At 46.1% G+C, this 84,157-nt stretch carries 66 protein-coding genes and 2 pseudogenes (1 of these 68 only partly in view); 28 read left to right on the plus strand and 40 right to left on the minus strand.

Features of this window, described 5'->3' with window-relative positions:
- A protein-coding gene (locus H6F98_RS16810; RefSeq protein ID WP_192219843.1) for a hypothetical protein crosses the window boundary here: on the plus strand, positions 1-311 show its 3' portion. It extends 100 nt beyond the left edge of the window; only the last 311 of its 411 coding nucleotides appear in the window; the start codon falls outside the window, past its left edge; the stop codon is at positions 309-311.
- Between the two features lie 140 nt (positions 312-451).
- Here H6F98_RS16810 and H6F98_RS16815 read toward each other — a convergent pair whose 3' ends face one another.
- Complete coding sequence (locus H6F98_RS16815) at positions 452-1,153, minus strand: HAD-IA family hydrolase (RefSeq protein ID WP_313929885.1); 702 nt, start codon at positions 1,151-1,153, stop codon at positions 452-454.
- Positions 1,154-1,177: 24 nt separating this feature from the next.
- Entirely contained in the window at positions 1,178-2,140 is a 963-nt protein-coding gene (queG, locus tag H6F98_RS16820) for a tRNA epoxyqueuosine(34) reductase QueG (RefSeq protein WP_192219844.1), read from the minus strand.
- A gap of 345 nt (positions 2,141-2,485) precedes the next feature.
- Here queG and H6F98_RS16825 point away from each other — a divergent pair, with 345 nt between their 5' ends.
- On the plus strand, positions 2,486-2,920 hold the full coding sequence (locus tag H6F98_RS16825; RefSeq protein ID WP_192219845.1) for a ketosteroid isomerase family protein: 435 nt from the start codon (positions 2,486-2,488) through the stop codon (positions 2,918-2,920).
- A gap of 133 nt (positions 2,921-3,053) precedes the next feature.
- On the opposite strand, the gene H6F98_RS16830 is transcribed toward H6F98_RS16825, so the two are convergent.
- The 3 genes from H6F98_RS16830 to H6F98_RS16840 all read right to left on the minus strand — a co-directional run bounded on the left by H6F98_RS16830 (position 3,054) and on the right by H6F98_RS16840 (position 6,520).
- Positions 3,054-3,485 carry an anti-sigma regulatory factor gene (locus H6F98_RS16830; RefSeq protein WP_192219846.1) on the minus strand — a complete coding sequence of 144 codons (432 nt, stop codon included), beginning with the start codon at positions 3,483-3,485 and terminating at the stop codon, positions 3,054-3,056.
- A 3-nt stretch (positions 3,486-3,488) separates the two neighbouring features.
- The gene (locus H6F98_RS16835; RefSeq protein ID WP_192219847.1) at positions 3,489-5,180 is read right to left on the minus strand and encodes a SpoIIE family protein phosphatase; all 1,692 of its coding nucleotides are present in this window, start codon (positions 5,178-5,180) and stop codon (positions 3,489-3,491) included.
- Between the two features lie 620 nt (positions 5,181-5,800).
- Positions 5,801-6,520, minus strand: a complete 720-nt coding sequence (locus tag H6F98_RS16840; RefSeq protein ID WP_192219848.1) for a response regulator transcription factor — start codon at positions 6,518-6,520, stop codon at positions 5,801-5,803.
- Positions 6,521-6,755: 235 nt separating this feature from the next.
- Between H6F98_RS16840 and H6F98_RS16845 the strand changes: the two genes are divergently transcribed.
- From H6F98_RS16845 to H6F98_RS16860, 4 genes are all read left to right on the plus strand, one after another.
- Positions 6,756-9,266, plus strand: a complete 2,511-nt coding sequence (locus H6F98_RS16845; RefSeq protein ID WP_192219849.1) for a PAS domain-containing protein — start codon at positions 6,756-6,758, stop codon at positions 9,264-9,266.
- Between the two features lie 102 nt (positions 9,267-9,368).
- The gene (locus tag H6F98_RS16850) at positions 9,369-11,924 is read left to right on the plus strand and encodes a PAS domain S-box protein (protein ID WP_192219850.1); all 2,556 of its coding nucleotides are present in this window, start codon (positions 9,369-9,371) and stop codon (positions 11,922-11,924) included.
- Positions 11,925-11,935: 11 nt separating this feature from the next.
- Complete coding sequence (locus H6F98_RS16855) at positions 11,936-12,364, plus strand: response regulator (RefSeq protein ID WP_192219851.1); 429 nt, start codon at positions 11,936-11,938, stop codon at positions 12,362-12,364.
- Positions 12,365-12,648: 284 nt separating this feature from the next.
- A complete protein-coding gene (locus H6F98_RS16860) occupies positions 12,649-15,459 on the plus strand; it encodes an ATP-binding protein (RefSeq protein ID WP_192219852.1) in 2,811 nt (936 codons plus the stop codon).
- Positions 15,460-15,597: 138 nt separating this feature from the next.
- On the opposite strand, the pseudogene H6F98_RS16865 reads toward H6F98_RS16860, so the two are convergent.
- A pseudogene (locus tag H6F98_RS16865) lies at positions 15,598-16,479 on the minus strand (IS982 family transposase).
- A gap of 202 nt (positions 16,480-16,681) precedes the next feature.
- On the opposite strand from H6F98_RS16865, the gene H6F98_RS33560 reads away from it, so the two are divergent.
- Positions 16,682-19,903 (plus strand): PAS domain S-box protein, encoded by a 3,222-nt coding sequence (locus tag H6F98_RS33560; protein WP_242058569.1) that lies wholly within the window; start codon positions 16,682-16,684, stop codon positions 19,901-19,903.
- A gap of 482 nt (positions 19,904-20,385) precedes the next feature.
- Here H6F98_RS33560 and H6F98_RS16875 read toward each other — a convergent pair whose 3' ends face one another.
- A complete protein-coding gene (locus tag H6F98_RS16875; RefSeq protein WP_192219853.1) occupies positions 20,386-21,993 on the minus strand; it encodes a peptide ligase PGM1-related protein in 1,608 nt (535 codons plus the stop codon).
- 164 nt (positions 21,994-22,157) lie between these two features.
- Here H6F98_RS16875 and H6F98_RS16880 point away from each other — a divergent pair, with 164 nt between their 5' ends.
- The gene (locus H6F98_RS16880) at positions 22,158-22,421 is read left to right on the plus strand and encodes a hypothetical protein (protein ID WP_192219854.1); all 264 of its coding nucleotides are present in this window, start codon (positions 22,158-22,160) and stop codon (positions 22,419-22,421) included.
- Positions 22,422-22,809: 388 nt separating this feature from the next.
- On the plus strand, positions 22,810-23,424 hold the full coding sequence (locus tag H6F98_RS16885) for a class I SAM-dependent methyltransferase (protein ID WP_192219855.1): 615 nt from the start codon (positions 22,810-22,812) through the stop codon (positions 23,422-23,424).
- 6 nt (positions 23,425-23,430) lie between these two features.
- Here H6F98_RS16885 and H6F98_RS16890 read toward each other — a convergent pair whose 3' ends face one another.
- A complete protein-coding gene (locus H6F98_RS16890; RefSeq protein ID WP_192219856.1) occupies positions 23,431-24,744 on the minus strand; it encodes an aminopeptidase P N-terminal domain-containing protein in 1,314 nt (437 codons plus the stop codon).
- A gap of 397 nt (positions 24,745-25,141) precedes the next feature.
- Here H6F98_RS16890 and H6F98_RS16895 point away from each other — a divergent pair, with 397 nt between their 5' ends.
- Together H6F98_RS16895 and H6F98_RS16900 are read left to right on the plus strand one after the other, a co-directional pair.
- Positions 25,142-25,684, plus strand: coding sequence for a carboxymuconolactone decarboxylase family protein (locus H6F98_RS16895; protein ID WP_192219857.1), 543 nt, complete (start codon positions 25,142-25,144; stop codon positions 25,682-25,684).
- A complete protein-coding gene (locus H6F98_RS16900; protein ID WP_192219858.1) occupies positions 25,681-27,009 on the plus strand; it encodes an adenylate/guanylate cyclase domain-containing protein in 1,329 nt (442 codons plus the stop codon). Before H6F98_RS16895 ends, H6F98_RS16900 begins: the two co-directional genes overlap by 4 nt.
- A gap of 104 nt (positions 27,010-27,113) precedes the next feature.
- Here H6F98_RS16900 and H6F98_RS16905 read toward each other — a convergent pair whose 3' ends face one another.
- From H6F98_RS16905 to H6F98_RS16935, 7 genes are all read right to left on the minus strand, one after another.
- The gene (locus tag H6F98_RS16905; RefSeq protein WP_192219859.1) at positions 27,114-27,893 is read right to left on the minus strand and encodes an MBL fold metallo-hydrolase; all 780 of its coding nucleotides are present in this window, start codon (positions 27,891-27,893) and stop codon (positions 27,114-27,116) included.
- Between the two features lie 11 nt (positions 27,894-27,904).
- Positions 27,905-28,537, minus strand: a complete 633-nt coding sequence (locus tag H6F98_RS16910; protein WP_192219860.1) for a glutamine amidotransferase-related protein — start codon at positions 28,535-28,537, stop codon at positions 27,905-27,907.
- 76 nt (positions 28,538-28,613) lie between these two features.
- Positions 28,614-29,066 carry a diacylglycerol kinase family protein gene (locus H6F98_RS16915; RefSeq protein WP_192219910.1) on the minus strand — a complete coding sequence of 151 codons (453 nt, stop codon included), beginning with the start codon at positions 29,064-29,066 and terminating at the stop codon, positions 28,614-28,616.
- A 110-nt stretch (positions 29,067-29,176) separates the two neighbouring features.
- A complete protein-coding gene (ybeY, locus tag H6F98_RS16920) occupies positions 29,177-29,704 on the minus strand; it encodes an rRNA maturation RNase YbeY (protein ID WP_192219861.1) in 528 nt (175 codons plus the stop codon).
- Between the two features lie 33 nt (positions 29,705-29,737).
- Positions 29,738-29,947 (minus strand): DUF3285 domain-containing protein, encoded by a 210-nt coding sequence (locus tag H6F98_RS16925; protein WP_192219862.1) that lies wholly within the window; start codon positions 29,945-29,947, stop codon positions 29,738-29,740.
- Between the two features lie 294 nt (positions 29,948-30,241).
- A protein-coding gene (gene prfB / locus H6F98_RS16930) for a peptide chain release factor 2 (protein ID WP_192219863.1) occupies positions 30,242-31,349 on the minus strand; the annotation gives its coding sequence in 2 pieces (ribosomal slippage) (positions 30,242-31,276 and positions 31,278-31,349; 1,107 coding nt in all).
- A 225-nt stretch (positions 31,350-31,574) separates the two neighbouring features.
- Complete coding sequence (locus tag H6F98_RS16935; RefSeq protein ID WP_192219864.1) at positions 31,575-32,303, minus strand: Bax inhibitor-1 family protein; 729 nt, start codon at positions 32,301-32,303, stop codon at positions 31,575-31,577.
- A 315-nt stretch (positions 32,304-32,618) separates the two neighbouring features.
- Between H6F98_RS16935 and H6F98_RS16940 the strand changes: the two genes are divergently transcribed.
- Positions 32,619-33,401 carry an RNA polymerase sigma factor SigF gene (locus tag H6F98_RS16940; RefSeq protein WP_192219865.1) on the plus strand — a complete coding sequence of 261 codons (783 nt, stop codon included), beginning with the start codon at positions 32,619-32,621 and terminating at the stop codon, positions 33,399-33,401.
- A gap of 10 nt (positions 33,402-33,411) precedes the next feature.
- On the opposite strand, the gene H6F98_RS16945 is transcribed toward H6F98_RS16940, so the two are convergent.
- Positions 33,412-34,899, minus strand: a complete 1,488-nt coding sequence (locus H6F98_RS16945; protein WP_192219866.1) for a CIA30 family protein — start codon at positions 34,897-34,899, stop codon at positions 33,412-33,414.
- Between the two features lie 103 nt (positions 34,900-35,002).
- On the opposite strand from H6F98_RS16945, the gene H6F98_RS34110 reads away from it, so the two are divergent.
- Positions 35,003-35,128, plus strand: a complete 126-nt coding sequence (locus H6F98_RS34110) for a hypothetical protein (protein ID WP_277927592.1) — start codon at positions 35,003-35,005, stop codon at positions 35,126-35,128.
- A gap of 108 nt (positions 35,129-35,236) precedes the next feature.
- On the opposite strand, the gene H6F98_RS16950 is transcribed toward H6F98_RS34110, so the two are convergent.
- From H6F98_RS16950 to H6F98_RS16965, 3 genes are all read right to left on the minus strand, one after another.
- Complete coding sequence (locus H6F98_RS16950) at positions 35,237-37,810, minus strand: C1 family peptidase (RefSeq protein WP_192219867.1); 2,574 nt, start codon at positions 37,808-37,810, stop codon at positions 35,237-35,239.
- A 143-nt stretch (positions 37,811-37,953) separates the two neighbouring features.
- Entirely contained in the window at positions 37,954-43,341 is a 5,388-nt protein-coding gene (locus tag H6F98_RS16955; protein ID WP_242058571.1) for a TIR domain-containing protein, read from the minus strand.
- 218 nt (positions 43,342-43,559) lie between these two features.
- Positions 43,560-44,093, minus strand: a complete 534-nt coding sequence (locus tag H6F98_RS16965) for a GAF domain-containing protein (protein WP_192219868.1) — start codon at positions 44,091-44,093, stop codon at positions 43,560-43,562.
- Between the two features lie 214 nt (positions 44,094-44,307).
- Here H6F98_RS16965 and H6F98_RS16970 point away from each other — a divergent pair, with 214 nt between their 5' ends.
- On the plus strand, positions 44,308-45,195 hold the full coding sequence (locus H6F98_RS16970; RefSeq protein ID WP_192219869.1) for an alpha/beta fold hydrolase: 888 nt from the start codon (positions 44,308-44,310) through the stop codon (positions 45,193-45,195).
- 145 nt (positions 45,196-45,340) lie between these two features.
- Here the strand turns inward: H6F98_RS16970 and H6F98_RS16975 are convergent, their stop codons facing one another.
- Complete coding sequence (locus H6F98_RS16975; RefSeq protein ID WP_192219870.1) at positions 45,341-45,811, minus strand: ABA4-like family protein; 471 nt, start codon at positions 45,809-45,811, stop codon at positions 45,341-45,343.
- A 183-nt stretch (positions 45,812-45,994) separates the two neighbouring features.
- Here H6F98_RS16975 and H6F98_RS16980 point away from each other — a divergent pair, with 183 nt between their 5' ends.
- The 3 genes from H6F98_RS16980 to H6F98_RS33115 all read left to right on the plus strand — a co-directional run bounded on the left by H6F98_RS16980 (position 45,995) and on the right by H6F98_RS33115 (position 47,002).
- Positions 45,995-46,351: a hypothetical protein gene (locus tag H6F98_RS16980; protein WP_192219871.1), complete on the plus strand. Its 357-nt coding sequence runs from the start codon at positions 45,995-45,997 to the stop codon at positions 46,349-46,351.
- A gap of 169 nt (positions 46,352-46,520) precedes the next feature.
- Complete coding sequence (locus H6F98_RS16985) at positions 46,521-46,817, plus strand: acylphosphatase (protein ID WP_192219872.1); 297 nt, start codon at positions 46,521-46,523, stop codon at positions 46,815-46,817.
- Between the two features lie 41 nt (positions 46,818-46,858).
- Positions 46,859-47,002, plus strand: coding sequence for a PIN domain-containing protein (locus H6F98_RS33115; protein WP_206759658.1), 144 nt, complete (start codon positions 46,859-46,861; stop codon positions 47,000-47,002).
- A gap of 86 nt (positions 47,003-47,088) precedes the next feature.
- Here the strand turns inward: H6F98_RS33115 and H6F98_RS16990 are convergent, their stop codons facing one another.
- Positions 47,089-48,111 carry a cyanophycinase gene (locus tag H6F98_RS16990; protein WP_199348577.1) on the minus strand — a complete coding sequence of 341 codons (1,023 nt, stop codon included), beginning with the start codon at positions 48,109-48,111 and terminating at the stop codon, positions 47,089-47,091.
- 178 nt (positions 48,112-48,289) lie between these two features.
- Positions 48,290-49,144 (minus strand): fatty acid desaturase, encoded by an 855-nt coding sequence (locus H6F98_RS16995; RefSeq protein WP_192219873.1) that lies wholly within the window; start codon positions 49,142-49,144, stop codon positions 48,290-48,292.
- Between the two features lie 119 nt (positions 49,145-49,263).
- On the opposite strand from H6F98_RS16995, the gene H6F98_RS17000 reads away from it, so the two are divergent.
- Positions 49,264-50,526: a TetR family transcriptional regulator gene (locus H6F98_RS17000; protein ID WP_192219874.1), complete on the plus strand. Its 1,263-nt coding sequence runs from the start codon at positions 49,264-49,266 to the stop codon at positions 50,524-50,526.
- A 238-nt stretch (positions 50,527-50,764) separates the two neighbouring features.
- Entirely contained in the window at positions 50,765-51,238 is a 474-nt protein-coding gene (locus H6F98_RS17005; RefSeq protein WP_192219875.1) for a hypothetical protein, read from the plus strand.
- A gap of 155 nt (positions 51,239-51,393) precedes the next feature.
- On the opposite strand, the gene H6F98_RS17010 is transcribed toward H6F98_RS17005, so the two are convergent.
- From H6F98_RS17010 to H6F98_RS17045, 8 genes are all read right to left on the minus strand, one after another.
- Positions 51,394-52,557 (minus strand): pyridoxal phosphate-dependent aminotransferase, encoded by a 1,164-nt coding sequence (locus H6F98_RS17010; RefSeq protein WP_192219876.1) that lies wholly within the window; start codon positions 52,555-52,557, stop codon positions 51,394-51,396.
- A gap of 310 nt (positions 52,558-52,867) precedes the next feature.
- The gene (locus H6F98_RS17015; protein WP_192219877.1) at positions 52,868-53,365 is read right to left on the minus strand and encodes a pentapeptide repeat-containing protein; all 498 of its coding nucleotides are present in this window, start codon (positions 53,363-53,365) and stop codon (positions 52,868-52,870) included.
- Between the two features lie 127 nt (positions 53,366-53,492).
- On the minus strand, positions 53,493-53,720 hold the full coding sequence (locus H6F98_RS17020) for a hypothetical protein (RefSeq protein ID WP_192219878.1): 228 nt from the start codon (positions 53,718-53,720) through the stop codon (positions 53,493-53,495).
- 139 nt (positions 53,721-53,859) lie between these two features.
- Complete coding sequence (locus tag H6F98_RS17025) at positions 53,860-54,144, minus strand: DUF2470 domain-containing protein (RefSeq protein WP_192219879.1); 285 nt, start codon at positions 54,142-54,144, stop codon at positions 53,860-53,862.
- A 73-nt stretch (positions 54,145-54,217) separates the two neighbouring features.
- Positions 54,218-55,171 (minus strand): alpha/beta fold hydrolase, encoded by a 954-nt coding sequence (locus H6F98_RS17030; protein ID WP_192219880.1) that lies wholly within the window; start codon positions 55,169-55,171, stop codon positions 54,218-54,220.
- A 485-nt stretch (positions 55,172-55,656) separates the two neighbouring features.
- A complete protein-coding gene (locus H6F98_RS17035; RefSeq protein ID WP_242058572.1) occupies positions 55,657-55,890 on the minus strand; it encodes a hypothetical protein in 234 nt (77 codons plus the stop codon).
- 631 nt (positions 55,891-56,521) lie between these two features.
- Positions 56,522-56,755: a hypothetical protein gene (locus tag H6F98_RS17040; protein ID WP_192219882.1), complete on the minus strand. Its 234-nt coding sequence runs from the start codon at positions 56,753-56,755 to the stop codon at positions 56,522-56,524.
- A gap of 325 nt (positions 56,756-57,080) precedes the next feature.
- Positions 57,081-57,842 (minus strand): amino acid ABC transporter ATP-binding protein, encoded by a 762-nt coding sequence (locus H6F98_RS17045; protein ID WP_192219883.1) that lies wholly within the window; start codon positions 57,840-57,842, stop codon positions 57,081-57,083.
- 327 nt (positions 57,843-58,169) lie between these two features.
- On the opposite strand from H6F98_RS17045, the gene H6F98_RS17050 reads away from it, so the two are divergent.
- Both H6F98_RS17050 and H6F98_RS17055 read left to right on the plus strand, forming a co-directional pair.
- Positions 58,170-59,018, plus strand: a complete 849-nt coding sequence (locus H6F98_RS17050; RefSeq protein ID WP_242058573.1) for a basic amino acid ABC transporter substrate-binding protein — start codon at positions 58,170-58,172, stop codon at positions 59,016-59,018.
- 217 nt (positions 59,019-59,235) lie between these two features.
- Positions 59,236-59,946, plus strand: a complete 711-nt coding sequence (locus H6F98_RS17055; protein ID WP_313929886.1) for an amino acid ABC transporter permease — start codon at positions 59,236-59,238, stop codon at positions 59,944-59,946.
- 235 nt (positions 59,947-60,181) lie between these two features.
- On the opposite strand, the gene H6F98_RS17060 is transcribed toward H6F98_RS17055, so the two are convergent.
- The 3 genes from H6F98_RS17060 to H6F98_RS17070 all read right to left on the minus strand — a co-directional run bounded on the left by H6F98_RS17060 (position 60,182) and on the right by H6F98_RS17070 (position 64,598).
- Positions 60,182-60,370 (minus strand): CsbD family protein, encoded by a 189-nt coding sequence (locus tag H6F98_RS17060; RefSeq protein WP_192219884.1) that lies wholly within the window; start codon positions 60,368-60,370, stop codon positions 60,182-60,184.
- Positions 60,371-60,558: 188 nt separating this feature from the next.
- A complete protein-coding gene (locus H6F98_RS17065; protein WP_192219885.1) occupies positions 60,559-61,971 on the minus strand; it encodes a response regulator in 1,413 nt (470 codons plus the stop codon).
- Positions 61,972-62,354: 383 nt separating this feature from the next.
- Positions 62,355-64,598 carry an ATP-binding protein gene (locus H6F98_RS17070; protein ID WP_192219886.1) on the minus strand — a complete coding sequence of 748 codons (2,244 nt, stop codon included), beginning with the start codon at positions 64,596-64,598 and terminating at the stop codon, positions 62,355-62,357.
- A gap of 275 nt (positions 64,599-64,873) precedes the next feature.
- On the opposite strand from H6F98_RS17070, the gene H6F98_RS17075 reads away from it, so the two are divergent.
- Together H6F98_RS17075 and H6F98_RS17080 are read left to right on the plus strand one after the other, a co-directional pair.
- Positions 64,874-66,049 carry a HetZ-related protein 2 gene (locus tag H6F98_RS17075; RefSeq protein WP_192219887.1) on the plus strand — a complete coding sequence of 392 codons (1,176 nt, stop codon included), beginning with the start codon at positions 64,874-64,876 and terminating at the stop codon, positions 66,047-66,049.
- A 181-nt stretch (positions 66,050-66,230) separates the two neighbouring features.
- Positions 66,231-67,472, plus strand: coding sequence for a hypothetical protein (locus H6F98_RS17080; protein WP_242058574.1), 1,242 nt, complete (start codon positions 66,231-66,233; stop codon positions 67,470-67,472).
- Between the two features lie 63 nt (positions 67,473-67,535).
- Here H6F98_RS17080 and H6F98_RS17085 read toward each other — a convergent pair whose 3' ends face one another.
- Positions 67,536-68,480 (minus strand): S1C family serine protease, encoded by a 945-nt coding sequence (locus H6F98_RS17085; protein ID WP_192219888.1) that lies wholly within the window; start codon positions 68,478-68,480, stop codon positions 67,536-67,538.
- 74 nt (positions 68,481-68,554) lie between these two features.
- Between H6F98_RS17085 and H6F98_RS17090 the strand changes: the two genes are divergently transcribed.
- Complete coding sequence (locus tag H6F98_RS17090; RefSeq protein ID WP_192219889.1) at positions 68,555-68,779, plus strand: hypothetical protein; 225 nt, start codon at positions 68,555-68,557, stop codon at positions 68,777-68,779.
- A gap of 56 nt (positions 68,780-68,835) precedes the next feature.
- Here H6F98_RS17090 and ruvC read toward each other — a convergent pair whose 3' ends face one another.
- The gene (gene ruvC, locus H6F98_RS17095; RefSeq protein WP_192219890.1) at positions 68,836-69,387 is read right to left on the minus strand and encodes a crossover junction endodeoxyribonuclease RuvC; all 552 of its coding nucleotides are present in this window, start codon (positions 69,385-69,387) and stop codon (positions 68,836-68,838) included.
- Between the two features lie 302 nt (positions 69,388-69,689).
- Here ruvC and yvcK point away from each other — a divergent pair, with 302 nt between their 5' ends.
- Both yvcK and tsaE read left to right on the plus strand, forming a co-directional pair.
- On the plus strand, positions 69,690-71,057 hold the full coding sequence (yvcK, locus tag H6F98_RS17100) for a gluconeogenesis factor YvcK family protein (RefSeq protein ID WP_192219891.1): 1,368 nt from the start codon (positions 69,690-69,692) through the stop codon (positions 71,055-71,057).
- 63 nt (positions 71,058-71,120) lie between these two features.
- A complete protein-coding gene (gene tsaE / locus H6F98_RS17105) occupies positions 71,121-71,585 on the plus strand; it encodes a tRNA (adenosine(37)-N6)-threonylcarbamoyltransferase complex ATPase subunit type 1 TsaE (protein WP_192219892.1) in 465 nt (154 codons plus the stop codon).
- Between the two features lie 70 nt (positions 71,586-71,655).
- Here tsaE and H6F98_RS17110 read toward each other — a convergent pair whose 3' ends face one another.
- The 5 genes from H6F98_RS17110 to H6F98_RS17130 form a co-directional block, all read right to left on the minus strand.
- Positions 71,656-73,773 (minus strand): response regulator, encoded by a 2,118-nt coding sequence (locus H6F98_RS17110; protein WP_192219893.1) that lies wholly within the window; start codon positions 73,771-73,773, stop codon positions 71,656-71,658.
- 5 nt (positions 73,774-73,778) lie between these two features.
- The gene (locus tag H6F98_RS17115; RefSeq protein WP_242058575.1) at positions 73,779-74,681 is read right to left on the minus strand and encodes a chemotaxis protein CheB; all 903 of its coding nucleotides are present in this window, start codon (positions 74,679-74,681) and stop codon (positions 73,779-73,781) included.
- Between the two features lie 10 nt (positions 74,682-74,691).
- Positions 74,692-75,543 carry a protein-glutamate O-methyltransferase CheR gene (locus H6F98_RS17120; RefSeq protein WP_192219894.1) on the minus strand — a complete coding sequence of 284 codons (852 nt, stop codon included), beginning with the start codon at positions 75,541-75,543 and terminating at the stop codon, positions 74,692-74,694.
- A gap of 280 nt (positions 75,544-75,823) precedes the next feature.
- Positions 75,824-82,540, minus strand: a complete 6,717-nt coding sequence (locus H6F98_RS17125; protein ID WP_192219895.1) for a HAMP domain-containing protein — start codon at positions 82,538-82,540, stop codon at positions 75,824-75,826.
- Positions 82,541-82,888: 348 nt separating this feature from the next.
- Positions 82,889-83,119 (minus strand): helix-turn-helix transcriptional regulator, encoded by a 231-nt coding sequence (locus H6F98_RS17130; protein WP_192219896.1) that lies wholly within the window; start codon positions 83,117-83,119, stop codon positions 82,889-82,891.
- Positions 83,120-83,234: 115 nt separating this feature from the next.
- Here H6F98_RS17130 and H6F98_RS17135 point away from each other — a divergent pair, with 115 nt between their 5' ends.
- Together H6F98_RS17135 and H6F98_RS17140 are read left to right on the plus strand one after the other, a co-directional pair.
- Positions 83,235-83,486, plus strand: a complete 252-nt coding sequence (locus H6F98_RS17135; RefSeq protein WP_192219897.1) for a hypothetical protein — start codon at positions 83,235-83,237, stop codon at positions 83,484-83,486.
- A gap of 213 nt (positions 83,487-83,699) precedes the next feature.
- Positions 83,700-84,157, plus strand: a pseudogene (locus tag H6F98_RS17140) (transposase); the annotation flags it as partial.

Below are 84,157 nucleotides of genomic sequence, written 5' to 3' on the forward strand. Positions count from 1 at the left end.
AAGTGCAGAACGAAACTATTGCACTGATTGAAGCGATAAAAAAACGGGCGCAGTCAGAGGCACAAGGAGCAGGTGAAGTGACCCGTGATGCCTATCTAACCGCTGTCCGACAAATACGGGAAGTGATTGAACAAGATAAGCTTTTTGATAAAGATCAGATTGAATACTCGTTCAAGCTACTCCAGATGGATGCGGAGAAGAACTGGGAATCAATTGTTAAGGAAGTGGCTTCGTTTGGCGATCGCCTTGCTGATGCTGCTAAAGCTGCCTGGGATGCTTTGACTGCTCCTCGTCCTGATTCCAAGCTCTAATCATTTTTCACGAATTACTAATTTTCTTGCTAAAACCCTGGCTCGATAAAATCTGGGACAGGGTTTTTCATCATATTTCATTGTATACAGTGTCACCTTGCGTTTCCTGAGTAGCAACCATGTTACAGCCTCCTCGCCACTCAGCCCTCATCCGCTTTTCTTAGGGCTGTTTCTCCTCCTAAATAGTCGCTGGCATATGCACTATGCAACATTCCTATTACATCAATCAATTCGTTAGGTTGGTGGATTAAAAACTCCGGATTCTGTGCTGCCAAGGCTTCTTTTGAGTTAAAGCCCCAGCTAACAGCGATCGCTTTCATATTAATTTTTTTTGCTGCTTCAATATCTCTAGTTTCATCTCCTACATAGATAACTTCTTCCGGAGTCAAATGGTTCTTTTGTAGGAACTTCCGGAGGACTTTATGCTTACTAAATAACTTGGTTTCTGAAAAAATAAAACTAAACAAGTCTTCCATTTCATGTTTTTTTAGAAAGATTCTGACATTCTCTTCTGAGTTGGAAGTGAGTATCCCAAGCTGATTTCCTTCATAATTTAGTTTGGCTAGAGCTTCTTCTATGCCAAATATGGGATTCAAATATAGAATTTCATTATGTAAATCGGCTTTTAGTCTTTTCAAAAGAAAAGGTATCTTAAAAAGCGAGATTCCTGATTGTTTAATTATTTCTCTAGAACCCAAATTTCTGATTTTAGCGAGGTCATCTGGAACCGCCTGCTTATAGCCGAATTCGCTGGCTAAACGATTACTAATACGAACAACGGCATCAAATGTGTCAGCAAGCGTACCATCGAAATCAAAAATAATTACTTTTACACTCATCATGCAAGCTCGGACTTTTAACAATAATTAGCTTGATGGCTTTGGTGCCTCAAGATTAGCTTGGGCATTCCGCCGCAGCATATCTGGCTTAATTCGCCTTAATGCTGAGGCTGGAAAGCGCCGATTCCACTCATCATCCGAGATGTTTGCTAGTTCGGTGAGTGTGGGAGCGATATTCCAGGGGTAGGGTTGAAATTCTGCTACATCAGTTGTGTGAGCAAAACGTTGGTTCCAGGGGCAGACATCCTGGCAGATGTCACAACCAGCAACCCAGCCTTCTAGACGGGCTGCAATGAACTCTGGCAAGTCCGCAGCCCGATTTTCTATCGTGTGATAAGCAATGCATCGGTTCGCATCAACGACAAACGGTTTAGCGATCGCACCCGTAGGGCAGGCATCGAGGCAACGGGTACAGCTACCGCAGTGTTCTGTGTGGGGCGCATCTGGGGGCAACTCTACGTTAGTTAAGACTTCCCCTAAAAATACCCAACTGCCATACTTACGTGTAATTACATTGCCATTTTTGGCAATCCAACCGATCCCCGCACGCTCTGCCCAAACTTTATCCTGTACTGGCCCTGTATCAGCATAGTAACGCGCCTTAACCCCTTCACCTTGCTTAGACAGCCAGTTAGTAAAAGCCTTTAACTTTTTATGCATTACCTTGTGATAGTCTCGCCCCCAGCCGTAACGGGAGATTTTAGCTAATTCAGGCTCATTGGGACGTTGGTGAGGAGTGTAGTAGTTGAGGGCGACACAAATCACTGACTGTACTTCTGGCATAGCGGCACAGATGTCAAAGCGTTCAGGTTTTTCCATCCACGCCATGTCAGCTTGATACCCCAATGCCAGCCATGCCTTGAGGCGCTGCTGTTTAGCTGAGTCAGTGTCAGCATCCACAGCCGCGATTCCACACAAGTGAAAACCTAGTGAGTAGGCTTCTTGCTTCAACTGATCGATACTGACAGATATTTTCACTGGCAGTGACATTAATCACAAATAATCCAAACCAATCATTTTAATTTTCTTAGCTTGGTATATGTAATTTTTATTTGCAAATCTTAATAAAACGTTGCACTACGCAATCAATGAGGTCAGGCAAGAGAGACACATACCTCTCAAGCCGCTAGATTTCGGTCAATAAATTACTGTTTTACGCAATGCTGTGGTTGACATGGGTGTTGATCCACTTGCTGACTAACGTCAAATAAATCAGCTCTACTCAGGTGTCTAATCGAAGCCCTGGACTATAGAGTTCTCCAAAATCCATCTAAGAGGGCAGGTGTACACCTGCCTTTTTATTTGATACTTGTTTCCAGCTTGAGGAGAATACTAATGAGCATTGCCAAGGACATAAACCCAACTAACGAGTCTGCTGCTACTACCGACTTAGCTATAGAAGGAATTGATGAGCCAGTGGTGCTGCGCTACTTTGAGACGATGAACGCTGGTGAGTATGAAGCAACAGCCGTTTTGTTCGGCGATACAGGTACAATGCAGCCACCCTTCGAGCAACCCATTGAAGGAAAAGAAGCGATCGCAAATTACCTAAAAGCCGAAGCCAAAGGAATGCAGCTATCTCCCAAAGAGGGAATTGCTGAATCACTAGATAATGACCAAACCCAAATTCAAGTCACTGGCAAAGTGCAAACACCTTTGTTTGGTGTCAATGTATCCTGGATATTTCTCCTGAGTGCAGAACGAGAAATTCTCCATACAAGAATCAAGCTACTCGCTTCTCCCCAAGAACTTTTGAGCCTTCGCCGCTAGCCAGTAATAAATTTACGAACAAAGTGTACGGCAGACAAGATGTCTGCCACATCTTGTTACCTCCAATGCGATCGCAAAAGCAAGTTTTTCAGGCTCAAGAAAAAAGTAACAACGCCGACTGAAACCCACATACTTACTGAGATTCTTCAGCTTTCGGCAAACTCGCTTCCATCTTCAGGCAGTTGCGACCATTGACTTGCAAGCGATACTCAACCCGATCCATCAGTCGATTCATAATGAGCCAACCATAGCCACTTTCCTGCTTATCATCTGGATTGGGCGGCAAATACGTTGATAGATCAAACCCTTTGCCATGATCCCAAATCTCTAGTGCAATATCCCGTTCTTTGAGTTCCAAACGAATCAACACCGGCAAATTCGGCTGATCTCGATGAGCGTGACGCACCACATTGGAATACGCTTCCACCAACGCCAGCCGCAAACGATTAGATTGACGTGACCAATCGACAGAGTCGCCTAACTCCGCCTCCAGACTGCCCAGTAGCCAACTTTCGACAATCGTCAAAAACTTCAAGTCACTTGGGATGTGCAGTTCCGTTTTCATAGACTACAGAACCTCCAGAGAGAGTATAGTTTGGTCATCTTCCTGAACATTGTTAGTCCGTTCTCGAATGCGATTTAGTAAATTGGTCAAGTCAAAGGGGTCTGACTCCTGAAGCAGCAGTTGCCAAAGCCCGTCTTGCTTGAGCATTGCACCAGTGTTGGGCTCATAGTTTTGTGGGCGAGGGTTCACGTCTTTTACGGTCGCCTCTGTAATTCCATCACTGATTAACAGAAAGAGGTCACCCGCATTTAAAGTCAGAACCCCTGCATTCGCTTTCCAAGTGGCTAAAATCCCCAAAGGAACGCCACGAACTTTGAGGTAATTTGGTTCCACTGTCACCGAATTTTCAGATACTGCCTGTTGTTGAATGATTAATCTGTGAGACCAGACAATGGGATAGATGTGACCTGCGTTCGCGTAGACCAACTGCCGCGATGCTGGGGTATAGCGAGCTAGCACCATTGTGATGAAACAGTTGGTACTGACAAGATCATCGGACATAATGCTGTTGAGGTTTCGCATGACAACCTCCGGTTCTGGAGATACTTCTTGCGCGAGTTCTCGTCGCAAAATAGAGATGGCACTCGCCATAAATAGAGCCGCAGGGACACCTTTACCAGATACATCTCCAACTGCTAACCATACATCTCCTTGCGGATGAACATAAACTTCAAAAAAATCGCCTCCAACTTCTCGCGCTGGGTAGCAGTGGGCTTGCACTCGCAAACCTTCGACATCCGGCAAGCTTTGGCGTAGTAGGTTGTTTTGAATCTGGCGAGCTACCTCTAGTTCAGCACGCATCTGCTCAGCTTGTAGCTGGGTACGTTGGTAGAGTTTGGCTTGGGAAATCGCTAAAGCAGCTTGCTCAGCAACAGCTTCAATTAACTGAACATCTTGTGATGTCCACAGACGTCCTCTCTCATTTTGATAGAGAGATAGAACTGCCAAGAGTTGTTGCTGACAGATTAACGGGACGAGTAGATGTACGGAAGTATTGCCGGAGGTTTCATCCTGAACAATCTGTGTCTGTCGGTTCTCTAAAGCGTTTAGAACAGTTGAGTCGGCATCGGGAAGGGGGAGTAGTTCTGTGCTATCTTCCTGGTAACAGAAAGACTCTAGTGTTAGCTGATCACTATCTACTGGTCGCAAAATACAACTTGTGGCTTCAAACGTCCGACCAATCGTCGTGACAATCGTTTGTAGCATACTGCGGTAGTCCAGTGACTCTCGAATCGCCGTTGTCACCACATTGAAAAGTTCTTCTCGTCGTAAGGCGCGGCGCAGCTCATTGGTTCTTTGCTTTAGTACCCGGTAGGTGTCGGCAGCTTGTTGAACGACGGCTTTCAGGTTTTCAGGGTTCCAAGGCTTAGTGATGTACTTGAATACCTTGCCAGAGTTAATCGCTTCAACTAGATCTTCAACATCCGTGTAGCCAGTCAAAAGAATGCGAATCGTTTCTGGAAAGCGCTCAACCGTCTTGCTCAAGAATTCAGTTCCGTTCATCAGGGGCATTCGCTGATCAGAAATGATCACCGCCATTTCCCCATGGGTGTCTAGAAGTTCAAGAGCTTTCATTGCTCCGTCTGCTTTGAAGACGCGAAAATCTCGCCGGAAGGTTCTGTACAACAAATCTAGGTTGTCAGGCTCGTCGTCAACCACCATCAGTTTGAGTTTGCTCCGATCTGCCTGACTCATTTGGTCACTCCGGTTCTCTTGTTCGTTAGAGACGACAGCTTGAGGATAATCGGACTGGATGCTGTCGGCGTTCCTGCTTACCAACAACCTGACACAATTCTCAACGTGTGCTTCCTGCTTAAGATATCCCTGATTGTTAACTCAGGGGTGTGTTCCTCATTCACCTAAAATTGTCTCCTTCATGGTCGGATAAGTTAGATACACCATCCATGGCAATTAAGAGCGATCGCACTCTTATGCACTCCCTCAAGCTTGGAAAATCGCACTTTAGGTGAAGTGAAGCCCCAAACAGGAGCAAAATACTCATCTATTCGAGACTATAGTAAATCAGACAACCCATACACAGCTAGAAAAACTGCAAGAGGAGCCAGCAGTATAGACTACCACTGGCTCTTAACGTCTAAAAAAGAATCGTTACTGCCTGTAGACAATGGATTCTGGTGTTCATTCAAGCCAAGCTGGTTGAGAAACACCCCAGTCTTAGATGAGTAAGCGAACTGGGTCATAGTTCTTACCCAAGGGTATTGCTCAATAACACCAAGTTCAAGGATGGGTTTCACGCCCAGACGATTGCTCTAACGGCTTCATGGTAATGTTACCGTCTCGTTGGCAGCGATCGCTTAACCAACTAAGCCAGAGCGAAGCGCACGAACTGCCGCTTGAGTACGGTCATCGGCACACAGCTTATTCAGGATGTTACGGACATGGGTTTTGACAGTTCCCACCGTGATGTAGAGCTTTTCTGCGATCGCGGCATTGCTGCAACCTTCAACAATTAGCTGCAATACTTCCAATTCCCGTTCCGTTAGGGGATAGGCTTCAATCAGTTGGCTATACTCTGGTTCAGCAGCATTGATCGTTACAGTTTTCAAGGCAGCAGCGGCATCAGCACCAACCTCGCTTGACTTGGCTTGTGTTAGCACAATTCTTGCGATCGCAGGGTCAATCCAAGCATTCCCTTCGTAGGTGACTTGTAGCGCCTCTAGCAAATTATCGAAACTGATATTCTTCATGCAGTAAGAGTCCGCTCCAGCAGCAAACGCCGCCATCACAGCTTCCTCGTTATCCTGCAACGTCAAAACCAGAATCTTGGTTTGAGTCTCCTCTTCAGCGCTTCTCGCTTCCTTGAAGCGCCGTGTCAACTCAATGCCATCAATGTCAGGCAAACCAATGTCCACAATTCCGATATCCGGCCTGGACGTTTCCAGTAATTTCAGACCATCGGTGGCATTGGCTGCCTCTCCTACAAATTCAATTTCGCTACGCTGTTGTAGCGCTGTTCTGATCCCGACCCTCGTCAGGTCATGGTCTTCAATGAGAGCAACGCGGATTTTACTCATCGTCAACGTCCAGGGTGTGCAATTTTTTAGCGGTTACAGGAGAAGTTTATAAACTTTGGGTCAAACACCGAGTGATGTCCACCCATCGGTAGGGGTAGGGATTTCTGCACTTCGGATAGATTCTGAATGATACCGTTTCTTTGGCATCTTTCTTTACAGCTAGCTTAATCTAAAGCCTTTTTTCTAGCACCTTTATCTGTTGATGCGGAGCTAAGACTTTTAAAAAGAACTCATAATGGATAAACCCTTTAATCAAAACTTATCTACCTCTGGCGATAACGGTAAAGCTTCACAAGACTTTCATAGTCTTGAGCAACGCTTAGAGCTAAGTGAAGCGAGAAGTCATTGTCTTCTGGCAACCCTTTCTCAGATGGCTTGGTTTGCACAAGTCAACGGTGCAATTACTAATTTTAACCAGCAATGGTATGAGTATACTGGGTTAACCGTAGGAGAGTCACTGGGCTGGAAATTTTTTAAAGCGATACACCCGGAAGATCGCGATTCCTTGAGGGATAGTTATGGGGATTTTCGCCTTAGCTCCGTAGCATCCGCTTCACAAGTGCAAGCTGTAAAAGCACCCAGATCGCTCAACCTTAACCCAGAAAGTAGGGGAAACCGTAAACCCGAAGAGACTGGAGAAGAACAAATTGATGGCTTTTTGGGCGAACCCTTACCAGCTTCCTACTTTAGCAGTGGCTTCACTGCCAAATCGAATGCTACGCCAGATCAGGCGATCGCTTCCTTGGCGTACACCACTGCCAGTAGTAATCTGGAGCCAAAGAAACTACAGAACACCGAAATTGAATGCCGCATTCGTGGCAAAGATGGTGCTTACCGCTGGTTTATTGCACGAAAAATACCAGTGTTTGGAGGAAGTGGTCAGCTTTTGGAATGGATTGGCACCTTCACGCTTAAAAGAGAATTAAAACCCTACACAGTTATCCCTTTACAACAAAGTGCAGAAGCTCATACCCATCAGACACCCTCACAACTTCAGGTTGAACTAACCAGTCAACTGTCACTCGGTAAACGGCAACCTACCAAATTAAGGGTAAGGGAGCAAGCTAAACAGCGCCCAGTCGAGTTAGTACAGCACCACCAGCCGACACTTCCCAGTGAACTGTCTCAGGCAATTATTTGGGAAGCTGAGGCAACAACCGGGCAGTTTACCTTTGTCAGTCAAAGTGCTGAGAGACTTTTGGGCTATCCAGTTGATCAGTGGCTCACTCAACCTGATTTTTGGACTAATCTGGTTCATCCGGAAGATCGGCAATGGACTGTCGCCCTGTACCGCAGACAAATGCTCCAGAGTCAAGACTGTGAGTTGGAGTATCGGTGCATCGCCGCAGATAATCGGGTAGTCTGGCTACGCGATCGCGCTTGTGTGATTCGAGATGAACAGGGTCAAGTTTACAAGCATCGGGGGTTGATGGTTGATATCACCTTTGCCAAGCGGGCAGAAACAGAGCTTCATACTCGTCTGTGTCAGCAATCTGCGATTACTCAACTGACTCAATCAGCCCTTTTAGCAACTGAAGTTTCCGCACTACTCAACGAGAGTGTTGCTTTAGTTTCCCAAGCGCTAGCGGTGGAGTATTGTAACGTTCTGGAATGGCTTCCCAATAACAACAACCTGCGAATGCGTTCCGGAATTGGTTGGTCACCAGGGTTAGTTGGGCAAGCAATAATCGAAGCCAGTCCCAATACTGTAGCGGGTTACACCTTGCACTCTGGTCAAGCGGTGGTTGTAGAAAATCTCCATCGTGAAACCCGTTTTCAAGGTTCGCCCTTACTTCATGAACACGACATTGTTAGTGGCATTAGCGTCATTATCCCAGTGGGGCAAAACCAAGAGAACGACGAGGGTAGATTACCAACTACCCCTAAGGGTTCCTTTGGCGTTTTGGGTGCCTATACAAGTAGACGCCGAGTGTTTAGTCAAGGCGATGTTGAATTTCTCCAAGCTGTTGCTAATGTTTTGGCAAGCTCAATTGAGAGCCAACGAACTCATGAGTCTCTGGACAAGGCAAGAACCCAACTGACTCAGGCAACGGTTGCCTTGGAAAAGCGAACTCAGGAACTTGACCAGTTTGCCTATATAGCCTCTCATGATTTGAAGGCACCGCTACGAGCGATCGCTAATCTATCGGAGTGGATTGAAGAAGATATTTTTGACCAACTCAATGAAGACAACCAATACCAAATGCAATTGTTGCGAGGGCGGGTTCATCGGTTAGAAGCTCTCATTGATGGTATGCGGCAGTATTCTCGTGCGGGACGAATTACAGGTACGCCAGAAAGGGTGGATGTAGAAGCGTTGTTGAAACAAGTGATTGAGACACTAACACCACCGCCTGAATTCATCATTGAAGTTGCGCCAGGAATGCCAACCCTAGTTACAATGCGATCGCTTCTTGAGCAAGTATTTAGCCAACTCATCGACAATGCAATCAAGCATCACCCCAAAGCTGATGGCCAAGTGAAAATCAGTGTTCAGGAGCAGTCAGACACTTATGAATTTGCAGTTACGGATAATGGTGAAGGAATTGCGCCTGAGTTCCATGAGCGAGTATTTGCGATCTTTCAAACGTTGCAAGCGAGAGACGAAGTAGAGAATACAGGTGTTGGTTTAGCGATCGCAAAAAGAATTGTAGAAGGACAAGGCGCTGCGATCCGATTGGAATCTCAAGAAGGTCAAGGGACAACTTTTTACTTCACTTGGCCTAAGCCGTTAAGCGAGTCTTGAAGCCAGATTAACTTCCTACCTCCCAACTTTGTTCGTCGATCTAACAGCGCGTTAATTTAATTGGAGAAGCTTGTTGATCGACTTGTGCAAGGAGTATGAATAATGGGTACCTCCAAAATCTCGCGAACTCAGCGTAGGCTCCAACCTGACCTGTCAGTCCGCTGGCGAGGTGGCTTAATTCTCTCGATTCCCGTTCTATGTTTGTTTGCTACAGTTTTCGTAATTTCCGCGCTGTCTTCTCAAACATCAGCAGCGATAGAGCGAAGGGAACAGAGTCGGCAAACTCTCTTAGATACTCATCGTTTGCTCAGAGATTTACTCAATGCTGAAACCAGTGTTCGAGGTTACGTGATTACCAGGCGTCGGGAATTTCTAGAACCTTATACAGAGGCAAGAAATCTCCTACCTGAGTCACTTAATGCACTTGGTGCTAGAGTGCAAGCCAATCCAGCACAGCGTCAACAGTTTCAAGCAATTCCAACACTAGCGCAGCAACAAATGAGGCTTTTAGAGGAGGTTCTCAAGATCAGTGACCGACAAGGAGCAACAACAGAAGGCTCTCCCCTACTGACTGAGCAGCTACTCAAGAGCAAACTGAACATGGATCACCTGCGGCAGGAAATTACCAAGTTTGCCCAGCAAGAAGAACGTTGGCAAGATACTCGCGCTTCGCAAGTCCTGTGGTGGCGGGAACTAACAAAAACTGTTCAGTGGAGCGCTTTGGCAACTGGGTTACTCGGAGCAGGTGCAGCTTTTTACCTCTTCAATCAGTTAGACCAGGATTTGGCAGAACGCGCAAGCAGCTTGCGAGAAGGGAATATCTATTTACAGAGCGTTTTCGACAATGTTGTCGATGGAATTCTCATCCTGAACGAGCGTGGTTACATTCAGACGGGTAATGCTGCTGCTGTAGAAATCTTTGGTTATGAATCGGATGAAATTGCTGGTAAACACCTACAACGACTGATTGCAGAATCCTTTACAGATGATAGCGGCAAAGTGATGGGTTCTCTGGTAGGGAACAATCAAAACAAACTACGACTTCAGCAGGAGACAGTAGGGCGACACAAAGACGGAAAAACCTTCCCAATGGAATTTGCCTTTAGCGAGATGCAGCTAGAAAATGAGCTTCTGTTCATTGTGATCGTGCGTGACATCACTGAACGCAAGCAGGCTTCTGAAACCCTGCTCAAACAAGCCCAGCTGTTGGATTTGGCAAATGACACGATTATGGTGCGCGACCTCAATGACATGATTACCTATTGGAATCAAGGTGCTCAACGGATGTACGGCTGGACAGCAGCCGAAGCACTGGGGGAATCCGTTCATAGGCTGCTAAAAACAGAGTTTTCTCAACCACTAGAGGAAATAAAAGAGACATTGTTCCAAAACGGGTACTGGCACGGGGAACTAGTAAATTCTCGACGTGATGGCACCTGTCTTACTATTGCCAGTAGCTGGACATTACAGCGCAATGAGAAAGGACAGCCAGTAGCTTGCCTAGAAATCAACCAGGATATTACTGAACGAAAGCTTGCAGAGGCAGCGTTGCAGCGTAGTGAAAAGCTGTATCGCACCTTGGTTGAGAACTTTCCCAATGGCGCTGTATTTTTGTTTGATCAAAATCTGCGATACAACATTGCGGAAGGAACAGGATTATCGACGGTTGCTCTTGATAGTAAGACGCTTACGGGTAAAACAATTTGGGAGACATTGCCACCCCAAACGGCTCAACTACTTGAGCCAATTTATCACGAGGCTCTAAAAGGCAAAGTGACTGTTATGGAAATACCCTTTGCCGATCGCTTTTATTGTGTCCATGTGCTGCCTGTGACTAATGAACAGGGAGAAGTGGTTTCCGGGATGACGATGACTCAAGACATCACGGAGAGTAAGAAAGCAGAAGAGGTTTTGCGATCGCGTGCTGAAGACCTGGCGCGAATGACGTCCGTTTTGGCACAGACAACCACAAGTCTAGAAAAGCGCAACGCCGAACTTGACCAATTTGCCTATATAGTGTCTCACGACCTCAAAGCTCCTTTAAGAGCGATCGCCAATCTCTCCCAGTGGCTTGAAGAAGACTTAGAAGAGCACTTAACCGAAGACACTAGGCACCAAATGAATTTGATGCGATCGCGTGTCCATCGGATGGAAGCCTTAATTAACGGTCTATTACAATATTCCCGTGTCGGACGCCTCCACGCTGAATTAGAACCTGTGGATGTCGAGGCGTTACTCTACGATGTCATCGATTCTTTAGCCCCACCACCGGAATTTACCATTAAGGTGATGCAAGGAATGCCAACACTGATTACCGAACGCTTACCCCTAGAACAGGTGTTTGCCAATTTAATCAGTAATGGGATTAAACACCATCACCGACCCGATGGGCAGATTGTTATTTCTGTCACTGAGCAAGCCGACTTTTACGAGTTTGCTGTTGCTGATAATGGAATTGGAATTGCCCCTGAGTTCCACAAAAAAGTTTTTGTCATGTTTCAAACCCTAGAAGCCCGTGACAAGGTAGAAAATACTGGGGTGGGTTTAGCAATTGTTAAGAAAATTATTGAAGATAAAGGAGGCACCATTTCCCTGGAATCCCAGCTAGGACAGGGAGCAACATTCCGATTTAGCTGGCCGAAGCATTCAATGGGATAAGGGATGAAATCATGGATGACAAACAAACGAGTCTACTCCTTATTGACGATGACGAAGTTGATGTCATGACTGTCAAACGGGCGTTTAAAAAAAACAACATCACTAATCCACTTTATGTAGCAACCAATGGTATCGAGGCGTTAGCGATGCTGCGAGGCAACGAAATGCCAAAACTCCTCCTTGGACAGCGCCGACTCCTTTTGCTTGACCTCAATATGCCAAGAATGGGTGGAATTGAGTTCCTGCGGGAGTTACGGGCTGACCCGGAACTGAGAGCGCTGCCAGTGATTGTCTTGACAACCTCGAATGAGGACAAAGATAAGGTGGAAGCTTACGATCTTAACGTCGCTGGATATATCATCAAGCCTGTAACGTTTACAAAATTTGTGGAAGCAATAGGAACGCTCAACAAGTATTGGGCACTGAGTGAACTACCCTAATTGGCGGTTGCGTAGAAACTAAGGAGCATTTAAGTTGCTTGGTTTAGGTCGTCGTTTCTTTGCCCTTCCCTTGACCATTAATAGTCAACAGTGAACAAAAAGTGACGAGATTGAATTTGAAATTTAAAAGCGCATCAGCTTAGCGACTGAGAATATTGAATCTTCACTCCTACAGCGGAAAATTAACCCATCAATGTGTAGAGGCAGAAGTAGAGGGAGTTTTACACAATACTTATAAGGAGCCAACAGCTAAGAGCGAGACGCTCCCTAGCTAACCGCTAACTATGGAAGAGATTATAAAAATTCTTGTGGTGGAAGATGATGAAGTAGATCGCATGGCAGTCCGTCGAGCGCTCAAGACGGCGGGTATTTCTGTAGAAATGGCAACAGCCATTGATTGTAAACATGCGATCGCCACCCTTAATCAAGAAAATTTTGACTGTGTTTTGCTCGACTATCGCTTGCCTGATGGTGACGGACTTGCTTTAGTTCAAGAAGTCCGGAGTACCGGAAGTAAAGTTCCTTTGGTTGTTTTGACAGGTCAAGGAGACGAGCAAACCGCTGTCGAACTCATGAAAGCGGGAGCATCGGATTATCTTCCCAAAAGTAAACTGTCTCCAGATACACTCTCCCGTAGTGTCCGCAATGCTGTTCGTATCTATCGGGCGGAACGGGAGGCGGCGTTGGCAACACAGCGGTTACGTGAAAGTGAAGAACGCTACCGCTTGGTGCTTGAAGGCTCTAATGATGGAATTTGGGACTGGGATGTCTATACTCACGAAATTTATTGTAACGACCGCCTTTATGAAATTACTGGCTTCTCACCAGGTGAGGTGACAGCCAACTATGACCTCTTTTGTAAGCTGCTGCATCCGGAAGATCGCATGAGAGTTAGCCATGCTGTTGCCGCTCACTTACAAGATGAGGTTGAACTGGAGGTAGAATTTCGCCTCTTGCATACTTCTGGGGAATATCGCTACTGCATCGCTCGCGGTAAAGCTTGGCGGGACGAGCAGGGACGACCTTTTCGGGTATCTGGCATTGTAAGCGACATCACCGATCGCAAGCGAGCAGAAGAGTCTCAACGATTTCTGGCAGAAGCGAGTGCGATGCTCTCAGCGTCCCTCGATTATGAAAAGACTCTAGAAAGCATCGCCCAACTAGCTGTGCCATTCTTAGCTGATCTTTGCCTTGTCGATATTGTAGAGAATGGTGTAGTTCGTCGGATGGGTGTTGCCCATGCTGATCCCACACAAGAATCACAGGTACGACAACTACAGTACCGTTACCCACCGGACATTAATGGACAACATCCAGCAATGAAGGTGTTGCGAACTGGTATCGCTGACCTGAATCCAGAGATTACTGAAGAAGATCTGCTGTCGGCGACCCGCGATGCCGAACACCTGCAAATTGTGCGCGATTTGGGCTTCAAATCCTATATAATCGTGCCGCTTTTGGTGCGAGGGCGGACTTTGGGGGCAATTTCCTTCGTGTCTACCCAAGAGGGACGGCGCTATGGTGTAGCTGACTTGGCCTTGGCGGAGGAACTTGCCCGTCGAGCTGTATTATCAATTGAAAATGGTCAGCTTTATCATACTAGCGAAGCGGCTCGAAGCGCGGCACAGGAGGCAAGTGAGAACCTACGTCAGGCGATTTTGATTCTAGGAGAGCAGCAGCAACAACTACGAATCCTACAGCAGTTAACCAATCTACTTAACCAGCGTCTGACCGACTTACCGGGTTTGTTACGGGAGATGGTGGGAGCGGTAGCGCAAGCAATTCCTGGTGCCCAGTTTTGCTTTATTATGCTCAACAACCCTCAATGCGATCGCTTACTTTTGACGGTAACCGCTGGGGTTGGGACAGAAAAGCTAAAGCTGGAAGACGCCTTCTGTCCTGAAAAGGGATTGCTCTCGCGGGTATTTTCGACAGGTGAATCGCAATTAATTCAAGGGAACCGTTGTAACTCCCAGGATTTAGAGGAGGTTCCGGCAGCCATTTACGCTGTTGCGATCGAGTCTGTGGAATCGGGACGTTTGGGAATATTAGCGGTTGGGAATTGGGAAGATCAGACTGCGTTTGATGAGGAAGATCGGAAACTCTTGTTAGCTGTCGGTGAGCAGGCTGCGATCGCAATTGATAATGCCCGGATGATTAAAGCGTTAGAAGAGCAAGAGGCTCGTTTAGAAGACCAGAATGAGCAACTTGCCGCACAAAATCAGGAATTGGAAAACCAACGAGAGCAGCTTCATTTGCGGAACCTGCAACTATTGGAAGCCGCGCGCTTGAAATCCCAGTTTCTTGCCACGATGTCTCATGAATTGCGGACACCGATGAATGCGGTTATCGGTTTTTCTCAATTGCTATTGCGCCAGCGCCAAAGTCCGCTCACGCCTCAACAGAACGATATGATGGAGCGCATTCTCAACAACGGCAAGCACCTACTAACACTAATTAATGAAATTCTCGACCTCTCCAAAATTGAGACTGGGCGTCTAGAACTGAAACTAGAAGCGTTCAACCTGATAACGTTGGTCAGAGCGATCACTGATGAGCTTCGCTCACTCGCTGACGAGAAGCACTTAGCACTGACCGTTCACGCTGATTTAGAGAACGCCAATGTGATTAATGACAGTGTTCGCTTGCGGCAGATTTTGGTCAACCTCCTCTCCAATGCAATTAAGTTTACCGAAAGCGGCAGTGTTGAAGTGGAAGTGAAGGAAATCTCCCCAGATCAGTTAGCAATCAGTGTCAGAGATACAGGGATTGGGATTGCTCAGGATAACTTGAAAAATATTTTTGAGGAGTTCCGGCAACTCGATCAGACGACGACAAGGAAGTATTCTGGTACAGGTTTGGGGCTAGCCATTACAAAATCATTGGTTCAGCTCATGCAGGGAAGCATCACGGTAGAGAGTAATCTGGGTCAAGGGTCTACGTTTTGCCTCGTCTTCCCTCGACACCTACAACTCACATCTCCAGGCGTGGATGACACCACAGATGCCTCAACCCGCCGAGACACTCGTGTTTTAGATGGCGCTGCCGCTACACCGACACTTCAAGGCTCTCAAATAGTAAGACGGCTATATTAGGGGATTTAGTTGTTGGTTGTTGGTTGTTAGGCGATCGCAAATTGAATTGGCAAGATAAAGTACTTCTAGATCGTCAGTCGATACAGAAATTTCCTAATCGGGGATTGCAAAATCCAGGTAACTTAACCTGAGTTCGGGTTAAGCCGCTTGAGGCAAAGTGAAATCCAGATTGAGTGAAGGCTTCTTGGGCTGATGACAATAAGCAATCAATCCGCAGAGAATATTCACCATAAAGTTGACTGGGCTGCGATGCCTGGAATGTTCAATCTGAGAAATATTCTTGAGTTGGTCAATGATCGTTTCGATAATCGACCGTTTGCGGGAGAGTAACTTGTCGCTTAAGCGCATCAAGCGGTTGCAACATGATTGCGTTTAGGCTTGGCAAAGAACTCAATGCCGTAGGCTTGAAAAAGCGTTTGAGCCAGGGCATGAGAGACATAGCCTCGGTCGGCAAAGACTTTACCAAAGAGGTCTTTAAGCAGCTCCAGCACGGGCTTACGGTCATCAATATTGCCAGGGGTGAGGGTGAAATTGAGCAGTTCTCCAGACTCATTGACCACCAGATGCAGCTTAAAGCCAAAGAACCAATCAACTGAGGTTTTGCCTCTTGCTGCCAGATTAGAAAACACTCTTCGGTCGTGGGATGCGACGATTGTGACAAACTTTGAGGCTAGTAGCATCGATGAAGCTGATGCCAGTACACTGCCCAAAACAGTGCTTGAGGTAAATGCACAACGGCAATAGAGCTGAGGGCATCCATTCCACAAATCGGTTGTAGCTCACCAATGAGGGGAAGGCATCTTTCCAGTACACACTGACGTGCTGGAGGTAGTAAGCCTTGAAGTTGCGGTATTGCTGTTGGTGGAACGCGACTAAGATGGTCATGATTTCACTCAGACTCAAGGCGCGAGAGCGAACTCGTTGCTTAACCCCCTGCCCTAGTAAAGAAGTTTGCCACTGGGGTTCAAAGTGTTGGCAGAAATCATCGATCTTGCAGAAAAGTTCTTCTAGACTATGCATGGGAGAGGCTTGCTGAATTATGGTTTTAACAACTTTCAGCTTACACATCCCCTCCTTTTCTTATCCCGAACTCAGGTTAACTTAGTTACGGTTGACGGCTTACGAGTAGCCGTTCGCGCAAAATTATCCGTATTAGTCCTGTTCTGCTTTACTAAGATTCTTGTCAAGATCGAGTTAGAATAAGCCGTCTTGTGCGCCTACAATGACTACTTCAGTATCAATGACAGCACCCTTGCCAGATAACGAAGCGCAGAGGCTTGAAGAGCTTTTAGAGTACAAAATCCTTGATACCCCAGTTGAACAAGCCTTTGACGACCTCACACGCCTAGCTGCCTACATTTGTGGTACCCCAATTTCTTTGATTACCTTAATTGATGCCCAGCGGCAATGGTTTAAGTCAAAGGTGGGTTTGGAGATATCAGAAACACCTCGCGAACATGCGTTCTGTGCCCATGCTATTGTGCAGCCCGACGTTTTTATTGTTCCTGATGCGACAAAAGACGAGAGGTTCGCAACAAATCCCCTAGTCACCTCTGATCCTAATGTGCAGTTTTACGCTGGTGTCCCTCTGATTACACCAGAGAAGCAAGCGCTGGGAACGCTATGTGTAATTGACCATGTACCGCGAAATCTTAGTCCGGAACAGTTGGACGCTTTGCGAATACTAGCTCGTCAAGTACTCAAGCAGATTGAACTCCGGCGTAATTTAGCCAATCTGACCCTTCAAGATACCGAGCGCAAACAGGCGCAGAAGTCACGTCGGCAGTTTTTTAAGGGGATTGCAGGAGGATTTGGTTTAGCGTCAGCAATTCTCCTCATAATTGGCGTTGTCTCGTATCAGAGTGCAACTAGACTGATTGAGGTCAATAGTCGTGTTCAACAGACTCAACAGAGGCTGAACCATCTCAAAGAATTACTCTCTCTGGTGACGACGGCTGAGACTGGACAGCGTGGTTACATTCTCACGGGACAAGAGCTTTATTTAGAACCCTATCGTGCGGCAACTACAAACTTTGATCGAGAAATTCAATATCTTCAGCAATTAGAGACGGATAACCCCAATCGCCGCAAGCAGATTCAATCCCTTGGAATGCTAATTGAGAACAGGCTGGCACTCCTCAAGGAGACAATCAACTTACGGAAAAATGGGAAATCTGAGTTAGCCTTGCAGGTGATCGAGGCAGGTACGGGAAGGAAGCTCATGGATGAGATTCGCTCTCGTATCCGGGTGATGGAAAATGAAGAGAATGCGTTGTTGAAACAGCAATTAACAGCAGCGGAAACAAGCGCTCGCTACACGATTCTTACACTGGCGATCGCAATCACCCTGACGTTTGTAATTCTCTGTGGAATTTATTCCCTCGTCTATCGTGAAATCACTGAGCGCCAGCGAGTGGAAGCTGCCCTAAAAAAAGAGCGCAATTTTATTTCTGCTGTCATTGATACCTCCAGCGCTTTAGTCGTGGTTCTCGATCCGCAGGGGCGAATCGTCCGCTTCAACACAGCCTGTGAGCAAACAACAGGTTACTCATTTGATGAGGTAAGAGATAGGCATTTTTGGAACCTGTTCCTCATTCCTGAAGAAGTGGAGTCGGTTAAAACAACCTTTGCCAAACTCCAAGCGGGTCAGTTCCCGAACGAGTTTGAAAACTACTGGGTAACAAAGGATGGGAGTCGCCGACTAATCGCTTGGTCTAATACCGCTCTCCTTGACAATCAGGGTTCAGTTGAGTACGTCATCGGCACTGGCATTGACATCACTAGGCGTAAGCAAGCAGAGAAAGCTCTTCAAGAGAGCGAGGAACAGTATCGCTCGGTTGTGGACAACCTCAAAGAAGTCATTTTCCAGACGGATACAGCAAGGCAATTGACGTTTCTTAATCCTGCCTGGACAGAAATTACTGGATTATCCCTATACGAAAGCCTCGGCAAGAGATTTTTGGAATTGATTCATCCAAATGATCGCCAACTCCATAATCAATACTTTCAATCCCTCATTGAACGCCAAAAAGAAGACTGCCGCTACCAGATTCGCTACTTGACTAAAAACGGTGGCGTGGCATACATGGAAGTTTATGCCTGCCAGATATTAGGTGATGACAACACTGTTATTGGAATTTCTGGCACCCTTAACGATATTACTGAGCGCAAACGCAGAGAACAGCATCTAAGTGCAGAACACGCTGCCACACGGGTTTTGGCAGAATCTGCCACGCTAAGCGAAGCCACTCCAAAACTCCTGCAAGCTATGTGCGAAAGCTTAGGATGGGATCTCGGCGAATTCTGGAGTGTAGACGCAAGCGAGAATGTCTTACGTCGTGTTGAAAGCTGGCATCGTCAGTGGGTTGATGTTTCGGAGTTTGAAGCGGCGACTTCACAGATTACTTTTGCGCCTGGGGTTGGATTACCAGGGCAGGTTTGGGAGAATACGTCACCGGCTTGGATTGCTAATCTTGCTGAAGATGCGAACTTTGTGAGAAGCTCAATAGCGGTAAAAGTTGGACTGCACGCTGCGATTGGTTTCCCTATCCTCAGTGGAGATGAGATGTTGGGTGTCATGACCTTCTTCAGTCGTGAGATACAGCAGCCTGACGCAGATTTGCTGAAGATGATGGCGGCGATTGGTGGACAAATCGGTCAGTTCATCAAGCGCAAACAGGCTGAGGAGGAATTACAGCAGCAGAATGAGATTTTGCAGGCTGAATTGAATCAAGCGGCTGAATATGTGCGATCGCTTTTACCCCGTCCTCTAACCGGAACCGTAACGACTGAGGCACAGTTTGTTCCCTCGCTTCAGTTAGGGGGTGATGCCTTTGACTATTACTGGCTTGATGCTGACCATTTGGCAGTTTACCTATTAGATGTTGCAGGACATGGAGTTCGATCGGCATTGCTGTCGGTTTCCGTGCTAAATGTTTTGCGATCGCAATCCCTCCCCAACACTAATTTTCATCAACCTAGTGCTGTCTTAGCCGCCCTCAATCATGCCTTCCCAATGAACGAAAAGGGGGATGACTATTTCACCATTTGGTATGGTGTCTATAACCGAGTGAAGCGGCAACTTATTTACGCTTGTGCAGGACATCCACCCGCGATGTTGCTATCTGAAACTTCAACCGCTACCCCTGTAAAGCAGCTAGGCTCATTAAGCATACCCATAGGTATGCTCAGCGATGCTGATTTCGATGATGGTTCTTGTGAAATTCAACCAGGCACTACGCTTTACCTCTTTAGTGATGGAGTCTACGAAATTCATCAATCTGATGGTAGTATTTGGGGACTCAATGCCTTTATTGATGTTCTGATTAACTATAAAAAAAGCAACACAAACAATCTGGAAACGGTGTTATATCACATTCAGACGTTGACCATCAAAAAAGTCTTGGATGATGATTTCTCCTTATTAAAAATTAATTTCGATTAAAATGATGAGAAATCACCTGGTTCTAACCTTTCAAACTTGCCCAGCAGAAGCTACTTTTTCTTCAGATTTATTTGGTTGGGGAACTTTTGTTTAAGTACCATTAGCTAGTTGTAAATGAATTGTCTTTAACCCTTAACCTTTCTTTTTTGCCCTAAAAAACTAGTCATGGCAGTTAGCACTCAGCTATTAGCCATCAGCTTTTTTGTTTTCTTGACTACTCACGCTCGTTTCACAGCCTTTAGCTGTACCTCATATTATCGCTCTTCTGTCAGTCTCGGAAAATCACGCTCAAAGTAAAAGCTTGAGAGCTTTTCCACATAACGATTTGAGGGGTGAGTTTCTATCAGAAACTCAAAAATGTAGACCAATTGGGAAAACTCACGTCCTATCAGGATTACAGCCTTTGCGAGCACCTAGACTGACAGAAGAGCGATAACTGAAAACTGCTATAACTCACTTACAGCGTTTAGAGGCTTAACCGCTTAGCTTCCAGTCCAAGCAATGGGGGGACTGGGATAGGAGGGAGACACAAGAGAACTTGTACTTGATTTACTTTCTTCATCCAGCACGTTCACCACCTGATTGTATAAGTCCTCTGCCTGTTGCATAGAGTCACCAATGCTGGTCAATCCCAGTTTGCCAAACTCCGAAAGGGAACCCATTAGGTGAAACACACTGCCAGTTCTGGTGCTGCTATCAAAGTGTAGACGGTGGTGAGCAATGATATCCATCAGATCGTTGGGCATTAATCCTTGGTAGCGTTCTTTTTGCAGGTTGTCAGAGGCAATGTAGTACTTCTCTCGACCTTGATGACTGTAAAAAAGTCCTGTCGAAGAATCATACCGACCATTGGTTAAATATTTGAGGGTCATGAAGGGATGTGTTGTGCCGCCTTTGCGTAAGTTGATTTCAATGGCTTGCAAATCCCAGGTTGCCCCCTTGCTATAGGGTTGATGTACTGCAACAAAATCGACACCGTAGCGTTCCATTGCCCCTTTTTGAGCTAATGCCTGACCAACTCGTCTCCCCAGTTCTTGTAGGCGTAGCCGATACGCTTCATCAGCAGGGAATCGGCAACCCAGATAAATCTGACCGTCTGGGCCACCTAAGATTTGATCGTGGGTAGACAGAATTTCTACTTCGCCATTGGGAGTGATGTAACCTTGAACACTAGGCGATCGCTTTTCTTCTCCTTCAATAAATGCCTCTACCAGTGCGCCTAACTCTGGCACACGACTAGAAAAATTTGCCCAAGTCTCTGTCTTCGCTTGGAAGCTTAAATGCTCCATCCGTTTATGAAGTGCTGCCACTCGTTGTGCATGGGAGACTTTCCCCGGAGACATTTCTGCTATTGGTCTTAAGTCCAAAATCGCATTACCCTCTCCTGAAAAGCCTTCGTTGAGTTTGACTACCATCCGCTTTAAGTCGGGTTGGCGTTCCCACAAGTCGGCAGCTACCTCGGCTAAATCATCAGATTTCGTGACACTCTCACTGCCATCTGGATAAGGCAAACCTGATTCTGCGAAAATTTCCCGACTGCCGCTTTTGGTGCCCCAATACAGTAAAGCAGGGTCTGGAGCAAGCAGTGGTAAATCTAGTCGCACAGATAACTCTTGCTCTAAAAAAGTTGAGTTATAACAAACCATGTAGGATTTCTGAGGGCGCAGGGCTTGACGAATCCGCTCAATTAAGCGGGGACGCTCCAAAATCTTTTGGGTAAGGGGTTTGAGGGAACCATCATAGGTCGAAAGCAGCAGCAAGCGATCGCGTGCGTGAGAAAAGGGAATCCCAGGCAACAACTGCAAATAGTACTCAATCACAATCGGCGACATTGGTTGCGCCGTAACGTAGATCAAGCGAGTACGGGGGTTACGCAGACGAATCAACGAGAACAAAAGTCGTTCTTCATAGTGTAAAAAGCCCTGAATCTTATTCAGTTCTCGCTGGTCAACACTAACGGACGGCACCACCAAAATATCGTGGTCATCCATGTCAAACAGGTCAACATTATGCCAGCGATCGCGCAACTGGTTTTGAAGGTGCCGAAATTGCTCTGCTTGTTCAGAGGAAGAAGAATTTAACGTGTGCATCGCCCCAAACCCGCCCTAATGCTGATCAATGCAATCTTAACGGTTGCTGGGGCAACTGGTTAATAAACCTTCTTTGTTAAGTCCTGTGAGTTTTACAGATAAAAGAAGGCACCATCAATGGCAAATTAAATAGGGCAAACAAAATTGGAAAAGGGACGCTACCGATGGAACTCGTTAAAGTTCAATTGATGTTCGAGAATGCTCCACGACGCTCTCATAAGGATTACTCAGCGGAATTGGAAGACTTAAATGGAAAGTTGGTCGAATTATCCCGACTTCCTACCCAAGGCGAGTTAGTCTCGTTTCCAGACGGGAAGCTACATACTGTAGGGCCATGCTTTATCGTCATAGAAGTTGTTCATTTCGCTTCTCCTAGCACAACTGGTTTAGTCGGTCAAGTAACACTGCGTAAGTGCTTCCCCAGGTAGGTGATGTTGTCTGAAAAGGTGTTGTTGCAATGATGTATGGCAGAAAGCCGTCAGCTATCAGCTATCAGCTATCAGCTATCAGCTTTTTTGTTTTCTTCTGTATCTCTTGTTTCACACATCTTCTGCTGTACCTCATCTCTCCAGGAAACTGCTATATGTAGCTGTCGCCATAAATGTTAGGACGGATTTAACGGTCTAAACAACCACTTACTAGTACTCAAGCTTCTGCCCTCTGCATAAGAGCCTTTTGCTATAAGTGCCGAGTAGTTGACTAAGATATCCTGTGCGTGATTCACCCTAGATGAGCCAAATGGATGAAGTACCGTTGAGATACGGTACGTCAAACTATCACTGTAGTTAAATGTTTTGTGTTTAAAGGTGATTCAGTATGGGTTTCTACTCCCAGGTAATTGCACCGCGTCTGCTGGATTGGGGTATGTCCGACCCCAGCTTAGCTTTATACCGTCGTGAAGTTTTGTCAGATGTGCAGGGAGAGGTGCTAGAAATCGGTTTTGGCACAGGGATAAATCTCTCATACTATCCTGAGCATCTTCAACAGCTTGTTACAGTTGATGCCAATCCTGGGATGAATGCCTTAGCTCAAAAACGGATCGAATCCTCCAATATCCGAGTCGATAACCGAGTTCTCAATGGCGAGAACCTGCCGATGGCTGACAACACATTCGATTGCGTTGTCAGCACTTGGACGTTGTGCAGCATTGCTAATGTTGAGCAAGCACTCAAGGAAATCTATCGGGTTCTCAAGCCAGGAGGACGGTTCTTTTTTATTGAGCATGGGCTGAGTGATGACCCAAAGGTTCAGGTATGGCAAAATCGCCTGAACCCGATCAATAAAGCGATCGCAGATGGCTGTAATCTCAACCGCAACATTAAGGAACTGATAGAAGCCCAGTTCAAGAACGTAACTATTGAGCAATTTTATGCGCCAAAAAGCCCAAAAGTTAGTGGCTATATGTACAAAGGCGTTGCCAGCAAGGTTTGATCGCTATTAACGTTCCATATCCTCTACCGATTTAGGAACAGCCTCTGTCATCACCTCATGCCCTTCGGCAGTTACTAAAACATCGTCCTCAATCCGAATCCCAATTCCACGCCAACACTCGTCAATGGCGGGTTGTCCTTCAACGGGTTCGGTATCCATTCCAATATAAAGTCCTGGTTCTACCGTTACGACATGACCGGGCTGCAAAATCTGCCAGTTTTCACCGTGTTTGTAAGCACCTGCATCATGGACATCTAACCCTAGCCAATGCCCTGTGCGATGCATATAGAAGGGTTTGTACTTCTCTTCTTTGATGATTTCCTCAATGTCCCCGGCAAGGAGTCCTAAATCCATCAACCCTTCGACTAACACTCGTACAGCAGTGTCATGAAACTGGTTATAGGGGTTTCCTGGCTGAATTTGTGCGATCGCATCTTGCTGTGCTCTCAAGACAAGCTCATACAGTATCTTTTGTTCTGGGGTAAATTTATTACCGACCGGGAAGGTACGAGTAATATCGGCGTTGTAGTATCCATAAGCACACCCTGCATCAATGAGCAATAGGTCGTTATCCTGCATCTGTCGATCATTCTCGATGTAGTGCAGCACGCAGCTATTAGCACCTGATGCCACAATCGAGGGATAAGCAGGTCCCAGCGCCCCCCGTAGGCGAAAGATATGTTCTATCTCCGCCTGAACTTCGTACTCATAGCGTCCTGGTTGTGCAAAGTCCCGTGCGTGGTTGTGCGCTTCAACAGAAATCGCAACCGCTTTACGCATCATCTCCAATTCCGCAGCACTTTTGACTTGGCGCATCGCGTGGAGAATTGGATTGGTTGATTCGATCGCGAATGGTCCTGTGCCACGCTTGGAATAGGTTCTCATCAAGCGTTGCCAGTGATCGAGGATGGTGTCGTTGAATTTGCGATCGCGCCCCAAGTGATAATAAATCCGATCTGCCTTTTCTAAATACTGGGGCAACTTCTCATCGAGTTCCGCAATTGGATACGCCTCATCTGCACCAAATTTCTCCTTAGCCGCTTCAACACCAGTACGGTAGCCTGTCCAAACTTCTTTCTCCCGTTCTTTGGGTTGAACAAACAAAATAAAGCGATGTTCTTCATGATGTGGCGCTAGTACAGCAACCGCTTCCGGCTCATTAAAACCTGTCAGGTAGAAAAAATCACTGTCTTGCCGAAAAGCGTACTCAACATCGTTGTGCATCACAGCAACTGGCGCACTCTTGAAAATCGCCGTACCACTGCCAATCTTCGCCATCAACTGCTCACGACGTTCTTGGTACTCTGTATGCAGAATCATAACGGTCTTCACTATGTCGAACTTTATAGATTTACTACCTAATACTCTGGACAACACTCAGCCAGAGTTGTTATTTGTTGAGGAGTAGCACCGCTCAGTCAAATTCGCTACTCTAATCAGGGAGTGTCTTACCTAGGGTTTTACTGAGACATTATAGGCATTCTACTGAAACTTCATAGGTTTAGAACCGACGTTACTTCTAAGCAAGGAGAATAAATAGAACTTACGCACCTTTAACATAATTTTTGCCAATTTAAGCTGTCGTCACTCCCCGCAACCTTCCTTAAAAAAGGTGAGCTAGATGTAAATCCTGATATAGCCAAAATCAGGAATCATTCTAGCGTCAAACTCTTGAACCACAATTCTATATCCCCAGACATTAAGAAAAGAGGCAACAATGACCCACTTTCCTATCCAGGAATATGACAAAGTAACTGATCCAAAGGTAAAGGCAGTCTATGAGGAAATTCTAGCTGAACTAGGATTTGGCATCGTACCCAACCTGTTTAAATCAATGGCAATTAGCCCAAACTTTTTGGAAGCTAGCTGGAAAAAGTTCCAGGCTACAATCTTGCAGGGAAGTGTACCCCGGACTATCAAGGAAATGATCGGCGTTGCCATTTCCCAAGCTAATGGTAGCGAGTATGCGCTCCAAGTTCACCTACATGGGTTATCGGCATTAGGAATTAGTGAAGAAGTCCTCCAGACGCTTGTCTCTGATTTTGCTAACTGCCCGCTACCGGAGCGAGAAAAAGCTGTCATTAGCTTTGGCTTAGTTGCTGCTACCAAACCTCATAAATTGACCTGTGCATCTTATCAACACCTGCAAGACTTGGGGCTAGATCAAGAAGAAATCTTCGAGCTTATTGCCACGGCGAACTTGTTTACAGCACTTAATCAATACACAGATGCGATTGCCCTAGACATTGACAACTTATGAGTTTTTATCCTTTTTCGATTAGTGGCGGGAGGCTTGAAGCTCAGGATCGGGAACAACTTCTACAGACAACGCAACGCCTACTCACTGAAGTTCAAGCACTTTCAGTACGCATTACAGCAGTGAATGAAATTGCCAATGCAATTAACCGTTCCCTAAATTTGGATGAAATTTTGCGGATAGTAGGCAAGCAAGCCAAATGGTTGCTGGACTTCAAACATTGTAGTGTCTGTCTCAAAAGCGACGATGGTTCTTGTCGTATCGTCACTTTATTTGGTCCAGCAGTGGAGTGCAACTCTTGTATTTTCTCAGATAACAATCCGATTAGTCGGGCATTAAAAACTGGACAGCCCCAACTCAATCCCAAAGATTATAAAAATACTTTTCTATCTGCCTACGCTTCACAAATCATTATTCCTCTAGAATGGGAACGACAAGTTATTGGTTCAATTAATTTCGCGACAACGCCTCCACAAACCTACACTTATGAAGATTTACGCATTGGCTTTTTACTAGCTTTGCAAGTATCTACTGCTATCCAAAACGCCAAGCATTTTAAGGAAATGGACTTGCTGCTAGAGGAGATGAATCGGCTGTACTCCGAACTTGATGCAGAACGACGCAAGTCTGACGAACTACTATGTAATACACTGCCACTAGAGATTGCTAATGAGCTGAAGCAAACGGGTAAAGTTAAACCAACTTCCTACAAGTCTGCCACGATTCTCTTTACAGATTTCAAGGATTTTACTAAATTAGCTGAACAGCTAACGCCAGAAGAATTAGTTAATGAACTAGATTATTGCTTCTCTTACTTTGATATGGTAATCGAAGCACACAAACTGGAGAAGTTGAAAACAATTGGTGATAGTTATATGTGTGTTGCAGGAATTCCTATTCCTAATAAAACTCACGCAATTGATGCTGTCCTCGCTGCCTTACAAATTCAAGCATTTATGGGTTGGCGAAGACAAGAAAAGATTTTAAACAATCATCCATATTGGGAAATTCGACTGGGTATTCACTCTGGTTCTTTACTTGCTGGTGTCATTGGCAAGAATAAGTTTACTTATGATGTATGGGGGGATGCTGTTAATACTGCCTCCAGAATAGAGTCATCTAGTACTCCTGGTTCTATTAATATTTCTCAATCAACTTTTGAGTTAGTAAAAGATTTTTTTGACTGTGAACATCGAGGGAAGATAGAGGCAAAAAGTAAAGGTTATATTGATATGTATTTTGTTCTTGGCATTAAAAAACATCTGGCTTTTGACCCATTAGGTTTGTTGCCAAATGATGAGTTTAATGCGCTTTATTCAAGTATTTAATCAAATTAATCAGGGGCAACCACAGACGGAACCGTAGGTGAGGAGATTGCCCCTCCTGTGTCCGCTAACGAAGAATAACTTTGATTTTTGCCCAGTAAGATTCGCTAAAAGTTGTAACTCAAGACTTGAATCACTGAGCCACTCTGAGGCAAATCGCTTGATTTGAGGGTTAGCGTGTCGCTGTTGAGTCGGCGCACTGTCATCCCATCCATCAAGGTCAAGAACTCATCTACTGGCACAATATCGCAAGCCGCACCATCAGCAGCTTGTGTTCGGAAATGAGTAGGAATGACAACTTTAGGGTTAAGGGTGCTGATTGCTTGCTTGGCTTCTTGAGGATTATAGGCTTTGGGTCCACCTCCCACGGGGATGAGTGCTAAATCAGGACGCCCGATGAGGATTTTTTGCTCAATATCAATTGGTGCAGCAGCTCCCCCTAGATGCAGGGTTTTGACACCCCCTTGAGTCCATAGCCAAGCAACATTGTTGCCAAATCGGCGTCCACCAACGCGATCGTGAGCGATACTAATACCCTGTATCTGTATGCTACCTACCTGATACACACCTGGTTCAAAAAGTATCCGAGGATTCCCAGGAAGCCCCTCGGCGGCTCCTTCATCAAATAACTGGCTACTAATTAGCACTAAATCCGCTGCCACCTTCGGCACACGATACCCAGCCGTACATCCTAATGCTCGAAATGGATTCACCAAAATTCGTGAACCACCGCCAGTAAATAAAAAGCAAGTATGCCCAAGCCACTGTACTGAAAGTGCCCCACTCGGTGCTTGTGCTTGATATGAGCTAAGTCCTGACGCTAAACCCGTTCCAAGCGTTGTGACTAAACCAGCACCCGCGTAGCGCATCAATTGTCGCCGTTTCATGTTTTCTTGAATTAGTTCCCCATTGAGTTTACTGCCATTGAGTGACGACGCGACGCTGGAAGTGATTCCAGGAAGTTTCGCATTAGCTGTTTACCAGAAGAGGTGAGAATACTCTCTGGATGAAATTGGACGCCTTCAAGGTGGGGATAGTTCCGGTGTCTGACACCCATAATGGTTCCATCCTCAACCCAAGCCGTTATCTCCAGTACTTCTGGACAGCTACTACGGTCAATCACCAGACTATGATAACGAGTTGCAGTAAACGGATTAGCTAATCCCCGAAAAACACCAACACCTGTGTGATAAATCTCAGAAGTCTTACCATGCATCAGTACAGGTGCTGAAGCAATCTCTGCACCGAAGACTTGACCTAAGCTTTGATGACCCAGACAAACACCCAGAATCGGGACACTTGCACCCAGCTTTGTGTATAACGACCTGGAGATACCTGCATCTTCAGGACGACCTGGACCCGGAGAAATGACTATGCCATCAGGTTGGAGTCTCTGGATTTGTTCTAGGTCGATTTTGTCATTGCGGTAGACCTGAATTTCCGAGGCTACAGGTAATTCTTTACCTAATTCTCCTAGGTACTGAACCAGGTTGTAGGTAAAGCTATCGTAGTTGTCAATAACGATGATCACTCAACATAACTCCTTTGGGTCTGAAATTCTTCAAAGCGCTACTCAATCGCTTCTCGACCCTCTTTATCCTAGATTGCTATTGCATAACTGACTGAATTAATGTCAGTAGCGGTGGGATTAGGAGTGACCCAGCGACAAATACTGCTGCGATCGCAGAAATGAGAACAGCACCCGCTGCACAGTCTTTCGCAATTTTTGCCAGTTCATGATAAGTCTGTTTGACCGTTAAGTCAACAACCGACTCAATGGCTGTGTTTAACAACTCCAACGCCAGCACTAACCCGCTTGTTATGCAAATCACAGAAATTTCCACAGCACTTAGGTGTAAAAAAACACCCAAGCTAATTGCTAGGGTGCCAATTACAGTGTGAATGCGAAAGTTGCGTTGTGTCACAAAGGCATAAGACAGACCAGCCCAGGCATATTTGAAACTAAGCATTAACGTCGGGGCAATCCGCCATGCTAAGTCCCGTTTACGTTTTATCGGGTCAGATTGGTTAGGATTCGGCATCGACAGGTCTTGAGGCATAGACAGGGCACTTGATGTGAGGAATTGAGAGTGAGTAGACTGAGCCTTTTGTAACACCATTGATTTTTACTTCATCTAAAGGGGTACACAGTAAGAATGTAGAACCAACCCTAGCGTTGGATAGTTAGATTGACACTCTGAAGTAAGGTTTCCTGCTGATTAAGCATTTCTACCAAACGTTCTTCATCCGGATGATCCCATCCCAAAAGATGAAGTAAGCCGTGGGCAGCTAACCATGCTAGTTCAGTTTGTAGGGGATGCCCTTGTTGTTGAGCCTGTCGCCCAGCTGTATCAACCGAAATCACAACATCCCCAAGATACAAAGGCACAGACAACTGAAATTCGGTTGGTAACTGAGGAGAGTTTACCTCCAAAGCGGCGAAAGCTAGTACATCTGTTGGTTGATTTTTGTGACGGTACTGAGCATTAAGTCCCTGGATCTCTGCATCGTCAGTAAGGCGAAGTGTGAGTTCATAGGCATCAGTCGGTGAGAGAGCAGGTTGCAGGATTTCTAGCCATTTATAAAACCAGCTTTCCCAGAGTGAGATCGAAATTGAACAGGGGAGTTTTTCCGCCTCAGTAATTGTTGATCGGGACGCGGTAAAGAAATAATCCTGAACACTCACTTCAACTTCCACACTTAAAGCCTCTTAAGGAATTGCCACAGACATCTAACGGGTTAGGTAGGCAAGACCAACAAGCACGGTCAATAAGCCAGCCGTTGTTAGGAAAAAATGTTTTAGAGATGTCCCGCGCTTACGCACCATGTTACGCATGGCGAGTTTTACATAACTGGGCTTGGGTTCTGTTGCAGCTGGCGGGTTTATCGTTTCCTCAGAGCCTTGCTCTAGGGCTTCGGGTGCTGAAGATGAATTACTCATAAAATAAAGTGAATTTCGCTCAATGGTTATTTTATGACTCTAATGTAACAGTTTGCTTAACAATTGCTACTCAATCCCTAGAATTTGAAGAAGGCAAAGGGCTTTTATGTAACGAATTGGAAGAGGATTTTTCCTCAAGGGAGCTTTGGCGATCGCAAAATCCCCCTTGAGAGTCAGCAGATCATACTACAGCGATGAGAAGAACTATCAGGACGGTAGGTTGATCGACGCTAGGCATTAGATCAAAGACACCGATGCAACAAAGCGCAGAGGCTCAAGGCAGATAAGCCTGTTCTAGGTTAGCTGATTTTCCTGGCGGAGGTAGGCTTCAATAAAGGGGTCAATGTCGCCATCTAAAACATCGCTAACGGCTGTAGTTTCAACATTTGTGCGTAAGTCTTTTACCATCTGATACGGATGAAAGACATAGTTACGAATCTGGTTCCCCCAAGCGGCTTCTACCATATCGCCTCGAATTTCGGCAATTTCCTGGGCACGTTGCTCCTGAGCAATAATTAGCAGCTTTGCTTTCAGAATCGCTAAGGCTTTCTCTTTATTTTGCAGTTGACTTCGCTCCTGAGTACAACGCACAGCCACACCTGTCGGAATATGCACAATCCGCACGGCTGTCTCCACCTTGTTGACATTTTGCCCGCCCTTGCCACCAGCACGAGTGGTTGTGATTTCTAAATCCTTGTCTGGAATGTCAAGCTCAACGGAGTTATCGATCAACGGCATTATTTCCACGCCAGCAAAACTCGTCTGCCGCTTGCCGTTCGCATTAAAGGGAGAAATCCGCACGAGTCGGTGCGTTCCTTTCTCAGCTTTGAGATACCCATAAGCATTACGCCCGTCAACTTCTAGCGTGACTGACTTAATCCCCGCTTCGTCTCCTTCTGAAAGTTCCGCCAGTTGTACCTTGTAACCCTGCTTCTCTGCCCAACGGGTGTACATTCGCAGTAAGATTTCCACCCAATCTTGGGCATCAGTCCCTCCTGCACCCGCGTTAATTGTGAGAACAGCACCTTTGGCATCGTACAATCCAGAGAGCAGTTGTTCCAACTCCCAACGCTCAAGTTCCTGAGTAAGGTGAGTCAGATTGGTTTCAGCTTCTTTTAGCAGAGATTCATCAGCTTCTAGTTCTAGTAGCTCTAAAACTGCTTTGGCATCCTCCAGACTGCTTCGCCAGTGATCATATTGCTGGAGGCTTGATTTGAGGTCGTTAAGTTCTTGAAGTGTCTGCTGCGCTGATGTTTGGTCATCCCAAAAATCTGGTTGCGCTGCCAACTGCTCCAAGTCTTGGATTTTTGCATTTAGAGCTGGGATGTCAAAGATAGTCCTGGGTTTTACCCAGGCGCTCAGACAACACTTCGACTTCGCGTTTGATATCTAATGCTTCCATGATGATTTCTATCCTTCGCTACCACGCTTTGGGTTGCATAGTTGATTTTAACTAGAGTCTGGCATGAGTCACAAAATAGGGGTGCAGTCAACTGCACCCCTGTCCTGTTTAGTCTTCTAGAAAATCAGGACTTACGCAAATCCACTTTTGAAACACCATTTGTAGGGGCGCACAGCTGTGCGCCCCTACCAGATATGGCGCTTGTGCGTAAGTCCTAAAAATGAATTAGTCGCGACCGTTCAAGGCAATGAGCAACCGCAAGATGAAGATGAACAAGTTGATGTAAGTCAGGTACATTGACAGAGCAGCAGGTAGATACTCCTCGTCGCGGTAGGTGCGAGGCAGGATGTAGAAATCCACGACAGCCGCTCCAGCAAATAGAAAGACACCAATGCCGGAGATGCCAATTTCTAGCCAACCTGGAAAACCGCCTCCAAAAAATGAGAAGAGCAGTTGAGCAACCAAGACGACAACTAGGGCAATCATACCTAGCTGTACGGTTTTGGTGAGAGCCATACCGTCTTCATCAGACAAGTTGGAGCCAATTTGTCTACCTGCAATGAAGGTGACACCACAGCCAAGGGCAGCAAAGCCGATTCCTTGCAAACCAACGCCTGGTGTTCTAAGGGCAAGGAAGATTAGACCGCTAAGGGTATAACCAGATAGCAGACTGTAGGTAGCCAACAGGGGCAGTGCGACACCGTTCTTCCCTTGTCGGGCAATGCCACTAGCTACGAAGAAAAGAGCGATTTCAGCAATCAGGGCTACCCAGAAGGTTGTCATGAATAGCTGTGGGTTGGAACGGAGAACACCAAGTCCTCCGTAGGTGCCGAGTGCAGTTAAGACAAGTCCACCACCCACATAGGGAAGCGCGTTGGCGATGACATTAGGTCCAACTAGCGCGTGACCTTTGGCTTCGCGAATTGCTTGACGAAAGTTACTGGTGTTGCTCATGAGACTTCCTCTGAACTTTCCGATGAGTTACAAACACAAATTTATCTAGTCCTATTGTGACGAGTTCTGAAGCACTCGGCTAGGAGGGAAAACTAGCCAACGTCAGTTTCTGCCCAAAGGCACATTTAAGCGATCGCAAGTTTCCCTGTTAAGTCATCTCCGCATATATACGGAGATGGAAATTGTCGAGCGCAATTATTTCCGTAAAACAACGATAGTTTAATTCTTTCTATGTACAGACAATGATTTCAAGATGGCTTAGTTACAGCAAGCCATTTGAGGGCATAGGTTGCAGGAATTGAGGTTTTTTATATCATGGCGACTCAGTCTGTACGTTTTCGCGGAATGGAACTTTTGATTGCTTACTCCCGAAATCCAACGGTTGAAGTTCGCAATCAGATAGTACGGTTAAATATTGGTTTGGTAAGAAACATTGCTTATCGAGTCAGCCAGCAGTGTACTGAACCTTATGAAGATTTGCAGCAAATCGGTTATCTGGGTTTGATTCGTGCCATTGAGCGGTTCGACCCTCATCAAGGCTGTGCTTTCAGTTCCTTTGCTGTGCCTTACATTCGGGGCGAGATGCTACATTTTTTACGTGACAAGGGCAGTACTGTCAAGATTCCGCGTCGCTGGCAGGAACTGCAACGGGAAGGGCAAAAAGTGAGTAAAAAATTGGAAGCTACTCTCGGTCGTCTGCCAAAAGATGCTGAGATTGCTCAAGCCTTGAAGGTATCATTGCGCGAGTGGCAGGAAAGTAAATTGGCTATACAAAATCGCCTACCTTTAAGTCTGGATGCAACAGTAGGGCAGACGGTTGATTCTGTCCTAACCTTGGGAGAAATGTTACCAGACGCCTATCATGAAGCTTGGCAAAATCGAGAAGAAGAGCGACAACAGCTACACGGAGCAATGAGCCATCTGGAAGAGAAGACTCGCACTGCTATTGAGTATGTTTGTTTGCAGCAACTACCGCGTGAGGAAGCGGCAAAGCACATTGGTGTTAGCCCTATGACGGTATCACGACATGTGAAGCGAGGTATCAACGAACTGGTGTGCTTGTTACAGCCTCAAGTATCTGGTCGTCTTGCTAGTTAACGCTAGATTGCTAGTGGTTATTAGTATCGGTTTTTAAAGTAGAAAATAGGCTTTCCCAGTTAGTTGGATGGTTGCTATCTTCTCCCTCTTTCACTTCAAAGGTGACATTACGAGCCTTAGGTTGCTCTAGCACATGAACACAAAGCTCAGCAATATCTTCACGACTCACCTTGCCCCGAATGTTGTCACCTTGCTCAAATACCAAAGCCTTACCTCCAGGTTCTTCGGTTAGAGCGCAAGGTCTGATAATGGTGTAAGGAACCCCACTTTGGCGAACACTCTCTTCTCCTCGTAGCTTCCAGGTTAGAATTCCGCCTAGTTGGTCGTTCATCCGTACCGCAGGTGGCTCCTCTTCTAAGTTAATTCCCGGACGCCCTGGACGAGTGACACCCGCTGAGCTAATCATAATGAACTGCGGTTTTGGGGCACTACCATAAGCTTTAATCGTTTCCACTTGTAGGGCAAAACCACCCGGTTGAAATTTCGGGTTCAGTTCTCCGTCATACTCAAACTTGCTGAGCATTAGCTGCAACGCATAGGTTTGGCTAGAATCGAATGCTGGAGCGTCTTTTAAGGTTTTAGCGCGAAATACTGGAATCAGAGCCTCAAACGGAATGCGAACATTAATCCAGTTATCTTTATCTGTATCGAACGAATAGCAGTAGGAAATACCATCCCATTTAGCTTCTGATCGCAAAATAAACTTATACCGCTGACCATCTCCCTTCACTCGCAGTTCTATCCCCTTGTACTCTGCCAAATCCAGTGATGGCTCGAAGTTGCGGGTACGAACTGAAACAAAGCCGCCGGAGTTTTGAGTCGATACATTTCCGGTGAAGAGTGCTGCCTTATCAATTAATTGGATAGAACTCTCGCTAACGCCACCCATCACGACATCATCCACAGCACCCCAAGTTTCTTTGACATCATCTGTTGGGTGCTTGAAATCAAATAGCAGCTTTTCTCCTGCCATTCCCAGACTCATGGCTGCTGCTTGGACTAAGTTTTTGATACCTTGGTAGTCCACAATTTCGGGACTATCCACAACTTCTGGCATATAGAATTTAATGCCTTGATAGTATTTTGCTCGGTCAGGTGTATCGCCTTCGACAGGCTGAACCCGGACTCCTGTGCAACAGACAACAGCAGAAATCCCCTCTGTTAGTGCAGGGGTTAATGTTTCTGCGATGGTGATGTCTCCCTCGAATAGTTCTACATCGTTGCCAAGCATCTGCTGTGCTTTTTTGGCATCCCTGACTAAAGCACGTACTTGATAATTTTGTTCGACTAGACTCCGCACAACTCGCTTCCCGACACCGCCTGTTGCGCCAGCTACCAGTATTACTCCCATTTTTTTGCCTCTACTCTGGTTTTCTGGTTTACGATTGGTGCGTGTGAATAGCTGCTGTAGCCAGTTCAGGAAAGGGATGACCTCGAAGTAGGTCAGTGTTTTGATGAATCTGCCAGCGTCCCACTGGGAGCGATTTTTTTCAGTCACAACCGCTGCTTCCCTTGTTTTCTTTAGTGTATCGAAACTGCGATCGCTTTCGTTTCTAATATATGCAGTAGGGCGACAGCATAAGGGCGCACGGTGGTCATTGATGTCAACTACTGAATCTGAATCGTTAGCCTACCCAGTGCGATCGCATTCTCTGACTTCACTCAGTCGGATGATGTTGTTGGCGCATCGGCAAATTGTGAGGAAGAAGAACTCCTCCTCTTGCTAAGGGAGATGAGCCACTCATGTAAGAGCGATCGCACTGGGTAATGTCTTTCGATGTGCGCGATCGCTCAGAGCCAGTTAAGGATAGCTATTTATGTGGTCATGGATTTTTTCATCCTGGCTTGCCTGGACTTGGAGCTCCCCCTCCCCCAGGCTTCTTCCCCTGATCCAGCCCCACATTATCCGTCCAGTCGCCCCCTCCTAACCCAAATTGTTCTGTATCAAACCACTCCGAATTGAGCAACGACCACCAATCAGCCGTCAGCCCTTTCAATACATAATCATAGGGGAGCCAGCCATAACCACCCTCACCCCACTTAGTTCCCCAAGAGTTTCTGATCAGTAATGCCCCTGTTGTCTCCTCGTCATCGGCATTCTTTATAACCTTATAGTCGTCGTAACCAACGGCAACAACCGCGTGACCTCCTTCGGCTTTATCTCTCTGGTGTGGGTACGGTATATGACCCCTTGGGTTTGATTCATCGTATATGGAACTATAGAGAGTAAACCCGAACACGCAGGGAAAACCAGTGACTAAAATTGCTTTAATCTGAGCTAGCAGCACTTCATTAGGAATTCCAGGAGGATCTAGACGAAAGTATTTAAGCGCTTGATAACTTTGGGCAAAGGAGTAACAAAAGGGATTTGGCTCCACATTAACCTTAGCTTCGTCATAAGGCCAGTATTCCTCTGGGGGGACACCAAATAATGCCATTGCTTTCATGGTGTTCCGAATCGAGGTTCCTACATTTCCTTCAATTTGCATCAGGTTGCGCGTAGCTTTGTAAAGGAAGAGTCGGGAACCATCGATATACTTACCAAAACTCTTTTTCTGAAAATACTCCATCAAGGCAATGGCAGCACTTGCTGTGCATGAATTTAGTGAACCTTGGTCTTCGATTTCAGAACACCATAAGCTTAAATCTATGAAGTCTGGAAGTATAGCTAAACCAACTAATCTTTCTTTGTTATTTGAAGTGCTTTCTGTTACCTTTTTTAGGTTTTTTCTGAAAATTATAAATTGGAAGGATTTAATCTTATCCTTTTCTTCACTACCATTCATCTCTTCCTGAGGTGGCATAATGTTGAATCGAGTTTGATTATCCCTTCTTGCTTTTTTAAAAGGTTTAAAAGATCTATCTTTATCCTCTTTAATCATCCACTTTTCAGAGAAAGGTGATTTAATAGTTACAATTTTTGGCTTGGTGTCCCCACTGGGAACGCCCGTATTGCTGGGATTGTTCTCGTTGTCGTTATGAGTAACCCTGCACCAATAGTTTGTTAGCTTTTCCTCACTGTCCTTTGGTAGGAACATATTGTTCCTGATGTCTTCCTCAGTCCAGGGCTGGTTCCAAATGTTAAACCTAGCAATTTCTGCTTTCCATGTATTAGTAATTTTGAGTTCTTTTACATTAAAAGACTCGTCTTCGTCTGGGGGGTTTAGCGGTTCATCCTTTTTCGCTATAAATTCACCATTCATATAAATGGCGGTGTGTTCAGCATCGTTTGTAGTCTCAGAGACCAAAGCTACATAAGTCCATTGGTTGAAGTAGGGGGAATAGTCAACACCAATCAAGTATTTGTTGCCGTATTCCCAGACCAGGTGAAGCTCGGAGGATAGTATGATCTTAAATGTAGCAGTATAGTTCTGATCTGTAGTGAGTTTAAAAGTAAAAGAGGAGCCTGCTGTGAAGTCATCCTTATTTACTTTCACCCAGAACTCGATTGTTAAAGCTTGTTCTTGCTTCCATTCACAGCTTTCTATGTGTTCATACTTATTATTCCCATCGAACTCCAGCGCTTTTTTAAAGGGTAGAGCTTTAGATTTAAGTACATTTTTAAAATCTGCCTCTAGCTCTTTTTCGACTTTAATTAAAATATCTTTAATCTTTAGATCAACTGTTTGCTCCAAATCCAGTGATGCTTTCATTAATAACAGCTCCTCTTTGGCTTTCAGCATGGCGGAAAAAGCCAGATACTCAAAGTATTTATTATCTAATTTCCAGGAGCTGGTAGATTGCAAACTTGATTTTGAAAAATTATAATTTCTTTCTGTAGCTTTTTTAAGCTCCTTAATTTCCTGAATTAAAGACTCCAATATTTTATCTGTTTTCTCGTAAGAGTTATTAAATTCTGTCTCCAAAAGACTTTTAAAATATTTTATGCCTTTATCTGTAACTGCTTTTGATAGATTGCCATATGTCCCTATTGGATTCATAATTTGCGCGATAACCTTGACTATCGGATAAACTACTTTAGTTAGTCCGCGACCTTTGTTATCCTCTTTTAATTGGACTAAATCTGAACCAAAATCTTTAAAAAGTTTTTTTACAATAGTATCAAAAACTTTAGAGGGAATTCTTTCAATATCAAAAAATTCTGCCAGTTTATCAGTCCTACTATTGTAATTTTCTTCATTTAATTCTAATAATTTTGCTTCTACTAAATGGACTTCATTTTCCATTCCTCCTTGTAATTCTTTGCATAGCTTCTTTGCCTCATTGTCTTCTGTTTTTTCTACTATCTGCTCCAAGAGTCTAATTACACTTTCTTTTTGGCTTTCGAGCGAGCCAATTATTTGTGTTGGTTGAATGGGCTGCAATGCCTTGCGAATTTGTTTGCTTTTTAGTGTGTAATCTTTTACATCAGGAAAGTCTGGTGCCCAACCGGTCTGTTTATTTTCCATTATTGTTTCTCCTAAAAGGTAAGTAGGGATAGATCGATGCAGCTCTGTCAAAGAGATATAAGGCTAAATACTTATCTAAATTTCTGGATCAGGAAATTTTTAAGCATTTTTGATAAGAAATTCTTGACTCTCATCGGTTATTCTCACAGTAGTATCTTTGAGGGGGATTTGGGCTGAGTTCCAACGCTATCACACAGTTGACGATCGCTCTGTTTAACATTAGGGTTGGTTTTGAGATAATCACGCACCCAATTACACCCGTCTACCAGTAGGTCATCTAGATTCAGATTCTCTACATTCCACAGAATCACACTGTTATCTCTGCTAGCAGAAGCTATAGTCTTACCGTCAGAACTGAAACTAACATGATAGACCTCAGCATCATGCCCAATTAGGGTAGCAATCAAAGTCCCGTCCCGATTCCAGAGTTTTACTGTCTTGTCCTCACTGGCAGTGGCAATTATCTGACCGTCAGGGCTGAAACTTACACCCCAAATTGCAGCAGTATGTCCCTCTAAGGTCTTCAGCTCTTTTCCATTTTGATTCCAGAGTTTTACCGTCTTGTCATTGCTGGCGGTGGCAATCGTCTGACCATCCGGGCTGAAACTCACGCGATAAACCGAACCACTATGACCCTCTAGGGTCTTCAATGCTCCCCCGTCTCGATTCCAGCGCTTCACGGTTCCGTCAGCACTGGCGGCGGCTATAGTCTGACCATCTGGACTGACTTTTACATCATAGAATGCATCACGATTCACTGGGAAGGTATGTAAGAGTTTTCCCTCGCGATTCCAAAGTTTCACCATCTTGTTGAAACCAGCAGTTGCAATCATCTCACCATCCGGACTAAAACTCACACCTAAGACTTGAGCCTCATGTCCTGCAAGGATGTGTCGCAGTTTCCCGTTTTGATTCCAGAGTTTCACCTGCCGATCGTAACTAGCAGTAGCAATCGTTTGACCATCAGGGCTGAAACTCAAGCCCCAAATTCCATCACTATGCGCCTTTAGGATCTGCAACACTCTTCCATCCCGATTCCAAAGTTTCATCATCCCGTCATCACTGGCAGTAGCAATCGTTTGACCATCAGGGCTGAAGCTCGCGCTGTTAACCTGTTGACCTGCGGGGAGGATAATAAGTCTAGGGCGGTTAAGCTGCCAGAGTTTTACGCTGTTGTCTTGACTAGCAGAGGCAAGGGTAGTGCCGTCCCGGCTAAAACTCACGCTGTTGACCCGACTACTATGTCCCTGGAGAGTAGTGAGTGCCTGACCGTTCCAATTCCAGAGTTTTACGGTGTTGTCAGTACTGGCAGTGGCAATTATCTGACCGTCAGGGCTGAAACTCACGCTATTGACCGGAGCGCTATGTCCAGAAAGAGTCAGTTTCCGTATACCCTTGTCCCGATTCCAGAGCCTTACCGTGTTGTCAGTGCTAGCAGTAGCAATCGTCTGGCTGTCGGGGCTAAAACTCACACTGATGACTGTATCGCTATGCCCTTTCAGGGTTTGTAGCAATTTCCCATACCGATTCCAGAGCCTCACCGTGCTGTCTGTACCAGTAGTGGCGATTGTCTGACCGTCTGGACTAAAACTTACAGCCCAGACTTCATAGGTATGGCCTGCGAGTGTCTTTAGTAGTTTCCCATACCGATTCCAGAGCCTCACCGTGGTGTCACTACTGGCAGTGGCAATCGTCTGACCGTCGGGGCTGAAGGTGACGCCATTGACTTCAGCCTTATGCCCTGTGAGAGTAGTAATCAACTTCCCTTCCGCACTCCAGAGCTTTACTGTCTTATCCTGACTGGCAGTAGCTATCATCTGACCGTCGGGGCTGAAACTCACGCCCATTACTGCGTCAGTATGCCCCTCACGCCCCGCTAGAGTTTGTCTCAAGCTACCATCACGATTCCAAAGTTTCACTGTCTTGTCATAGCTAGCAGTAGCAATCGTTTGACCGTCAGGACTGAAACTCACACACTGGATAATACCTTTGTGTCCCTCCAAGCGATCGCGTTCTCTTACCCAGTAAACTGCCTGTCCCAGCGTCCTCATCACTTTAGCCTGAAGCTGAGGGTCAGCCTTAGCTCCAAATCTCTCTTTCAGACGTTTCCCAGCATCCAACGCTGTTATCAGTGCATCAAACGAATCTCGATTCACAGTAAAACGCGCTTCCGAAGCTTGAGTGAGTGCCTCAATCTGACCTTCTTCTGCTTTCAAGAACAGCCTATAGGCCATCACGCTAGCACCAACCGCAACCACCAATGCTGCAACCGCTGAACCAAGCAGTATCCTTAAAATAGTTATCCGCCGCTTCGTCTGTTTGAATTCGGCTGCGATCGCCTCTCCACTTTCAAGAATGAATTCCCTGTGCAAATCCGTCGGCGCAGGCTGCTTATTTTTTTTCTCAGCTTCCTGTAACCAGTCTTGGGCGAGTTTATACCCACTAGCCCGCAGTAGCAAGTCCGGATTTTTGTCTTTTTCTTCCCACTCCAGCGCTTTATGTAACCATTTGGTGTGGTTTTTCAGATACTCTCGGTCAGTATCTAACGTTCTGACCAATTGGCTGAAATTAGCATTGAAGTCCTTTTCATTCTGGTTGAAGTCAATCCACTGCACCTTAGCTAACTCAGGATGCAAAGAAGCTGGATTCACCTGCCGATGCAGCACCGTCACAAATCGTTTATTCAACGAAGCCGCATACTCCACCTCATCCTTACAGTAAGGCGAATTCACCGAACGGGGCGACAGAATAAATAAGAAATTATCCGCGCTTTCAATTCCCCGATAAATCTCCTCCTGAAAGTCAGCCCCCGATGCAATACTTTCCTGGTCAAACCAAGTCGTTTTCCCCTGCATCTGTAGTGCATCATTGAGCTTGCGGGCAAAATCCGAATCGGCGCGGGAATAAGAAACAAACACATCCAGCGATATCGCAGACGGTTGCCGCAAACTCTCAGCAATCAACTCCTCCTGCAACGCCGTGGGTAAATGCTGCTTTCTTGACTTGGCTTCCTTCAACCACGCTTTGGCATGGTCGAGATTATACCCCCGCAGTAAAATACTAGGATTTCGGTGCTGCCGTTCCCACTTCAGCGCTTTGGTGAGCAGACTTTTGTGTTCGTTATAGTACGGCGCATCCTGACGCAGAATCTTCAGCAGTTGGCTTTCATCTAGCTGATAGTCCTCTTCCTTTACATTGTCAGTCAGGTCGATATAGTGCAAACCCCGCAGCACTGGCGGCATCCCCTCTGGGGGTGTTTCTCGCACCAATATCGGAATAATCCGCTTGTTCAGCAACAGAGCATAGTCTAACTCCTGCTGACAGTACTGCGAGTTCAGGGAATCCGGTGAAAGCAGGTAAACCACATTATCCGCTTGTTCGATGCCCCGCTCAATCGCATCCTCAAACGCTTCTCCGGTTTGAATATCGGTTTTGTTTGTCCAAACCGTAAAGCACTCCCGCCACAAGCTTTTGCGAATTCGATCCATCACCTGTGAATCTTCCTCAGCATGAGCGAGGAACACCTGAGTCATCAGGTTGTTGCCATTCTTGATACTCTCGGTAACGAACTCGCTGTGCAAGTCGGTAGGGAGACAAGGGGCTTGTTCATCTTTGAATCGTATATTTAGCCATGCCTCACCCTGCTTTCGTTCATCCCCAATCAGCAAATAGCGAGACTGTTTCTGATTTCGCTCCCACTCCAGCGCTTTGGCTAAAAAGTAAGTGTGCTGCTGCACATATTCCTGCTGCCGTTCGCATAGTTCCAGCAGTCCTGTCAGCGATGCCTCAAAGTCATCTTTCTCCTCTCGGAAATAGACCCAGTTAATCTTACTAATTTCTGGGTGCATATTCTGAAAGCTAGTATGCAACCCTTTAGCTTTATACGCTTCCCAATCTTCAGCCTTACCAACAGGATTTCTTCGCTGCCAAATTTCCTGGGTAATTTGCTCAACATGCAAAAGCGGAATGATGCGTTTGTTGCGCTTGAGTGCTAGCTCAATCTCTTTGCCACAGTAGGGCGAATTGATCGAATGGGGCGCAATAACATATAGGAAATTATGCGCCTTTTCAATCCCATCATCAATTTGCTTTTGATAGTCTACACCGAGGGGAATGCCCTCTTTGTCAAACCAGACATTTAAACCTTGTTCGACTAAGCGAGCATGAAGTTTGATCGCAAAATCTAAACTATCCGCTCGTCCATAGGAGATGAAAACATCAAATAACTGATTCATCTCCTCACTGGTGGCGATAAATGCCTTGTGCAAACTTGTAGCGGCAGTCTGCTTGTGGCTTTGTTCGCTCTGCTTGAGCCAGTTTTTGGCTTTCGCCAACTCACTGCCTTTGAGTAACAGTGTCTTGGGTTGGTCTTTTCGCTCCCATTTCAGCGCCTTAACCAGTAGAATTTTATGCAGCTCGTAGTACCAAGCCTCTTCCTTGAGAACATTCAGAAGCTTGTCCGCTACTGTGCAATACTTGGTTTCATCCTCATGCTCAGTGAAGTCAATAAACTGAAGCGATCGCTGCTCTGGTGGGATATCCTCTAAATCCGTTGGTTCAATCAGTAAAGGAATAATGTGTTTGTTCAGTTTGCTAGCATAGGCAAATTCTTGCTGGCAATACTGCGATTTCAAGGAGTTTGGCGAAATTATATACACCAAATTGTCGGCTTCTTCAATACCCCGGTTGATGACTTCCTGAAAATCCGTCCCAGTTTTGATATCCGTCCGGTTCGTCCAGACTGTAAAGCCTTGTCGGATTAACGTTCTGCGAATTTTTTCTGTAACGGCTATATCTTCCTCAGCATGGGAGAGAAACACCTGAGTCATCAAGTTATTGGCACTCTTGATACTCTCGGTAATAAATTCGCAATGCTCGTCAGTTGGAACACACGGAGGTTGCTCATCTTTAAATTGAATGTTGAGCCATGCCTGTGCTTGTTGGCATTCCTCTCCAGCCAGCAAATAACAAGACTGCTGCTGATTATATTTCCACTCCAGCGCTTTATCTAAAAAGTACGTGTGTTGATAGACATAGGTTTTTTGGCGTTCAACAATGTCTAGAAGTCCTGCAAACGACTTCTCGAAATCATCCATTCCCTCACGAAAGTAAACCCAGTTAATCTTACCGATCGCTGGGTGCATATTCTGATAGCTTTCATGTAACCCTTTCGTCTGGTACGCTTCCCAATCTTCAGGCGTGCCAAGAGGGTTTCTCTGCTGCCAAATATCTTGGCTGATTTTCTCGACATGCAACAGCGGAATAATGCGTTTATTCAGCTTAATTGCTAGCTCAATTTCTTTGCGGCAATAGGGCGAATTGATAGAATGCGGTGCAATGATAAACAGAAAGTTATGCGCCTTTTCAATACCCTCATCAATTTGATTCTGAAAATCTACGCCTAAAGGAATATCGTTCTGATCAAACCAAACCTTTAACCCTTGTTCGAGCAATCTCCCATGAAGTTGGGTAGCAAACGCTTTACTATCAGCTCGTCCGTAGGAGATGAAGGCATCGCAAAATTTATTCATTTATGAGGTAGCTGCAAAAAAGATAGAAACAACGTCTTGACCCTGGTTCAGGTAATGAAAATTACCCCCTTTAGATAGATGCAGCCTTATAGATAATTTCTCTCTTCCTGGAAATATAGCAAATAGTATCCAGTCAAGCCACTTATTCAACCTTGTCGCAACTGGTCCCAAGTTCTTCCACAAGATCTATCTTGAAGTATTGACCTTTGCAAGAAGTCTTAAACCCCTGCTTCCTTGACATAGGCAACAGCCAGTGGTGCAAGCTTTGGCTCTAACTGAGCAACAATAGAACGGTCAAAGTCAGTCCACACTCTTGGCTGACCAAACATACAGGGTTGTAAAATTGCCCACAATTGACCATCCTGGCGCAAGTGAGCATGAATTAAGGCTCGGTGTCCAAAGTTGGTTCGCTCAAAATCTACGTTGACGACTTCTGGACTTGCTGTCTCTACATCCTCCACAAAAATTGAGTCTTCTGCACGTAGCGCGGCAGCAAATAAGGGGTCTTCTTGGGGTAACGATTCCGGTTCTTTCTTCCAATCCGCGTCTGTGACATCCGGATACTGGTCGCTGCGAAGCCAACAGTAAGCGATTTTCCCCATCTTAGTTTGAGGATTACGCAAGTAAAGAAAGCATCTATGACACTGCAATATGTCGCCTAACACTGGTAGTATCTCGGAAAAGACAGCATCCGGTTCACTAGCAGTGGCAAGGATTTTTTCTAAAACTGGGGGTAAAGCTTGGTCAGCCATGCGCTTGTTGTCGTGCCGTTGAGTTCGTAAACAGGATAGATCGAGAATTGTCTTAATTATCGGCTGGAATCGAAATGCGATCGCTCCTCCAAAAGCCAGAAAGTTGTCAAGATATCACTTTCTGAAAGACCATAGGTAAAGTAGCTATTCCAGCGTGGAGCTATGAGTCTAATTGTTGTCAAAAATTACTAATCATTAGGAGCAACGTAGATTTATGCTCCAGTTTCAGCCTCCTGGCTTTGGGCAAAAGGTCGCTAATACTTCCTTGGGTTCGATGGTGTACTACACACCAGTTGCTCCTCCATGGACAGTAGCAGAAGAGGAGGAGTTACCTCATCTCATCTTCCTACATAATTTCGGTGGTGGGGCTTCGGCTTATGAGTGGTCGAAGGTGTATCCTGCTTTTGCCACAACTCACCGTGTCATTGCGCCTGATTTAATTGGTTGGGGAAAATCTGCTCATCCCATCCGGGACTACCAAGTAAGCGACTATCTAACAACACTGACAGAGTTTATCTCACAGGTAGCTGATTCTCCAGTAATTGTTGTTGCCTCTTCCCTTACAGGTGCATTGGCTGTTCGTATTGCAATTGAGCATCCAGAATTATTCAAGGCGCTATTTCTTGTTTGTCCCTCTGGGTTTGATGACTTTGGGCAAAATGCTGGACGGAGACTACCGCTAAATATTGTTAGAACACCACTTTTAAGCAGCCTGATTTATACCTTAGGGGCAACGAATGATGTTGCTGTGCGTAACTTTTTGGTGCAGTTTCTCTTCGCAAAAGCTGAACGGGTAACCGAAGAAATGGTGGCGGCGTATCTCGCTTCTGCACAGCAACCGAATGCGGAATATGCAGCATTGGCATTCTTGAGGGGTGATCTTTACTTTGATTTACCCCTGTATATTGATCGATTAACAGTACCAACTACTGTTGTTTGGGGAGAAGAGGCACAGTTTACCCGCGCTGATTTAGGTAAGCGTCTGGCACGTTTAAACCCAAAAGCGATTCAGGACTTTCAAGTCATACCCGAAACGGGTGTACTACCGCATCTGGAGCAACCCGCTATAGTAATTGGGTTACTGGAGCGTTATTTGCGATAGCGAAGCGCTGCTGCCAAGCAGATCGCTCGAACACTCACAAGTTTAGTTTTTTTTACATTCGCCCTCGACTCCCCAATCTCTGTTTTCCACTGGCGGAGATAAGGAAGCAAAGATTTCAAGAATATCACCCTTGAGCTAACCGTTTCTAAGCTTGGGTGGTATCTGTAGAAGGGGTGGCAGTGTCTGACTCAGACGAGGAGGTAAAGATTTTTGAAATCCAGCTAGTCAGAATGTGAGATAACAACCCCATCGGCCCAGCGAACAAACACAACGCCAGCGAGTGAACTGTCCAAACACCAGTTCGCTGTCCTTCCCAATAAATGTAGCGCCCAACAAATAAATCCATTGCCAGGAAATGAATCCAGCCAGTCGCGGCGGCTTTTTCATCCGCAAAGAATCGGGCAATATCAGCTAGTTGAGGATTAGACAACGCTTCAGCAGATTCTGGTGTAATGCTAGTGATGAATAAATACACATATAAACCAGCCAAAGCAACAAAAGGTAGATAAGATTCCATCACTTTTCGAGTCACACCCCAGTTTGGCAACAGAATCATTAGCGCCCAAAAGGGTAGAACGAATAAATTAGCGCCATTAAACAGTTGAATAATTGTCATAGCAAGCGATAAGGAGGTTGAAAACGCAAATCCCCTTGATTTTACAAACTTTGGAAGATTCAAATTAGACGGCATCTATATCTGATAGGAGAGTTAGTAGGCAAACTCTTTTGAGAGACTGAAACTACTAAGGTAAACGTGGTTTTAATAGAAAAACGTCAAATTAACTTCAGGAGGAACATTATGGGAATCGGTGATCAAATAGGGGATGTATTTAGAGGTTTAAGGGGTGACGAGCGCGAACGACGTTATGATGACCGGGAACATCGCGATCGCAATGATGACCGTGAGTACAGAGACCGGGATGATGATCGCAAGTATCGTCGCCACGATGATGACGATAACGATGATGAGCATCGCTCTCGATACCGGGATGATGATCGAGAATATCGTCGTCGTGATGATGATGACAATGATGATGAACACCGCTCTCGCTATCGGGATGAAGATAGAGAGTATCGTCGTAACGACGATGACGATGATGACGAGCATCATTCTCGACACCGCGATCACGACGACGATGACGATGATGACGATTAAAAGTTTGGGTTTGTAGCAAAAAACTACTGCACATCAATACGTTTTGAGTAGACAGCAGACTCTCTCTCATCTGAATATTTTGTTAAAGTAGCTTGCTGTAGGCACAGTCAAAACAATTGACTGTGCCGTACTTTTGATCAGGGAACCGATTATCAATAGGGACAAGTTGATGCCGAACCCATCACAGCAGCCAGAGCAAATCCGCGTCCATGTTTTTATCACTGGCAGAGTCCAGGGAGTTGGCTATCGCTTCTCAACGAGGGATGAGGCTAATCGATTGGGTATCAATGGCTGGGTGCGAAATCTTTCGGATGGTCGTGTAGAAGCGCTTTTTGAAGGGAGTAAAGCTGCTGTTGAGGAGATGATTAAATGGTGTCACAAAGGACCACGAGCTGCTGTGGTTAAAGATGTGGCAGTTGAATACGAAGAACCGGAAGGGTTGCTGGGATTTGAAACTAGGCGATAATGCCAAGACCGTAGGGAAATTTGGTCTGTCAACTTTACAGATTGGGCAACTCAAACAAGTGTTTTAACCAATTCACAAAGGCGATCGCATTGAGAGATTTTGAAGATGCCGTTCAATTAGCCTGTGCAATGGCATCAAGGCTTGACGCCATTATCAGCCGCAATGCACAAGATGAGAGCGGGTAGCTACTTTGCCGATTCTGTCAGTTAGTGAATTGTTAGAGAGTTTGTCTTGAACTGGTGGTTGTTGTTTGGGAACGTTAGCCTTTCGCCTATCTCTCGTAAGGGTTTCCATTCATCCGCCCTTTATTGACACTTCTGAGATAGTAGCCCCTCGTTGGTCTATTTTTGAGGTCGAATGTACTATCACTCCCTACTCTCCATATCTTGTAGTTGGAGAAGGTTAGAGGAGTTTGTGGTTCACAGACTTCAGGCATGTGGTCACCGAGTATGAAGTACCCTGGTCCTTTTCCCATAACCCTGGCTAAACCGTTTTTGTCCACTACAACAGATGTTTCCTCGTCTACAGCTATGCCTAAGGCACTGTCAGATAAACCATCCCTAATTAGGCGAGCAATGAAGGTCATGGTGCGACCCATCCTGTCCCGTGCACCGAAGTGTGTATCAGCAATGGTTCCCTTGAGGTTTGCCCAATTGAAGAAATTGTCAGTGAAGCTAATATCCTCATAGGGGTCTTCTAGCGCGTCTTCAGTTTCAACGGTGTCCGAACAAGCGTTGTAGACAAAATCACTTTGAATCATTGTGCCTGCACTGGTTCCCCCGATGCCGCCTCCTCTTGCGTAAACTGACTCTACAGCCGTCTCGATTCCTGTCTTTTTGAAATTCCGGGCATATTCGCACTGGTCACCGCCAGTGAAGAAAATTACCTCAGCATTCCTAACTGTATCTACAACATCAGCTTTATTGGCATCCTGGCGACTTGTGATGGCAAGAGTTTCTACGGAGTCAACGCCGTTCATTGCAAGGATCGGCGCGTTATAGCCGTCATCGCCGGACGCTCGAATGACTACAACATCAACCTTAGTGGCACAGTTGGTACATCCCCTAACCTGATCGATCATCCACTGAATAGCAGGGTCTACGTCAGTACCACCACCACCTAAATCATGAGCAGGCCCGGCTAATGCCGGATTGACATCGCTAGCGTTGCCCTCCAAATAGCGTCTGACCTTTGCCTCAGCAGGTGATGCCACCAAAACCATGAGTAAGAACAGCACCACCGCAAAACTTTTCAGCATTGTCCTTGTTGTTAAATCCTTAGACCAGAGACTCATGGCTTTTTCCTAAACCAAAGAAAATCTTCCAAGGCTAAACTTTGTCATACCGCGATCGCACTTGTCTAGATGTTGGGAAAAGCTTGTTGTATCCTCAACTATGAAAAATGCGATCGCTTCTCTTGGGTGCTGAGTGCGATCGCATTATCTTAAACGAGTTGTTCTACTTCAATTCAAATTAACTTTGTAGTTGTCGCTGCGGAGGCATTACAACCTTCTTCGCTAAACCAAGAGTCTGTAATACTTGAATCGACCACCAAGTGACATCAACTTCCCACCATTTCCGTCCGGCTGGAGCAACATTCGGCTGAGCATGGTGATTATTGTGCCAGCCTTCTCCATACGTTAAGATCGCCGCCCACCAAAGGTTACCAGAGTTATCATCTACCTCAAAGCTTCGATAACCGCGCATATGAGTTGCTGAATTAATCAACCAAGTGCTGTGCCAAAGTAACACTGTTCTGACAAACATCCCGTAGATGACAAACGACCATCCACCCAAGGCATAGAGCAACACTCCTAAGGGAATTTGCAGTAACAAGAAGTTGCGGTCAAGCCAGCGATAATATGGGTCTCGTGCTAAATCAGGCGCAGATTTCTTATAGTTTTCGTAGTTGAAAAACTCGTCGTTCTTGTAAAACAGCCAAAGCATATGGCTCCACCAAAAACCCCGACGAGCTGAATAGGGGTCTTTTACTTCGTCCTCTGTGTGAGCATGATGCTGACGGTGACCAGATACCCAAAAAATGGGGCTTCCTTGCAGAGCAAAGGCACCGATGGTCGTAATGATATACTCCAACCACTTTGGTACCTGAAAACTACGATGGGTTAAAAGTCGGTGATAACCCAAGCAAATGCCAATGCTGCCAAATAGCCAGTGTAGAAAAATCGTGACTCCCACGGCTGACCAGGAGAAAAACCAAGGAGCCAGTAGTGCTAAAGCGTGAATCGTCGCGAAAAATGCCACACTAACCCAGTTAAGAGTTAAGGGGGGTTTGGTTTCCGGGACAGCAGTGAGTGAGTTGTTAATCATGAGTCTTCCCTCTTTTGTAGAGAGGGTCGTTATAGTGAGGAGATGCAAGTGTTACTTGCACTCCTCTAAGCTAACAACTATTCCCCAATAATGCAAGTGCTACTTACATTAATAACTTTATGTCTCGAACAAATTCTTCAACTCGACAGCGCTTGCTCAACGCAGCGCTTGAGTTATTTAGCTTTCAGGGCGTTACCGAGACGACAACTCGGCAGATTGCCGAATTAGCACAGGTTAATGAAGTAACGCTGTTCCGCCAGTTTGGAAGCAAGCAAGGGTTGCTCTTGGCATTGATTGAAGAGTCTGCGGTGTTTACCCACTTGGGTGAATCCTTAAGAGCGCAAGTGAATCAGACAAACCATGTAGACGAGGCGCTAAGAAACTATGCAAGCGATCGCCTAAAAGCGTTAGAACAGATTCCAGAATTACTACGTTCAGTTGTTGGTGAGGCAGGTAAGTACACGGTCGAAAATCGTCGGGGGTTAGGACAAGGTATAAATCTTGCCAATCGTGACGTTGCCAACTATCTCGCAACTGTCATTGAGCGTGAGCAGCTACACTGCCGTTTATCTGCTGAAAAATTATCTAGCTTGCTCAATGTGATGTTGTTCGGGTATTTAGTCATCGAATTGACAAGTGAGTTCCATGAACTTTGGGATAACCAAGAGGATTTCTTAGAGAGTTTAGTGGAGGTGTTCTTATATGGAGCTGTTTCACCATTACCCGAATCTTCAGCAGGTGTTCTCAGCCTGGACAAAAACAACCCACCTCACCCTCCTTTAGAAGTAGAGGAAAATTTAAATGAGAAAGTAGCTGATTTACCCGCTTCTTTAGTTCGCTCGATTCTGCTACAAGCGAAAAAGCAGGGATTGCAGGATTATGCTCTCGCTTACGTGCTATTTGGAGCTGGTTTGCGTCCGCAAGAGGTTGTCGCTTTAGAGCGATTGCATCAAATCATTGATGAACACCAACACCTGTTGCAAATCACTCAAGGTGCAGTTCGACAAGTGCCAGTCAATCAGTGGATTATGGGAAAGCGGTATGGCTCCTACATTCGCAATCCTCTAAGTCAGTGGCTCAAGAGTCGTAAAGATGACCAGTTAGCGATGTTTGTGAATGAGAAAGGTCAACCGTTTTCAGAGGAAGAGTTACGTGCTTCGTGGCAGACATTTACTTCAGGGTTATTAACTCCTGAAGGTCAACCGCTATTTGTAGAACAAGCACGACAAACTTGGTGTGTAGAAATGCTGATGAAGGGAATTGATTTAGAGGATTTGAGTATTCTAAGCGGTTGGGATACTACGCAATTACATCCCTATGCCCGGAGAGGGAGAGAAAAGGCGGCTTTAGAACGAGCGCTTCGCCTCGATCAAAAAGCTTAGACTAGCTTGAAAATAAGGCAGAAGGCAGAAGGCAGAAGGAGTAAGAAAAATTTTCATTCCTTTGTTGTGAGCAAAACAGCTCATGGTGCCTAGCTTGAAAGTGGCGATTAGGGATTGGGGAAACAGACGGAAGAAACAAAGGCTATCACCTAATGGGAATATCATTGACACACCTGTGTCATATCGCTCGCTCACACTAGAAGTAGTGTTGTAAGCAACCCTTTGTTGTCAACTGACAATGTCTTCTAATTCTTCTCTACACAAGTCGGCAAACGCTTTCTCATTATTATTAGCTGGGGCTGTAGCTAGCCTGTTGACAGTACCATTTCTCTCGACAACAGCGCCACTGATTGAGTCGCAAATGGCTCAGCTAGATGCTTCTAGTCCCACTACTCCAGAGGTAGCTAAACTTGTAGACCCAGCCAAAATCATCGTTGGTCTAGCAATAGTAGGTGGCGGTGCGGGTGCCATCTTTGTAAGTACAAAAAAAGCGTCCCACCACTCTGTCTCTAGTACCAGAAGCCAGGAAAATACTATCGGTCTTAACCAAGCTAGCCCTAAGCTTCAAAAGAAACTGCTTAGACTTTTGCACAACGATATAGATACAGCCAACCGCCTTGTAGCTCACGCTAAACGGAAAGATCCCACTCGGTCAATTAACTGGTATGTCGAGAAAGCCATTTATGATTTAGAGCGCGATCGGGGTAGGTAATACCATAAGGATAAGTGTTTGATACTTATCGGTGAGGGGAGGTTGTAGGTTGTAGGGAAAATCAGTTCATTACCTAACACCTAACACCTACCACCTAGCCTCATCAATTGCCCCAGCGAAAAATTCGCTTAAATCATGATTTTATTTTTAACTGATCAGAGCGATCGCACAAATTTCTCTAATCGATCCATTCCCGTTTCAATTGATGCCATATCTGTAGCGTAGGAAAGGCGGATACACTCATCAGCGCCAAAAGCAACACCAGGAATTACAGCAACTCGCTGAGATTCCAGTAAGCCGTCGCAGAACTCCAAAGATTTCAGCCCGGTTTGACTAATGTTAGGAAACATATAGAACGCACCATCCGGCTTAGCACAACTCAATCCAGGAATGGCGTTAAGACGCTCTAACATCACCTGCCGTCGTTCGGCAAAGGCGAGACGCATTTCTTCTACACAATCTTGGGAATCGTTCAATGCTGCGATCGCACCATACTGAGCAAATGTACAGACATTTGAGGTACTGTGTCCTTGGATGGTAATCATCGCCTTAATCAATTCAACTGAGCCAGCGAGATAGCCCAAACGCCAGCCAGTCATTGAGAAGGCTTTCGCAAATCCGTTGCTAATAATCGTGCGGTCAAAGATTTCTGGGCCGACAGCACCAATGCTGAGGTGTTCTGCATCGTCGTAGAGAATCTTCTCGTAAATTTCGTCAGAAACAACCAAAATATCGGCTTCAACCACAACCGCTGCCAGTGCTTTCACCTCTGCTGGTGTATAGACCATCCCAGTCGGATTAGAGGGAGAATTGAGGACAAATAGCTTTGTTTTAGGGGTAATCGAGGCGCGTAGTTGCTCTGGCGTGATTTTGTAACCAGTGGACGCATCCGTTGGAACAATTACAGGTGTGCCACCAGCAAGCTTCACCATCTCTGGATACGAAAGCCAGTAGGGGGCGGGAATAATTACTTCATCCCCAGGTTCAATCAACACCATCATTAGCTGATACAGAGAATGCTTACCGCCGTTGGTGACAATGACATTCTCCGCCGCATAACAAAGACCATTTTCCTCTCTAAGCTTACGAGCGATCGCTTCTCGTAACTTTGGTTCCCCAGCCGCTGGCCCATACTTCGTCTTGCCTTCATCCAGCGCTTTTTGTGCAGCGGTTTTTATATGTACTGGGGTGGCAAAATCGGGTTCACCAGCGCTGAAACTACAAATATCTATTCCTTCTGCCTTCATGGCTAGCGCCTTAGCCGTAATCGACAGGGTAAGGGAAGGAGAGACTTGACCAACTCGTGCTGCCAGCTTCATGCTTACTACACCGGAAAGAAAAAAAGGGAGATAAGTGCAAGGGCTTGCGCGTAACGCAATTCCTCTAGTCTCCCAGACTAACTTGTAATCACGCTCTTAATTGGCGTTTTTTTTACTTTTTTTCCTAACCAGATGGGTTTCTCGGCTATAAGCAATAGGATAAAAGAAAATTTTCTTCCCTAGAGCCTACATAGCAGTTAGCCGTCAGCTATCAGCCATCAGCTTTTTTGTTTTCTGACTAGTAGCGCTGTTTCATAGCTTTTAGCTATACCTCATTTAACTGACAACTGCTATATCGCCCATAGCCCCTTTACCGACATCCCAAAGACTCACGAGTTGCCACTCCTGTCTTGGAATTGATACCTGTTGCCCTTTCGCAGAGTTTCTTGACTTGGACACCATCTAAAACGGCATAGCTGAAGTCAGCGCCTGTAATGTCCGCGTCCTCAAAGCGAGAACGTAGCAAAATCGCTTCCAGGAAAATTGCATCACTCAAATCTGCTCCTCTGAAGTCAACGATATAAGCAATGCCATCCGTGAAATCTGCCCCATGTAGAGAGGCTTCTTTCATTACAGAACCGCTAAACACAGCACCGCGTAAGTCAGCATTACTAAAGTTGGTGTTCTCCAGCTTGGCGTTGGAAAACTCAACCCCTTGCAAGGCTTGTCCTGAGAAATCCTTACCAGTGAGTTCAGAGTCACCAGCGGCACGTCCAATGGAAGAAGAACTAGCGGCTTGTGCCGATAGGGGAAAGAAAAGAAGAACGAACACTAAGACTAGTGCTGCTAGTTGTTGAAGATACCTCATAACAATTGATGATTATTGCTCCTCAGACATCATCAACTATTTAGCTCTCTGCGACTAGGGTATGTCTAGTTGTTGGTTGTTGGTTGCAGCAGTAGTAGACAAAAAACGAGGTTACTCATTAGAGTCCCTAGAAAGGGGAGTAATAGAGCGTGTCTTGGTTTGGGGAGTCCGCGTTTTGATGGGAATCCTGATGTTGCTTGTCCTGTGCTGTGTGTGAAGTCTCCTTGGCTACAGCGTTGTCGAAAGCGTAACCGACTTGACGAATCCCTCCGCCAAATACAAGCATCAAAAACAGCAGTCCTGCAAAGGGCAGAGTCTTTTCAGTGGTTTTGTTGTTGTTAGCGATTTTGTTCATTGATGCAGCCAGAGCCTCACTTTATTACACGCTTTCTCTAGATTCAAGATTCTACGAGTAAAGGGAGGCATCAGTATAATTCTGATAAGAATTTGTTAAAGATTTCTGAAGAGAATAATTCTGCAATGGCGCAAGTAACCTATTTTGTAAAGGTTCTCGCTTGTTTAACCATTGCAATCAGCGTGTGATGAGCATCTTCAGAATCTTGGAGAGCATGATCAAATTCAATGCGTAGAGGCACCGACTCTCCCTTGACTTGCGTCATCAGGTTCATGCCAAGGGCATCAATGGAGAGCATTTGTGCGGCTTCTGTATCGGGAGAATTGCCAAAGGTTTGGGCATAGAGGGCGATAGCAGCGGCATGGTCTTCGTTCATGTGCTTACAAATGCGATCGCTTATTTCAATGGAGAACTGTTCAGACATGGTTTGTACTCCTAAACGTACTACAGGTGTTGTTCAACGATCTTTTTCGGTAAGTTCTGTTTGCCCTTGTGAATTAGCGATTGAACTGCTTCACAAACTCAGCAACGACAGACACAAATTCAGTAGTTGACTCATAGGGCAAAACATTACGACCAGGAATTTGACAACCCTTGCCTTGGGGCAAATGCTTGAGGTACTGCGTTAATCGTTGCTCTGGTGTCTCCGCTTGACCACTACGGCTGATGCTGGTTGCTTCCTCTCCTACTACAACTAAAGTCGGTTGAGAAATCGATGCGATCGCTTTTTCATAGTTCTGTCGCCAGAATCCAGCGAGAAAGGAAAAAACTGCATAACGACTCGCGGGATTAGCCGCACCAGCTAAGAGAGTATCCAACCATTGAACATCAACATCTGAGCGGTCAGCAAATAGTTGACGTTCTGAGAATGATCGCAAAAATTGACGGCGACGAGCATAACGGTAGAACGCATTGCCCACAGGAGAGTCTAATACATTCCAAGTAACTCTTTGTTGCCAACTTGGACTCTCTTCGGTCATCACTGTCCAAGCAGGTGGACCTGCCAGTACTAAACCTTTAATATAATTTGGCTCAGTTTGTTGTTGTACGAGAGCAAGCGCCACAACAACCTCCGCACCCTGTGCCAGCACAACTACAGGCTTTTTGACGACTGTCTGCAAAAAGTATTGCAACTGTTTAGCCCAATCGGCAGGCGTATAAGCAATACGTGGCATATCACTCTCACCACATCCAAGCAAATCTGGGTTGTAAACCGGATTGTCGTAACCCGATTGACACCACTCTTGACAGAAGCGCTGCCAAAAGTTCCGAGATAATCCTACCCCGATTGGATGCAGTAATACTAGAGGAACGCCTTTGTCAGTCGTCGAATCCCCTGAGGTAAGCAATTCGTAACCACAGCGATAATCCTGCCAGGTATAAAACAGAGAAGGCAATGCTGTTATATCCTTAGTCTTCAGTGACTCTGGCACGGGAGAGTTGGGTGGCATAGTTACTATGTGTAATACGGGTAAGTATCAGCATGAAGAGTGGATGTATAATACGCACAATACTGCAACTACCTTAGATCGAATCAAGCTGAACTTCAGAGCAAAGTCAAGTACTGCTTTGTTTGACTTTCACGTCCTGATGAATGCAAAAGACAGGGTTTAATCAGGATTTTAAAGACTTAATGAAGTCTGGTTAAGTTAGGTTGTCGGCTTCACCTGATTGAAATAACATACATATATGTAATACAAGTTATACGTCAGTATTACTAGTAGTAAGTTTGCTACAAGAGAAATTCATCAACTTGTAGTGGACTTAGCGTCAAAGTGTCAATAGTTTTGTCTACCTCCTGCCTCTAGTTTCTGCAAGGGTGTATCTACCACACTGGTCTTTACTAAGAGAGATGCGTCTTTCCTAAGACAAGGGTGAATCGGCATCAAGGGTTTGACTTATAGCAAGCCTTAATGTAGGTAAATTCATTGTCTGTTTATGCCCAAGCGCCTACCTTCACTTCTGTGGGTTCCGAGTGAACAGCGACAGCAGCTGTCGTATGGTCTCCGAAAATGGGCTTATCTGTGTCAAGAATTTCTAAGACAATCCGGAAACTTTCGGCATCTAAATCAATTGTGCGTTCTCTCTCTCCATCAAAATAGGTAAACCAAAAGTGGCCTTTGTTGTCCTGAGGTCTCCATAATGCCTGATAGCTTGCAATTCGTTTCATTTCCATCTCTATAGACTTTTCCTTTTGTCCGCTCCTCTAGTCTCTTCTTTCCAATTGTATACTTTTGTATAGTTTCTACCAAGAAGATTAAAGAGTTTGCAAAGATTGTAGTATCTCGTTGTTAGCCTTCAACTTAGAGTGATCGCATTCAGACTCCTGTGTCACTTGTAAATTTCCTAGCGTTGATTTACAAAAACCTTAGGCAACCCAATATTCAGCAGCATTGAAGACTTAAAACCGTTACTTTGCTTTCTTGCGGAATTTAGATAAATAAAACAAGATGTAGGCGACTAATAGGAGTCATACATCAGCATTAGACCCGAAAAAACTTACCCAATAGAAACACTGAAATTACAAAGTTTTTTCTCTGGTCGCAAATTAACAGATTCGAGAGGAAGCAAGCACCCTTGCGAGTAAGAAGTTTATTGGCAAGGTGTTGCACGTCTCTAGCAATGAACTAGTGAGTCAATCCTTGCACCCCCTATCTGGAGCATTCTAGAACTGTGCAACACCAACGGACAAGGCTTTAGCCAATTTCTCCTAAGGAAGCTTGAGACACTTACTCTCTTTAAGAAACTTCTTAGAGATTGCTTTCTGCCCAAAAGCTAGAAGTAGAAAGTCATTTCTTTCCTTATGCCCATGCACCTACCTTAATCTCATTCGGCTGCGAATGAACGGCAATAGCTGAGGTTGTATGGTCGCCAAAAATTGGCTTATCTGTGTCAAGGACTTTCAGCATTGTCCGGAAGCTCTCTGCATCTAAATCAATTGTGCGTGCTTTTTCACCATCAAAATAGGTAAACCAAAAGTGCCCTCGATTGTCTTGTGGTCTCCATAAGGCTTGATAGCTAGTTATTCGTTTCATTTGTCCTGCCTTCCTTGCCTGCGTCATTGAGGTCATAATCTGTGATGCCTCTCTAGTCTCTTACCTCTAAGTGTATACTTTTGTTTCAGGATGAAGAAGAAACTCCCTGATGACATGAAAGATCAGGCAAAGGTTGAGTGCTTTTCTCTCAGAAAGGGTTCTCAGTTCTCATCTGGCAGGATACCGTAAATCATACTTTAAAGACTTGATGTTATCTATTAGCTTGACGACGAATTTATTGCCCTGAGAGAAAAATGTATTGGAAGCGATTGTAGCTTTGCCGCACCCTATAAATTGCGAAAAGATTATGGCCGCTACTTTCGCTTCATTGGCTCACAAAGCTCATACGACTCAAGAAAGCGCGTAGGCGATCGCTTTTAGGGTTATTCAGCACTTGCTGGGCTTTGCCTTCTTCTTCTACCTGACCCTTGTTTAAGAACAGTACCCGATTCGCTACTTCACGGGCAAACTGCATCTCGTGAGTGACGACTACCATCGTCATTCCTTCTTCAGCCAGTTGCTGCATTACTAGTAGGACTTCCCCCACGAGTTCTGGATCGAGGGCACTCGTTGGTTCATCAAATAACATAATTTGAGGGTTCATACACAAACTCCGGGCAATTGCTACCCGTTGCTTCTGTCCACCCGATAGTTGTTCTGGATAAGCGATCGCCTTTTCCGGCAAACCTACCTTCTCCAAATAAAATTGAGCTTGCTTCTCACTCTCAGCACGAGACTGTCCAAGTACCTGACGCGGGGCTAACATCAAGTTTTCCAGCACACTTAGATGGGGAAACAGGTTGAACTGCTGAAAAACCATCCCTACCTGTGTCCGGAGTCTCCGCAAGTGCTTCTGGCTGAGTTTGGGAGACGATAGATCTATCCCATTAACAACTAAACGCCCACCGTTAATTGTCTCTAAACGATTGAAGCAGCGTAGGAGTGTACTCTTGCCACAGCCAGAGGAACCGATTACCGCAACAACTTCTCCCCGGTTAATCGAGCCACTGATGCCTTGCAGTACCTTTAGAGAGCCAAAGCTTTTTTCAATCTGTTCAAATGCGATCGCCGGAGTAGAATCCTCCATATCCAGTCCTAAATGCGGGCTTAGCTCGACTTGCTATAAGAGACTATCTCACCATTCTTGCCGTAAATTGTAGCAGTTATCACATTCACTTGAGTCAGTCAAAGCTCAAACTAGCTATTGAGCGATTTGCTTACAGTCTCAATAGGATGAGCCTTCTGGCAAACACCCCTCCAAAGGCACAAGCCTTCCTATAGAAAAGCTGTGATGTAACATAAACTCAAAGAACCAAAGCTTTGTCTCTACAGCTATTAATAAACTTCTACTAAAGGTTTATTCGCTTTATGAGGCAGTTTCTCTAGGTAGGATGATAAGAGGAAATAAGGAAAGATGATTAGATTTACAGGTATCCGTTGGTGGCGTCAGTTCGCCCTTGCCCTAGGCTGTTTGATGCTAGTTATTGCCTGTAACAACACTGCTCCTAATTCTACGGATGCTGGCAGTAACCCTTCAGGTGCAGGTTCAAATCCGGTTGCCGCAGGTAAAACTCTCAAAGTAGCAACTGATCCAACTTTTGCACCCTTTGAATTTCAAGGGCCTGATGGGCAGATTCAAGGATTTGACATTGACATCATTAACAGCATTGGTAAGGCGGAAGGTTTCCAAGTAGAGCTTGAGAGTATGCGGTTTGATGGCATGATTGGAGCTTTACAGGCAGGTTCTGTTGATACGGCTATGGCTGGAGTGACTATCACCCCTGAGCGAGCAAAAGTCATCGACTTCTCAAAACCTTACTTTAAAGCCGGACTTGCGATCGCAGTTCCAGAAAAAAACACTGACATCACCGATTTAGACAGCCTCAAAAATAAAAAAATTGCTGTACAAATTGGTACAACTAGTGCCGATGAAGCCAAAAAAGTTTCTGGAGCCAAAATCAGCACATTTGATAGTCCAGATCTTGTTCTTCAAGAAGTAGTTAATGGTAATGCAGATGCCGCAATTAATGATAAGGCTGTTACCTTGTATGCGTTCAAAACGGGTAGCCTCAAAGGTCTAAAACTCGTCGGAGAGCAGCTCACCGCAGAATACTATGGCATTCCCACCCCTAAAGGTTCAGAAAACCTGGAGTCTATCAATAGAGGTTTAGACACCATTATTAAAGATGGAACCTACGCTCAAATCTACAAGAAGTGGTTTGACGAAGAACCTCCTAAACTTCCAGAAACTGCACCGATCTAATACCAAAGCTGGTAGGCATCGTCAAACACAACTTATTGCTTTGGGAGAGACTACAAGATAGGAAGTAGCAATACCAATTTCTAAAACGTTGCTGAACATCTGCCAGCAACGTTCCTTTTCCCCTCCCCAACAATCTTTCTTCAGCAATACGGTGAAATAGTAGAACTGTGTAAACATCCGAATCCCGAATCCCCAACTCATCACCCTTAACTAAGTCGTGCTTGAATCCCTTAACATTATCTTCCAAGCCATGCCTACACTGCTCTTGGGCGCTGTAGTTACCCTACAACTGACTGTAATGTCAGGTGTTCTGGGTATGATTGGAGGTTCCCTGATTGGTATTGCTCGTCTTTCCCCTTCTGCACCTTTACGCTGGATTACTAGGGCGTATATAGACTTTTTCCGGGGAACACCAATGCTGGTGCAGATTTTCATGATTTACTTTGGTTTACCCCCCTTATTGCGAGGATTTGGCATTCCCTTGAGATTAAATCCTCTAACAGCGGGTGTACTTGCCCTTAGTATTAACAGTGCTGCCTATATTGCCGAGACGGTTCGAGCGGGTATCCAGTCGATTGAGTTAGGGCAATCAGAAGCGGCTCAGTCGCTAGGTTTGGGTTCAGTACAAACCATGCGGTATGTGATTTTTCCCCAAGCCTTGCGGCGGATGCTGCCCCCCTTGGGCAACGAATTTATCTCGTTGCTCAAAGACACCAGCTTAGTTGCTGTTATTGGCTTTGAAGAATTGTTTCGCCGTGCTCAATTGATTGTGGCAAACAACTACCGTCCTTTTGAAATTTATGCAGGTGTTGCCCTCACTTACTTAGTGTTGACTATCCTCTCCTCACAAGTCTTTAGTCTCTTAGAAAAGTGGATGAACCCTATCCAACGAGCAAAGAGAGCTAACGCCCAATTGGTTAGACAGTGACATTTTCTATCCCAAATCGTTCAAGTGTGAAAGTGGCAAAGCAAGCCCCCTCAAACTCTACTTTTTAGACCTTTTTAGCTGAAGGGGTGACGAATAAGCTGAAGGCTGGATGAAAATACATATAAAAAACCAGCAGATGTTTTGTCTGCTGGTTTTTTTTCCATACGTCAGGCACTTTAGTTCAAAGAATCAGGAAAAACGAAGATACCGAGTGATAGTAAGCTTGCTACAACTCCTAAGCTTTATCAATTATTTCCTTTGCTTTGTCTTTGATATCTTCTCTTGCGTGAATTGCTGCTGCTTCGTCTTGTTTGGCTTGCCCTTCTACTTTGTCTTTTGGGTCACCCGTAATTTCACTAGCCACTTCTTGAATTTTGCCTTCAATATTCTTGGCAATTGCCTCTGCCCGGTCTTCTACGCTCATTTGAAACTCCTGCAAACAAATCAACGTGTACTCTTCTACTATTACTATGAGAAACTAATGGAATAAATTACATCTCTCAGGAGTTAGAGATTTACACAAGAAAAAGCGGGACTTTAGATAGATGAAATAAAGTATATCTTGATAATTTAGAAAATTAACGAAGTAGAACTGCAATTAATAATTACAACTTAGCCTGCAATAAAACCATCCCAAGGTGCCTTTGTCTGTTGGGGTGTTAATCCCAACCGTGCTTGACAACGTTCCATGTAAAGCTTAGCGATCGCATCGGTAGGATTTTGTTCGATTATCTGCTGGAAATATTCACTAGCACTAGCATAATCTTTCTGGTGCAATGCCTCAATCCCAGAATCATAGGCTGATTGCGATTGCAGTTTTGTCTTATCCAATATCTGACTTGATGTCCCCAAAATTTCATAAAGGTTAAGAACTTGCTGCTTGCCACGAGGCGTTACACAATCAACCCAACGGCTGTAATAGGAAAGTGAAGGGTTGGGAGTAATTTCGCTATTACTTTGAGCGTCGAGGCTTGCTTTTTTAAAATTCGCTCTAACATGGGCAAGTGTCATCCCACTAGCAAGGATGGGGCAATCGTAGAGCTTCGTTAATTCTTCTAATCGCGCTGCTGTGTTTACGACATCGCCTATTACTGTAGAATCCATACGATTATCAGAGCCAACCGTACCGATTAAACCAAATCCGGTGTGAATGCCAATACCAACCTTAATCGGCTGTTCCAAATTGAACTTTTGGCGATCGCGATTAAACTCACTGAGGTTTTGTAACATTGAGACAGCAGCATTTAACCCGTCTTCGGCGTGGCTTTCAACACGGTCGAAAACCGCAAAAATCGCGTCTCCCAGAAATTTATCAACAAAGCCATGATGAGCAGTAATTGCCTGACTCATCTGGGTAAAGAATGCATTGAGCCATTCAAAGGTTTGCATGGCTGTTTGGGATTCTGCAATTGTAGTAAAGCCTCGGATATCACAGAACAAGACAGTCAGTTCTTCTTCCCTTGCATTTCCTAATTGAATTGATTCAACACCTTTAGGAGCAATTCGGTTAAGATACTGCTCCGGTACAAACAGCCGAAACTTTTCTGAGATGTAGTCATTAACCTCCCAAGCCGCTGCGATTTGTTTTCGGGATTGTTCTTTTACTTGTTGGCTAATCTCAGACTGGACTTGTTGCGATCGCATCTTATTTAAGCGCAAGATGCTAGCAATTTTTGTTAAAAGTAGCTGGCTATTAATTGGTTTGGTGAGGTAATCATCTCCCATCATCTCCAGCCCTCGTAAGCGGGAGTGGTCATCATCCAAAGCGGTGAGAAACACTACGGGTATAGTGTTTAACCGCTCATCTTCCCGTAAGCGACGGCAAACCTCAAAACCGTCCATTTTTGGCATCATGACATCCAATAAAATCAAGTCAGGCTTTGATTGGGCCGCAATGTCTAACGCTTCTGTTCCTGATTCTGCTAACACAGGGACATAACCTTCACAAAGTAGTAACTCTTCTAGAAGGAATAAATTAGTAGGGTCGTCATCGACTAGCAGTATACGCGGCGTAGGGTTTGGCATAAACCTGACAAAAATCTATAACTACAGAGTGGTACGCTCAGCGCAAAACCACTTTGCTTGGTAGATAAGGAGCGCCTTTCACGTTGGTGGTTTGTGTAACTCCACCTCAAACGCAAGTAACTAAAAATACACAATTCGCCTAGATACCCCTGAATCGTCGTTGCCTTACTCTCGTAGATTCTATTAACGACAGTGAGGAAGAAAAAGTGCAAGTAGTCTATTGGTTATGAGATGAGACAATTAAACATTTCTTTACACATTAAAACACACCTATCTAGTGATGGTAATCACTCAACTGGTATATCTCTTTAGCTTAAAGAGACTTTGATCTTCTCTCCTTTGGTTACTCGTGATTCACACTGAGGGAAGATGGACTTTCAATGTCAGGCAGAAGAATCTCTAGATTCCTCTTGAGTCTCAACAAAAGAGCGAACAGTGGTAATGACTGTTTCCACATTTAAAGGCTTTCTTAAGTAGTTATCAGCACCCGTGGCAAGAGAGCGATCGCAATCATCTGCCATTCCCGTAACTGCAATAACAGGTACACTCTGCCAAAGGGGATGGGCTTTTAGTTGACGAATCAGCTCAAATCCATCAACCTTGGAGAGGTGGATATCCATCAAAACCAGGTGCGGTAAGCTCTCAGTAGTTACCAGCGAGTGCAGCTTGTCCAGCATCATCTGACCATCGTAAATGACCTCAACGGCATACCCTTCAAGTTCCAACACCTCAGAAATCAAGGCTTGGTCGAGGAACTGGTCTTCCACTACCAAAATTCGTTTTGCATGACTCAGTGCTAGTTCCTGGTTGAGGACAGAAGAATCAGGCTGTTGAGAATCACTTACCCGTTTCTTAGGTGCTAAATTAGAGTGCCTTTCCTTTAGGGGGAGCCAAACGCGGAATGTACTACCGCAGTTTTCTTGCGATTCTACAGAAACCGTACCACCATGAAGTTCTGCAAGTCGCTTCGTTAGCGCTAACCCTAAGCCTGTACCTTCATGACGGCGTGTCAAGGAAGAGTCTACCTGTTGAAACGGTTGGAACAGTAGATGCAGCTTGTCTTCAGGAATGCCGATTCCACTGTCTTTGACTTCCAGGCACAAATAAGGCGCACTTGCCTTAACAGAGCTGCGATCGGGTCGTAATAATTCCTGTTCTAGATCAGTTCCATAAGCAAGGCGCCCACTCAGCTTTACGGTGCCTTCCTCTGGAGTGAATTTAACTGCATTCGCTAAGAGGTTAATCACAATTTGGCTGACACGACGCTCATCCAGAACTGCCTGATGTAGGCGGAAGTCGAGTTCTAGTGATAGCGCCAGTTGTTTTTTCTCAGCACGAGGCTGAATCATTCTTAGGCAGTGGGTACATAGCTTCTGGATGGAGACGGGAGCAAGATTAAGGTCAGCTTTCCCGGCTTCAATCCTCGACAAATCAAGAATATCGTTAATCAGTTGCAGTAAGTGCCGACCACTTTTTTCAATCACTTGGACGTGAGTAAGCTGGCGATCGCTTAGGGTACCACCTCTGCCACGCTGCAACAAATCTGAAAATCCCAAAATGCTGTTGAGGGGAGTTCGCAGTTCGTGGGACATGGAGGCAAGAAATTCTGACTTAAGCTGAGAGACTCGTTCTAACTCTTCATTTACACGCTTGAGGTGTTCTTGAGCCTGGGCACGTTCTATGGCAACACCCAAGGTACGGCAAGCCGCAAGGAGCATATCTTGTTGGGGAGCATCCTGAAGCTTCTGTCCGGTGCGCGATTCTAAAGTCAAGACACCGATAATTTTGCCAGTGGCACTGGGAATGGGAAAAATCCCTAGTTGGCCAATACCTGGATGGCGGAAGGCAGGAACGGCTTGAGGGTGATTTTTGTAATCCTCGATGAATAGAGGTTCGCCAGTTTCCACAACCTGCCAGAGTAGCCCTTCACCGTAGGGTATTCCTCGCTCCAGCAGGGATTCCATCTCTCCCACAGCGACGGTGCCATAGGTGGCAATGAACTCACAGGAGATTTCATTAGTGAGAATACCTGCCTGGGCATCTTTCCCTTCACCCTGAATCACCTTCACATCACCGAATGCCGCTCCCATTGTCTCAACTAAGTAAGACAGAGCAAATTTCCCAATTTCTAGCAACTCACTAGCAGGTTGTAGCCGTTCTGTAAGACTTTGCAAAAAACTTAGACGCTTAATTTCAGCGTTTAAAGTAGTCTCCATGAGCGTTGCTTCCCGCAGGGCTTGCTCTTTAGCCGTTACGTCACGAAAGTTTAATAGGTATCCACCATCCGATGTCGCAGTAGCATCTACCTCAAGATAGATGCCATTGGGTTGTTCTAGTGAGAAAGAAATGTTTTGGCTGTCGGTTGGTGGTATTATGGCTTGGATATGTCTACATTGAACGGGTGTCCAGTAACCATGGGCAACAACCTGAGCGCATACTTCGCGAAAATGAGGTTGTTGAACCAACCAGTCGGCTGAAAAGCCCCAGATTTGCGTGAGTTTCTGATTAAACAAAACCAGATGGTGCGATGGATTAAAAAGGGCGATCGCGTTGTCCACATGGTTCAGAATTAGCTGTTGCTCTTCCTTTAACCGCTGCAAATGCGTCTCAATTTGCTCAGGTTGCATAATTTTCTTCAGCGTTAGTGAGAGCTATGTAGTAGACCATTTCCTAATTTAGGAAACGTAACACTTAGAGAGGGTGAATCAATCTTCCTAGGGTAGTGATCTGGGGCACCTAAGATCAGCGATCTCAACAGCATCAGGGTATGTTCTGCGTCAAAGTGCCAGTGTGATGCTCAAAGCAGGGGTAACGGGGTGTGATCACTTCTATCTAAAGGTAGATATGTTCCAATGAAGAGCAGCCGCAAAAAACACAATAAGTGTAGCAAGAGAGGGTTGTCATGCAAACTTTAAAACAGGGGTTCGAGGAGAGCAATCTCATGACATTGGCGGACGAACTGGAGCAAGATTGGCGAGATCGCCTAGCAAGTGACTACCCAACTTTAGGCTCAGTTACTAGCCAAAGTATTGTTCGCTGGTTACTTGGAGACAATGTAGAGCGCTTTGAGACGTTACTACCGAACCAGTTAGCGATCGCCAAGCAAGCGATGGACTATCGCTATCGGATTTTGCGGCAACGCTACCTTGGGGTGGAACCCGTTCGGGCTTATCGTAATTTAACCAATCGGTTAGGCGGATTAGTAACCCTTCGGAATAAAATCCGCACCTGGGTTTCGCTTAGCCGCGATCGCCAACGAGCCGTTGCGGATGTTTTACAAGAAGTCATTCAAGAATTATTGAATAGCGATCGGTATATTCAAAAGCAAATTGCTTGGATTGCTCAGTGTACTAACGATACCCGCCTCCGTGACGCTTTATTACTGACTACGGTTGAAGAATATTGTCTACGCCCAATTCGTAACCAGCCTCTACTAGTGTATCGTTTTGTTAACTTTTTGCGTCGCTCTCAGCGTGGTGGGATGACCCATGTTCCAGAGGGAGACATGGTACGGCTAGTTTCTGAGGAAATGACACTTGATGACACTGATTCGCCCGTAAGTCTATTGGATAGCCAAGCAACAGCCGACTATCAAGAAACCCAAGCTTTTGAGGAACAACAGACACTGCGGATGTCTGTCCGTCAAGAATTTGAGGATTACTTGCGGGAAACGGAAAACTTAGGCCCTGTAGCCGCGCAATGGCTCAGGCTCTACCTCCAAGGACAGTCTCAAGAAGCGATCGCAAGTGCTTTAAACATGCCTGTCAAGCAGGTTTATCGGCTGCGGGAAAAAATCAGCTACCATGCGATTCGGGTATTTTCTATCAAAGCAAAACCGGAATTAGTCGCAAGCTGGCTAGAAACCTCCTTGCGGGAACATAGCTTAGGGCTAACACCTGTGCAGTGGCAAGAATATTGGGAAACTCTGACACCTGAGCAGCAGCAGTTAATTGATAAATTGAAATCAGGGAAAACTGTAGACGCGATCGCCAAAGACTTAAACTTGAAAATTAACCAGGTCGTGGGTGAATGGAGTAAGCTTTATTTGGCGGCTCAAGCGCTAAGAAGTGCTTCCTAAACCCAGGCAAAATTGTAAGGTTGAGGTAGTACTTCAACTGAAATTTATTACATAACCCTCGCTCAAAATCTAAGTAGGGTGGCTCAGCGAGTAATACTCGCCAACCCCTAACTTAAAATTCTGAGAAACTGCGTTCCTGGGGCATCTCGACCAGTCGCTACTCAGGTTGGAGAAACTTCTTATGGTGTCCTTACCAAGCCACCCAGACCCGTCCGAACCTCATACACAGTCAACCTCTTCTCCATCTCCGATCAAAGATTTCTCTGAGGTAGAGACTGAGCATATGTTTCGGCTAATTGACAGCATTCTGCCTTTTGAAGCTTGCTTGTACTATCAGTTTTTACCCCTCGCTTTAGAAGGAAAACATCTAAAGCTGGGTATGGTAGTACCTCAAGACTCTTCAGCGCTAGATTATGTCCGTCACATCCTGGCTTACCTAAACTGCTCACTTAAGACAGAACAGATTACAGCTAGCGTTCATCAGGTAATGCTTTCCGCGTACCTGAATCATTCCCACACCTCCCCATCGCCCAAAAAGCAAGCACCTCAGAAGAAACATAAAGTTCCCCGATCTGAGCAACCCACGCTGATTTTAGATGATGCTCTAGAACCTGAGAGTGAAGCTACCGACTTGTCTCCAACTCCAACGCGATCGTCTGGACAATCCCCTACAGTATCAGCTCAGCGATCGCGAGTACCAAGCCCCACCCCTTCAAATCCGCCAACCGAAAGGAGTGAAGAAGTAGTCCCTTCCACAGCGATGATACCAGCCCCTGTCGCTTTACCCCCAGTTGAGGCTGTGCCAATCCTGGAAGTGCAAGCGCGGTATCTATCTCAGCCGATAGAATTTATCGCGACATTAGCGCCTCAACACCTCTTACAAGAGTTGTTAGGTCGAGTCTTGCTAGGTGGCATTGGTCGGTTGTATTTCGAGCGGCAAGCTGATCAAGGTCGCATTCTCTGGAGCCAAGATGGTGTATTGCAGTCTGTGATCGAGAGACTAACCTTACCCGTGTTTCAGGGTGTAATTATCGAACTCAAGCGCGTCGTACAATTACCCCTACTTCCCGTCATCCAACCTAAGCAGGTCGAGGTTGAGCGACGCTACCAGGAAGAATCTCTATTACTGCGTTTGCGGGTGATGCCAGGTACCCACGGAGAAGAAGCAACGCTTCAAGTATTGCGGGGAGTTGCTTTGAAATTCTATCAACGGCAACAATTGGAAAAGCTAAGTCAGGACGCTTTGAAACTGGCTCAACAGTTGCAACGAAAGTTAAATGAAATTCGCGATCGCTCTTCTCGCCATCCCACAACCATAGAAACCCTACCAGCTCTTAACCAAATGCTACAAGGTTTAGATAAACAGCTCAAAGCACTCACCGCACTACAAGCGAGTCAGCACTCCGACAACTCCCTCGAATAAACTGGCAACGAATTGAACTTTAGATTAGACACTCCAACCAACAACTAACAACCAACAACCAACCTAAAAATTCACCCGTACATCTGCTAACCGACGATTTCGTGCCACTGTAAGCACAGCAGAAGACGGCTGACGTTCCAAAAAAGCTTGCAAATCTTGAATGCCTCGAAGACGGCGACCATCAATGGCGATGAGTCGATCTCCACGCCTCAGTCCGATAGTAGCTGCCAAGGAACCAGGCTGTACTCCCAAAACGCGCAGTGACCCTGCATCGACAGTGACCCCAAAGCGAGGAGTTGAAGGAGAAGAAGCCACGTTACTGCTAGTCGGATTGCTGTTGTTGCGGTTTTGCTCAATAAAATCCCTGGCGATTACAGCACTGGTTGCGAAGCCAATTCCTGTATTGCCTCCCCCGTTTGGGCTAAGAATAGCTTTGTTTACACCGATAAGTTCACCCCGCGAATTGAGCAACGGGCCTCCGGAATTTCCTGGATTCAGCGCTGCATCCGTTTGCAAATCGCCATCGGGAGCAATCCGGCTCAAGATGCCAGTGGTTAACGTTCCTGACAGCCCAAAGGGACTACCAATAGCAAACACTCTTGCTCCGACTTGAATGCCTTCTGAACTAGACAGGCGCACTGTCGGGAAACGGTCAGTTGTATCCAGTCGCACTAGCGCTAAGTCATTACGGCGGTCAATCGCTATCACGCGACCAGTGTAACGCTTACCTGCCGTCGTACTCACACTGACCAGACCCCCTCTCGCGCTCCGAATAACGTGTTCGTTGGTCAAAATTAGTCCCTCTGGGCTAACAATGCTGCCAGAACCGGAACCTCTACCCGTGCTAATCGTGACTACCGCAGGGCTAGCAAAGCGATAGACATCAATGCTAGTTTGTTCTTCACCCGGTGCTTGGGCGAGAACAGTAGAGATAGGAACACTACCCAAAACAGGAGTATTGAGTAAACAAAGGGAAGCCACACACAATAACAAACGCTCAGGTTTCATAACACTCAAATGCAAGACGCTTTTGTTTTAGACATAGAACAGTTGAAATTCTGAAGCCCTATTAGAGGTTGGGTTTGGCAATCGAAAATCTTTCCTCTAAAAAGGTACAAGCCGTCAAACTTAAGTGGGATGACCCAATAATAGTTTTGACGCAAACTGAGCAAATGTGTTTCTTCGGGAGTAATCCACAAGTTGTCAAGATTAAAGCGTCTTTGTGTAACAACAGCACCATTAGCGTTGGACAAGCGATCGCACTTCAAATCGTTTCGGTAAAAGTGTTAAGAGTGATGTCCCTTTAACTTGCAGAAAGCCTGAACTCCTGCGTAATGGAGTGCAACTGGAATGCGGAGCAACCTTATGACTGATGAAACCAGGCAGTCAAAGCAACTGCCAAAGCATCTGCCGCATCATCGGGTTTAGGAATGCTCTCCAAATTCAACTCCTGTGCTACCGCTTGCTGCACCTCATATTTGTCAGCATTACCATAGCCCGTCAATGCCTGCTTGATTTGAGCTGGTGTATACTCCACCATGGGGACTTTATGCTGTGCTAACACCAACATCAAGACACCCCGCGCCTGAGCTACTGTAATCGTGCTACTCATCCGATAGAAAAAAAGTTTCTCAATTGCTACGAGATCAGGTTGCCACTGTTCCATCAGGGTGTGCAAGTCGTCATAAATCGTACAGAGTCGCGAACCTATCTCAGTCCGCGCCGGGGTCTGAATGACCCCAAAATCTAGTAACCTCACTAGGTCTACCTGTGGGTTTGCTTGAGTGTCTGTACTGACAGTTGCAAAGGCTCCTTTCAAGTCCCGCTCACGGTTTTTTTCTGCCTTTTGGCAGAGAATCGCCCCGAACCCCAAAATGGCTAGTCCTGGGTCGAGTCCCAAAATTCGTTGTTCCATCTACCTCGTTGCGGGAAACGTCTGTCCAGTGTATTACCCTAAATTCTGGCAAAGGGCGAAGGGAACGTCTCGCCTTGCGATCGCAAACTTTTCATCATAATGGTTCTTCTACTAGATGTCGTATTGATCACACCTTAGTGCAATTTTCTAAATGTATCCTGGTGGGCACTCGTTCACGCTTAATAACTAAAATGGCAACTTCATACGACAAGACCTGTTAAATCGATTCACCTACTTGAGTGATTCGACCGCACTTGGTTAAAGTCTATCCAGTCTTAGTATTCCCCCGACTTGTATCAGTAATGTCCTCAATCAGTCTCTTCAAACAAGCCTTACGCACGCTGCAACACGAATCCAGAGGTCGGACACCCCGACGATTCAATCGCTGGTTCAAGTGGTTAGCGCCTGGATTATTTGTAAAACGTTGGTTGCTTTTAAGTGCGAGTGGTGTCCTACTGACAAGTCTGGGGTTAGCAATTTGGGTAAAGCTGACCCCGATTTTTTACTTAATTGATTTCACGGCGCGACTCTTGGAGACAATCGCAACGATTATCCCCAATTATGTATCAGGCCCAATTGCGATTACCTGTGGTTTGGTCTTGATTTTCTGGGGGCAAACCCGGACAGTTGGCTCGATTACCGAGGTGTTAAAGCCTGGGAAAGATCAAGAACTGGTGGATGTGCTGATGGCACATCGCCGACTGCACCGGGGACCCAAAATTGTTGTGGTTGGCGGCGGTACGGGTCTTTCTACCCTCCTCAGAGGGCTGAAGGTCTACAGTGCTAATATTACGGCTATTGTCACTGTGGCAGATGATGGGGGTTCAAGTGGGCGGCTACGGCAAGAGTTTGGGGTGCTACCGCCGGGAGATATTCGCAACTGCTTGGCAGCGTTAGCAGATCAAGAAAAGCTATTGACCGAATTATTTCAATACCGCTTTAAGACAGGTAACGGTTTGGTCGGTCATAGTTTTGGTAATTTGTTCCTGACAGCAATGAGCGACATTACCGGAGACTTAGAACGAGCGATCGCAGCCAGTTCTCAAGTATTAGCGGTGCGGGGACGAGTGTTACCAGCAACGCTGAGTGATGTTCGCCTCTGGGCAGAATTAGCCGATGGACGTCGGATCGAAGGGGAATCAAATATTACAGAGGCTAATGGTAAAATCACCAACATTGGTTGTATTCCTGCCAATCCCCCCGCTTTACCTGCCGCTCTCAAGGCAATTAAGGAAGCCGATTACATTATCATCGGTCCCGGTAGTCTCTACACCAGCATTATTCCTAATCTCTTGGTGCCAGAAATTGCTGACGCGATCGCGTCTCGCACGGTTCCTCGCATTTATGTTTGTAATATCATGACCCAGCCCGGTGAGACGCAAGGCTATGCCGTCTCAGACCATATTAGAGCGATTGACGAAGCTTGTGGTAAGAAGCTATTTAACGCTGTCTTAGTGCATCGGAAAGTCCCTTCCGCTCAGTCTTTGATTAATTATGCTCAAGTCAATTCACATCCTGTATTTCTGGACAGAGAAGCGATCAGTAACTTAGGTCGTCGGATTGTTCTCTCAAATGTAATGGATGAGGATGTACATACCAATTTCGTGCGCCATAATCCTGAACGGTTAGCACGAGTGTTGCTGCGGTGGTACAGTCGTGCTCATGTTTAGTTGGTTGTTGGTTGTTGGTTATTGGTTATTGGTTGTTAGTTGTTCGGTATAGTTCAATAACAAATGACTACGATTTTTCTTGCGGATGCTGAGGCAACGCGATCGCTTGGGCTAAGTTTAGGACAATCTCTCCCGGCAGGAAGTGTGATTTTGCTGGAAGGAGATTTAGGTGCTGGTAAAACTACTCTGGTTCAAGGTATTGGTGAAGGGCTAGGCATCACCGATTCAATTGTTAGCCCTACCTTTACCTTAATTAATGAGTATTTTGAGGGGCGTTTGCCGCTCTACCACTTAGATTTGTACCGCTTGGAACCCGAAGAAGTCACAGCGTTGAACCTGGAAAGCTACTGGGAGGGTGTAGAGTTTGAGTTAGGGATTGTAGCGATCGAGTGGGCAGAACGCTTGTCTTACAAACCACAACGTTATCTCAGCATTTGCCTGAACTATTCTGTGGATACTGGGCGTCAGGCTTCCCTGATTCCGGCGGGTAACTTTGACATCAGAGTAAACGCATCTCACTTTTCTTGACAAAATAGCAATTATTAAGATGTAAGCTAATGGACATCAGCACCAACATCAATGTGCTGTGAACTGCGCTCTAGTGGTGAACGCCTTCATCTACAGCTCGTCCAGCAAGGTTAGCGACGGCGATGACTAACTGAGCGGTGTCAACAGGCTTAGTGAGATACATTTGGAAGCCAGACGCGATCGCTTGTTTAGAATCCTCCTCTCGAACATAGGCAGTCAAGGCAACAGCAGGAAGCATTTCGCCTCTATTTTCCTCAAGCTCTCTGACTTGGCGAATCAGGCTATAACCGTCCTCACCAGGCATTCCAATATCACTCACCAAGACATCCGGTTGCGAAGTTTTAAGAACATTGAGTGCCTCTGTTACGGATGTGGCTGCGATCGCTTCTGCTCCCGATTCCTCAATCACTGTAGTGAGAAGTTCACGTACATCCGGCTCATCATCCACAATCAAGATCTGCAAGCCACAGAGAAGTCCCGCTGCTTTAGCGGCGGCACTAACTGCGGAGTGACGACTTTCTCGTTGCAATCTCAATTTTTCCAGACGACCCGGTTCTGGCTGGGGACTATTTTGGAGCTGCAACTCTACGGTAAATGTTGCTCCCTGCCCCTCACCTTCACTGTCTGCTCGAACCGTGCCGCCATGTAGTTCTACTAAATGCCGTACAATTGCTAAGCCCAACCCTAAGCCACCGTAGGCTCGTGTCGTTGTACTGTCTTCCTGGCGGAAGCGATCAAAAACAAAGGGGAGAAAGTCTTTGCTAATCCCAATACCTGTGTCGATCACCTGAATTTGGGCATGGGAGTCAGTACGCCGAACACGAACCGCCACTTTTCCGCCTTCTGATGTGAACTTAATGGCATTGGAGAGGAGATTCCAGACAACTTGCTGCAAGCGAGTTGAATCCCCCTTAATCATTAAGCTTTCCTTGCCACCCGAATTGGGAGAGAATCCATCGCCATTAACACTTCCATCTGAAACTGAATCGGTAGAGGTGTCAAAGACCGTTTCTAATTGAATTGATTTTGCCTCCACTAACGGACGCACAGAATCAACAGATGCCTCAACTACAGGGAAAAGATTAATCAAGTGGAGATTGAGAACCAGCTTACCGCGAATGATGCGCGAGACATCGAGAATATCCTCAATGAGTTGTGATTGCAATTTCGCATTGCGCTCAATCGTCTCCAAGGCACGAGCGATGGTTGCTGGCTCAAACGAGCGGGTACGCAGTAGTCCAGCCCAACCCAGGATTGAGTTGAGGGGGGTACGGAGTTCGTGGGAGAGTGTGGCGAGGAACTCATCCTTCATCCGGTTTGCTGCCTCCGCCTGCTGTCGTGCAGCCTGTTCACGGATGAACTCAGCGCGGGCTTCCTCGGCAAGTTTACGATCGGTAATGTCTTCTACCGTACCGACATGACCAAGCAGTTCGCCTTGTGCCGATAGCATTGCTGAGGCGCGGACATGAACTTGGCGAACAATTCCTTTAGGGGTTTGGAAGCGAAACTCACTGGAATATTCACCCTTCGCCAGTGTCCATGCCGACCAATTGGCTACTACTTGCTCACGGTCGTCAGGATGCACGAATTGTAACCAACCGTCTCCCAAACTTTCCGCAAGCGAGAAGCCACAAATTGTTTGGCAGCGTGGGTTCGTGTAGGTGTAGCGACCTGCAACATCGGTGAGGAAAATACCCACAGGTGAGCAAGCACTCAAAGAGCGAAATCGCTCCTCACTCTCCCTAAGTTCGGCATTCATCGCGGCTAGTTGTGCCGCTTGTCGTTTTACCTCTGCTGTCTTCTGGAATAAGTCAACAAATACTGCAACCTTCGAGGCCAAGATTTCCGGTTCAACGGGCTTGAACAGGTAGTCTACTGCGCCAAGAGAATACCCTTTGAACATCAGCGAGTCGCTGGTGCTGAAGGCAGTTAGGAAAATGATTGGTGTATGTTGCGATCGCGCTCGGTTTCGGATTAAAGTGGCTGTCTCAAATCCATCCATCCCTGGCATCTGGACATCTAGCAAAATGACCGCAAAATCCTGATTGAGAAGGCATCTCAGGGCTTCTTGACCAGAGTGAGCCTTAATCAGATTCTGACCAAGTTTGCCAAGTATCGCCTCCAGCGCTAACAAATTTTCTGGATGGTCATCGACTAAAAGGACGTTAGCTTTCGGTTCAGGCTGCATGTTCTCTACCTCAGCGCCGGATGGCAAAGGTTAACTAGAAAAGGGGCAATCTCATTTAGGGGTAAAATCCAGTCTACGGCTACAGTGGCAATTGCTGCTTTTGGCATTGTCATGGACTCAGCCGTAGTCGGTTCTTGGACTACAGCCAAGCCGCCGTTTGCCTTGATTTTCGCCAACCCCTTTGCTCCATCGTGACTCGCCCCTGTCAAAATCACTCCAATCACTCTCTCTACATAAGCATCAGCAGCTGACTCAAACAATACATCAATTGCTGGTCGTGCATAGGACACGGGAGCTTCTGTCGAGAGAGTAAGATGGTTAGCTTCCACCAACAAGTGATAGTCAGCAGGTGCTAAGTAGACTCGACCTGGAACAATTTTTTCTTTATCTTCCGGCTCAACAACGACGAGCGCACAGTGGCGTTGTAAAAACAGGCTTAGGCTATCGTCAGAGTCTCTATGACGATGTTGGACAATCGCCACAGGCACATTAAAGCTTTTCGGAAATCCGGCTAACAAGATTTCTAGGGCGTGGAGTCCGCCCAAGGACGTACCAACAACCACCAGTGCATAAGGAGAGTTGCCCAAAGAAGTGCGTTGGCTGTGAGTCCTCATCGTCGAGAAGCTTTGGAGTGGAAGAGCAAGAAAATCTGGGGAAGCAGAAGATAATCTCTCCCCACTATCCCTAACTCGATTCTCTCCTTTTCTGTATTCCAGGGGAAAGGTGAATAAGGGCTGACGGCGATAGTTGATTGGAAATTGGCAAGGCAAACTCTTCTCCTTATGGGTGAGGAGGAATTGACAAGCGCCGATTTTAGGAATGGGAAGTGGGGAATTGTTCATTCTCATTCCCCATTCCCCATTCCCCGTCCCCGAAAACTCCATCTGCTCGTGGGTAGAGTTTTTCATTCTGTTGCTCTTACCCAACCCGGCGGTAAAGCTTCTCACGCTTGTCTAATGCTTCGTAATGTTGTTCATGCGGGGTAAATTTTAGAGATTCTTGGCGTCCTAACCCCAAAACACCAAACCGACTAAGGCTTTCGTAAAGCAATTTGTGAACTCGCTCTTGGAGTGTTTGGTTAAAATAAATCAGGACGTTCCGACACAATATGACATTGAACTCATTAAAAGATCCATCTGTCGCTAGATTATGTTGAGAAAATATTATGTTTTCTTTGAGCGATGAGCGAAAAATCGCATTTTCATAAGCAGCCGTGTAGTACTCAGAGAAGGATTTTTTCCCACCCGCTCGGAGATAGTGTTGAGTATATCCCTGCATTAATTCCAGAGAAAAAATACCAGCTTTCGCTTTTCTCAACACAAGTTCATTCATATCAGTAGCATAGATTCGACAACGGTGATATAGCCCTTCTTCTTCCATCAATATTGCCATTGAGTAGACTTCCTCACCCGTGGAACAGCCAGCGTGCCAAATCCGAATAAACGGATAAGTGCGTAATAGCGGCACAACTTTGCTGCGGAATGCCAGATAAAAGCTAGGGTCGCGGAACATTGCTGTCACGTTGACAGATAGACCGAGTAGGAAGCGTTCCAAACAGGCTGGGTCATGTAGCACTTTCTCTTGAAGTCCAGACACACTACTCAACTTTTCTGCCCGAATGGTATTCCAAATTCGACGTTTGAGAGAAGCCAAAGCATAGTCCCGAAAGTCAAATCCGTAGTAACGAAACAATCCCTCTAATAGTAATTGAATTTCGAGCGCTTCCAGTTCGTTCTGTTTGTGAACGTGGTCATAGTAGGGTTGAAGCATTACGCTTTTACACTGAGTCGTCTCCATAAATTTCAAAGTGGAACGGTATGAACTTTTAAGCGGTTCTCACCTTTAACTTGCATCGTTTAGTTATTGGTTGTTTGTTGATGGTTTACTGTTGACTGATAACAATTAACTGCCAACAAAAAGTGACTAAACTCAAGATGTAAATTAAATGTTCATCAGCTTAATTCATAACGTGCCTTGTGGTGAAGCCTTCTTCCCGCAGAAAGCTCCCCTAAAGCAGATTTTCCTCCAAAATCTACTCCTTAACCAGCCCCTAACGATAGAGCCAGACGCGCAGCAGCGAGAGCAACTGCTCTGGATCAACAGGTTTTGTGATGTAGTCAGATGCTCCAGCTTCAATGCACTTTTCTCGATCGCCTTTCATCGCTTTGGCAGTGAGGGCAATTATCGGTAATGAGACAAATTGACTCATTTTGCGGACAGCACGCATGGTTTCATAGCCGTCCATTTCTGGCATCATCACATCCATCAGGACAACATCAATTCCAGGCGTGTTTTGCAAGGTAGTCAAGCCATCTCTACCGTTCTCGGCATACAAGATCTCCATTTGATGGCGCTCTAGCAGGCTCGTTAGGGCAAAGATGTTGCGAACATCGTCGTCAACGATTAGAACTTTCTTGCCAGTAAGAACGCTGTCTGTCTGATGCAGTTGTTCCAACATTTGTTGCTTGGGTTGCGGCAAATTGGCTTGGACTCGGTGCAAGAACAAAGCGGTTTCATCCAAAAGACGCTCTGGCGATCGCACGTCTTTGATAATGATTGTGTCAGCAATCCGCTTGAGTTCTGTTTCTTCTTGCTGGGTTAACTCTTTGCCTGTGTAGACGATGATTGGCAGCTTCGAGAGATTCGGTTCTTGCTTGATCTGCTCAATCAGTTCCAACCCTGTCATATCGGGTAGCCCCAAATCGAGAACCAAACAATCAAACTGTCCTGACTTAAGTGTTTCTAGGGCTTGGGCACCAGAACTCACGGCTGTTGTTGCCACATCACTATTACCGATGAGTTCGACAATACTGTTGCGTTGCAGTTCATCATCTTCTACGACCAAGAGGTTCTTGACCTTGCGCTCGACAAAAGACTTAATGCTGGTTAAGGCTTCAGTTAAGGCTTCACTGCTTACGGGTTTTTGGAGATAAGCGATCGCACCTTGTTGTAGACCCCGTTGTTGCCCTTCCTCAACCGAGAGAATATGGACAGGGATATGGCGAGTCGTTGGGTCATGCTTTAAGCGATCGAGAACCGTCCAGCCATCCATCACAGGTAACTGAATATCCAGCGTAATTGCATCCGGTTGAAATTCCCGTGCAAGGGCAAGTCCTGGCTCACTCCGCGTAGCGACAAGAACCTTGAAACCCTCTTGCCGCGCCATATCCAGAAGGATACGAGCGAAGTTGTAATCATCCTCAATGACTAATAAAACGCGATCGCCAGGTTGGATGTCATCCCGGTCATCTGAGATCGGATTGGGTAGTGAGGATGATACTCGTACAGGGTTCTCCGGTGGCGTTTGCGAATCGTTCCCCGAAGGGGTAGGAGTCGTAGGGCTATAGTCAGAGGTAGGGGACTGAACCGAGGAAGACATCGGGAGATGGAAACGTGCTGAGGAGGGTAAAGAAGCTGGGTCCCTGTATCGTCGTGTTCCCATATCCATTCTCTCCCTCTCTTGGTAAACCTGTGGTAGGTAGAGCGTGAACGTACTACCCTGACCCAGATGGCTAACGAGTTGAATCTCTCCCCCCAATAGTTGAGCAATTTCGCGGCTGATCGATAAACCTAAACCCGTACCGCCGTACTTGCGACTGGTTGTACCATCAGCTTGCTGAAATGCCTCAAAAATGACCCGTTGCTTCTCTGGCGCAATGCCGATTCCTGTATCAGTTACCGAGAACGCAATCACAGTACTGGTACTATTCAAGACTTCATGGTGAGGACTCCACCCACGAGTTGCCACTTCTACCCTTAAAGTGACTTCTCCTTGCTCAGTGAATTTAAAGGCGTTGGAAAGCAGATTTCTCAACACTTGTTGTAAGCGCTTCGAGTCGGATTGGATCGTTCTTGGCAAGTTGGGTTCAAATTCAAGGATGAAGTTAAGTCGTTTGTCCTGCGCGATTTGACTGAAGGTTCGTTCGAGTTGACCCCTGAGTTCGCTGAATAGCATCGAGCTAATTTCAACCGACATGGTTCCCGATTCAATCTTGGCGAGATCCAAAATGTCATTGATTAAGCCCAAGAGGTCGGTACCAGCAGAGTGGATGGTTCGGGCATATTCAACTTGCTTGTCTGTAAGGTTCCGATCAGAGTTATCAGAGAGCAATCTTGCCAGAATCAAGAGACTGTTGAGGGGTGTCCGCAATTCGTGGGACATATTTGCAAGAAATTCCGACTTGTATTTAGAAGTCAGCGCTAGTTGCTCCGCTTTTTCTTCGAGCGATTGTCTTGCTTGTTCAATTTCACGATTTTTGCGCTCAACTTCCTTGTTTTGCAACGCCAACAACTCTGCCTTCTCTTCTAGCTCTTCGTTAGTCTGTTGCAGCTCTTCCTGCTGGCTCTTGAGGAGTTCCTCAGAAGCTTGTAAAGACCTTGCTTGTTGTTCGAGTCGCTGGTTGGTTTCTCGGAGTTCACTTTGCTGGGTTTGCAGTTCTTCAGCGAGAGACTGCGACTGTTTGAGCAATTCCTCAGTTCGCATACTGGCTGCGATCGTATTCAGGACGATCGCAATACTCTCAGTAAGTTGGTCAAAGAATGTCAAATGAATCTCATTAAAGCGGCGGAACGAAGCGAGTTCAATCACTGCTGTCACCTGTCCCTCAAAGAGAACGGGCAACACAACAGCATTGAGGGGTGTAGCTTCCCCTAAACCAGAGCTGATCTTGATGTAGTTTTCCGGTACTTCTGTAATTAATATGCGTTCCTTCTCCAAGGCGCATTGCCCTACCAAGCCTTCTCCCATATGGAATCGGTTAGCCAGAGTCTTGCGTTCGCGGTAGGCATAGGTACTCAAGAGCTTGAGGATTGGCTCATGGGTTATAGCTGCGTCCATTAGGTAGAACACGCCGTGTTGTGCGCCAACCAGAGGAGCAAGTTCCGACAGGATGAGTTTAGAAACGGTTTCCAAGTCGCGATGACCTTGGAGCATCCGGGTAAACTTGGCAAGGTTAGTTTTCAACCAGTCTTGCTCAGTATTCTTCTGCGTTGTCTCCCGGAGATTAGCAATCATCTGGTTGACGTTATCTTTCAGGATTGCCAATTCCCCTTCCGCTTGCACCGCGATCGAGCGTGTAAGATCTCCCTTGGTTACAGCAATTGCCACTTCTGCGATCGCACGCATCTGAGTCGTGAGGTTTGCCGCCAGTTCGTTCACGTTGTCGGTCAAGTCTCTCCAGGTTCCCGCTGCACCAGGCACCTTCGCCTGTCCACCCAGCTTCCCTTCAATTCCAACCTCCCGTGCCACTGTCGTTACCTGATCGGCAAACGTCGCGAGGGTATCGATCATCTCGTTAATCGTATCCGCTAGGGTTTCAATCTCCCCTTTGGCATCGAGCATCAGTTTGCGCTTCAAGTCGCCATTCGCAACTGCCGTCACAATCTTGGCAATCCCTCGCACTTGCGCGGTGAGGTTACCTGCCATTGAGTTCACATTGTCGGTCAAATCCTTCCAGGTTCCAGCAACACCAGTTACCTGTGCCTGACCCCCCAACTTCCCTTCCGTTCCCACTTCCCGCGCAACCCGCGTTACCTCCGAGGCAAAGGAACTGAGCTGATCGACCATCACGTTGATGGTATCCTTCAGATCCAAAATCTCGCCTTTGACATCGACAGTAATCTTCTTCGAGAGGTCACCGTTTGCTACCGCTTTAGTCACTTCTGCGATGTTTCGGACTTGCGCGGTGAGGTTCCCTGCCATTGAGTTCACATTGTCGGTTAAGTCCTTCCAGGTACCGCCCACACCTCGCACGTAGGCTTGCACACCCAATTTCCCCTCAGTACCCACCTCACGAGCAACCCGTGTTACCTCCGAGGCAAAGGAGTTGAGCTGATCGACCATCGTGTTGATCGTATTCTTCAGCTCTAAGATTTCGCCTTTGACATCAACCGTGATTTTCTTCGAGAGGTCGCCATTTGCAACTGCCGTCGTCACTTCCGCAATGTTCCGCACCTGCGCGGTAAGGCTTCCCGCCATGAAGTTCACACTGTCGGTCAAGTCCTTCCAGGTACCCGCTACGCCTTTGACTTCGGCTTGCACACCCAGCTTTCCTTCTGTACCCACCTCACGAGCAACCCGTGTCACCTCTGAAGCAAACGAGTTGAGCTGGTCTACCATCACGTTGACAGTATTCTTCAGCTCTAAAATCTCACCTTTAACATCAACGGTAATCTTCTTTGAGAGGTCACCATTCGCTACCGCTGTCGTGACGGCAGCAATGTTCCGCACTTGAGAAGTTAAGCTTCCCGCCATGAAGTTCACACTATCTGTCAAATCCTTCCAGGTACCTGCAACCCCTCTAACATCCGCTTGCACGCCCAACTTCCCTTCTGAACCAACCTCTCGCGCCACCCGCGTCACCTCTGAGGCAAAGGAACTGAGCTGATCCACCATGATGTTGATCGTGTTCTTCAGTTCCAGAATTTCACCTTTGACTTGAACGGTGATTTTCTTGGAGAGGTCGCCATTCGCAACCGCCGTCGTCACTTCCGCGATGTTCCGCACCTGTCCTGTCAGGTTCCCCGCCATTGAGTTCACGCTGTCGGTTAAGTCCTTCCAGGTTCCAGCAACGCCCCGCACTTCTGCTTGTACGCCCAACTTCCCTTCTGTTCCTACCTCACGAGCAACCCGCGTCACCTCTGAGGCAAAGGAACTGAGCTGATCCACCATGATGTTGATCGTGTTCTTCAGCTCGAAGATTTCACCTTTCACATCAACGGTAATCTTCTTCGAGAGGTCACCATTTGCTACCGCTGTTGTAACTTCCGCAATGTTCCGGACTTGAGCGGTAAGATTACCTGCCATCGAGTTCACGCTGTCGGTTAAGTCCTTCCAGGTACCTGCGACACCTCGAACATCCGCTTGTACACCGAGTTTCCCTTCCGAACCCACCTCACGAGCAACCCGCGTTACCTCCGAGGCAAAGGAGTTGAGCTGATCCACCATCACGTTTATCGTGTTCTTTAGTTCTAAGATTTCCCCTTTAACATCAACCGTAATCTTCTTCGAGAGGTCGCCATTCGCTACGGCTGTCGTCACTTCCGCGATGTTCCGCACTTGCGCGGTAAGGCTTCCCGCCATGAAGTTCACACTATCGGTTAAATCCTTCCAGGTACCTGCAACCCCACGCACCTCAGCTTGACCCCCCAGCTTCCCTTCGGAACCAACTTCTCGCGCTACTCGCGTTACCTCCGAAGCAAAGGAGTTAAGCTGATCCACCATCACGTTGATCGTGTCCTTCAGCTCTAAAATCTCACCCTTAACATCAACCGTGATTTTCTTCGAGAGGTCACCATTTGCTACGGCTGTCGTCACTTCCGCGATGTTCCGGACTTGGGCGGTAAGGTTACCCGCCATCGAGTTCACGCTGTCGGTTAAGTCCTTCCAGGTACCCGCAACGCCTGTGACTTCGGCTTGAACACCCAGCTTTCCTTCGGAACCAACCTCTCGCGCTACTCGCGTTACCTCCGAGGCAAAGGAGTTGAGCTGATCCACCATGATGTTCATGGTGTTCTTTAGTTCTAAGATTTCCCCTTTAACATCAACCGTGATTTTCTTGGAGAGGTCGCCATTCGCTACGGCTGTCGTGACTTCCGCAATGTTCCGTACTTGAGCGGTTAGGCTTCCCGCCATGAAGTTCACACTATCCGTCAAGTCCTTCCAAGTACCTGCCACACCTCGAACTTCGGCTTGACCTCCTAGCTTGCCATCGGCGCCTACCTCTCGCGCTACCCGTGTTACTTCACTCGCAAAGGAATTGAGCTGATCCACCATGATGTTAACGGTGTTCTTTAGCTCTAGAATTTCGCCTTTGACATCAACAGTAATTTTCTTGGAGAGGTCACCATTCGCTACGGCTGTCGTCACTTCCGCGATGTTCCGGACTTGGGCGGTAAGATTACCCGCCATTGAGTTCACGTTGTCGGTTAAATCTTTCCAGGTACCTGCAACACCTCGCACTTCTGCTTGAACACCGAGTTTCCCTTCTGTACCGACTTCTCTTGCCACCCGTGTGACTTCACTAGCAAAGGAGTTGAGCTGATCCACCATTGTGTTAACGGTGTTCTTTAGCTCTAGAATTTCGCCTCTGACATCAACCGTGATTTTCTTGGAGAGGTCACCATTTGCGATCGCAGTTGCGACTTCGGCAATATTTCGCACCTGTCCTGTCAGGTTCCCCGCCATCAGGTTAACGTTGTCGGTTAAATCCTTCCAGGTTCCCGCCACACCCCGCACTTCTGCCTGAACACCGAGTTTCCCTTCGGTACCCACTTCTCTCGCCACCCGCGTTACTTCTGAGGCAAACGAACTAAGCTGAGCCACCATCGTATTCACGACTTGTGCGGTAGCAAGGAATTCACCCTTGAGGGGTCTACCTTCGATTTCGGGTGCGATCGTTTGGGATAAATCACCGTTCGCCACTGCGCGAATTACACGAGCGGTTTCAGCAGTAGGCTGGACTAAATCTGTAATTAGAGTATTGACAGAATCAACACAAGCTTTCCAAGACCCCCCTGAATTTCCCAGCGATGCCCGTTGCGTAATTTTGCCTTCTTTCCCAACAACAGTGCTAATTCGCTCTAACTCGGCTGCCATTCTTTCATTCCGCTCAATAATGTCGTTGAGCGTATCGGCGATTTTCCCTGCCATGCCAGTCTGCTCGACGGGCATCCGAACTGAAAAATCACCTTTCTTGACAGCAGCCAAAGTTCTCAGTAGCTGTTTGGCATCCAATTCATCTGTACTAGCTACCTGTGCAGTTGGCATAACCTCTTAACCCTAATAATGCTTATAAGATTTACAGCGAGACGCGCACCGTGTGCATACTTTGCTACTGCTTAGCTGATGTGTGTTGGTAGAAAAACTTACAACCTTACCACGAGCCAGTGATGAGGCTACCCACCAAGCTAAATACACGACGCTACAGATAGCACCGCAATACTTGCACATCATTAATTGAGCAGCTTGACTAGACACAACTACAGAAGAATTGTATCTATCCTTACTGTTAATTGTGGCTATCTCATTTGATAAATCTTGTCCACTTAAAGGAAGATCTTCCTCTTTCTAATCATCACGGCTAAGTCGAGGTGAATGAGCTAGGACTGATCTTCACTAGAGTAGGAAATCACCCACATACAGCCGGATAAATTCTGCCGCCGCTTCAGGATTAAGCCCTTTGAGCGCCTCAGCAATCTGCACCACAGTTTCAGCCGTAGGGTCTCTTTGCTCGTGATACCACTTGAAAATCATAGAGCGGTCAACTCCCAAAGTTACAGCTAATTTGTTCTGGCTAATTCCGTAAGTCTCCAATGTCTGCCTGAGAGCTTTTCCCGCTTTTCCCATGCCTCTAATCGTGTCAGAGGATTATGAGCGAGTAAATGTTGTCTTAAGCGACCACATCTACAATACTAGGTGTTGTCTACTAAGACTACATCTAGATTGAATCAGGTGAACTCGAATGCAAGAGAACTTTCTGTCCAATGACAGTGAATTACCCTCTAACGATGTTTCTTTTCAGGCTTCTAGCGATTCAGTTCCGAGAAAAGAAATTGTCAAGATTATGGTTATCGGTTCTCGCAAAGGGATAACCAGTGTCATCAAAATGCTACATACTTTAATGTTTGCAGAGGCGGGTGAATGGAGTCCGATCATGCCTCATGGCGAGTCAGGTGAAATGATGAGCGTTTTGAGAAAAAAAGTTTTGGGGTAATTTATAGGAGAGGATGATGCGATCGCACCTCCCCTCCACAAAAAGCGATCGCATCCTTTCACTAAGCTACCCTTGAAGCTTTCAGGGAATGTTGAAGCCTAATAATTGACTCACCGTTCGGTCATTTGGATGACCCAGTAGCCAAATAACCAGCCTCAAGTATAGTCAGACTAAGCAATTGCACGATTTGACAGATGCTTCAGGGGGCAGAGATTGAAGGGAACAAACTCAGAACGAGTAGACGATGTGCCAGTAGCGCTCAAATGGTTAAGCCAGATGCAGATTGAGGCGCTAATTAACCAAGAATTACCACCACCACATGGCAACCGTCAGGGATTAAGCTACGGTCAACTAGCTGTGTTGCTATTAAGTTACATCATCACTCAAGCCGATCACCGACTGTGTGCAGTAGAAAGCTGGGTCAAGCAACATCATCAAACTCTAGAATTAGCAACAGGCTGGAAGATAGCAGACAAAGACGCAACCGATGACCGACTGGCAGATTTGTTGAGTGTATTGGGTTCATCCCAACACCAGGCAAGAAAGGCGATTGAAACCTTCTTGGGACAACACTTAATTCGAGCCTATGAATTACCGACACAAGTCGCTCGCAGTGACACCACTAGCTTTTCGGTCTATCATCAACCCAATCAAGAAGTACCCGAACCAGA

The sequence above is a fragment of the Microcoleus sp. FACHB-SPT15 genome (genome assembly GCF_014849525.1).
Taxonomy (GTDB): domain Bacteria; phylum Cyanobacteriota; class Cyanobacteriia; order Cyanobacteriales; family Coleofasciculaceae; genus Symplocastrum; species Symplocastrum torsivum.

What these genes read in the sequence shown, in the direction of transcription:
- H6F98_RS16925 (WP_192219862.1), bottom strand. Translation starts at nt 29,947, where the DNA reads ATGAGTAATTCATCTTCAGCACCCGAAGCCCTAGAGCAAGGCTCTGAG.
- H6F98_RS33560 (WP_242058569.1), top strand. Translation starts at nt 16,682, where the DNA reads ATGACTACTTCAGTATCAATGACAGCACCCTTGCCAGATAACGAAGCG.
- H6F98_RS17015 (WP_192219877.1), bottom strand. Translation starts at nt 53,365, where the DNA reads ATGAGGTATCTTCAACAACTAGCAGCACTAGTCTTAGTGTTCGTTCTT.
- H6F98_RS16995 (WP_192219873.1), bottom strand. Translation starts at nt 49,144, where the DNA reads ATGATTAACAACTCACTCACTGCTGTCCCGGAAACCAAACCCCCCTTA.
- tsaE (WP_192219892.1), top strand. Translation starts at nt 71,121, where the DNA reads ATGACTACGATTTTTCTTGCGGATGCTGAGGCAACGCGATCGCTTGGG.
- H6F98_RS17120 (WP_192219894.1), bottom strand. Translation starts at nt 75,543, where the DNA reads ATGCTTCAACCCTACTATGACCACGTTCACAAACAGAACGAACTGGAA.
- H6F98_RS17070 (WP_192219886.1), bottom strand. Translation starts at nt 64,598, where the DNA reads ATGCAACCTGAGCAAATTGAGACGCATTTGCAGCGGTTAAAGGAAGAG.
- H6F98_RS16845 (WP_192219849.1), top strand. Translation starts at nt 6,756, where the DNA reads ATGGATAAACCCTTTAATCAAAACTTATCTACCTCTGGCGATAACGGT.
- H6F98_RS16985 (WP_192219872.1), top strand. Translation starts at nt 46,521, where the DNA reads ATGCCGAACCCATCACAGCAGCCAGAGCAAATCCGCGTCCATGTTTTT.
- H6F98_RS17005 (WP_192219875.1), top strand. Translation starts at nt 50,765, where the DNA reads ATGTCTTCTAATTCTTCTCTACACAAGTCGGCAAACGCTTTCTCATTA.
- H6F98_RS17035 (WP_242058572.1), bottom strand. Translation starts at nt 55,890, where the DNA reads ATGAAACGAATTGCAAGCTATCAGGCATTATGGAGACCTCAGGACAAC.
- H6F98_RS16990 (WP_199348577.1), bottom strand. Translation starts at nt 48,111, where the DNA reads ATGAGTCTCTGGTCTAAGGATTTAACAACAAGGACAATGCTGAAAAGT.
- H6F98_RS17080 (WP_242058574.1), top strand. Translation starts at nt 66,231, where the DNA reads ATGGTGTCCTTACCAAGCCACCCAGACCCGTCCGAACCTCATACACAG.
- H6F98_RS16855 (WP_192219851.1), top strand. Translation starts at nt 11,936, where the DNA reads ATGGATGACAAACAAACGAGTCTACTCCTTATTGACGATGACGAAGTT.
- H6F98_RS16835 (WP_192219847.1), bottom strand. Translation starts at nt 5,180, where the DNA reads ATGAGTCAGGCAGATCGGAGCAAACTCAAACTGATGGTGGTTGACGAC.
- H6F98_RS17060 (WP_192219884.1), bottom strand. Translation starts at nt 60,370, where the DNA reads ATGAGCGTAGAAGACCGGGCAGAGGCAATTGCCAAGAATATTGAAGGC.
- H6F98_RS16965 (WP_192219868.1), bottom strand. Translation starts at nt 44,093, where the DNA reads ATGGCTGACCAAGCTTTACCCCCAGTTTTAGAAAAAATCCTTGCCACT.
- H6F98_RS16900 (WP_192219858.1), top strand. Translation starts at nt 25,681, where the DNA reads ATGAGTTTTTATCCTTTTTCGATTAGTGGCGGGAGGCTTGAAGCTCAG.
- H6F98_RS16815 (WP_313929885.1), bottom strand. Translation starts at nt 1,153, where the DNA reads ATGATGAGTGTAAAAGTAATTATTTTTGATTTCGATGGTACGCTTGCT.
- H6F98_RS16890 (WP_192219856.1), bottom strand. Translation starts at nt 24,744, where the DNA reads ATGATTCTGCATACAGAGTACCAAGAACGTCGTGAGCAGTTGATGGCG.
- H6F98_RS17115 (WP_242058575.1), bottom strand. Translation starts at nt 74,681, where the DNA reads ATGAAAAACTCTACCCACGAGCAGATGGAGTTTTCGGGGACGGGGAAT.
- H6F98_RS16875 (WP_192219853.1), bottom strand. Translation starts at nt 21,993, where the DNA reads ATGCACACGTTAAATTCTTCTTCCTCTGAACAAGCAGAGCAATTTCGG.
- ruvC (WP_192219890.1), bottom strand. Translation starts at nt 69,387, where the DNA reads ATGGAACAACGAATTTTGGGACTCGACCCAGGACTAGCCATTTTGGGG.
- H6F98_RS34110 (WP_277927592.1), top strand. Translation starts at nt 35,003, where the DNA reads ATGTCAACTACTGAATCTGAATCGTTAGCCTACCCAGTGCGATCGCAT.
- H6F98_RS16915 (WP_192219910.1), bottom strand. Translation starts at nt 29,066, where the DNA reads ATGCCTCAAGACCTGTCGATGCCGAATCCTAACCAATCTGACCCGATA.
- H6F98_RS17025 (WP_192219879.1), bottom strand. Translation starts at nt 54,144, where the DNA reads ATGTCTGAACAGTTCTCCATTGAAATAAGCGATCGCATTTGTAAGCAC.
- H6F98_RS17075 (WP_192219887.1), top strand. Translation starts at nt 64,874, where the DNA reads ATGCAAACTTTAAAACAGGGGTTCGAGGAGAGCAATCTCATGACATTG.
- H6F98_RS16970 (WP_192219869.1), top strand. Translation starts at nt 44,308, where the DNA reads ATGCTCCAGTTTCAGCCTCCTGGCTTTGGGCAAAAGGTCGCTAATACT.
- H6F98_RS16860 (WP_192219852.1), top strand. Translation starts at nt 12,649, where the DNA reads ATGGAAGAGATTATAAAAATTCTTGTGGTGGAAGATGATGAAGTAGAT.
- H6F98_RS16850 (WP_192219850.1), top strand. Translation starts at nt 9,369, where the DNA reads ATGGGTACCTCCAAAATCTCGCGAACTCAGCGTAGGCTCCAACCTGAC.
- H6F98_RS17000 (WP_192219874.1), top strand. Translation starts at nt 49,264, where the DNA reads ATGTCTCGAACAAATTCTTCAACTCGACAGCGCTTGCTCAACGCAGCG.
- H6F98_RS17020 (WP_192219878.1), bottom strand. Translation starts at nt 53,720, where the DNA reads ATGAACAAAATCGCTAACAACAACAAAACCACTGAAAAGACTCTGCCC.
- H6F98_RS16825 (WP_192219845.1), top strand. Translation starts at nt 2,486, where the DNA reads ATGAGCATTGCCAAGGACATAAACCCAACTAACGAGTCTGCTGCTACT.
- H6F98_RS17065 (WP_192219885.1), bottom strand. Translation starts at nt 61,971, where the DNA reads ATGCCAAACCCTACGCCGCGTATACTGCTAGTCGATGACGACCCTACT.
- H6F98_RS17045 (WP_192219883.1), bottom strand. Translation starts at nt 57,842, where the DNA reads ATGGAGGATTCTACTCCGGCGATCGCATTTGAACAGATTGAAAAAAGC.
- H6F98_RS17010 (WP_192219876.1), bottom strand. Translation starts at nt 52,557, where the DNA reads ATGAAGCTGGCAGCACGAGTTGGTCAAGTCTCTCCTTCCCTTACCCTG.
- H6F98_RS17085 (WP_192219888.1), bottom strand. Translation starts at nt 68,480, where the DNA reads ATGAAACCTGAGCGTTTGTTATTGTGTGTGGCTTCCCTTTGTTTACTC.
- H6F98_RS17125 (WP_192219895.1), bottom strand. Translation starts at nt 82,540, where the DNA reads ATGCCAACTGCACAGGTAGCTAGTACAGATGAATTGGATGCCAAACAG.
- H6F98_RS16895 (WP_192219857.1), top strand. Translation starts at nt 25,142, where the DNA reads ATGACCCACTTTCCTATCCAGGAATATGACAAAGTAACTGATCCAAAG.
- H6F98_RS16955 (WP_242058571.1), bottom strand. Translation starts at nt 43,341, where the DNA reads ATGAATAAATTTTGCGATGCCTTCATCTCCTACGGACGAGCTGATAGT.
- H6F98_RS17030 (WP_192219880.1), bottom strand. Translation starts at nt 55,171, where the DNA reads ATGCCACCCAACTCTCCCGTGCCAGAGTCACTGAAGACTAAGGATATA.
- H6F98_RS16975 (WP_192219870.1), bottom strand. Translation starts at nt 45,811, where the DNA reads ATGACAATTATTCAACTGTTTAATGGCGCTAATTTATTCGTTCTACCC.
- H6F98_RS16905 (WP_192219859.1), bottom strand. Translation starts at nt 27,893, where the DNA reads ATGAAACGGCGACAATTGATGCGCTACGCGGGTGCTGGTTTAGTCACA.
- H6F98_RS16830 (WP_192219846.1), bottom strand. Translation starts at nt 3,485, where the DNA reads ATGAAAACGGAACTGCACATCCCAAGTGACTTGAAGTTTTTGACGATT.
- yvcK (WP_192219891.1), top strand. Translation starts at nt 69,690, where the DNA reads ATGTCCTCAATCAGTCTCTTCAAACAAGCCTTACGCACGCTGCAACAC.
- H6F98_RS17135 (WP_192219897.1), top strand. Translation starts at nt 83,235, where the DNA reads ATGCAAGAGAACTTTCTGTCCAATGACAGTGAATTACCCTCTAACGAT.
- H6F98_RS16940 (WP_192219865.1), top strand. Translation starts at nt 32,619, where the DNA reads ATGGCGACTCAGTCTGTACGTTTTCGCGGAATGGAACTTTTGATTGCT.
- queG (WP_192219844.1), bottom strand. Translation starts at nt 2,140, where the DNA reads ATGTCACTGCCAGTGAAAATATCTGTCAGTATCGATCAGTTGAAGCAA.
- H6F98_RS17050 (WP_242058573.1), top strand. Translation starts at nt 58,170, where the DNA reads ATGATTAGATTTACAGGTATCCGTTGGTGGCGTCAGTTCGCCCTTGCC.
- H6F98_RS16840 (WP_192219848.1), bottom strand. Translation starts at nt 6,520, where the DNA reads ATGAGTAAAATCCGCGTTGCTCTCATTGAAGACCATGACCTGACGAGG.
- H6F98_RS16950 (WP_192219867.1), bottom strand. Translation starts at nt 37,810, where the DNA reads ATGGAAAATAAACAGACCGGTTGGGCACCAGACTTTCCTGATGTAAAA.
- H6F98_RS17110 (WP_192219893.1), bottom strand. Translation starts at nt 73,773, where the DNA reads ATGCAGCCTGAACCGAAAGCTAACGTCCTTTTAGTCGATGACCATCCA.
- H6F98_RS16880 (WP_192219854.1), top strand. Translation starts at nt 22,158, where the DNA reads ATGGAACTCGTTAAAGTTCAATTGATGTTCGAGAATGCTCCACGACGC.
- H6F98_RS17130 (WP_192219896.1), bottom strand. Translation starts at nt 83,119, where the DNA reads ATGGGAAAAGCGGGAAAAGCTCTCAGGCAGACATTGGAGACTTACGGA.
- H6F98_RS16885 (WP_192219855.1), top strand. Translation starts at nt 22,810, where the DNA reads ATGGGTTTCTACTCCCAGGTAATTGCACCGCGTCTGCTGGATTGGGGT.
- H6F98_RS16980 (WP_192219871.1), top strand. Translation starts at nt 45,995, where the DNA reads ATGGGAATCGGTGATCAAATAGGGGATGTATTTAGAGGTTTAAGGGGT.
- H6F98_RS17040 (WP_192219882.1), bottom strand. Translation starts at nt 56,755, where the DNA reads ATGAAACGAATAACTAGCTATCAAGCCTTATGGAGACCACAAGACAAT.
- H6F98_RS16935 (WP_192219864.1), bottom strand. Translation starts at nt 32,303, where the DNA reads ATGAGCAACACCAGTAACTTTCGTCAAGCAATTCGCGAAGCCAAAGGT.